Annotated in this window: 94 protein-coding genes, 1 tRNA gene and 2 riboswitches (1 of these 97 only partly in view); of the genes, 55 read left to right on the plus strand and 40 right to left on the minus strand. The window is 40.0% G+C overall.

Annotated elements, in window-relative coordinates; all coding sequences use genetic code 11:
* The 5 genes from CBS1_RS01650 to CBS1_RS01670 form a co-directional block, all read left to right on the plus strand.
* On the plus strand, window positions 1–613 hold the 3' portion of the coding sequence (locus tag CBS1_RS01650) for a class I SAM-dependent rRNA methyltransferase (RefSeq protein ID WP_090222973.1). The gene continues 581 nt to the left of window position 1, outside the view; 613 of the gene's 1,194 nt are visible here — the last part of the coding sequence; its start codon lies beyond the left edge, outside the window; it ends in the stop codon at window positions 611–613.
* Window positions 614–675: 62 nt separating this feature from the next.
* Window positions 676–2,526, plus strand: coding sequence for an outer membrane protein assembly factor BamB family protein (locus tag CBS1_RS01655; protein ID WP_241685543.1), 1,851 nt, complete (start codon window positions 676–678; stop codon window positions 2,524–2,526).
* 41 nt (window positions 2,527–2,567) lie between these two features.
* Complete coding sequence (locus tag CBS1_RS01660) at window positions 2,568–3,119, plus strand: NUDIX hydrolase (RefSeq protein WP_033190979.1); 552 nt, start codon at window positions 2,568–2,570, stop codon at window positions 3,117–3,119.
* A gap of 3 nt (window positions 3,120–3,122) precedes the next feature.
* Window positions 3,123–4,646 (plus strand): YifB family Mg chelatase-like AAA ATPase, encoded by a 1,524-nt coding sequence (locus CBS1_RS01665; protein WP_090222971.1) that lies wholly within the window; start codon window positions 3,123–3,125, stop codon window positions 4,644–4,646.
* Window positions 4,647–4,677: 31 nt separating this feature from the next.
* Complete coding sequence (locus tag CBS1_RS01670; RefSeq protein ID WP_090222969.1) at window positions 4,678–6,147, plus strand: carboxypeptidase M32; 1,470 nt, start codon at window positions 4,678–4,680, stop codon at window positions 6,145–6,147.
* Window positions 6,148–6,318: 171 nt separating this feature from the next.
* Here CBS1_RS01670 and CBS1_RS01675 read toward each other — a convergent pair whose 3' ends face one another.
* The 8 genes from CBS1_RS01675 to CBS1_RS01710 form a co-directional block, all read right to left on the minus strand.
* Window positions 6,319–7,014 carry a redox-sensing transcriptional repressor Rex gene (locus tag CBS1_RS01675; protein ID WP_090222968.1) on the minus strand — a complete coding sequence of 232 codons (696 nt, stop codon included), beginning with the start codon at window positions 7,012–7,014 and terminating at the stop codon, window positions 6,319–6,321.
* On the minus strand, window positions 6,962–8,968 hold the full coding sequence (locus CBS1_RS01680; RefSeq protein ID WP_033190983.1) for a [FeFe] hydrogenase, group A: 2,007 nt from the start codon (window positions 8,966–8,968) through the stop codon (window positions 6,962–6,964). The genes CBS1_RS01675 and CBS1_RS01680 overlap by 53 nt, the downstream gene beginning before the upstream one ends.
* A 37-nt stretch (window positions 8,969–9,005) precedes the next feature.
* A complete protein-coding gene (locus tag CBS1_RS01685; protein WP_176759503.1) occupies window positions 9,006–10,910 on the minus strand; it encodes an NADH-quinone oxidoreductase subunit NuoF in 1,905 nt (634 codons plus the stop codon).
* Complete coding sequence (nuoE, locus tag CBS1_RS01690; RefSeq protein ID WP_090222966.1) at window positions 10,907–11,389, minus strand: NADH-quinone oxidoreductase subunit NuoE; 483 nt, start codon at window positions 11,387–11,389, stop codon at window positions 10,907–10,909. The genes CBS1_RS01685 and nuoE overlap by 4 nt, the downstream gene beginning before the upstream one ends.
* Before the next feature lie 301 nt (window positions 11,390–11,690).
* Window positions 11,691–12,413 (minus strand): LytR/AlgR family response regulator transcription factor, encoded by a 723-nt coding sequence (locus CBS1_RS01695; protein WP_052107031.1) that lies wholly within the window; start codon window positions 12,411–12,413, stop codon window positions 11,691–11,693.
* Entirely contained in the window at window positions 12,406–13,425 is a 1,020-nt protein-coding gene (locus CBS1_RS01700; RefSeq protein WP_241685591.1) for a sensor histidine kinase, read from the minus strand. The genes CBS1_RS01695 and CBS1_RS01700 overlap by 8 nt, the downstream gene beginning before the upstream one ends.
* Window positions 13,426–13,455: 30 nt before the next feature.
* Window positions 13,456–13,992 (minus strand): hypothetical protein, encoded by a 537-nt coding sequence (locus CBS1_RS01705; RefSeq protein WP_033190985.1) that lies wholly within the window; start codon window positions 13,990–13,992, stop codon window positions 13,456–13,458.
* On the minus strand, window positions 13,982–14,644 hold the full coding sequence (locus CBS1_RS01710) for a hypothetical protein (RefSeq protein ID WP_033190986.1): 663 nt from the start codon (window positions 14,642–14,644) through the stop codon (window positions 13,982–13,984). Before CBS1_RS01710 ends, CBS1_RS01705 begins: the two co-directional genes overlap by 11 nt.
* 125 nt (window positions 14,645–14,769) lie before the next feature.
* On the opposite strand from CBS1_RS01710, the gene CBS1_RS10410 reads away from it, so the two are divergent.
* Window positions 14,770–15,720, plus strand: coding sequence for a DDE-type integrase/transposase/recombinase (locus tag CBS1_RS10410; protein ID WP_014452073.1), 951 nt, complete (start codon window positions 14,770–14,772; stop codon window positions 15,718–15,720).
* Window positions 15,721–15,753: 33 nt separating this feature from the next.
* Here the strand turns inward: CBS1_RS10410 and CBS1_RS01715 are convergent, their stop codons facing one another.
* The 4 genes from CBS1_RS01715 to CBS1_RS01730 form a co-directional block, all read right to left on the minus strand.
* Window positions 15,754–16,347: a hypothetical protein gene (locus tag CBS1_RS01715; protein ID WP_033190987.1), complete on the minus strand. Its 594-nt coding sequence runs from the start codon at window positions 16,345–16,347 to the stop codon at window positions 15,754–15,756.
* A gap of 314 nt (window positions 16,348–16,661) precedes the next feature.
* Window positions 16,662–17,801 carry a SpoIIE family protein phosphatase gene (locus tag CBS1_RS01720; RefSeq protein ID WP_033190988.1) on the minus strand — a complete coding sequence of 380 codons (1,140 nt, stop codon included), beginning with the start codon at window positions 17,799–17,801 and terminating at the stop codon, window positions 16,662–16,664.
* A complete protein-coding gene (locus CBS1_RS01725; protein WP_033190989.1) occupies window positions 17,788–19,491 on the minus strand; it encodes a [Fe-Fe] hydrogenase large subunit C-terminal domain-containing protein in 1,704 nt (567 codons plus the stop codon). The genes CBS1_RS01720 and CBS1_RS01725 overlap by 14 nt, the downstream gene beginning before the upstream one ends.
* Window positions 19,488–19,784: a (2Fe-2S) ferredoxin domain-containing protein gene (locus CBS1_RS01730; protein WP_033190990.1), complete on the minus strand. Its 297-nt coding sequence runs from the start codon at window positions 19,782–19,784 to the stop codon at window positions 19,488–19,490. Before CBS1_RS01730 ends, CBS1_RS01725 begins: the two co-directional genes overlap by 4 nt.
* Window positions 19,785–20,089: 305 nt before the next feature.
* On the opposite strand from CBS1_RS01730, the gene CBS1_RS01735 reads away from it, so the two are divergent.
* The 3 genes from CBS1_RS01735 (at window position 20,090) to CBS1_RS01745 (ending at window position 21,703) form a co-directional block, all read left to right on the plus strand.
* Window positions 20,090–20,167: transfer RNA gene (locus CBS1_RS01735), tRNA-Asp, on the plus strand.
* Window positions 20,168–20,263: 96 nt separating this feature from the next.
* Window positions 20,264–20,905, plus strand: a complete 642-nt coding sequence (locus tag CBS1_RS01740; RefSeq protein WP_033190991.1) for a lactate utilization protein — start codon at window positions 20,264–20,266, stop codon at window positions 20,903–20,905.
* Between the two features lie 159 nt (window positions 20,906–21,064).
* A complete protein-coding gene (locus CBS1_RS01745; protein WP_033190992.1) occupies window positions 21,065–21,703 on the plus strand; it encodes a redox-sensing transcriptional repressor Rex in 639 nt (212 codons plus the stop codon).
* A gap of 155 nt (window positions 21,704–21,858) precedes the next feature.
* Here the strand turns inward: CBS1_RS01745 and CBS1_RS01750 are convergent, their stop codons facing one another.
* Both CBS1_RS01750 and CBS1_RS01755 read right to left on the minus strand, forming a co-directional pair.
* Window positions 21,859–24,393 (minus strand): adenosylcobalamin-dependent ribonucleoside-diphosphate reductase, encoded by a 2,535-nt coding sequence (locus tag CBS1_RS01750; protein ID WP_090222489.1) that lies wholly within the window; start codon window positions 24,391–24,393, stop codon window positions 21,859–21,861.
* A 170-nt stretch (window positions 24,394–24,563) separates the two neighbouring features.
* Complete coding sequence (locus tag CBS1_RS01755; protein ID WP_033190993.1) at window positions 24,564–25,802, minus strand: MFS transporter; 1,239 nt, start codon at window positions 25,800–25,802, stop codon at window positions 24,564–24,566.
* A 300-nt stretch (window positions 25,803–26,102) separates the two neighbouring features.
* Here CBS1_RS01755 and CBS1_RS01760 point away from each other — a divergent pair, with 300 nt between their 5' ends.
* Genes CBS1_RS01760 through CBS1_RS01785 form a run of 6 tightly spaced genes read left to right on the plus strand, consistent with a single transcriptional unit; the run spans window position 26,103 to window position 33,422 of the window.
* A complete protein-coding gene (locus CBS1_RS01760; protein WP_033190994.1) occupies window positions 26,103–27,959 on the plus strand; it encodes a beta-galactosidase in 1,857 nt (618 codons plus the stop codon).
* A 5-nt stretch (window positions 27,960–27,964) separates the two neighbouring features.
* The gene (locus tag CBS1_RS01765) at window positions 27,965–28,969 is read left to right on the plus strand and encodes a LacI family DNA-binding transcriptional regulator (RefSeq protein ID WP_033192377.1); all 1,005 of its coding nucleotides are present in this window, start codon (window positions 27,965–27,967) and stop codon (window positions 28,967–28,969) included.
* A gap of 28 nt (window positions 28,970–28,997) precedes the next feature.
* The gene (locus CBS1_RS01770) at window positions 28,998–30,665 is read left to right on the plus strand and encodes a glycoside hydrolase family 36 protein (protein ID WP_033190995.1); all 1,668 of its coding nucleotides are present in this window, start codon (window positions 28,998–29,000) and stop codon (window positions 30,663–30,665) included.
* Between the two features lie 24 nt (window positions 30,666–30,689).
* Window positions 30,690–31,643: a galactose-1-phosphate uridylyltransferase gene (gene galT, locus CBS1_RS01775; RefSeq protein WP_033190996.1), complete on the plus strand. Its 954-nt coding sequence runs from the start codon at window positions 30,690–30,692 to the stop codon at window positions 31,641–31,643.
* Window positions 31,644–31,659: 16 nt separating this feature from the next.
* Window positions 31,660–32,715, plus strand: coding sequence for a galactokinase (locus CBS1_RS01780; protein WP_033192378.1), 1,056 nt, complete (start codon window positions 31,660–31,662; stop codon window positions 32,713–32,715).
* A gap of 38 nt (window positions 32,716–32,753) precedes the next feature.
* On the plus strand, window positions 32,754–33,422 hold the full coding sequence (locus tag CBS1_RS01785; protein WP_052107033.1) for a class II aldolase/adducin family protein: 669 nt from the start codon (window positions 32,754–32,756) through the stop codon (window positions 33,420–33,422).
* Between the two features lie 2 nt (window positions 33,423–33,424).
* Here the strand turns inward: CBS1_RS01785 and pyrE are convergent, their stop codons facing one another.
* The 5 genes from pyrE to CBS1_RS01810 are packed head-to-tail and all read right to left on the minus strand — an operon-like array spanning window position 33,425 to window position 37,419.
* Window positions 33,425–34,039, minus strand: coding sequence for an orotate phosphoribosyltransferase (gene pyrE, locus CBS1_RS01790; protein WP_033190997.1), 615 nt, complete (start codon window positions 34,037–34,039; stop codon window positions 33,425–33,427).
* On the minus strand, window positions 34,030–34,698 hold the full coding sequence (gene pyrF, locus CBS1_RS01795; protein ID WP_052107034.1) for an orotidine-5'-phosphate decarboxylase: 669 nt from the start codon (window positions 34,696–34,698) through the stop codon (window positions 34,030–34,032). The genes pyrE and pyrF overlap by 10 nt, the downstream gene beginning before the upstream one ends.
* A 42-nt stretch (window positions 34,699–34,740) precedes the next feature.
* Entirely contained in the window at window positions 34,741–35,580 is an 840-nt protein-coding gene (locus CBS1_RS01800) for a dihydroorotate dehydrogenase (RefSeq protein WP_033190998.1), read from the minus strand.
* Window positions 35,565–36,278 carry an iron-sulfur cluster-binding protein gene (locus tag CBS1_RS01805; protein ID WP_052107035.1) on the minus strand — a complete coding sequence of 238 codons (714 nt, stop codon included), beginning with the start codon at window positions 36,276–36,278 and terminating at the stop codon, window positions 35,565–35,567. Before CBS1_RS01805 ends, CBS1_RS01800 begins: the two co-directional genes overlap by 16 nt.
* Entirely contained in the window at window positions 36,259–37,419 is a 1,161-nt protein-coding gene (locus CBS1_RS01810) for a dihydroorotase (protein ID WP_407918645.1), read from the minus strand. The genes CBS1_RS01805 and CBS1_RS01810 overlap by 20 nt, the downstream gene beginning before the upstream one ends.
* Before the next feature lie 464 nt (window positions 37,420–37,883).
* Between CBS1_RS01810 and CBS1_RS01815 the strand changes: the two genes are divergently transcribed.
* Genes CBS1_RS01815 through CBS1_RS01830 form a run of 4 tightly spaced genes read left to right on the plus strand, consistent with a single transcriptional unit; the run spans window position 37,884 to window position 40,271 of the window.
* On the plus strand, window positions 37,884–38,291 hold the full coding sequence (locus CBS1_RS01815; RefSeq protein WP_033191001.1) for a GntR family transcriptional regulator: 408 nt from the start codon (window positions 37,884–37,886) through the stop codon (window positions 38,289–38,291).
* A complete protein-coding gene (locus CBS1_RS01820; RefSeq protein ID WP_033191002.1) occupies window positions 38,272–39,129 on the plus strand; it encodes an ABC transporter ATP-binding protein in 858 nt (285 codons plus the stop codon). Before CBS1_RS01815 ends, CBS1_RS01820 begins: the two co-directional genes overlap by 20 nt.
* A gap of 18 nt (window positions 39,130–39,147) precedes the next feature.
* Entirely contained in the window at window positions 39,148–39,897 is a 750-nt protein-coding gene (locus CBS1_RS01825) for an ABC transporter permease subunit (protein WP_052107036.1), read from the plus strand.
* A 50-nt stretch (window positions 39,898–39,947) separates the two neighbouring features.
* The gene (locus CBS1_RS01830) at window positions 39,948–40,271 is read left to right on the plus strand and encodes a YbjQ family protein (RefSeq protein ID WP_033191003.1); all 324 of its coding nucleotides are present in this window, start codon (window positions 39,948–39,950) and stop codon (window positions 40,269–40,271) included.
* 59 nt (window positions 40,272–40,330) lie between these two features.
* On the opposite strand, the gene CBS1_RS01835 is transcribed toward CBS1_RS01830, so the two are convergent.
* The gene (locus CBS1_RS01835) at window positions 40,331–41,602 is read right to left on the minus strand and encodes an MFS transporter (RefSeq protein ID WP_033191004.1); all 1,272 of its coding nucleotides are present in this window, start codon (window positions 41,600–41,602) and stop codon (window positions 40,331–40,333) included.
* A 269-nt stretch (window positions 41,603–41,871) separates the two neighbouring features.
* Between CBS1_RS01835 and CBS1_RS01840 the strand changes: the two genes are divergently transcribed.
* The 5 genes from CBS1_RS01840 to tusB are packed head-to-tail and all read left to right on the plus strand — an operon-like array spanning window position 41,872 to window position 44,193.
* Window positions 41,872–42,114: a sulfurtransferase TusA family protein gene (locus tag CBS1_RS01840; protein WP_033191005.1), complete on the plus strand. Its 243-nt coding sequence runs from the start codon at window positions 41,872–41,874 to the stop codon at window positions 42,112–42,114.
* A gap of 18 nt (window positions 42,115–42,132) precedes the next feature.
* On the plus strand, window positions 42,133–43,128 hold the full coding sequence (gene tsuA, locus CBS1_RS01845) for a thiosulfate transporter TsuA (RefSeq protein WP_033191006.1): 996 nt from the start codon (window positions 42,133–42,135) through the stop codon (window positions 43,126–43,128).
* A gap of 40 nt (window positions 43,129–43,168) precedes the next feature.
* Complete coding sequence (locus CBS1_RS01850) at window positions 43,169–43,522, plus strand: DsrE/DsrF/TusD sulfur relay family protein (protein ID WP_033191007.1); 354 nt, start codon at window positions 43,169–43,171, stop codon at window positions 43,520–43,522.
* Between the two features lie 28 nt (window positions 43,523–43,550).
* The gene (locus tag CBS1_RS01855) at window positions 43,551–43,907 is read left to right on the plus strand and encodes a DsrE family protein (protein WP_033191008.1); all 357 of its coding nucleotides are present in this window, start codon (window positions 43,551–43,553) and stop codon (window positions 43,905–43,907) included.
* Window positions 43,908–43,917: 10 nt separating this feature from the next.
* Window positions 43,918–44,193 carry a sulfurtransferase complex subunit TusB gene (tusB, locus tag CBS1_RS01860; protein WP_033191009.1) on the plus strand — a complete coding sequence of 92 codons (276 nt, stop codon included), beginning with the start codon at window positions 43,918–43,920 and terminating at the stop codon, window positions 44,191–44,193.
* A 60-nt stretch (window positions 44,194–44,253) separates the two neighbouring features.
* Here tusB and CBS1_RS01865 read toward each other — a convergent pair whose 3' ends face one another.
* Window positions 44,254–44,850 (minus strand): sulfurtransferase TusA family protein, encoded by a 597-nt coding sequence (locus CBS1_RS01865; RefSeq protein ID WP_090222495.1) that lies wholly within the window; start codon window positions 44,848–44,850, stop codon window positions 44,254–44,256.
* 83 nt (window positions 44,851–44,933) lie between these two features.
* On the opposite strand from CBS1_RS01865, the gene lpdA reads away from it, so the two are divergent.
* The gene (lpdA, locus tag CBS1_RS01870) at window positions 44,934–46,301 is read left to right on the plus strand and encodes a dihydrolipoyl dehydrogenase (RefSeq protein WP_033191011.1); all 1,368 of its coding nucleotides are present in this window, start codon (window positions 44,934–44,936) and stop codon (window positions 46,299–46,301) included.
* Between the two features lie 53 nt (window positions 46,302–46,354).
* On the opposite strand, the gene uvrB is transcribed toward lpdA, so the two are convergent.
* The 7 genes from uvrB to CBS1_RS01905 form a co-directional block, all read right to left on the minus strand.
* The gene (gene uvrB / locus CBS1_RS01875; protein ID WP_033191012.1) at window positions 46,355–48,343 is read right to left on the minus strand and encodes an excinuclease ABC subunit UvrB; all 1,989 of its coding nucleotides are present in this window, start codon (window positions 48,341–48,343) and stop codon (window positions 46,355–46,357) included.
* 56 nt (window positions 48,344–48,399) lie between these two features.
* Window positions 48,400–50,103 carry an Rqc2 family fibronectin-binding protein gene (locus tag CBS1_RS01880; protein ID WP_033191013.1) on the minus strand — a complete coding sequence of 568 codons (1,704 nt, stop codon included), beginning with the start codon at window positions 50,101–50,103 and terminating at the stop codon, window positions 48,400–48,402.
* A gap of 32 nt (window positions 50,104–50,135) precedes the next feature.
* Window positions 50,136–51,116, minus strand: coding sequence for a 2-hydroxyacid dehydrogenase (locus CBS1_RS01885; RefSeq protein WP_033191014.1), 981 nt, complete (start codon window positions 51,114–51,116; stop codon window positions 50,136–50,138).
* 174 nt (window positions 51,117–51,290) lie between these two features.
* Complete coding sequence (locus CBS1_RS01890; protein ID WP_090222496.1) at window positions 51,291–52,499, minus strand: inorganic phosphate transporter; 1,209 nt, start codon at window positions 52,497–52,499, stop codon at window positions 51,291–51,293.
* Window positions 52,500–52,558: 59 nt separating this feature from the next.
* Window positions 52,559–53,233: a DUF47 domain-containing protein gene (locus CBS1_RS01895; protein WP_033191017.1), complete on the minus strand. Its 675-nt coding sequence runs from the start codon at window positions 53,231–53,233 to the stop codon at window positions 52,559–52,561.
* Window positions 53,234–53,316: 83 nt separating this feature from the next.
* Entirely contained in the window at window positions 53,317–54,105 is a 789-nt protein-coding gene (locus CBS1_RS01900) for an alpha/beta hydrolase (protein WP_052107037.1), read from the minus strand.
* Complete coding sequence (locus tag CBS1_RS01905; RefSeq protein WP_052107038.1) at window positions 54,102–56,255, minus strand: beta-galactosidase; 2,154 nt, start codon at window positions 56,253–56,255, stop codon at window positions 54,102–54,104. The genes CBS1_RS01900 and CBS1_RS01905 overlap by 4 nt, the downstream gene beginning before the upstream one ends.
* 227 nt (window positions 56,256–56,482) lie before the next feature.
* Here CBS1_RS01905 and CBS1_RS01910 point away from each other — a divergent pair, with 227 nt between their 5' ends.
* The 16 genes from CBS1_RS01910 (at window position 56,483) to CBS1_RS01985 (ending at window position 81,783) form a co-directional block, all read left to right on the plus strand.
* Window positions 56,483–57,493: a LacI family DNA-binding transcriptional regulator gene (locus CBS1_RS01910; RefSeq protein WP_033191018.1), complete on the plus strand. Its 1,011-nt coding sequence runs from the start codon at window positions 56,483–56,485 to the stop codon at window positions 57,491–57,493.
* A 235-nt stretch (window positions 57,494–57,728) separates the two neighbouring features.
* Window positions 57,729–59,822 (plus strand): beta-galactosidase, encoded by a 2,094-nt coding sequence (locus CBS1_RS01915; protein ID WP_241685592.1) that lies wholly within the window; start codon window positions 57,729–57,731, stop codon window positions 59,820–59,822.
* A 19-nt stretch (window positions 59,823–59,841) separates the two neighbouring features.
* A complete protein-coding gene (locus tag CBS1_RS01920; RefSeq protein WP_090222499.1) occupies window positions 59,842–62,208 on the plus strand; it encodes a glycoside hydrolase family 94 protein in 2,367 nt (788 codons plus the stop codon).
* Between the two features lie 32 nt (window positions 62,209–62,240).
* The gene (locus CBS1_RS01925) at window positions 62,241–63,545 is read left to right on the plus strand and encodes an ABC transporter substrate-binding protein (RefSeq protein ID WP_033191020.1); all 1,305 of its coding nucleotides are present in this window, start codon (window positions 62,241–62,243) and stop codon (window positions 63,543–63,545) included.
* A gap of 295 nt (window positions 63,546–63,840) precedes the next feature.
* Window positions 63,841–66,495 (plus strand): extracellular solute-binding protein, encoded by a 2,655-nt coding sequence (locus CBS1_RS01930; protein WP_236938559.1) that lies wholly within the window; start codon window positions 63,841–63,843, stop codon window positions 66,493–66,495.
* Between the two features lie 4 nt (window positions 66,496–66,499).
* Entirely contained in the window at window positions 66,500–67,393 is an 894-nt protein-coding gene (locus CBS1_RS01935) for a carbohydrate ABC transporter permease (RefSeq protein WP_033191021.1), read from the plus strand.
* 38 nt (window positions 67,394–67,431) lie between these two features.
* Window positions 67,432–68,301, plus strand: a complete 870-nt coding sequence (locus CBS1_RS01940) for a carbohydrate ABC transporter permease (protein WP_033191022.1) — start codon at window positions 67,432–67,434, stop codon at window positions 68,299–68,301.
* A 47-nt stretch (window positions 68,302–68,348) separates the two neighbouring features.
* Entirely contained in the window at window positions 68,349–70,370 is a 2,022-nt protein-coding gene (locus CBS1_RS01945) for a gluconolactonase (RefSeq protein ID WP_236938556.1), read from the plus strand.
* On the plus strand, window positions 70,354–72,510 hold the full coding sequence (locus CBS1_RS01950) for a DUF5696 domain-containing protein (RefSeq protein WP_090222501.1): 2,157 nt from the start codon (window positions 70,354–70,356) through the stop codon (window positions 72,508–72,510). The genes CBS1_RS01945 and CBS1_RS01950 overlap by 17 nt, the downstream gene beginning before the upstream one ends.
* Window positions 72,511–72,740: 230 nt before the next feature.
* Window positions 72,741–74,111: an RNA-guided endonuclease IscB gene (iscB, locus tag CBS1_RS01955; RefSeq protein ID WP_128998092.1), complete on the plus strand. Its 1,371-nt coding sequence runs from the start codon at window positions 72,741–72,743 to the stop codon at window positions 74,109–74,111.
* Between the two features lie 88 nt (window positions 74,112–74,199).
* A complete protein-coding gene (locus tag CBS1_RS01960) occupies window positions 74,200–74,877 on the plus strand; it encodes a carbohydrate ABC transporter permease (RefSeq protein WP_241685544.1) in 678 nt (225 codons plus the stop codon).
* Complete coding sequence (locus CBS1_RS01965) at window positions 74,874–75,827, plus strand: carbohydrate ABC transporter permease (RefSeq protein ID WP_090222505.1); 954 nt, start codon at window positions 74,874–74,876, stop codon at window positions 75,825–75,827. Before CBS1_RS01960 ends, CBS1_RS01965 begins: the two co-directional genes overlap by 4 nt.
* Window positions 75,828–75,861: 34 nt before the next feature.
* The gene (locus tag CBS1_RS01970) at window positions 75,862–78,015 is read left to right on the plus strand and encodes a beta-glucosidase family protein (protein WP_128998093.1); all 2,154 of its coding nucleotides are present in this window, start codon (window positions 75,862–75,864) and stop codon (window positions 78,013–78,015) included.
* Between the two features lie 50 nt (window positions 78,016–78,065).
* Complete coding sequence (locus CBS1_RS01975) at window positions 78,066–79,325, plus strand: glucoamylase family protein (protein WP_090222582.1); 1,260 nt, start codon at window positions 78,066–78,068, stop codon at window positions 79,323–79,325.
* 38 nt (window positions 79,326–79,363) lie between these two features.
* On the plus strand, window positions 79,364–80,560 hold the full coding sequence (locus tag CBS1_RS01980) for a glucoamylase family protein (RefSeq protein WP_090222584.1): 1,197 nt from the start codon (window positions 79,364–79,366) through the stop codon (window positions 80,558–80,560).
* Window positions 80,561–80,841: 281 nt separating this feature from the next.
* The gene (locus tag CBS1_RS01985; RefSeq protein ID WP_090222585.1) at window positions 80,842–81,783 is read left to right on the plus strand and encodes a DUF4382 domain-containing protein; all 942 of its coding nucleotides are present in this window, start codon (window positions 80,842–80,844) and stop codon (window positions 81,781–81,783) included.
* 39 nt (window positions 81,784–81,822) lie between these two features.
* On the opposite strand, the gene CBS1_RS01990 is transcribed toward CBS1_RS01985, so the two are convergent.
* The 11 genes from CBS1_RS01990 to CBS1_RS02040 form a co-directional block, all read right to left on the minus strand.
* Window positions 81,823–83,364, minus strand: a complete 1,542-nt coding sequence (locus tag CBS1_RS01990; protein ID WP_090222587.1) for a hypothetical protein — start codon at window positions 83,362–83,364, stop codon at window positions 81,823–81,825.
* A 37-nt stretch (window positions 83,365–83,401) separates the two neighbouring features.
* Window positions 83,402–84,190: an ABC transporter ATP-binding protein gene (locus CBS1_RS01995; RefSeq protein WP_407918648.1), complete on the minus strand. Its 789-nt coding sequence runs from the start codon at window positions 84,188–84,190 to the stop codon at window positions 83,402–83,404.
* A 255-nt stretch (window positions 84,191–84,445) separates the two neighbouring features.
* The gene (ribH, locus tag CBS1_RS02000; protein ID WP_090222588.1) at window positions 84,446–84,937 is read right to left on the minus strand and encodes a 6,7-dimethyl-8-ribityllumazine synthase; all 492 of its coding nucleotides are present in this window, start codon (window positions 84,935–84,937) and stop codon (window positions 84,446–84,448) included.
* Window positions 84,938–84,940: 3 nt separating this feature from the next.
* Complete coding sequence (locus CBS1_RS02005) at window positions 84,941–86,125, minus strand: bifunctional 3,4-dihydroxy-2-butanone-4-phosphate synthase/GTP cyclohydrolase II (RefSeq protein WP_090222590.1); 1,185 nt, start codon at window positions 86,123–86,125, stop codon at window positions 84,941–84,943.
* A complete protein-coding gene (locus CBS1_RS02010) occupies window positions 86,083–86,685 on the minus strand; it encodes a riboflavin synthase (protein WP_090222591.1) in 603 nt (200 codons plus the stop codon). The genes CBS1_RS02005 and CBS1_RS02010 overlap by 43 nt, the downstream gene beginning before the upstream one ends.
* Window positions 86,670–87,770, minus strand: a complete 1,101-nt coding sequence (gene ribD / locus CBS1_RS02015; protein WP_090222593.1) for a bifunctional diaminohydroxyphosphoribosylaminopyrimidine deaminase/5-amino-6-(5-phosphoribosylamino)uracil reductase RibD — start codon at window positions 87,768–87,770, stop codon at window positions 86,670–86,672. The genes CBS1_RS02010 and ribD overlap by 16 nt, the downstream gene beginning before the upstream one ends.
* Before the next feature lie 94 nt (window positions 87,771–87,864).
* Window positions 87,865–88,002: riboswitch (FMN riboswitch) on the minus strand.
* Window positions 88,003–88,081: 79 nt separating this feature from the next.
* Window positions 88,082–89,083, minus strand: a complete 1,002-nt coding sequence (locus CBS1_RS02020; protein ID WP_176759491.1) for a FecCD family ABC transporter permease — start codon at window positions 89,081–89,083, stop codon at window positions 88,082–88,084.
* Window positions 89,084–89,086: 3 nt separating this feature from the next.
* Window positions 89,087–89,995: an ABC transporter substrate-binding protein gene (locus CBS1_RS02025; protein WP_033191036.1), complete on the minus strand. Its 909-nt coding sequence runs from the start codon at window positions 89,993–89,995 to the stop codon at window positions 89,087–89,089.
* Between the two features lie 60 nt (window positions 89,996–90,055).
* A riboswitch (cobalamin riboswitch) is annotated at window positions 90,056–90,226 on the minus strand.
* Window positions 90,227–90,296: 70 nt separating this feature from the next.
* The gene (locus CBS1_RS02030) at window positions 90,297–90,689 is read right to left on the minus strand and encodes a hypothetical protein (RefSeq protein ID WP_090222594.1); all 393 of its coding nucleotides are present in this window, start codon (window positions 90,687–90,689) and stop codon (window positions 90,297–90,299) included.
* The gene (gene feoB, locus CBS1_RS02035) at window positions 90,686–92,587 is read right to left on the minus strand and encodes a ferrous iron transport protein B (protein ID WP_033191038.1); all 1,902 of its coding nucleotides are present in this window, start codon (window positions 92,585–92,587) and stop codon (window positions 90,686–90,688) included. Before feoB ends, CBS1_RS02030 begins: the two co-directional genes overlap by 4 nt.
* Window positions 92,584–93,120, minus strand: a complete 537-nt coding sequence (locus CBS1_RS02040) for a FeoA family protein (protein WP_084384034.1) — start codon at window positions 93,118–93,120, stop codon at window positions 92,584–92,586. Before CBS1_RS02040 ends, feoB begins: the two co-directional genes overlap by 4 nt.
* Before the next feature lie 333 nt (window positions 93,121–93,453).
* Between CBS1_RS02040 and CBS1_RS02045 the strand changes: the two genes are divergently transcribed.
* Both CBS1_RS02045 and CBS1_RS02050 read left to right on the plus strand, forming a co-directional pair.
* On the plus strand, window positions 93,454–94,773 hold the full coding sequence (locus tag CBS1_RS02045; protein WP_090222631.1) for a glutamine synthetase family protein: 1,320 nt from the start codon (window positions 93,454–93,456) through the stop codon (window positions 94,771–94,773).
* Window positions 94,770–96,518: a YgiQ family radical SAM protein gene (locus tag CBS1_RS02050; protein ID WP_033191039.1), complete on the plus strand. Its 1,749-nt coding sequence runs from the start codon at window positions 94,770–94,772 to the stop codon at window positions 96,516–96,518. The genes CBS1_RS02045 and CBS1_RS02050 overlap by 4 nt, the downstream gene beginning before the upstream one ends.
* On the opposite strand, the gene CBS1_RS02055 is transcribed toward CBS1_RS02050, so the two are convergent.
* A complete protein-coding gene (locus CBS1_RS02055) occupies window positions 96,505–97,590 on the minus strand; it encodes an alanine/ornithine racemase family PLP-dependent enzyme (RefSeq protein WP_033191040.1) in 1,086 nt (361 codons plus the stop codon). The two genes, CBS1_RS02050 and CBS1_RS02055, sit on opposite strands and share 14 nt — an antisense overlap.
* Before the next feature lie 184 nt (window positions 97,591–97,774).
* On the opposite strand from CBS1_RS02055, the gene CBS1_RS02060 reads away from it, so the two are divergent.
* The 12 genes from CBS1_RS02060 (at window position 97,775) to CBS1_RS02115 (ending at window position 115,316) form a co-directional block, all read left to right on the plus strand.
* The gene (locus CBS1_RS02060) at window positions 97,775–98,578 is read left to right on the plus strand and encodes a purine-nucleoside phosphorylase (protein ID WP_033191041.1); all 804 of its coding nucleotides are present in this window, start codon (window positions 97,775–97,777) and stop codon (window positions 98,576–98,578) included.
* On the plus strand, window positions 98,575–99,573 hold the full coding sequence (locus CBS1_RS02065) for a DHH family phosphoesterase (protein ID WP_033191042.1): 999 nt from the start codon (window positions 98,575–98,577) through the stop codon (window positions 99,571–99,573). The genes CBS1_RS02060 and CBS1_RS02065 overlap by 4 nt, the downstream gene beginning before the upstream one ends.
* A gap of 258 nt (window positions 99,574–99,831) precedes the next feature.
* Window positions 99,832–103,470, plus strand: coding sequence for a tetratricopeptide repeat-containing diguanylate cyclase (locus CBS1_RS02070; RefSeq protein ID WP_090222596.1), 3,639 nt, complete (start codon window positions 99,832–99,834; stop codon window positions 103,468–103,470).
* 43 nt (window positions 103,471–103,513) lie between these two features.
* Window positions 103,514–107,464 (plus strand): diguanylate cyclase, encoded by a 3,951-nt coding sequence (locus CBS1_RS02075; protein ID WP_090222597.1) that lies wholly within the window; start codon window positions 103,514–103,516, stop codon window positions 107,462–107,464.
* Window positions 107,457–108,386, plus strand: coding sequence for a UDP-N-acetylmuramate dehydrogenase (gene murB, locus CBS1_RS02080; RefSeq protein WP_084384032.1), 930 nt, complete (start codon window positions 107,457–107,459; stop codon window positions 108,384–108,386). Before CBS1_RS02075 ends, murB begins: the two co-directional genes overlap by 8 nt.
* A gap of 40 nt (window positions 108,387–108,426) precedes the next feature.
* Complete coding sequence (locus CBS1_RS02085) at window positions 108,427–109,770, plus strand: aminopeptidase (protein WP_090222599.1); 1,344 nt, start codon at window positions 108,427–108,429, stop codon at window positions 109,768–109,770.
* A gap of 16 nt (window positions 109,771–109,786) precedes the next feature.
* Window positions 109,787–110,257 (plus strand): MarR family winged helix-turn-helix transcriptional regulator, encoded by a 471-nt coding sequence (locus CBS1_RS02090; RefSeq protein WP_052107042.1) that lies wholly within the window; start codon window positions 109,787–109,789, stop codon window positions 110,255–110,257.
* Between the two features lie 185 nt (window positions 110,258–110,442).
* Entirely contained in the window at window positions 110,443–111,723 is a 1,281-nt protein-coding gene (locus CBS1_RS02095; protein ID WP_164969233.1) for a PEGA domain-containing protein, read from the plus strand.
* Window positions 111,724–111,757: 34 nt separating this feature from the next.
* Window positions 111,758–113,062 carry an S-layer homology domain-containing protein gene (locus CBS1_RS02100; RefSeq protein WP_090222602.1) on the plus strand — a complete coding sequence of 435 codons (1,305 nt, stop codon included), beginning with the start codon at window positions 111,758–111,760 and terminating at the stop codon, window positions 113,060–113,062.
* 12 nt (window positions 113,063–113,074) lie between these two features.
* Window positions 113,075–113,869, plus strand: a complete 795-nt coding sequence (locus tag CBS1_RS02105) for a patatin-like phospholipase family protein (RefSeq protein ID WP_241685545.1) — start codon at window positions 113,075–113,077, stop codon at window positions 113,867–113,869.
* Entirely contained in the window at window positions 113,841–114,596 is a 756-nt protein-coding gene (locus CBS1_RS02110; protein WP_090222606.1) for a hypothetical protein, read from the plus strand. The genes CBS1_RS02105 and CBS1_RS02110 overlap by 29 nt, the downstream gene beginning before the upstream one ends.
* 48 nt (window positions 114,597–114,644) lie before the next feature.
* Window positions 114,645–115,316, plus strand: coding sequence for an organic solvent tolerance protein OstA (locus CBS1_RS02115; protein WP_090222607.1), 672 nt, complete (start codon window positions 114,645–114,647; stop codon window positions 115,314–115,316).
* Window positions 115,317–115,343: the final 27 nt, after the last annotated feature.

Below are 115,343 nucleotides of genomic sequence, written 5' to 3' on the forward strand. Positions count from 1 at the left end.
AAAAGGGCAAAAAACAGGAGCCTTTTTAGACCAACGTGAGAACGCGAGAAAACTCAGAGATTTTGCTCAGAACAAGGTCTGTCTTGACTGTTTTTCGTACACAGGGAATTTTGGAATGCATTTACTCAGTGGTGGAGCAAAGCATGTGACTTTCGTTGATTATTCAGATCGTGCTATTGAAATTGCAAGACAGATTGCAAAACTGAACGGTTTTGATGAAAGCAGAACGGAGTTTGTGGTTGGAAATGCTTTTGATTATTTGAAAAACGCTTACGCGAAAACAAAAAAGTACGACGTCGTTGTTCTTGACCCACCATCGTTTGCAAAGAGTGCATCCAGTCGCGACGCAGCATTTAAAGGTTACAAAGAAATCAATTACCGGAGTATGAGAATACTGAAAGACGACGGACTACTGGCTACAGCTTCTTGTACTCAGGTTGTATCACAAAGTGAGTTCGAATCTATCCTAGTTGATGCCGCTATAGATGCAAAGGTATTTGCTCGATTGATTTACAGAGGTGGACAACCAATCGACCATCCACAAGTTTACAATATTCTTGAAACCATGTATCTCAAGTTTTTGATATTGCAGATTTCATCACTAGACAAGTGAGGAGTAATGATATAATAAAAAACTGAAACGTGCAACAAGTTGATGCTAGGGGGTTAAACATTGTGAGAATACATCTTGCTCTTATCACCATCCTTACATTGATGTTCTTAGCTCTTACCAGCTTACACTTTGCTGGTGCACTTATTGTCACTACAACAAGTATTGTTGACGAAGCAGGTAATGTCGTCAAAAACATAACTGCTCTGGATGTTCTCTTCGACGGTACCCAGTACTATTACATAACCTCAGATGGTATCTATTCATTAGACGGCAAGATAAAAATAGACATTAAAGGTGCTCAGCGCGTTGGGACAAACTACGCCTTATCAAATTTAAAGGTATACAAAATTGAAAAGGGAACGGCGACAAGTATTGGAACTGTGTCATCAAAGATGAAGAGTATTTACGTAGTTTCAGATTACATAATTGGAATTGAGAATAACCAAGTTGTTTGCTATTATGCTGGGAATATTGTATGGTCTATGCCAACGGACGCTTCATATTTAAAAGTTTCAGAACCATACATGGCAGTTTTTGGGTTGCAAACGCAACTTTTTAATATTTCCAACCCCCGGTTCGCGAAACTTGAAAGAATTTACCCCAAGTTTTCCGATTATGTCTATTTTTCAGGATACCACGTGTTCAGCGACGGATCCAAGATCTATTTTTACAAAGGAACGGCAAGGTTAAGTACGACGTTTCCCTACAGAGGAACACTCTTAACAGATGGAAAATATCTGTACTCTGGAAACCTCTTGGTTACAAGTGACTTAGCCCAAAAAGATCTGAAATTCACTGTTAAATCCTTAGTTCCCGTTGATACTGGTGAAAAAGAAGAAACTACAGTGGTTGAGGAACATTCAATCGTGCAACCCCCTGTTTCTACCCAAGTTACAACAGCACCCTCAGCATCGCAGAAGCAATCCAGTGAAGAGCAGCAAAAAAGGGAAGAGACCACAGTTGTAAAACCCTCCGAATCAACCCAGCCACCGAAAACTCCGAAGTTGTTCGAACTACTTTGGAAAGTTGTTTTGAATGATACCGTATCAGGTAAACCAGCAGTAAAAGAAGACGTCGCGTACATACCTACAACGAAAGGCTCTGTTATAGCTATAAATGGTGGGAAAATAGCTTGGTCGTACAAGACCAGCTTTGTTATAACTGGTCACGTGACAGTTGGCACTCATGTATATGTTGGATCGTGGGATGATACGATTTACGCCTTGAATGAAGATGGAACTCTTGCTTGGAAGCTTTCACTTGACAGTGATATCGCTTACGGACCTGCTTGGGACGGATATTTGCTTTATGTGGTTACAGACAAAGGAACACTTTATGTTATTAAAGACGAAGGCAAATCCGGGGTTATAAAGAATTCATACAAAGTAGGAACATATCCTTCGATACCCCCATCAGTTTCACTTGCAGGCAAAGTGTATGTTGTCGATGGTGCTGGAAACTTGTGGAGAGACAAAAATGTGGATAGTTTTGCGGGAAAGCCAAAAAACCTACCGATATACTCGGAAACACCATATGTTAGTAAACAAGTTGGATTCTCACTTATCGATGAATATGGTAATGTCTATGAATTCATACCAATGAAAGACAAAACCGAGGTTTCTAAGGGTAGAAGCGCATTCCTAACTTTCCAATCAGAGATCGTGGATGCTGTTCTTGGTAAACAACATCTGTACGTTATTGACTCGAACGGGAAGCTTCAAATTATAGACAAAGATACTAAAAAGGTGCTGTTTACAGATACTGTTCCCAGTGGGAGATACTTAAGTTTGAGCAAAGGATATTTATTTGTCTTTGGTAAAGAGGTTCGGTGTTATTACGTTAATGACACACCGTCTGGATACTGGAATAGTCTTTACGGGAACTCTATGAACTGGAATTCTGCTGTGAAATAAAAGAAATTAAGAGAGACAAATCTGAAAATTGAGGTGGGGGCTTGAAGAGGTTTCTGGGTGAATTCAATTACTACGCGGTGTGCGTACCGGTATATGAGAGCAAAATCCTTTTTGAAGTGAGGTCTGAGAATATCCCACAGCCTCTGGAGGTATCTTTTCCGGGTGGACACATTGAGATGAACGAAGAACCTTATGAGGCAGCACTTAGAGAACTCAAAGAAGAAACCGGACTTCGAACAGTCGATTTTCTTTTCGAAGTAGAACCGCTGGTAACACCGTTTAACTCAGTCATCTACCCGTTTGTCGTTGCTGTGGACATTAACGAACTTCGGATAAATACTAATGAAGTAAAAGAGACGTTTTTGGTTCCTATTGAACACTTTCAAAGGCCCTATTCTATTGGAATTGTAGACGTCGAACTAAAACCACGCGAAGACTTTCCATTTCATCTCATAGCTTTTGGAAGAAACTACAACTGGAAGCGAGGGATTTACAAGGTCATTTTTTATAAATACGGAGATTACATCATCTGGGGGATAACCGCCAAAATAGCACAAAGAACCTACGAACTTATGAAAGAACGAGGGGGATAGGGGATGTTTTTTAGCACAAAATCAGCGGTTATTGTTGGAATAACTCCGCTTCTAGTCGATGTGGAAGTGGACATAAATCAACGAAGTGTGAAAAGGGATATCAACATCGTTGGGTTACCGGATACCGCTGTTAAGGAGAGCAAACAGAGGATTTTAAGTGCTTTCAAGAACTCTAATATTTTAGTACCAGATGGTCTAATTACCGTTAATTTGGCACCCAGTGACGTAAAGAAGGAAGGAACGTTCTTAGATTTTGCCATTGCCTTGGCGATCTTAGGTGCTGCGAAGTATATCCCACCTTTCAACTCAGTTGTTATCGGAGAACTTGGGCTGGATGGAACCGTCAAAAAGGTCAAAGGTGTCCTTCCGATCTTGTTGGAATTTCAAAACTCCTCGACATCTTTTATAATCCCTGCAGATAACATCCCTGAAGCTACGGCTACAAAAGCGAATTTTCTTGCTTTCAAAAGCCTGTACGAAGCAGTACAGTCAATAAAGACCAATCAATTCCCACGCATCTTGTACGAAATACCTATTCTACAGGATGATGCATACGAGGTTGACTTTTCAGAGATCCGCGGACATTTAGTTCCGAAGCGTGCACTTGAAGTCGCCGCAAGTGGTGGTCACAATGTGCTGATGGTAGGACCTCCGGGCACAGGAAAGACGATGTTTGCGAGGAGATTTCCGACCATACTACCTCCAATGAGCGAACACGAAATCATTGAAACTTCCAAAATATACAGTGCCATAGGTCTTTTGGACTCGAAACTTGTAACGAAAAGGCCGTTCCGAAGTCCTCACCATACCTCCAGTGCTGTAGCGGTAATCGGTGGAGGTACCAACGTGAAACCGGGAGAAGTCACACTCGCACATAACGGTGTGCTCTTTTTGGATGAGCTTCCTGAATTCCGAAGAGATGTCTTAGAAGCATTACGTGAACCGCTTGAGGATGGTGTGGTAACGGTTTCGCGTTCAAAGGCGACACATGTTTTTCCCGCTTCTTTCCAATTAATTGCCGCTATGAACCCATGTCCCTGCGGATACTATGGAGACAAAGAGATAGCATGCAAATGTTCGCCATACGAAATCAAAAGGTACTGGAAAAACATCTCTGGCCCAATACTCGACAGAATAGACATACAAATCCAAGTTCCCAGAATCTCTTATGATGAGATGCGGGGTAAAGTTCAGCAAACAAATGGAGAGTCAAGCGCTCAAATTCGCGAAAGGGTTGTAAGAGCACGGGAAAGACAACTACGTAGGTACAAGGAAGAAAATATAAAGCTCAACGCGAAATTGACGCACAGGATGGTTGAGAAATACATTAAGTTAGACGATAAGGCGGAAGATATTTTAAAAATATACGCTACCAAATACAGACTCTCGGGAAGAGCTCTGGACAAAATATTGAAAGTTTCAAGAACGATCGCTGATCTCAATGGAGACGAGATCGTCGATGCAAAGGATGTTAGTGAGGCCTTACAGTACAGATTAAACAATATCGAATCAGATTTCATCCTGTGAAGTACAAGAATTTTATATAGGAGGAAGATTTATGGAAGAACTAAAAAGCTATTACAAACGTGTCGCTAAGTACTACAGCGCAGCCGCATTGCTTTACTGGGATATGCAAACGTATATGCCAAAAGATGCAGGACCGTACAGAGCGGAAGTGCTATCGGAAATTGGAACGTACGCTTTTAAACAAATAACTGACGACGCTCTCGGAAAACTGTTGGAAACAGCTCAACCACAAAGTGAAATCGACGAGAAGCTAGTCTATGTAGGAAAGAAGGAATACTACAAGTACAAAAAAGTTCCTCCTGAACTATTTCAAGAGATTATGATAACATCAACAATGCTAGAGCAAAAGTGGGAAATTGCTAAACCGCGTGGTGATTTCGAAGAAGTAAGACCTTTGCTTGAAAAAATTGTCGATCTCAGTAGAAAATACGCAGACATTTTAGGTTACGAAGGTGAACCGTACAACGCGTTACTCGACCTATACGAACCCGGAATGAAGGCAGAAGAAGTGGATCAGATATTCAGTAAAGTCAGAGATTTTATAGTGGAAATGCTCGAAAAAATCGAAAGGTTGCCAAAATCAGAGGATCCGTTCAATAGAGAAATCGGGGTAGATAAGCAAAAAGAATTCAGCAACTGGCTGCTTCACTATCTCAAGTACGATTTTACCAAGGGAAGGTTGGATGTATCAGCGCATCCTTTCACCAATCCAATAGGTCTAAACGATGTACGCATAACAACAAGGTACATAGTTAATGACATCAGAAATTCCATATACTCTACGATACACGAATTTGGGCACGCACTGTACGCACTTTCAATTCCTACCGAGTTCTACGGTCTACCAATTGGTAGCAGCGCCTCATACGGTTTCGACGAGAGTCAATCGCGCTTTTGGGAAAATGTAGTTGGCAGAAGCTTGGCATTTTGGAAAGGGATTTATAGCAAATTCATAGAAATTGTTCCCGAGATGCGGGGATATTCGGTTGAAGAATTATGGAGGGCGGTGAACAGAGTCCAAAGGTCGTTCATTAGAACCGAAGCGGACGAAGTTACGTACAACCTGCACATAATCATCCGTTTTGAGATTGAACGCGAGCTAATCAACGGTGAACTGAGTGTTAAAGACGTCCCAGACAAGTGGAACGAGCTCTACAAAAAATACCTGGGGCTGGATGTGCCAAACAATACGCTTGGTTGTATGCAAGATCCACATTGGTTCGGCGGGAATTTTGGTTATTTTCCAACTTATGCACTTGGCAACCTTTATGCTGCTCAGATATTTGAAAAATTAAAAGAAGAAATAAACTTTGAAGAAGTTGTTTCAGCTGGTAATTTTGAGATCATTAAAAACTTCCTGAAAGAGAAGATCCATTCGAAGGGTAAAATGTACGAACCAAGCGACTTGATTAAAATCGTGACTGGCAAACCGCTGTCTTACGAATCTTTCGTGAGATACATTAAGGATAAGTACTCCAAAGTGTATGAGATAGAGCTTTAAGCTCCTGTTCAAGAGTCTAAAGTGCCGAGGGCTTTTAAAAAATAAGCCCTCGGTGTTTTTTATAAAAAAATCCCCCGGTTGACAACCGGGGTGGGAAGGTGTGGTGGCCGTTGTGAGGTCGTTCCTCACTATATATGTGCGTGGCGCACAATTACGTTAATCTAGCAAAATTTACTTCGGGGATGATTCTTTAACACTTTTTAGTTCTTCAGCTTTTATTCTTTCTTTTTCCGCAAGCATGTGTTTTAATCCGAGCAATCCTCTTGTTATATCCTCGTTTTGGACAATTACCTCTGCTGGTACGTCTAATATCCTTGTAGAAAAGTTCCACAGCGCTTTAACTCCGTGGCTAACCAGCAGATCTGCTACCTGCTGAGCTGAACTTTCTGGAACACAAATGGCTGCGATTTTTACTTTAAATCTACGAATGACCCTGGACAAATCTTTCAGTGGTAACACCATGAGTTCTCCAACCATTGTTCCAATCTTTTTTGGATCGTTGTCAAATATTGCGGCGACTCTTATACCTATGTTCTTAAATCCTTTGTAATTTGCAAGTGCACTACCAAGGTGACCAGCTCCGATGATTATAATATTCTCATCAACACCTGTTCCGAAGAGCTCATCGAGTTCGTCAAGTAATTCCTTTATCACGTACCCAACCTTGGGTTTGCCCTTAGTCTCAAGGAACGAGAAATCCTTTCTTACTTGTTCCGGTGTGATGCGGAGCATCTCTGCAATCTCTTCGGATAATACATAAGACTTACCTTCAGCGTGGAGCTGACTCAAGAGTGCATGGTACAATTTTAAACGTTCAAACGTCGCTTTTGGAAATCTCAAGATCCCCTTTCGCTCTTCCAAGCTCATTTAAAGCCACCTCTTTTACTTTTTCGACTGTTGCTTCGGATACTATTATATCATTTACCAGAACGTTTGGTGCTTTTCCACAGTTCTCTACACAGAATGTTCCCTTTATCTCTAAATTCTTCGCCCATTCTTCTTTATTTGCTGCCGAAATGAGCTTTTCGAGGATTTCGTACGAACCTTTTGAATAACACGAGGTACCCAAACAAACGCTGACCTTTACTTTGTCTTCAGATTCTTCTGGAAGTGGTAGTATATCGATTTCCTCTTCTTGAACCCTTCTTCTGTGTTTGTAGTGCGTGTGAATTACCTCATGTGCTTCATGGCTAAGTGGTTTTTTCAGATATTTCTCGTACAACTGTAACATGTGGAAGTTTTCTGTTGGTGATATAAGCACATCGATGCTTTGGACTTCTTTTAGTATTCTCGCTCTCCTTTCCCTTGTTCTCACATCGTTTGGATATGGCTGACCGCCGCCACCGATACATCCGTAGTTACATGCCATCACTTCAACGATATCTACATCAAGTTCTCCAGTTTTTATCGAATCAACTATCTTACGCGTATTTCCAAGTCCGAAGACTGCAATGGCTTTAACAACTTTTCCGTTGCTCAGTTCTAACGTTGTTAGCCTTACACCTTCAGATAGTTGCTTTGTTTCCAGGTTCTTTATACCAATGAATTCGTCTACAACATTAACAACACTTCCGAGCACTCCGCCACTTTTTCCAAAGCTGAGACCAGATTGCGATGAGAGTCCAAATGGCCTATCAAATGGTTCGGGATCTACTGTTCTTATATCAATTCCAGTTGACTTAATCACCTTCACAACTTCCCTTGTTGTAAGAACAACATCAACATCACCTTGGAATTCTTCCCTTTCGGCTTCGAATTTTTTTGCTGTACACGGCATTATCGAGACAAGGAAAATATCTTTTGGATCCACACCTATTTCTTTTGCATAGAACCTCTTGATAATTGCGCCGAGTGCCATTTGAGGTGATTTAACGCTTGATAGGTGGTTCAAATACTCTGGATAGTACTGTTCTGCGAATTTGACCCACCCTGGGCAACAGGATGTGAACTGTGGTAACTTCTCACCTTTCTCCAGTCTTTCGATGAACTCGTGTGCTTCTTCGTAAGTAACGAGGTCTGCTGCGAATGCAACGTCAAAAACTTTCTTGAATCCAATCATCTTAAGGAGAGATACCATTCTACCTGCTGCGGCAACATCGTCTTCCAATCCGAATTCTTCTTGCAAAGATGCTCGAACAGCAGGAGCAACCATTCCTATCACATATTTTCCTTCTTCAATGGCTTTGTAAACTTTATCTACATCGTTCCTTATCGCTAGTGCACCGGTTGGACAGTAAGCAACACATTGTCCGCAGAGAACACATTCTGTATTCTCGAGTTTTTCTTCAAACGATGGAACAACCTGTGCTTCGAAACCTCTGTAGGCAAAATCTATAGCAGCTATGGACTGAATTTCATCACATGCTCTTACACAATCTCCACAAAGGATACACTTTGCATTGTCTCTAACGATAACAGATGATCTATCTGTTATAGTCTTCTTCGAAATCTTCTCGAATCGGTTGTTTGTTAACCCAAATTCCTGGGCGTACTTTTGCAGCTTACATTTTCCGTTCATCTCACATGTTGTACAATCACCGTCGTGAGATGCGAGTAAGAGCTGGAGTATACCTTTCCTCATTTCGTAAATCTTAGGTGTATGTGTCTTTATTATCATTCCTTCTCTTGGCTGGAGCGTACAAGACGTAACTATATCCTTTCCGTCCACTTCCACAAGACACATTCTACAAGCTCCATAAATTGATGTCTCTGAGAGGTAACAAAGATTTGGAATTTCAATACCGACCTCTCTAAGAGCTTCGAGCACGTTCCTTGCATCATCGCGGATTTCTATTTCTCTACCGTTAACGATTATCCTCATTATCCATCACCCTCCCAAAGTGCCAGTTCCTTGAAAATCATCCAACCAATTCAATAGCGCCGAACTTACATTTTGTGACACACAGGCCGCACTTGATACACTTTTCCTGGTCTATTACATATGGTTTTCCTCTTTCACCACTTATCGCACCATTTGGACAGCTTCTTGCGCACAAGCTACAGCTCTTACACTTTTCAGGTATTATCACGTACTTCTTGAATGCTGTACACATTCCACTTGGACATTTGCCTTCAATGTGCTCGATGTACTCGGGCCTAAAGTACTTAAGAGTACTGATTATCGGGTTCGGGGCAGTTTTTCCAAGACCACAGAGTGAAGCGGTTTTGATAATTTCGGAAAGATATTCAAGGTTCTCCAGGTCTTCGTACGTTGCTTTACCTTGTGTGAACTTTTCCAAAATATTGTAAGCTTGCATTGTTCCTTCTCTACATGGCACACACTTACCGCATGATTCACGTTTTGTGAAATCTAAGAAGAACCTTGCTACTTCCACCATACACCTGTCGTCTGTTATTGCGACTATACCACCTGAACCTACCATTGCGCCAACAGATTTCAGAGAATCGTAGTCGAGTGGAAGGTCGAAGAGTTCTTCTGGTAAACAGGCACCAGATGGCCCACCAATTTGGATTGCTTTTATCTTTCTGCCGTTTGATGTTCCACCACATATGTTTTCAAGAATGTATCTGATTGTGGTACCGAATTGTATTTCGATGATACCCGTCAATTTGAGAGGACCTGTGACCGAGAACATCTTTGTTCCGGGTGAATTCTCAACACCGCGTTTTCTGTAGTTTTCAACGCCATCCCTTATTATCTTAGGAACATTAGCGTACGATTCGACGTTGTTGATAAGAGTTGGTTTCCCCCAAAGACCTGATTGCGCTGGGAATGGTGGTCTTGGTCTTGGAACACCGCGTTTACCTTCGATGGAGGCAAGAAGCGCTGTTTCCTCACCACAGACGAATGCACCAGCACCTTCTTTGACGTACAGGTCGAATGAGAAGTCTGTTCCAAGTATGCTCTTACCAAGAAGCCCATATCTTTTTGCATCTTCTATAGCTTTATTAAACATCTCAACAGCAATTGGATATTCTGCTCTTATGTACGCATAGCCTTTTCTTGCGCCTATTGCATATGCTGCGATGATCATACCTTCAAGAACGGAGTGCGGGTCCCTTTCAAGAAGTGTTCTGTTCATGAACGCTCCTGGGTCACCTTCGTCAGCGTTACAAACGACATACTTAATGTCTCCTTGACTTTTGTACGCTGCTTCCCATTTCAATCCTGTTGGGAATCCTCCACCACCACGACCGCGCAAACCGGAGGCTTTTATCAGATTGATTATCTCAAGTCTATCCATTCCAGAAAGCACTTTTGCAAGTGATGAGTAACCGCCACGTGCCATGTAATCTTCTATACTTTCACATTCACTTGTTCCAACAGCTTCCATTATGTAGAAGGTCTGGTTCTTGAAAAAAGTAGCATCCTCTAACCTCTCAACCTTCTTGTCGGTAATCGGATCCGTGAGAAGCAGCCGTTCGATAGCTTCCCCTTTGAGCAGTGTCCTTTCAACAATCTCTTCAACATCGTTAACTGTGACATGGCTGTATGTGATTCCAGACGGCATTATCTTTACGAGGGGGCCTAACGAACAAAGACCACAGCATCCGGTTTTCTTCACTGGTTCGTCATCATCGTCGATTTTTTCAATCTTTATATCAAGCCCTTTTGCCTTGATTACTTCGACAAACTTCGCGTAAACCTTTCTTGACCCACTTGCTGTACATCCAGTTCCAACACAGACGTACACGCAAGGCTTTTGGAGTTTCCTTTCCCTCTTCTCCTTGAGTTTTTCTATAAAATCAAACAATTCTTGTGGACTCTTCAATACCGGTTCATTTGCGATAACTGTGCTCATTGTTCTTCCTCCTTCCTTTCCTTGAGCTTTCTAAGAATCTCCTTGACCTTTTCACCGGTGAGCTTTCCGTAAACCTCATCGTTTATAACCATTGCCGGGGCTAGAGCACACGCACCGAGACAACCTACTTTATCGAGACTGAACTTCAAGTCAGGTGTGACCTCTCCGGGTTTAATACCTATTTCTTCTTCTATTGCTTTAACAAGGCTCATTGAACCTTCCATATGGCAGGCTGTTCCGTCACAGATGAGGATTGTGTACTCACCCTTTGGTTTCAGAGAGAATTGAGCATAAAATGTGGCAACACCATAAATCTTTGCAGGAGGAATACCAAGCGCTGTACCGATGTAGTTCACAACATCCCTTGGAATATGTCTGTACTCTTTCTGGACTTCTAGCAAGATCTTGATGAGCATCTCTTTTTTGTATTCGTACTTCTTCAAAATCTCCTCAACTTTACTGTAAGTTCTGGTGATCATCGCCACACCTCCACAAGATTTGAATTGTTAACTGCAGAAATTCTAGATCCTTGCTTTCATTCCTTGACCAATCTATTGTTCAACGTCTCATTTCTCATTGTTCATTGCTTATCAAAGGAAATCAGATCAGGTACACAAGCTTATTCGTGATAGTTTTCACGAATATAATATGATAAGAATTAATTTTTGTCAAGAGGAAAATTAGAAATTTTTCACGAACACTCTAGCGGTACGTAGATAAGTAGAAAGCGGTGCAAAGATTAGGATGGATAAAGAAGGAGAGAATAAGACATGAAAACAATCACTCTTTAAATCCTATACGGCGAAAGAATTCTGGTTTGTAGTTCCTTGAAAGATTAACTTCATCGCCGTTGTCAAGCACGATTATATAAGAGCCTTGGAACCATTTTTTGATTTTCGATATGTGTTTTATGGAAATAACATAACTTTTGTGGACTTGTATGAAATCAGTGGCTGGTAACTTATTCATTAGCGTATGTAGTGGAGTTGAACATTCAAATCTGCCATCTTTGGTTATAATACGGACAGTCCTGTTTTCGGCTTCAAGATAGATTATTTCTTTTATCTCTATCAAGAGTATTTCATCACCGTGTTTAACAGGCAGTTTGGAAAGTTGTTGTATGTAGTACTGAAGACTATATTTTTTTACACCAATCTTAGAAATTCTTTCGATAGTTTTGCTTAACCTTTCTTTTGAAACGGGTTTGAGTACGTAGTCGATAGCGCCTTCCTCAAATGCCTTTATCGTGTATTCATCGTACGCTGTTACAAATACTACATGTGGGGAGTACACCAATTTTCCAAGGACTTCAAATATTAGTTTATCACCAACGTTTATATCTAAGAAGAGTACTTCAGGCTGAATACTATTTGCTTTCTCGATAAAGTCTTCGCAGTTGTATGATTCAAAGAGTATGTCAATACTGCTGTCTATTTCTTTTAAAATCCTTTTCATTCGTTCCATAGCATTTGGCTCATCTTCAACAATACCACAGCTAAACATTCAGCTCACTACCCTTCGATAATGGAATAAGAAGAGAAACGCATGTACTGTTACCATCAGTTTTTGCAAAAATCTTGCCACCTATGAGTTCGAGTTGTTTCAAAACTATTGACAACCCAGTTCCGAAATTCTCAGGTATGATTTCTCTCTTTGGAGTTCCAGTGTTCTTAATGATTATTTCTAAAGTATCCTCTTGTTCGCACACATTGATTTCAAGCTTGCCGCCAGAATTTCCCTTGATTCCGTACTTTATCGCGTTTTCCACTACAGGTTGAGTTATTCCTGACGGAACGATTCTCTTTTTGGCTGAGTCTTCGATATTTATCGCATAATCAAAAGTCAAGGAGCTCATCATTTCTTTTTGTATAAGTACATATTGCTCTATGAAAGCCAGTTCTTCATCTATGCTCCACTGTCTTTTGAATTTTAACACAGAGCGGTAATAATCAGAGACCATAATGGTGAACTCTTCAGCTCTGTCCGGATTTTTTCTTACAGCCTCGGCTAAGAAGTTGAATGTGTTAAATACAAAGTGTGGATTTAATTTTGTTCTGAGCAGATCCATGTTAAGATTCTGAAGTTCCTTCTCCAGCGAAAGTCTTCTCAATTTTTCTTTTAACGCGGATAGATAACTCGCTATCGATATTGATAGAAAAACAGTGAGTAACCAAAATGCGTCGTTAACATCTAACCTTCTGCTGTGAAAATACGTTATTCTCAGAATTACTTCTGATAAAGAAAAGCTTAAAGTAAAAGAGTACGATAGATTTATGAGGTCATAAAGAAGCTTTTTTAACGCGCTCTGTTCTGATCTATAAAGCTTCCGAAACACTAAAAAGAGCAACATTATAGAATTCATTAGTACAAAAGATAATACAAAGGGAGTGTAGTAATTCTTGAATTCTACCGCTCTTAGCAGCGTTAAGAACCATATTAATATTGAAATCTCGACAACCGCAACCTTCCATAAAAGGTTTAATTTCATATACGCTGATCTACCTGCGCTTAGCACTCTTTTCAAAAGTATTCTCCCCTTAGCATCTCAAAAATTCTTTGGAATCATGCTGGGAAATCTTTTTTCCAGGTTTTCTAAGTAACCTTTGCTGTCCTTAATGTTTCTAAGTTTATCCACGTAGAACGAGAATTTTACGATATCTTTTTTAAGTCCATAGGTGTATGCAAGAATGTAAGTCAATTTTTTCTCAACCTCCGCGTCCAATTTCACTCTTTCTTTAAATAGCAGAAGAAACTCACCATCTTCAATTAAAACATCTTGTGCGACTCTATTACTTTCGACAAATTTAAAGAACGCTTCTATCCTGATTAATCTTACTTCCAAGCTGAACGGTTCTTGTTGTACAGCGCTTGCAAGCTGCTGGCTCCCTACGTAGAAAAATAATAGATTGAAGGGGAAAAACACACCCACACTCTTTTCAAGTGTGAGTGCACCTTCCTTCGCTAACTGAAGGGCAGAGCTATTAGCAAAAGACAAAGTACAGATAGTTAGAAAAATAAACACATTTGCCCATACAAAAAAAGTTCTAAGCCAGCTGAACAAGTATCTTGATTTAGAATCCAAACCCAACTCCTCCGTAAAGTGAATACATCAACAAAAACTTACTGCTATCAGATACACCTTGCAAAGCCTTTCCGTTCACAGTCCACCCATCGATCGAGTAACCACCAATTAACATTGCGCCAATACTTATTTGCATAAAACTTGTTAAACTAACGTTAAGAGAAAGATCTGCAGAAACTGCATAATAATCGATGCTTGCAATAAGGTATCCTTCAAGTGTTCCATTTTCTAAATCGCTCATTGAGGTGTTGTTTTCATTGACAAATCTTCCTACCGTTACGTTAACACCTCCGAATCCTAATCCGGCTAGCAGAGATACGTTTCCGAACGCCAAGTTCTTGTAACCAGCTCCAAAACCTCCGCTAATTCCAACTTTAAATTTGTTACCATCCTTGTTTACTACCTTCTCACCACCGAAACCAAATCCTCCACTATAGCTCATTCCAGGGATTCCACCATAGCCGTACCCTCCAAATGCAATTATACCATCGCTGAAGTCTGGAAAATCAACAACAGGTACGTTGATGTTCTTTAACCCAAAGAGTGTACCGCCCGGGAAATACATTAACATGGGGCCACCACCGCCAAAGTCGAATCCGAAACTTACTAGTGCTACCAACAACAAGATAGTTGCTAAAATACCCTTCATCATACCAGACACCTCCTCTGTGTTTTTGATACTGTTAACTAAAAGTATTGAAACTTTCCAAAAACCGCATTATCCTTATAAAGAGGGGACACCCCCCAACCAACTCTCGACAAAGGAGGTATCCCGATATGAACAACTCAACGCTCTCTTGTCCAAAATGCGGTTCCACCAGCTTATACAAAAACGGTCATGACAAATACGGTAACCAACAATTCCTTTGCAAACTCTGCCATCATTCTTTCAAACTCTCCCATTCTCACAAACGCAAAAACTTCTCTTTCCCTTATCCCAAATGCACTTCTTGTGGTAAATCTATGCAAATTTACAAAGTCCGTCGCTCTTTCGTTGTCTTCCGTTGTAGAGCTTGTCGTACCAAAGATAGAGTACCTTTTAACCTCCCCGAACCAGTCACCCTTATTCCTGAGAAATTTAAATATTTCCGCTTCCCTATCTTTTTCGTCTTAAAGGCTTTCGTTTTGTATATGAAACACAATATGTCTTATCGCTCTCTTGCTCATTCTCTTAATATCAAAGTATCTCATGTCACCATATACAAATGGGTTATTAAATTGTGTACTTTATTCTCTGTACTTTTTCCAACATTTACCATCGAAAATGTTTTCTCAGTTCATGCTGATGAAACTGTTCTTGTTTTCAAAGAACAAAAGTACTATGTTTGGCTATTAGTTGATCACGAAACTAACTTAATTCTTTGTTGGCATGTCTCAAAGTATCGTGATATGGGACAAGTCAAAGTATTGCTCGAGAAGTTCTTTGGTAATTCAAAACCTAGAAACATTGAACTTATTACTGATGGACTTGGTGCATATGAAAGTGCAGTAAAGCTGTTGTTCAGAAATATCAATCACGTAGTGGTACCGCTCGGTAAAAACAATCAATGTGAATCCAAGTTTTCATTGTTGAAAGACTTTTTCCGACTCAAGCGAGGGCTGAAGAATACGAAGAATTTAGCGAAATATATTCAAGGATTTTGTGTAGTGAAGAATCTTTGGAAAACGCACAATGGTAATATCAATCTCATTCTTTCACACTTACACTCTTTCATCACTACAAGTTAACACTATCGTGTTTTTAAGAAACTCCTCATAGACCTACCATGTTCTTGTTACCAAAGGACCACCATTAACAACAACCTGACTTTCAAAGCCTTTCTTAATGTATAAAGTTAAATCGGACCTTGCGGAACTTAAAGTGATCTCAACTTTGCCACCAGGTTGAATTTCTCCGATGTATAATTCTCCCTTTATCCCTGCGCTCGACAAGTTTATCCTGCAAGGTCCCGTAATAACGAAGTTTCTTATGTTCACGTTAACAGAAGATACGTTAAGCACCACATTTGAAAGCGAACCACTAAGAGAAGTATCTACCGCTGACACAACGATTTCTTTCAGACCTTTAGTCCCGATTATTATAGTTCCTATGACCTTATCAATTCTAATAAAGTCCTTACCTGCCTCCACTTGTGCTTTCTCGCCTTTTTCGAAAATTATCTTGCCGTCTTCGTCTGAGAAATGTAAGTTGTAGCTCACACCGGACAGAATTAACTCTTCTTTGTTCACAGGTACTATGTTGTTTCCTTGCAAGAACAATTCACCTGTACTCGGAGAGTCTGATGGCCAAAAGAGAACAATCAGGAACGTTGATAACATCACACCGGCTACAATTTCTTTGAAAGTAATTTCCATAGCATCACCTTCTTTCTGGATTTGATGATCTTTATACAATCTTGAAAACTTTCGCTTTCAAGGGCAAAACTACTCTCAAGAATAGATCTATGAATATCTCAGACATCCTGTTTAACCTCGTCCTTCACAATTTCATAGATATTATCGTTCAGCAAGAAAGAAAAAGCAACTAAAAATTCGCAAGATGTAAGAAATAAGGTGTGAAAGTAAGAAAAACGAAGACAAAATGCGTTCGGGAACAGTGAACGAAAAGTGGAGGAAAGAGAAGAGGAAAGAAATGAAAAAAACAGATGCAACTCACTGAATCAAGGGGGTCAGAAATATTCTATTTTGACCACTTTTCCGCGTTGCTGCAGTATTGCGGCTATGTCGTGAATAATTCTAAACTTAAGCGATATGTCGTGGGAGAATAAAGGATTTTGATGCGCAGGATTTATCGCCCTTCCAACGAGAAAAGTGATAATGTCTGATTCCTCAAGCAAATCGATAAGCTTTTGAGCTCCCACACCTAATGTTGTGTCCTGATTTTCGTAGTACCTAAATACTTGCGAAAGGGTAATTATACCTTCAGTGACCAAATCAACACCTTCCATATGTCCAATAGGCGGTGAGTACTCCGATATGCTTGAGAAATCTATTTCCACTTTCTTACCAAGTATTTTTTCAACTATCTGACTCGTGGTGCCACCGCAAATAACCTTTTTTCCCTCTGAATTCATCAACTTTTCGACAACAATTTTGTCGTGTTCCTTCTTTTCCGGAGGTCCGACCATTATCGTCAGATTTCTTCTTTCTCGAATCTTGATTGCGCATACCGTTGCATCGTCACCTTTCGAGCCTCTATCGAGTGCTTCAGCTAGTCTAACAAGATGGTTTGTGATACTCTCCAAATCGACTTTGTTATCCATCAGGTTCTTTAGTTCGTATTTAATATTTTCTATTCCAAAACCGAATGGATACTTTGCGGTTCCCATCCCCGCCTGAGAAATACCATCGGTCATTAGAAAGACAACATCATCAGGTTTGATTTGGATACTGCTTTCAAGAACAGTTCTCCCTTGTATCTTATGTTCCTTTTTCTCTAACTCGACGAACTGACCATCCCTGTAGAAAAGGACTATAGGGAAATCGTACTCAAAGATATGGCAATCACCGGTAACATGGTTAACGTAGCAGGTAGCCAGCGTAGCATAGCTTATTCCCCGAACCTTACACGTCGGGAGTGTTGAAATGATGGAAGAAAAGACTTCAGAAATGGGAACATCGTTGAGAACCATCGTAGTGGACATTGAAGCGGTCAAAGTGGAAAGTATACTTGCTTTTATGCCACTGCCAAGGCCGTCCGAAACACTAACAACCGTTTTTTCTTCAGTTTTTTTGACTTTCACCGTATCTCCGCAGACTTCTTCTCCGGCTTTATTCTTTTGTGCGTAGTAAATTTCACTTGTCAGCATTTTCTTCCCCCAAGAACTTTTTGAATTCAGCAAAGCGGGATTTTGTTTCAGCTATTGACTCTCCAAGCAAGCTTGCAATATCCTGGGCTAGTTTCATCTGTTCGTTCAAGACTTCGTCTATTTTCTCTATCGTCCGCCTTCTCAGCTCATTCATATGTTCCCTTTGGTGAACCATTTCGGTCAGGTCAACAAAAAGGACCACCGTTCCTCCGTTGTCTGGTAGGTCAAAGACTTTTGGATAAAGGTAAACCTTTCTCGAGTTGATGTAAAGCTCGTGTATCCTATTCGGACTCTCTTTTGCTCTCAGACAAATACTGATTATCATATCATCTGAATAGCTTGAGAACAGCTCTTTTGCAGAGTTGTTTATGTAAAGTATATTAGATTCCTTGAATATAACGATCGCGTTGGGTGTTTCTTCCACAACAAGGTTACTCACAGACGAAACCTTTTCAACCAAATACGCGAAACACATTTCCTTTTCTGCTTTTCCAACAGCGACGGCAACAGCTTTTTCCCGACAGGTTTCATAACCACAGCCAGTACAATTCAAAATCTTCGATGGCTCTGTCTTTCCCATCTCCGAAAGAATACGCTCAATTTCTGATTCAGGCACATTGTATTCCACTTTCTTTACCTTCAATGAACGTTTCAAATCCACAGGAACAGAAAACATATCTAATTTCTTTACACTTAATTCTTCCAGACGTTTCACAGCATTTTGTAACCGCACACGGCGGAATAATATATTGTCCTGCTTTTTCATAGTAGGTCCGTTGATACATCCACCAACGCAAGCCGATGCCTCTATAAACACCTTTTCATTAAAGTCGGAAAAAGTCTTAAAGAAGCTGATGATGTTTTCCACGCCTTCTAAAACATAGTGAGGGAAGGTCTCGTTGAAATAAGACGTTGCGGAGTATACGATACCACCAGAAGATGGATAGAACCTTGCTCGGTTAGGGTATGGAGCGTCAGGATAGCTTTCCGAAAGCTTTTCTATTAAGTCATCTAAACTAACGCTATCTTCTTCATTCTTCTCTTCTTGCAGAATTACCGACTTCAGTGCGTTTTCCAATTCTTCGTATGTTAGAACGACATCGTAAACACCTTCTAATTCTTTCTTTTTCGCTATACAAGGACTCACGAACACTTTCGGAAGATTTCCAAACAGATGACTTAAGAACTGTGCATGAGCACCTGCGGGAGATTTTACCTTTATCAGATAATCCACGTATTCTGAAAAGTATTTTTCGACGAGCTCCACTACAACAGGACATGCTGTGGTAATTTGCGGTCTGTCACTCTGCGCAAAGACCTTCATGTATTCCTTTGTAACATATTCCGCCCCAATTGAAGTTTCGGAGATGTATACGCAACCTATCTGCTTTAGTAATGTCAATACTTTGAACGGTTCTGTGAAATAGGCATAGAAAGATGGAGCGAGTGAGAGCACGAAAGGTTTTCTCACTAAGGATAAAAACTCGTTGATATCGCGTCTGTATTGTTTTGCGTTTTGCGGGCATACGTTGACACAAGTTCCACACAAAATACATTCCTCTTCTATTACAAAGGATTCTTCGTTCTTGAAGCTTATAGCTTTAACAGGGCAATTTCTAAGACACTTGTAACAGTACGTGCAATTTGCCTTGTCTGACAAAATATACCTACTTTTTGTAATTGGTATCATCTACCTTCACCTACTTTTTTACTACCACTTAAGCTAACAAGCGATTCCTTTATCTTCCCTACCAATTCTTCCACGTTAGATTCGCTAATGTTTTCAAAAATCTCATCGCCAACTTTAACGTTGACTCCTTTTGAGCAATTTCCCATACACAGACTTCCTCGCATTTCGATATTCTCGTCAGCAAATAGGTCTCTCAGTTTTTCAACTACCTTGTATGCCCCTTTCAGATGGCAGGAACTTCCTAGACATACGTAAACTATTGCTTCTTTCTCCGAACTTTTAGAATCATTCATTGCCAGTCCCCTCACTTTGGGATAGAAAAAAAGTAGGAATCTGTATTTTTTTGAATTCGTTATTACTTTCACGATATATTGTACGATATTTTCCAGACTCAGTCAAGTACCATTGATACTGTAAAGAAGGCTGTACAGATGAGTTACGAGATTGATTTTTGAAAATAAGTCTTTAAAATACTATCAAACAACTTCATATTCGTTTTTCATAATAAACAGAAAGGTTAAAAAAATCCCTATTGACAACAAAATGAACTTGTGGCAAAATTATCAGCGGTCAGTGATGAGCTGGCATAAAAAGAGACGGGGACGTGGTGCAGCCTGGTTAGCACGCCGGTCTGTCACACCGGTGGCCGCGAGTTCAAATCTCGTCGTCCCCGCCAAGTAGAAACGGGACCTTCAAAGGTCCCGTTTTTATTCATTGTCTTAAAATTCTGTTCACAACTAAATGTAATTTACATGGGGGTGAGCAAACTTATATGCGCGAAGAACTCTATTCTTGGAAATATAAAGCCTTGGCCGAGAAACTCGCTAAAGAGATGAAAAGAAGGCATTTTGAAGTACATATTGTCGAATCAAAGGAGAGTTTGACTAAGAAGATTCGTGACTTAGTGCCAGAAGGTTCAACCGTTGCTAACGGTGGCTCACTAACGCTTATTGAAAATGGTGTTTTGGATATTTTCAAGAATGAAAAATATGTCTACTACGATAGGTATGCCGCAAAAACGCTTGAGGAACGCAGAGAGCTTGAATTGAAAGCTTTCACTGTAGATTTCTATCTTTCCGGAGCGAATGCTATAACAGAAGATGGAAAACTGGTGTTTTTGGACGCCAATGGAAACAGAGTTGCGGCAATTGTTTATGGACCGAAAAATGTGATAGTTGTCACGAGTGTGAATAAAGTGGTTAAAGATGTCGAAGATGCTCGTGAAAGATTGAGATTCATCTCACCTATGAACAGCAAAAGACTGAACCTGACAACACCATGCGTGCAAAGAGGCTTCTGCTATGACTGCACAACTTCGGATAGAATTTGCAATTACTTTGTTGTTGTCGAATCATCGGCCAGAATTCCTGGTAGAATTAAGGTCATACTCACGACATTCGAAAGTGGTCTTTGATTTTCCAAAGTTATTTGTGAAATTCCCCCTATATTCGCTATTCTTTGATGTTTATGTTTTCTCAAGATATTGCAATTAACAAACGAAAGTGGTAAAATTATATTGTGAAAAGGATAACATGCGCAAGAAGATTGAAATTTCAAATAGGGGGAGCGAAGTATGAAGATACCAAAGCCGACAGTTAAAAGATTAGGACTTTACTATCGTTGTTTAGCAAGGTACAAGGAAGAAGGAGTTAATTTTGTGTCTTCACAGGACATAGCAGAGAGATTGAATATTAAACCAAGCCAAGTTAGAAAGGATTTGTCCTATTTTGGCGAATTCGGTAAACGAGGGCTTGGTTACAACGTGAGCAAATTGATTTCCGAGATAGCTCACATAATCGGTGTCAACAAAGAGTGGAATGTTGCTATAATTGGTGCGGGTAACTTGGGAAGTGCACTTGCAAATTATCCTGGGTTAATAAAGCACAAATTCCGTGTTGTTGCGATTTTTGATAACGACAGAGAAAAAGTTGGTAAAAAGATAGCCGGTATACAGGTATCTCATATCAGTGAATTGGAGCAAAAAGTTAAGGATATGGATATAGAAATCGCAGTTATTGCTGTTCCTGAGAGTGCAGCTCAGTACGTAGCTGAACAGGTTGAAGAGGCAGGAATCAAAGGCATAGTAAATTTCTCCCCTATCAAGCTGAGAACGAAAATACCTGTGGAAGATGTTGATATAACTCTATCATTTGAAACGTTAGCTTACATGATTCTGAAAAACTCTCCTGTAGAATCAGAAAAGGAAGAATAAAACAAAAATGAAAAATTCACTCCGAATGGAATAGCAGTGGATTATTGGTATTGAGTCTTCGCCAATAGCAAACAGGTCCATATGAGAAGGTTAACTTGTTAGATCAGAATAAGACCACCCCATCCAGGGGTGGTCTTATTGTTTTTGTTCTATTATTAACTACATTTACTCCATCCACATTTCCTACAGCTTGTACATCCTTCTTGTTTTATAATACTGTTCTTCGATAAACACGATGGACAATAGGTATTTCCATCTGCGTCCACGTAATATCCTTCCGCCCATTCTAAGCCATTAGCTGTTACGAATTTTTCAATCTCTTCTGCGGTCTTTGCCGACCCGTCTATCACGAATGTGTCTATGCTTTCAGCAGGTGTTTCTCCCCAAAGTTCTACAAAGTCATCAATTGCGCTTTTGATCTCCTTTGCCAAAGCAGGTGTGTAAGTTCCTTTAACCTTCCTTAATTGTTCTAATATTTCTTCTGCAGAAACTCCTGCACGCAATGCAATTGAGCTCAATCTTCCAATAGCTTCTGCTAATTCCGTTCCGTTTGAGAGGAATATTTCCACTGCTTCTCCGTTGTCATCGAAACTGACGGTAATGTACGTAGTGCCTGTATCGGTCTTGAACTTTCTTGTGACACTTCTGAGCGTATCCTTTCTCGGCTTCGGTCTCAGCTTATGCTTTTCATCCAGTACAAAGAACTGAACTTTTGGTGCGTCTTTTGTCTTCAGATTCTTTGCTGATGTAAGCACCTGTGTTTGGAGTGAACCGTCACGGTAAACTGTTAAACCGCGAATGTTGAGTTTTAATGCTTCAAGGAATATATTTAAGACATCTTCCTCAGTTGCACTGTTTGGCATGTTTATTGTCTTTGAAATGTTATTGTCAACATATCTTTGGAACGCATCCTGCATTAACAAGTGGTCCATTGGAGAAATATCCATTGCGGTTACAAACACTTTCTTGATATGTTCTGGCACTTCTGGTATGTCTTTAAGAGAACCCTTTTCAACCAAGCGTTCCTTGATCTTTTCCAAGATCTCCTTATCAAGCTTTTGCTCCAAGACTCTATTGATGTAGAACAGAGCTTCTTTACCACCGTCATGTTTATTCATGTATCGTACATAGGCAAGTAAGAAGTTTGGCTCTAGTCCGCTGCTTGTATCCGCGATATTTGAAATAGAACCAGTTGGTGCTATTGTAAGTACCGCAACGTTTCTTTTACCGTATTTTGATTCGGCAAATACTTTTTTCAATTCATCGTCAAATTTACTCATACCCATTGCAAACGGAGCGAAGCCTTCTTCGAGGTAGTATCTACTTTTTTCAAATAATGGGAAACTTCCTTTCTCTTGTGCCAATCTGTTAGATTCGCGATGGCCTTGCACTGCCATATATGCTGTCATATCCGCTGCAAATTGTCTTCCCTCAGGAGAATCGTAGGGTATATCCAAAAGATAAAGTAGGTCAGCAAAACCCATGATGCCGAGACCTATTCTTCTACTGTCTTTGACTGCCTTTGTTATCTTTTCCAGTGGGAAGACGTTGACATCTATAACATTGTCAAGGAATCTAACTGCGAGCCTTGTTGCTTCACCAAATGCTTCCCAATCAAATTTGCCGTCCATAAAGAACTTAGCTACATCGATCGAACCCAAGTTACATGCTTCATATGGTGCAAGTCCTATCTCGCCACATGGGTTGGTACTTTCAATGACCATTTCTGGGTACATTGCATAGTATTTGTTCATCTCACTTAAGAACGCGAGTCCTGGATCTCCAGTCTTCCAAGCGTTTTTGGCCATTTTCTTAACGAGTTCACGAACCTTTACTTTCTTTGTGGTGCTGCATTTTGGATGTTTAAGTTCAATTTCTCCATCTTCCATGTAAAGTTTCAGTAGTTCTTCTCTGGACATCGTAATTCCAACAGATATATTGAAAAATTTGAGAACCTTTTCACCGTCGTTGCCTTCTTTTGCAGTAATAAATTCTTCTATATCCGGATGGTCGATGTTGAGAATTCCCATTAAAGCTCCACGTCGCCTGTAACCCTGTTCGACAACGCCGACTGCTGAGTTGAAGACGTGCATAAAAGACACAGGACCACTTGCTTGACCATGTGTTCCAGCTACAAAGCTACCTTTGGGTCGCAGCCTTGAAAAGTTGCTTCCGATACCGCCACCGGCTTTGGTGATGAGAGCGTATTCCTTTACGGCATCGAAAATACCTTCTATGCTGTCTTCAACGGGCACGACAAAGCATGCCGAAAGCATATGCAGGTGGTTTCTGGTGTTGTAAATTTCCCAGTAGTCTTCCAATGTCATCTCTTCGATAGGTTTCCACAACAACTCGTGCCTGACTCCCATACCAGCATTAAACAGCGTCGGGCTGTTAGGAACGAATATTCTTGAAAGCAAAAAGTTATAAAAAGTTTCCTCCCAGAACTTCACTTCATCAAGCTTTTCGCCTTCACTCTTTCCTTGCATAGCAGGGTTATTTACCAATTCCGCCGTTGCTATAACCCGTGCTACTCTACGGCAGATGTCAGACCATTTGTTTTCGAGGTACTCCCCTGCTGGCGTTTTTAAGAAATACCTCTCGGAAAGTATTTTGTAGGCATTTTTTGATGGTTCTACACCTTTCCAGTAACCGATAAACTTTTCCAACGCACCATAAACGACCGACATAATACGGTCCCTCCCCGAAGTTTACTCCAGACAAACACTTATTCCTCGACTCAGCGACGTATATTATACCACATCTTGTGGTTTGATTGCAATAGTATACAACGAATTGTGGAATTTTTCTCTCGATGAGCTAAGAGAAGAGAGAGGGGGGTTATTCAACATATCCAGCCTTATTGGATGTTTTTCGGTTCTTTTGCAGGGTTGACTAGCGAGAATAGTCTTGAAATCGAGAAGATGAGTAATATCAGACCGGCAAAAGTGTAAACGCTCCTAACTCCTATGGCATTTCCCAACAACCCTAAAATAAACGTTCCAGTTGGAGAGCCCCCGGTGTTGAGGAATGAATAGAGTGATATCGTTCTACCTTTCATGTTCGATGGTGAGAGTAGTTGTGTCCTGCTGTTCGTTATGTTGAAAAACGAAGATTGACACGCACCTATAAAAAATGCTGCGTAAGGCGTTAGAGCCGGTCTTAAAGCTGCAGCCAATATGCTCGAACCTATTACTAAAAGCAAGAAATCTTCCTTCATCCTTATCAAACGTTCTGGATTAATTGCTGCAACTACGTTAGCACCTACGAATGCACCAACCCCCATCATTCCCATGATGATACCGTAACCGAGTATGTCAGATTTGACTACACTTTTCACAAAGGCCTGCATCAGCATACCAAAAGGCATACCGAAAAGTGAATACATCGTCAAACCAACGAAAGTCTTTATAAGCACAGCATTAGTAGAGACATATCGAACTCCCTCAACAAGGTCAACGAAAAATTTTTTGAAACTGGCGTGACTTGAAGTTCTACTGTGGTTGTCAGGAATTACCATTAAGGCAATGATTAAAGGCAGGAATGAAAGAGCGTTAATAACAAAGCCAAACTCAAGACCGTAATACTTTACAACAAATCCTGCTATCGTTGGTCCTACCATCCTAGCAACATTGAAAATCATCGAATGTAGTGCAAGAGCGTTTGGCAAAACATCCTTTGGAACGATGTCGGATATAAAGGTATTTCTGGAAGGTAGATAAAAACCGCTCGTAATCCCCATCAGAAGGCTAAGAGATAGCAGAAAGAAAGGACTGAGCAAACCTTTCCAGACTAGATATGCCATAAAGAACGCATTGGCAGCATCGAGCAATTGAGTGTAGAGTAGTATGGTCTTCGGTCCAAACCAATCAATGAGCACCCCTGCGACAGGTGAAAAAAATACGGACGGGAAGCCTTTTAGGAAGGCAATAAGCCCAATAAAACCTGCTGCTTTACTCTCTGGAAACAGATTAACAGCCACCCAACCTCTAAGCGTTGTGTCTATCCATGTTCCAATTAATGAAATGCTTTGAGCAATCCAAAAATTTCGATAGTGCCTATTCTTTAAAGCCCTATAAGGATTCATCACTCTACTCATTTAGATACCTCGCTTGCAGGAAAACCATTTAATTCGTTTCACGAACCATTTTAGCACTATCTATTCTCGATTTCAACTGAGCAAATTATCGATTGGATATGATTAGGAAATCTTTCCGCTTTTAAATTTGTATAATTACCCAAATCTGCCAATATCGATTGTTTGAAATTCCAAGAATTTTTGATTAAATATCACTGATATGTTCGGTAACGTTACCGAATAATATTGAAAAAGTACTTGGGCATGGCTTAACTTAGAGATGAGGACGTATAAAATAAAGATTTTGAGGAGGTTATTAACATGGACATTTATGGTGCTGATTATTATCCTGAACACTGGGACAAGTCATATTGGACAAAGCACATTGAGTTGATGAAAGCGTACGGTATTGAATGGGTGAGAATAGGCGAATTCATGTGGAGTGTAGTTGAACCAAAAGACGGTGAGTTTGATTTCTCTTTGCTCGATGAGGCAATAGAACTTCTTAGTAAAAACGGTATCAAAATAATTCTGGGAACGCCAACAGCAACTCCTCCAGCATGGCTCATCAATAAGTACCCTGAAATTCTTCCAAAGGATTGGGGAGGAAGGACAAGAGGGTTCGGAAGTCGAAGACATTACTCGTTGAATTCCAAAGTGTACTTGGATTATGCGTTGAGAATAGTCGAACAATACGCATCAAGGTATGGCGACACAATTGATCTTTGGCAGATCGACAATGAATTTGGATGCCACGGCACCACGTACAGTTTTACCGACGATGACCTTAAGGCCTTCCGAGAATGGTTGAAAGAAAAATATGGAACACTTGAGAACCTGAACAAACGTTGGGGAACGGTTTTCTGGAGTCAAACGTACAACGACTGGGATGAGATAGTTTTCCCAATAAACACTCCAACATTTGAGAATCCTCACCAAATGCTTGATATTTACAGATTCATGTCCGATAGTTCTATAAGGTTCCTAAGAATGCAAGTTGAACTGATTAGGAAATACTCTGCAAAGCCGATAACGCATAATTTTATGGTTGATTTCATGGATTTGGACTACCGAAAGATGGCTAAGTATATCGATTTTGTCTCATGGGATAACTACATTGCAACTGAAGAATACGATCCTTTAAGACAATCGGCGAATCATTCTCTGATGAGATCACTTAAACATCAGCCGTTCTTGGTTATAGAACAGCAACCTGGAAGGGTGAACTGGAGGCAGGTTAACAATAACTACAAGCCCGAATACCTCGCAATGTGGACCAAGCAAGCGTATCTGAACGGAGCTATGGGAGTTATGCCGTTTCGGTTTGAACAAATCCGTTTTGGAGCTGAGCAATACCATGCGGGTTTACTGGACTACAACGGAAGACCAACGAAAAGATTGGAAGCTTATTCACAGGTTCGCAACGAAACTTCTGGAATATTGTATCCAGAACCGGAAGTAGCAATTTACTTCGATTATGAAAATGAATGGATACACAGAATAAACCACCTGAATCGAAATTTCAGATATTGGGATGCACTTGTGGATATCTACAAAGCTGTTAAGAACTTGGGATACAACGTGGAATTCGTATTCAAAGATGATGAAATAGACAGGTACGACGTTCTAATAATTCCTTATGCCTCGTACATTTCTGAATCCTTCACCGAAAAAGTAAGAAAGTTCAATGGCCCCGTTTATATGACAGCGATGTCTGGAATAAAGGATGAGTACAACTGGATTACTGAGAGGATGCCTTGGAACCTTATTGACGAATTCGGGATCGAGGTTACAGACTTTGGTGCAATCACAAGCGATGAGGCGTATGTTTTTGCACAACCTGTTACAACAACCTTCTGGAAAGACGAAATAGAAGTTGGCAACGCGAAAGTTATCGGATGCTTTAAAGATGGAAGTCCATTTATAACGGTCAAAGGTAACCGTTACTATGTGGGGGCTGTTCTCGATGAATACGGTTGGAAGTTGTTATTGTCCGAAGTTCTGAAGCCAAGGATTTCTGGATACGGTTATGAAATAACAAATGTAAACGAAGATGGTGCCAACAAGACATACGTTTTGAACATATTACCAAATGAAACTAAGATATATATCGATGGTCAATTACAAACGCTGGCACCATTTCAACTTAGGCTTACCATTAGACAAGAGAATTTCTAGGGGTGATGCATTTGAAGAAATTCGTTACCATACGTGATGTTGCTAAAGCAGCCGGTGTTTCGATAAACACAGTGTCCAGAGCACTCAACAATAAACCTGATATAAACAAGGAAACGAAAGAGAAAGTTCTGAAAGTAGCCAAGGAACTTGGGTACATAAAGGATGCTACCGCAACATCCCTAAGATACGGATTGACAAAAGTTATAGGCGTAATCTTAGAAGATAGTTCGAATCCATTTTATTCAGAAGTACTCAAGGCGGTAGAGATGGCAGCACGAAGACGAGGCTTCAACGTCATATTCATGAACACGGAAAAAGATTACGAATTAGAGGAAGAAGCTGTGAGAACTATGCTCAGTAGGAGGGTCGATGGAATTATCATTGCTCCTACGCAAGAAAAGAGTGGAGATATACAACTGCTCATGAAAGCCTCTGTTCCATTTGTAATTCTTGGTGTTCACTTTGATGAGATTGAACTGCCAGAGGTTTACAGTAATGATGTCAGGGGGAGCTACTTGGCAGTGAGCCATCTGATCGAAAGAGGCAGGAAAAAGATAGTCTACCTCAGCGGATTTTTGTACAAATCGGTTGCGCGAATGAGACTCGAGGGCTACAGAAAAGCTCTTCATGAACACCTGATCCCATTTGACCAAAGCTACGTCTTTGAGGTCGAAGAAGGTGTGGAGAACTCGTATCGAAAGATGATTGAAATCATAGAATCAGGGTTGGAGTTCGATGGGGTATTTTGTTTCAACGATATTTCTGCAATCGGTGCAATTCAAGCACTCCGAGAAAAGGGTTATCTTGTTCCGAAAGACGTATCAGTTGTTGGATACGACGACATCGCTTTTGCTCACTTCATACAGCCGAGGCTGACAACCGTTCGTATAGATAAGCAAAGAGAAGGTGAGCAGGCGTTTGAATTGCTTTACGAGATGATCAAAAGAAAAGAAATCGTAAACAAACAAATAGTATTGGATGTGGAACTTGTTGTAAGGGAGACGACATAATGATCTATTTCAAAGGAGTGTGAGAAGAATGTATGTATCAAGCCTGAGTGAAATCCGTAAAATAATGGGCTATCGTCAGTGTGACGGTTACGAAATACTCTTAGAAGTTTCGAAGATTCCTTCAGGATACAAAATTACAGGAGAAGTGAAGGGAAGAGTTGATGATGTTGAACTTTTCTCGTTTCCAAGACCAGACAAAGTTCTTGTAAACAATTGGCAATCTTGGGGACCGGCAAGAGTAATCACAAAGGAGTTTAAGCTTGATTTCCCAAAAGAACTGATTCAAAAATTCGGTTTCAGTGCATCGATAATGCCTGAAGTTTATTTTAACAACCTTATCAGTGATTATTTCATAGCTTCAGAAGAATTTGTAATAGGTGCTCTGAAATCCCAAATAGGACATGTTTATTTTAGACTCAACGATGATAACGTATCTGTTCATTCAAGATACTTCGGTAAAACGTTCCATGAATGGACACCTATTGAGCCAGTGGTTATCCTAAATCTCGCTCCAGACGATGGACTTTTCTACTACGCTGAATTAATCGCTAAAGAAAACGATATTGCCTTTTCATCCCATAATCCTATTGGCTGGTCAAGTTGGTATCAATATTATCTTGATTATGACTACCAAAAGATGGTTTCCGACTTAGATAAATCAAAAGAACTAGATCTGGGCTATGAGGTTTTCCAAATAGATGATGCGTGGGAAGTCGACATCGGAGATTGGATACCAAACGAAAAGTTCCCAAGTCTGAAAGAAATGGCCGATAAGATAGCATCATACGGTTACAAGCCTGGTATATGGCTAGCACCTTTCAGTATCTCTGAAACTTCAAGCGTGTTTAAAAACCATCCTGACTGGCTTGTTAAGGATGAATATGGCCTGCCTGTTGTTGCATACGAAAACTGGAACAAGAAGATTTATGCACTTGACACAACACATCCTGAGGCAATTGAATGGTTGAGGAAACTTTTTATTACATTAAAAGAAAGCGGATTTGATTACTTCAAGATTGACTTTCTTTTCGCAGGAGCGATCCAAGGTAGAAGATATGCAGAGAACACTTCTCCAGTTGAAGCGTACAGAAACGGGTTAAAGGTTATTCGAGAAGCCGTGGGAGATTCATTTGTGCTCGGTTGCGGTGCACCACTACTACCAAGTGTCGGTTTTGTTGATGGTATGCGTATTGGAGCCGATACAGCTCCTTACTGGGATCCAAATGCACCGGATATAGGCTATCCAAATGCATATTACGCTCTTAGAAATGTAATCACCCGCGCTTTTATGAACAATATTTTGTGGTGGAACGACCCAGATTGCCTTATGCTTAGAAAAGAAGATACGCAAATCAACGATGCTCAAAGAGAACTCTACACTTTGGTTTCTTTATTCCTAGACAATATGATAATTCAAAGCGACAATCTCTCGTACGAAATTGACATGAAACTCTGGAAACTTATCAAGAAGTATAAAACCTACGGACGTAGGAGATTCAAAATCAAAGGTCTAATTGACGGAAAATATACAATAACAAGTTGCGGAGTAAACGGTTGTGATGAAGTGATTATTGAAGAACTTACTATCCCACAATACATGGTCAGTTACGATACACCGAGGGTCGAACTGAAAAAGATAGTAGAAAAGAGGACAGACGGCAGAACTTTCAATTACTATGAAGAAACACATCAGTAGTATAGCGAAGGACGGTGAGGAGCGATGATGGAACGCAGGTGGAATTTACTTACAGGTGAATGGGTCATGGTTTCCGCCTTCACGCAGGCAAGGCCAACAAACCCGACGAACTTCTGCCCGCTTTGTCCCGGTGGTGACGAATTCGAAGGTGATTACGATTTGGTATCATTTGATAATAGATATCCATCAATGAAATTGGATGCTCCTGAAGTTGAAAGCGAAGGTATATATCAAAAAGCTCGTTCAAATGGAAAATGTGAGGTCGTTGTCTACACGATCGACCATGAGAGTGCAATGAGCATGATGCCTATCCATCAGATTGAAAAGTTAATCCGAATGTGGGCTGATAGGTACCTTGATTTAGCGCAGAACAGGTTCATAAAGTACGTCTTCATATTTGAGAACCGAGGGAAAGAAGTTGGAGCAACTCTGCCACATCCGCACGGGCAGTTGTATGCATTTCCATTTATTCCCAAACGTATAGAAGCCAAATTGCAAGCACTGGCAAAATATTATGACGAAAACGGAAGATGCGCAGTCTGTGATATAGTTGATAGTGAGGTAAAATTCGAAAAGAGAATAATATATGAAAACGAATCTTTCATTGCACTCGTTCCATTTTACGCACGCTGGCCTTACGAAGTTCACATATATCCAAAAAGGCACGTAAGCACGATTGTAGAGCTTACAAACATCGAAAGATATCACTTGTCAAAAGCCCTAAAAGTTGTTACAATGAAGTATGATTTGCTATTTAAGCAAGCATTTCCTTACATGATGATGCTTTTCCAAGCGCCAGTCAACGATATCAGCTATTCACATGCGTTTCATTTCCATATAGAATTCAACCCTGTCAAGCGCGACAAAGATAAAATCAAATGGATGGCAAGTGTCGAGACCGGAACGTGGGCATTCATCAATCCGAAAATTCCAGAGGAAGCTGCAAAAGAACTGAGAAATGTGGAGGTTGAGGTGTGATATGGGGGATAACAAAATAGTGATTTACTCACCGGGGCGCGCGAATCTCATTGGTGAACACACGGACTATAACGATGGGTTCGTACTGCCGTTTGCCATAAAGCGCTATATAAAGATAGAGATTGAACCATCAAAAAGGTTTAAGGTATTTTCCCAGCAGTTGAAAAAGGGAATAGAATTCGATACACCAACGAAGACAAACTCTTGGGCAGACTATGTAATAGGCATGATTGTGAAATTGCAAGAACATGGCTACCGAGTGGAACCGTTCACAATGCACGTTGATTCTGACCTCCCAATGGGTGCTGGGCTGTCGAGCTCTGCCGCTTTAGAAGTGGGGGCAGGGTATGCAATTTCCCAAATGATGGGTTATGAGATAAACCGCGAAGAGCTGGCCAAAATCGCACACGAGTGTGAAGTGGAGTTCGTTGGTGTACGTTGCGGGATAATGGACCAGTACACTGTTGCACTATCAAAAGAAGACCATGCTCTCTTTATTGATACGATGACAAGAGAATACAAATACGTCCCTCTACGCCTTGATGATACCAAACTCTACCTTATCAATTCCGGTGTTAAGCACGAATTAGGCTCGTCCGAGTACAACAAGAGAAGACATGAATGTGAACTTTCACTTCAGGCAATGGGTAAGTCTTCGTTCAGGGAAGTAACACTCGAAGATGTTGAGAAAATCCAAGATCCCGTATTGAAAAAACGCGCATTGCACGTTGTTACTGAAAATGCAAGGGTATTGAAAACACTGACTGCACTCGAAGATGACAATTTGGTTCTTGTCGGAAAATACCTCTATGAATCACATTACAGCCTAAAAGATAATTACGAAGTTTCCTGCGAAGAAATTGATTTTCTTATCGAAAAACTCAGAGAATATTCAAACGTTTTAGGTGCAAGAATAGTGGGAGCAGGCTTTGGCGGAAGCATTATTGTACTTGCGAAAGGCAACTTTGAAAGCATATTTGAAAAAGTGGCAGCATCTTACAGAGTAAAATTTGGAATCTCACCAACTCTATTAAACGTTGAGACCAGCAACGGGGTACACAGGGTGTTGTAAAATAATTTATCAATTCAAAATTTGAAAGGGGAAAGCAAATGGCTAAGAGAAAGGTAGAAAAATTCTCATTCGATTACGACATTGCTGCATCAATAATCGACTACGCACGTAAAGTTTCCGAAGAAGGTCTAACGAAAGGTACATGGGGGAATATAAGCGTTAGAGATGGTGGGTACATATACATTACACCTTCAGGCTTTCCCTACGATAAATTGACACCTAAACATATCACCGTTGTGGATTCCAAAGGTAATAAAGTCTACGGTGAATTAGCTCCTTCTTCAGAGTTACCACTCCACATCGAAATCTATGATAAGAGAGCAGACGTACACGCCGTAATTCACACGCATCCTATTTATTCTACAATAGTCTCTATAACTTTACAGGAAATCCCGCCAATTGTTGAAGATGCGGTCATGATTCTTGGTGAACGCCTTTTTGTCTCGGAATACGCGCTCCCGGGGACGAAAGAACTCGCTAAAAATGCTGTAAAGTCACTCGGAGACAACCACTGCGTCTTTCTAAAAAACCACGGCCTTGTGGCCGTGGGTGAGAACCTACATGAGGCATTCGTTGCAACACTCGTTGCCGAAAAGACTGCACAGATATACATCGAAGCACTCAAAATTGGAAATGTTTCAGTCTTACCATCCGAGCATGCAAGAGTACTGAGAGAAAAGTATCTTAAATCGTACAGGCAAAAGTGATCTCACTTCGCGTTCATCTTCCTGCTCCCAGGTTTTACGGCAGGAATTCCGGACTTGCAAAGTGGACAATCCTCAGGCTTATAAGTGGGGAAGTCGAACTTCACCAAGTAGAAGTAAGGCTTCCCTTTAAATTTTTCGTTTAGATTTTCAAATGGATTCTCCATTCCTGACCTATTGATAACACTTGCGAATCCCACTATTTGCCCACCGGAACTTTCCACCACTTCTACAACTTCAAGTGTTGACTTACCTGTTGTAACCACATCTTCGACGACAAGCACATTCTCTTTTTCGTGTATTTCAAACCCTCTGCGCAGTTTCATGATATTATCTTCCCGTTCTGTAAAAATCGCCCGTGATTTCAGCTTTCTGCTCACCTCGTAAGCTACAATAACACCACCAAGCGCAGGTCCAACAACGACATCGACCTTCACTCCAGCATCTAACACCTTTTTGGCTATTAATTCGCCAATTTCTTCACCGTATTCTGGATACTCAAAGACCTTTGCACATTGTACATAATTTGTTGAGTGCAGTCCAGAAGAGAGTATGAAATGTCCTTCCAACAAAGCCCCGGTTATCCTGAGGATTTCCAAAACTCTTTGTGTTACTTCCATAATTTCACCTTCTCTTTGATAAACTCAATTTTCTCTCTTGGGTCTTTTGCTTTATAGACTTCTCGTCCAAGCACAGCAAAGTTTGCAACTCCAAATATGTCCCACAGCGATACAACATCTTTTTGGTCGTCCTTTGACTGCTCCATTCTAATGCCTGGAACAAGTATCGCACCACCTATTTTGCTGCGCATCTTTAATGCCCATGTTCCAGGTAGAACAAACGAAGAGCCAAGTCTCGAAAGCCCTATGATAACATTTTCAAAATCTTCTAGCCTTCCAGGTAGTGATGTGAGCTTAATAACGGAGAATATCATCTTATCGGTAGAATCGAGCGCCGCCTTCACACTTTCTATACCTGCATTTGCATGGACCGTAAAACCAACGATGGCTGGATGATCCCACGCTCTTATAGACCTTGCAACTGTTGATGGAATATCAGAAAACTTTAGGTCCAGAATCACCTTGTAACCTTTATCGTAGAAGTAATCTAAGACCCTCTTTCCTTGGACAGCGAGATTGTGACCTACTTTAACACAGTCGAAACTTCCGAACTTTTCAATAAACCCGATTGGATCTTCCATATCGAGGCTTAAAACAGGTTCGGTAACGACCCTTACTTTAGTATGCTGTGCAGCATTCGTACTAACCAACGTAAACATACAAACACCTCCCACAGAATTTGAGATTCTATCTCCCTCGCACTATCTGGAGAATTCTTTACCCATTTCATTCAACACCGATTCATCGTGAAAGAGCGCACTACCGACACTTACGGCATTTGCACCAAATCTCAACATCTCACGCACTTGTTCTGGTGCGTAAACTCCTCCAGAGGCGATGATGTAAATATCTGGCAGAGCTTTTCTCACCTCGTACACAGCCCTAAGAGCGATAGGATAAAGAGCAGGACCTGATAGACCGCCCAATACCGTTTGTCCTTCACTATTAACCATAAGCCCACGGATTGTATTAATAACCGTTACTCCATCCCATCCTTCGCTACTAACAATCCTCGCCATCTCTTCCACAAATCCGCTTTCAATACCCAGTTTTGCAATGATAAATGCATCTGTTTCTGTTCTTATCGCTTTTAGCAATCTGCGCCACTCTTCTCTATCCACCATTATCGAAAGCCCTCCGTGGTGCACATTAGGGCAGGAGAAATTGTATTCTACAGCTATGAACTTATCCAAGAATGGTCTGCAAAGCTTTGTTATTTCAACGTATTCATCGAAAGAATCTCCTCCAAGGCTTAAAATTAGTGGTACTATTGAAGCCAATTTATCAATTGTCCCATCTTCAACCATTTTTCGTAAACCATCAAATCCCGGATTTTCCAAGCCAATGCGGTTGATCAAAAATTCTTTTGAAGCGTACATCCTCGGTGGCTTATTACCCGATTTAGGATTGAGCGTTACAGTCTTTAAAGTATAGGCTCCAACGTACGACCAGTCCACGGAGCTAACATTGAGGTACTCACCAAATCCGCCAGGACCTGATGCAATCACAATGGGTGTTCTTAAATTTAGTGCCTTGCCCATATCTCATCACCCCTAAAAACTGGTCCATCGGTGCACGCGTGTTTAATTCCATTCATAGTCTCAACCGCACATCCCTTGCATGCTCCAATCCCACAAGCCATGTATTCATTAAGCGATACGTAAACAAGCTTATTGGGCATATTCCTTACAGCCAGCTCTTCCATTATCCTTGAACCACTGACAAATATCCAATCAAACCTCGAGTTGTTCAGTTCTTCAAGCAATCTCAAATATCCATCGTTGCCTACAACAGTATTTAGCTCGAATTGGCTCGTTATTTCGCGACTCAACGCAGACTTAGAAGCGACAAAGAGAGGGATTTTAAAGTGCTCTGAAAGATGTAATCCTTCAGCAAGACAAGAAGGTGCAACAACAACCGCCCCATTTCTATTTTCCGGAACAAATGCATTTCCCAGTGGTGCAAGTACGTTCAGTCTTTCACTTGTCTTGACAATGTACTCACTACCTTTACCAGCGATTTTGACGGATATGGCGACAGTACCTTCGATTCTTCCAAGTGTGAACGGTTTACGAGTTAATCCAGCACCGTCTACATTCACCATACAGAACTGCCCAGGGGAGAATTCGAGGTCTTCCTGAAATGAGATAAGATACGTTCTATCTGTGATCTCAATAGTGGATTTTTTGGTCAAGAGATACGCGTTGTATTTGACATTCTTAATTGAGAAACTCGCCATTCCAATACACCCACCTTCCGTTTCGCCTTACTCCCAAAATTCTTCCTTTCAACCTTTGCCCTTCAAATGCGCAGTTTTTCCCTTTACTCAAAAATTTTCTACTCTCAACAACGTACTCAGCGCTTGTGTCAATCAGTACCGCATCGTCTGGAAAGTGCAAGTCTAACATTTCGTAGGTTTTATCAAGCACCCTCAGAGGATTAACGGTCAGATTCCTCAAGACTAGCTCTACATCTTGGAAAACTGTGAGATACACCGAGAACGCAACCTCTATGTGGGAACTTCCGTACGGTGCTTGTTCAAAACTATCACCCTTCTCAGGATGCGGTGCATGGTCAGTGGCAAAGCAGGTTATAACCCCATCTCGAACTGCCTTTACGAGTGCATCTCTATCTTTTGAAATTGGGGGATTAATCTTTTGGTTGGTATTCCTTATATCTTCCGGAAGGAAAAACACATGGTGAGGAGTTACTTCACAGGTGATTTGCGCTTTCCTTCTGAGAAATTCAATCATCTCTAAAGACTGGACTGTTGAAACGTGCTGGATGTGGAACTTATTAAAACCGAATTCCAAACCTGTCAAGACGGTTCGACATATCGCTATTGCTTCGTTTGAGTAAGTTCTTAATGCATTTGGAAGACTTGTTCCTATGTAAAAATCTCCTGGTATCTCGTGAATTTGCGAATGGTCAAAAACAAGTACATTTTTCTTTCTTGAAAACGCTCTTACCAAATCTTCGCTTGTGTATCTAATTCCGTCAGTCGACCAACCAGTGATGTTATCTTTGAAATTCTCAAGTTCGTCTAGGTCTTCAATATCTCCAAACAGACTTACAGTGTGCAAGAACTTCACTTCTTTACCTTTTGACAATCTGATATGATTTTCCAAAACACCTAAATTCTCAATCGGCGGTTTTGTGTTTGGTTGTATAACGCACGCACCGAATCCTCCAACAAGTGCAGCACGGTTAAGTGAATCATAATCTTCTTGGTCGTTTAGCCTTACGTGAGTGTGAATGTCTACAAACGGTGGAGATAAGACAAGCGCTGGATTTTCTGTGTCAAACCTTTCAGGAAAATCGATATCAACCTTGGAGTTGACTATCTTAGCGGAAGCATAATCAAAGATCTGCACAGTCATCCCCCCGATGCAACAATAAATAAAAAGAGACCTCAAATGAGGTCTCTTTATTAGAAGAAATATTGAATTTCGCATTATACAATAAGACTAAACAACCAAACAATAGAGCATTAAGAAACTCCAAAATTTTACTCTCTGAAAGAGTAAACAGAGCAGAACTAATTATAGCAAAATATACATCACATCTTCCTTGGCTTACCAGGTTTTGGCCTCGCTGGACCAAATTAACCACGTTAACACCTCCGATTTCTGGAAAATTCTACCACATCACAGTTCGATCTGTCAAGATAAGTAGTGAATAAGTACCAAATATACGTTGGAAAGTGTTGATTTCTATCAAAACTTGTTTTCTTAGGTGCATAATTTTTGTTTCTCACATACTCTACAACTCTTGACAACGTATACTGTAATATGGTACTATTACAGTAGATGGAACTGAATGAATTACTTTGGGAGTGTTGAGTGTGTGGTTTGTTGTAGATCCTCATTCTTCGGTACCGATTTATGCTCAGATTAAAGAAAAGATAAAGGCAATGATATTGAATTCGAAACTGAAGCCTGGTGATTCGTTACCTTCGATAAGAACTCTTGCGAAAGATATTGGGGTGAATGTGAATACTGTTGCCCGGGCTTATCGTGAGCTGGAATTGGAAGGTATTATACGTGCTGAGCGAGGCGAGAGGTATGCTGTCGTAGGATTTGAAGACAAGATTTATTTCGAGACTAAAGAGAGGCTTATCAAAGAACTAAAGAGTGTCTTAAAACGGTGCCAGGATTTGGGTATAAGTAAGGAAGAAGTTCTTAGGTTGTTAGAAGAGGTCTATATGCACCAAAATGAAGGAGGAGACGAGTATGACAACTCTAAAGAATGAAGATACTTTAGTTCTTAGCGTTAGGAATTTGAAGAAATACTACGGTAACATTCGGGCTGTAGACGGTGTTTCTTTTGATGTGAAAAGGGGCGAAATTTTTGCACTGCTTGGGCCAAACGGTGCAGGAAAGACAACAACCATCAAGTGTATTCTTGGGTTTAGGAGAAAAGATGAGGGTGAAATTATTTTGAACGGGACTGTTTCTTTTGTTCCAGACGGAAAAGAGCTGTACGGCTCGTACACTGTAGAGCGTATGGTGAAAGTAGCTAAGGAGCTAACGGATAGATTTGACGAAAAGAAGTGTATAGAGTATGTTGAAAGGTTTGAAATTCCGGTTGATGAGAAGGTATCGAGCTTGTCGAGTGGTCAAACAACGCAGCTTTACCTTGCTATCGCTTTTTCACAGCAATCAGACCTCTACATCTTCGACGAGCCAACATGGGGATTGGATCCAATAGTGAGGAATCAAGTTCTTGAGATGATAAGAGAGATCCCGCTTGATGGTAAAAGTGTCTTTTATACCAGCCATATCCTGAGTGAAGTTGAAAAGGTTGCGGATAAAGTTGCAATTATGAGTAAGGGGAAGATAATGGATATCGGATATCTTGACGATATGAAGGAAAAGTACTGTGCTGTGAGTGTTCCTAAAGACCTCAAAGATGTGACGGTGGAAGGCTATAAATACAAAAGTACAGAAAGTGAAGATATTTACATTGTGACTAAAGATTATGCAATTTCGAAAAATTTGGAATTTTCTGCTGTTCCTTTTGAAGCCATATTTGAAGCGCTCGTTTTGGATAGGAATAATTTCAACGCGAAGACTAAAGATATCCAATAAATAAAGGTGGTGTGAAAGATGAGGAAAGAGTTTTACGATATGAGAGTGAGATTTTTTGGGGTGTTTATCGTGATTTTAGGGCTCTTCTTTATAGTCGCTCCGTTCCAAAAGTTCACAGTTTCAATGCTTGAAGGTTACTCTGGCAATCCGATGATTGAAAAATTCTTGCCAGGAGCTATGTTGAACAGGCTTAAGGAATGGAACTTCTATATAAATTCTCAGTGGTATGGGAAGAATTTTGGACAGATGGTTGGGATTATAGGTATAATAATGGGATTTCCGCTCTTTGCAAGGGAATTTGAAAATGGTACAATTATCTTCCTGCTTGTCAGAAAACCGCGCAGGTGGATATATTTCACAAAGTTCACGACAGCAGCCATTGCTACGGTTTTATTGATGGTGCTAGGTGCTTTGCTACCGTTAGTCTATTCAGTTGTGGTTGGCAAGGAGTATGCAGTTTCTGTTGTTCCGAAATTCATGGTTCATAACATCTTTGGAGCACTTTTGTGGTATGCTGTAAGTGCATTCTTCTCGGTACTCTTTAACGAACAGGTGAAACCACTTCTTGCATCACTCGGCTTACTTGCGCTAACAACCACGGCTGGGTTGCTTAAACCTTTAAGATACCTCAATACGTTCAGTTACCAGCTTGGGATAAGTGTCTTTGAGAAAGGAAAAGTCGACGTTGGTTATACGTTTGGAGTAATTGTAATAATTTCTTTGTTCGTTGTGGCAGGTTATTTCGTTTTCGAGTGTAAGGAGGTTTAGTTTGAAGAGTTCTTTTGATTGATAGAATTTCTTTCGAAGGAGGGATACAGATGATAGTGGTGACGACTGATTTCGTACCTGGGTATGAAATTGTTGAAACTCTCGGAGTTGTTACTGGGAGCATAGTTAACTCAAAACACTTGGGGAAGGATATCGCAGCTGCCTTTAAGACTTTAGCTGGAGGCGAGATAAAGAGTTATACTGAACTGTTGATAGAAAGCAGGAATATGGCTTTGAAAAGGATGATAGACGAAGCTGAGAAGCTTGGCGCAGATGCTGTTGTTGGATTAAGATTTGGTTCTTCTTCGGTAATGCAAAGTGCGGCAGAAATCCTTGCCTATGGTACGGCTGTAAAGCTAAGAAAGAAGGATTAAGTGAAAAGCCCCGCGGAAAGCGGGGCTTTAATTTTGATGTATCTGTTGTTCGATAACTGTTATTTTCGAACCTTAACATCTCCTCTCTTCACAAACTGGAGTGTGAGTATGGCAAGTAAGAAAAATACCAACGTTAGAATGATGAGTGTATTGTAGCCTATCTTATCGATGAAAAATCCCGCCAGTGGAGGAGCTATGATATTTGCAGCCATTGAGAAGAAGTAATACAAACCTGTGTAACCTCCAACTTTCTCTTCGACGGTCATGTCAACGATTGTTGGTAATGAATTGACATTAACCATCGCCCATCCCAAGCCACCTATTGCAAAAAGTGCAAAGAATACTTTCGTAAGTAAATTCGCGTCTGAAATAAGCCTTGTCGAAACAATAACCCCAAGAAGTATTGCAATTACTATTAACAATCCGATAGTCATCGTTTTCTTTCTACCGATTTTAGAGCCTATGAAACCTGCAGGAATAGCAAAGAGCATGAACGTTAAAGAGAAGAATCCAAGGACGAGCGCTCCTGTGCTCTCTTTGATACCCATTTGGAATTTCGCATAACTTGTGAAGAATGTTTCGAGAGCGTTGTAGCCAATGAACCACAAAAGGATAGATAAAAGCATCATGAGTAAGCTTTTTTCGTTCGATTTGAAAACGTCTCTTAAGTTTTCTGATAATTCAAGCATGGTCTTTTTGTAAACATTCTCAAACCTGATCTTCTCCCCACTTCTAGTGCGGTACTTTTCGTCTTCCTTAATGAAGAGAACAACAAGCAATTGAGAAAAGACCATAACGATTGCACCGACATAGAATGGAAGTGAATAATGCTTGTCGTAAAGCGGTTTGCCTGCAAAAAACGCAAGTAATGCACCAACACCGCCCATGAAATTTATAACTCCATTTGCTTGGCTTCTATATTCGGAAGGAGTTATGTCCGGCATAAGTGCGATAACGGGCGAGCGGAAGAGAGCCATGAAGAAGTTCATGAAGATGATATTGAGCATCATCAACCACAACAGTTGCCAGGCTCTTGTTAGTGGTATCAGTGCAAAGGTAATCGCCGAAAGTGGTGCACCAACGAGTATATAGGGCATGCGCCTTCCGAGTTGTGTTCTGGTTTGGTCACTGAGAACACCGATAAGTGGAAGCATGATGATCGCAAAGATGTTGTCAATGGTCATCACAAATCCGATAAGTGTGGACGACAAATTAAAGTCTTTGAGAAATATCGGAACATACGAGTTGTACAGTGGCCATAACAAACTGATACCAAAAAAGCCAAATCCAAGCAGAAGTAACTTTGTGAATGAAAACTTTGTGCTCTTCATACCTCATCCCCCCTATAAGAGATTTGCGTGAACATAGAGACAATACGATTATACAACAAATATTAAATTTCCTATCCTTCTTGCCTCCCCAATTCGGTTCCAACGAAATCTTGAGCGCAGCGATTGTGAAAAAAGTCATTTGTAAAATTTACCAAACTGTAACATGTAAATGATTGCGTTTGTTACCATGGTTTGGTTTAATATAATTGGAAAGTGAAAAAAATCTCAAAGTGGGTGGAGCCCACAAAATAAAAGAGGGAGGGACTTTTATGGCGAAATATGCAGTTACAAAGTCATTAGACGTCAGGGGAGAAGTTTGTCCAGTTCCGGATGTAGAAACAAAGAGAGCACTCAAGGATATGAAACCTGGTGAAATCCTTGAAGTTTGGGTCGATTATCCAATGTCGAAAGAAAGAATTCCCGAAACCGTCAAGGCAATGGGACATGAAGTTCTTGAAATTGAAGAAGTTGGTCCAAGTGAATGGAAAATATACATAAAAGTAAATGGCTGATAACAGGGGTGAATTGATATGGCTTGGTCAGGGTTAATAATTGGTCTCATTTTCGGTGTGATTTTGCAAAGAGGACGCGTGTGTTTTAACTCTGCTTACAGAGACCTTGTTTTCTTCAAAGATAACTATTTGATGAAACTTTATACGTTCGCTGTTGGGCTCGAGGCTATTCTTTTCGTTCTTTTTGCTCAATTCGGTCTTATTACGCTCAATCCGAAACCAATAAATCTCGTTGGTAACACACTTGGTGCCTTTACATTTGGTTTAGGTATGGTTCTTGCAGGCGGTTGTGCTTCTGGTGTTACATACAGAACAGGTGAGGGTCTAACAACTGCTTGGTTTGCTGCTTTAATATACGGTTTGACAGCTACTTCCGTAAAGGGTGGAGCACTAAAGTTCATATCAAACTGGCTTGGACAATTCAACAAAACCGTTGAAAATCACGTTTCAAGCATATACAAGCCACAATCTGGTTTGACACTTCCAGACGTCTTCCACATTAATCCTTTGGTAATGGCTATTATTTTTGCTGCAATCCTCTGGGTTTATGCATTTGGAACAAAGACAACAAACAGGGAAACGAAGCTTTCTTGGAAGGTTGCAGCAGTGCTCTTGGCGATACTTGCACCGTTTGCCTGGTGGACAAGTCAGAAAGCTGGAAGAATGTACGGACTTGGTATTACTGGTGGTTGGATCAATTTGATAAAGAGTTTTACAACAGGTGAAGCACTTAGCTGGGAAGGTTTTGAGATAATAGGTATAATCATTGGTGCTGCAATTTCGGCTGTGCAAGCCAAGGAGTTCAAACTAAGAATGCCAAAACAGCCAAAGACATACGTCCAGGTAATGATCGGTGGAGTTCTTATGGGACTTGGTGCGGCAATGGCCGATGCTTGTAACATTGGCCACGCTCTCACAGGTGTTGGACTTATGGCAGTCTCCTCGATAATTGCAACAGTCTTCTTTATGCTTGGAAACTGGACAATGGCTTGGTTCTTGTTTGGAAGAAAATAAGCAAGTCGATCATTTTATGTGAATTTGAGGAGTTGATATAATGAAGATAGCAATTCAAGTGATGGTTCCCCCTTACACGTACCAGGATTTGGATACAGCTATCCATATCGCAGAAGCTGCACTAAAAAGAGGTCACGAGGTTACTATATTCTTGTTCGCAGATTCAGTTCTCTCAATTAATTCTAAGGTTAAGCCGATAAGAACTGACAGGAATATACCTGAGAAAATGAAAGAGCTGGCAGCTAAAGGTGTACGTATTGAAATCTGTGGTATTTGTATGGATTACCGAGGAGTAACAGAAGATATGATAGTCGAAGGCTCAAGACCAAGTGGCTTACCTGAACTGGCAAGTCTTTTTGCTAACTGTGACAGGTTCATAAGCCTTATGGCTTAATGATTATGGCATGTTGGGTGGTGAAATAATGGCTAAGAAATTACTATTCGTTGTATACCAATCCCCAGTAGGTTCAATTTGGGTTAATGAAGCGTTTAGAACAGCTTTCGGAATGTACGGAGAAGACCTTGAACCAGCAGTTCTCTTGATGAACGAAGCAACTGTTGCAGTAAGACCGACGTGTAAGCCAGAATGTCTCGGCCTTCTTCCTATCAGCATGGTGAAAAGATACTTAGCAAGGTACGGCACACCTGTCTATGTAGTTAAGGAAGATGCCGAAAGAATGAAGGTTACAGAGGTTGATCCAGAATACGGTGCACAGTTTGTAAGCAAGGCAGAGCTCTCGAAGCTTTTCCATGAGTACGATTACGTTGTTTTTATGTGAGGTGAATGAAATGGCTTTGATACTTGTGAAATACGGTGTCGATAATCCGGCCGAGAGAGTAAAATTGGAGATTGCTAATGAGAACGATAAGGTAGTCCTTATTCAAAATGGTGTTTTTTTTGCAGTTGTTGAGGATGTTACAAAGCTGACAAAAGCAGAAGTGTACGCACTTAAGAACGATCTTGAAGCAAGAGGATTTTGTACAGCCGATGTCAAAAACGTCAAACTTATAGATTACGATGGATTAGTGGAATTGATTGAGAAAGAAGAGAAATTCATAGGTTAATTTCTTCACAAGAAGGGAAAAATCAAAGCGGTGGTCAACCACCGCTTTTAATTAACAGTATTATTCGCTGGTATTTGTCTTTTTCACCTTGATGTAAATATAGAAGTTTCCTTGATTATCGATAGTTCTTCCGATTAATTCGTGTCCAAGTTGTTCGACTCTATTTGGGATCCTTTCAGCCGAAAGTGGATAGTCGACTATAACGAGTAGGATTTTGCCATCTTCCAACTCTGATAATACTTGCTGTGTTGTGAGGTCTGGAACAGGACACATTTCACCTCGCATATCTAATACATAATCAGGCTCACCGGATATTTGGACTATGGGTCTACTTTCAATTTCGCAAGCGGCAAGGTTTTCACAGAATCTGCCTTCAGCGTTAAGTTTATTGATGAAATTGATAGCGTACTGGAGAATTTTGTAAACTTCCTCCGAGGAGAAATCGAACATTTCTATGCCTTTTACAATTCTGGAATTTAGAATACCGGCTTCTTTTAAAGACTTAAGGTATCTGTAAGTTGTTGATATGTCAAGTCCTACGATCTTCGACACCTCTGTCGCGGTCTGGTTGTTGTCGTAGACCGCCATCAATATCTCTAAGCGTTTTTGATTGGCAAGTATTTTGAATAGATTCTCAAGTGTTAGTTTCTTTTTCATGTTCTTCCTCCAAGCTTGAAAGATTAATAGGTCGTCATTATAATTATTATAACACGAATAAACTGAATAAAGGAGTGGTGGAGATGGTTTTTGATACAGTTGTTATCGGTGGTGGCCCTGGTGGATATGTTTGCGCTATAAAGCTTGCACAGTACGGAAAAAAAGTAGCACTTATCGAAAAGGAAAATCTCGGAGGTACCTGTACGAATTGGGGTTGTATACCAACAAAGGCACTTCTAACAGCTACACACCTGCTCGATGAATCGAAAGAGAAAGCAAGTAAATTAGGTCTAAAAATAAGTGTTGAAGGGTTTGACCTTGCTGGGATTATGGCTCACGCAAACAAAAGCATTATGATGTCAAGGAAAGGTATAGAATTCCTTATGAAGAAAAACAACGTCACCGTTGTGAAGGGAACAGCGGAGGTAGTTAATAGGAAAAAGGTGAGGATTAAGGAAAGTGGCGAAGAGCTCGAATGTGAAAATCTTGTTCTTGCTCACGGTTCTGTTCCAACGATTTTTCCACCGTTCAGTGAAGTCGAAGGTATATGGACAAGTAACGACGTGTTCTTAATGAAAGAACTACCATCATCGTTGTTGATTGTCGGTGGTGGAGTTATTGGTGTCGAATTCGCAACGTTCTTCAGCTCACTAGGTGTAAAGGTCAAAATCGTTGAATTGGCTGATCATATACTTCCTTACGAAGACGACGACGTAGCGGACGAGGTCAAGAAGTCATTCGCAAGGAAAGGTGTAGAAATAAAAGAGAAAGCGAAAGTGACAGGTGTGAAAATAGTCAGCAACGGTTACGAGGTAACAGTTGTTGATAGTGAAGGTAAGGAGGTAATTTCGGTAGTTGATAAAGTACTTGTTGCAGTTGGAAGAAGGCCGAATATTCCGGAAGATGTTAAGAATCTCGGCGTTGAAATAGAAAGAGGGATTAAAACTGATTTAAGGATGAGAACAAATATCGAAGGTGTTTATGCGATAGGAGACGTAAGAGGTCAAATTATGCTTGCGCATGTTGCGGCGTACGAAGGTGTTGTTGCAGCAAAGAATATCGCTGGAATTGAAGCAGAGATGGACTACTCTGCTGTTCCATCGATAATCTTTACGAATCCAGAGGTAGCATCGACGGGTTTGAGAGAAAAGGATGTGGATAGAGAAAAGGTCAAGATATTCAAATTCCCACTCTCTGCAAATGGTAGAGCAAGGACAATGCTTGAGAATATAGGCTTTGTAAAAGTGATAGCAGATAAGAACGACGATACAGTACTAGGTATGTCAATTGTTTCTCCAGTTGCAACAGAACTCATCATGGAAGGAGTAATAGCTGTGAGGAATAAGCTCAGAGCACATCAACTTGAAGAATCGATCCATCCACATCCGACACTGAGCGAAACTATCTTAGGTGCACTTGAAGGGATTACAGACAAACCAATTCACCTGTGATACGCTTTACTGAATCAGTGTATCAAAAAAGGGGCGAACGCCCCTTTTTAATTTTATTTCTTGTCTTTGAGTTCTTCCCTAACTCTGAATAATTCATCCCTAATTCTTGCCGCATCTTCGTAACGCAGTTCTGAAGCGGCTTTGTACATTTCTTCCTCAAGTAATGCGACGTAGTCTTCCAATGGTAAGGATTCTTTCAGCGCGAAGATGCTATCTTCGTACACTTTGTAGAATTCCTCTTCTTTATCTCGAAAAGGTGCAAATATATCTTCCATTAGAGGTTTCACTATGGTCTGTGGCTGGATACCGTTTTTAAGGTTGTATTCTATCTGTATTTTCCTTCTTCTATTTGTCTCATCGATTGCTCTTTGCATTGCAGGAGTTATTCTGTCGGCGTACATGATAACCTTTCCATTTTCATTTCGGGCTGTTCGGCCTATGATTTGTATGAGCGTGGTTTCACTTCTCAAGAATCCTTCAGTGTCAGCATCAAGTATCGCCACGAGCGATACTTCCGGAAGGTCTAAACCTTCTCTCAGTAAGTTAACTCCTACAACAACATCCACTTCTCCCGAACGCAATTTTTTGAGCACTTCGAATCTCTTTATCGCATCAAGTTCAGAATGTAGATACAAGGCACGGATATTAAATTCTACGAGATATTCAGCAAGCATTTCAGCTGTTTTCTTGGTCAAAACAGTAACGAGCGCACGTTCACCACGCTTTTTGACTTCTACTATTTCTTTCACCAAATCATCGACTTGGTACCTTGTTGGTCTTACTTCGACAAGTGGGTCGATAAGTCCGGTTGGCCTGATGATTTGCTCGACAATCTGCTCAGATACCTCCATTTCAAATGGTCCAGGGGTGGCAGACACAAAAATTACCTGGTTCACTTTTGAAAGGAATTCCTCGAATTTGAGAGGTCTGTTGTCGTACGCACAAGGCAATCTAAAGCCATATTCAACAAGGCTTTTCTTTCTTGACATCTCACCGTGGTACATGGCTCTGAGTTGTGGAATCGTGATGTGGGACTCATCTATGAACACAATGTAATCTTCATCGTAGTAATCAAGCAGCGAGTATGGTGGCTCGCCAGGTTGCCTGCCATCGAAGTGGCGTGAGTAATTTTCGATACCAGTGCAGTAGCCTAAAGTACTCAGTAACTCGATGTCGTTCATCGTTCTTTGATAAAGTCTTTGAGCTTCAAGTTCTTTACCTTGTCTTCTCAATTCCGCAAGCCTTTCCTCAAGTTCTTCTTTTATACCTTTCACAGCTATTGCTATCTTTTCTTCCGTGGTGACGTACTCCTTTGCTGGATAGATGGTTATTCTGTCCAGTCGCTCTATTATTTCTCTGTTCAGCCTGTCAAATGTATAAATTCTATCAATTTCGTCACCAAAGAACTCGATATGAATACCTTCATCTTGATACGTCGGAAAAATTTCGAGCGTATCGCCACGAAATCGAAAGCTACCAGTCAGCCCGATGTCTTCTTTTCTCTCGTATCCTATACGTACTAAGTGTTTGAGCAAGTCGTTGAGTTTAACACGCTCTCCAACTGTGAGTTTTATGTTTAGAGTATCAAAATCGCGTGGATCACCACATGCGTATATCGCTGAAACACTTGCAACAACTATAACATCCCTTCTGGTCATTATGGATTTTATAGCACTCATTCTCATCCTTGCGATGACTTCGTTAATATCAGCGCTCTTTTCTATGTAAAGGTCTTTCGTGGGTACGTAAGCTTCCGGCTGGTAATAATCGTAGTAGCTTATGAAAAACTCGACCTTGTTATTTGGAAAGAAAGACTTGAACTCTGTATACAACTGTGCAGCTAAAGTTTTATTCGGTGATATTACCAGAACCGGTCTTTCTATCTCTTTTATCACATTCGCCATAGTAAACGTCTTCCCGCTTCCTGTGACGCCTATAAGCGTTTGGAAGCGGTAGCCTTTTTTTAGACCTTCTACTAACTTTTCTATTGCCTGCGGTTGGTCACCAGCAGGGCTGTAATCGCTAACAAGTTCGTATAACATAGTCTCACCTTCATACTAATTCTTTTTTCAGTTCGAATTTATGATTATTTGAATGCTTACTTACTTTGCTGAAACCTTTCATCAGGAGTTACAAAGAGAGTTTTAAAATTTGAATAAAGCACAAGTCCTGGTTTAAAGCCCTTGGGCTTTTTCACGTACTTTATGTACGTGTAATCAACCGGTACCTTTGTAGAATACTTTCCCTTGCTGAACTGAGCAGCTAACTTTGCCGCGTATAAAAGAACGTCTTCTTCAACGGGCTTACCATTTGTTTTTATAACAACATGTGCGCCCGGCATACCCTGAACGTGTAGCCATATGTCATGCTCACTTGATTTTCTAACCAGTTCGTCGTTCTGCTTGTTGTTTCGCCCTACTAATATTGTGAATCCGTTGTATAAATACTTCCTAGGTTCTGACTTTGTGTGTTCTATCTTCGATTTGTTGCCCTTCTTTTTGTGCTTGCTTTTTATCAAGTCATTTTCAATCATCTCATCTTCTATTTCTTCTAAATCTTCCAAAGTTTCGGCATTCTCTATGGTATCCTGCAACTGCCTTAAGTAATCCAATTCCTTTCTAAGTATGTTTTCGCGTTCTTTCAAACCTTCTGCCTTCTTCTTCAGTTTGTTGTACAGTTTGAAATATTTCACGCTATTTTCAATTGGTGAAAGATGAGTCTCTAGTGGAACTGACACGTTTTCATTCGTTTCCCAATCAAATAGCTCTACTTCGCAACCACCATGAGGAATTTGATAACTGTAAGCTTTTATCAGTTCTCCGTATTTTCTGTACTTCTCAGCTTCCAAACATTCTTCTTTCTCCTTTTCAATCTGAGCCAGCAGCTCTTCCAGTGAGGAAATTCGGCTATTAACAATGCTTAACAGTTGGGAGCGCTTTTGAATTAATTTGTCTTTATTCTCGACAAAGTCAAAGTACTCATTTATACATGCGATAACATCATCACATCTCTTTAAATCATTGTATTTGTGTAACCTGAATGCAGAGATATCCGTCGGTTGCTCGTTTTCATAGTATATATAGACGCTTTTTTGTTTAATTTCTTCCAGTATACTTAAAAGTCCAACAACTAATTTTTCTAATTCTCTTTCAGTGATATGTGATACCGGTTTGTCTTCCAATTCTGAGCGCAAAAGCAATTCTTCTGCCGTTTGTTTTGAAAATCCTTGAACTGTTGAATAGATAAATTCCGAAATCATTCGCTGTTTGTTTTGGAATTTCTCAAGAGCACTTTTCAGCTTTTCAAATGTTACCTCATCTATCGGGAGTTTCTCCGAGCTGAAAAGTGTGAATTGTTCGCCCGGGAAGATGTTCCTAACACGTGTTTCTATCCTTTTGTAAGCGTCTATTATAATACCGTTTTCAACAAAAATAGCGTTTGAATGCTTTCCCATGATATCGAAATACAGTTCGTACTCATGCTTCTCGCCAATTTCATCTATTTTGCGCAATTTCATTATCATTGTTCTTTCATACGCATTCGTAGTAAGTTCATGAACTCTTGCCCCACGTATTCTGCTACGTAGTAGTTCGACAAAAGTATGTTTGTCTGGTTCTTTAACTATATGATTCGTAAATGAGACGTGCGAATAATTTGGATTCAACGAAACTTTTAAGTCACCCTCATCGAAGGAGAAATAAATCACCTTGTCGTAAAGGTAGATGTTCCTTACGTTCTTTCCCAGAATTAAATCTCTGATCTTTTCCACAACTGTTTTCATAACAAAGCCGTCGAATGGCATTTATATACCCCTCTCCATTGCTCTAATATTTATCAATACTCGTTTTTAAGATCCACGATGTTCTTTGGCATTCCACCAGCGAGGATTCTCCTAAGATTTTCGATCGTTTCATCTATTCGTCCAATTTGTCCTTCTATTGTGAAACCTCCAACATGTGGTGAAATGACCACGTTCTTGAAGGTATGGATTGGATACCGTGATGGCAACTGGACTGAATGGTCTGCATCCGGATATAGGTACCAAGTATCAACTGCGGCACCCGCAAGAATGCCGTTTTTAAGCCCGTAGTAAAGCGCCTCCTCTTCGATTATTTGCCCACGACCAACATTTATTAGGAACTTTCCTTGCATTTGTAATATAAGTTCTTTGTTTATAAGGTGATATGTTTCTTTTGTAAGTGGGAGTGCAATGAAGATAATCTTGCCGAAATTTATAGCCTCTTCCAAGTTGTTTGTTACGTAATTTACTCCGTCAACTGGTTCCACCGTCTTTTTAAATCCCATAATCTCGCATTCAAAACCAGATAGTAGCTTTGCCAAATGCCGTCCAATTGTGCCAAGACCAAGGATTGTAACGCGCTTTCCTTGTAGCGAAAACCAAAAATCCTCGGGTTTTGAACCAGATTCATAACCATGCCAAATACCTTTGGAAAGGTCGTTATGGTATTCAACGATTCTTCCCATGAGTGCAAGTGCCAAACCTAAAGCTCTTTCAGCAACGATCTTCCCATTACCATGGTTGTTCGCAACAATTACACCTCTTTCAGCCAACAAATCTATAGGAAGCCCGTTCACACCTGCCCAAGGAACTAAGACAAATTTTAAGTTTCTGGCATTGATAACTTGCTCTGGTGATAAGCCACCTGCTACAACTACATCCGCCTCACCGATGTACCTTTGGGCATCTTCTCTGTCCTTTGCAATAACGAATAAATCGTTCGGGAATTCCTTTTTCAAGTCATTTACTCGTTCAACGAAATAGTCGATCATTTTTGTAAGGAAAAGAACCGTCATGTCCTTATCCTCCCTTTGGGTTCAATTTTTTAGTATGCCTACTAAACAATATTATACCGCACTTTTTCAGCTTGATAATCTTGCTTTTATTGGTACGCGAAACTAAAAAATGTCCCCTTATTGGGGACGAGATTAACTGTATTGACGTTCAAGATAATAAGCAATTCATGTAACTTAGAAAACGCGAGTGAATAAAAGATAAAGAATGGCACTTACTCCGGCTGAGAAAGGAACGGTAACAAACCAGGATATAAGGATATCTTTAAGAATTCCAAGGTTTACAACCTCGATACCTCTTGCTAAACCAACACCTGTCACAGCACCGACAACCGTATGAGTTGTACTTATCGGAAAACCGAATATCGATGACAAAAGAACTGTTGTAGCTGTTCCAAAATCGACAGAAAAGCCTCTTGTATTATTCAGTTCAGTTATATTGTGCCCAATCGTTTCCATAACCTTGTATCCGTATAACAGCACTCCAAGAGCAATACCTAACCCACCTATGAACAGTATGTATCGGGGAATCTCAATGCTTGAAATATTTGTCGTTTGGTTGTTCTTTATCATGAAGATTAGTGCTATGGGACCGACAGCGTTTGCCACATCATTAGCACCATGCGAAAAGCACACATAAGCGGAGGTCAGCACTTGAACTTTTTTAAAGATATTCTCGACAGCTTGGTATTCATCTAACTGATTATTGTTCAGTCTTTTCCTCACGAGTAGATAAGATACTGTGAAAGCCAATGCAAAGAATAGCAATCCAATTAGTAGTGAAGAATTGTAAGGTTTTTTAAGTGTTTTGAGTGAAAAAAGGAAGGAGATGAGGAAGAAGGTGAAACCAACTAAGACTGGGGCAACTTTCTTTGCGGCATTCAAAGGACTCGAACGGTGAAGTATCGTTAAAACTATTATCTTAAATACTATAAAAGCCAAAATGCCTCCCACTACCGGAGAAATGAACCAAGACAGTACAATTTTTAGCAATTTTGACCAGTATACGACCTTAACCCCACCGCTTACCAATCCAAATCCTATCATGCCACCTATTATCGAATGTGTTGTTGAAACGGGCATACCAAAAACCGTAGCGAGCATCACCCATATTCCAGCTGATAACAACGCAGCTATTGCACCGTAGATAACATGGTTGGGATTTGTAATATGTTCTATCGCCACTATACCACTTGCTATGGTCTTTGTAACTGTAGCACCGAACATAACAGCGCCGAGAAACTCAAGAAATGAAGCAAGAAGGGCAGCCTGTTTTGGCGTTATTGCCTTTGCTCCTACGGCAGTAGCCATACCATTGGCCACATCGTTTGCCCCTATGGCAAATGCCATGAACATTCCAACAAGCACCGCGAAGAGTGTGATCACGCTCTTTTCCCTCCTCTGTAGCATGAAATTTCTCGATTTCAGTTGTAGTGAATTAAATTTCACATGTGTGTTATCATTCTGATTCTTTCAACAGCGTTTTTCGCTCTATCTTCTATCCTCATGAGAAGTATAACCAGGTTGTTTAAGAACATGATGTCAACAGGGTTCATTTCATGTTTCTTTGCAAACAATTTTTTTCCAAGCGCCAAGCCAAGTCTGTCTGATGAGCGTTCTTCTGATTCAACTGTCTCCACACTTTTGTCTTCCTTTTCTATTTCCTTTGGTGAAAATCCTGATTCGACTACTGTTTTCAGTTCTTGAACTGTTTCGTTCATGTGTTCCACACTTTTTCTAACAACATCCGCAAGTTCCAAAATGGCAGACTTTATTTCTTCCGATACGTTTTCTATTTGGTTGATTGTCAGAACTTTCACAACATCGTCTGTTAAGTCAATTATCGCATCTACGTTGTGGAGTATATCAAGAAAATCGGATTTATTGAAATAAGTCCATTTGAGTTTGCTATATATATCCCTTAGCTGGAGCTTGAGTTGGTCAGCATCGTGTTCCAATTTGTCAACTTCGCTAAACTGTTCATCAATTGGCATGTTATTGAAGTATTTTTCAACCGCTGCATACATTAAATAAGCTGCGGAGACACAAAGTTTTGAATGTTCGCACAACAATTCAAGAGGCGAACGGTAAGGAATTAGCTTTTGGAAAATGTTTGCCATCTGTCCACTCCTTTCCTAAAAGTATAAGTAGTTTTAGTTGCCGAAAGAATTATAACACACGAAGAAGGTTTTCAAAGCACGAGTTATTTAATTCTACTTAGATTTTTCTTTTCAAGTTGATATTCACTTAAGAATTCTTCGATAGCTTTAATTACGATACTTGTCTGCTCATATCCGCTAATTTTGGCTGGTCTATCACCTCGTTGCATTCCGTAACTTCCAAATTGTGCATGATTACCACCGAGTATTTCAACAAATCTTGTTGACTTAGGAAAAAGAATCTTCTTTTCATTAATTTCACTTGGTGGTAGTACACCATCTTCAGAGCCATAGATACATAGCGCTTGTATCGGCAAATGAGAGATATCTTTTGAAGGGTAAGATGCCAAGAATATAATGCCTTTAACAGCATTTCCAATTAGTTCGGGATGCTTGACCAAAAACTCAGAAGCGGCAACACCCCCAAGGGAGTGGCCAGCAAGGAACCATTCGAAATTCGTAAACCGATAGTCGTCTATAACCTTTTTTGCTGCATTGATGTCAAAAATGGCAAAACTCATAGGAACTTTTAGAATCACCACCGTTATCCCTTTTTCCGCAAGCCTATAACCAAGAGGTGCATAAGCAACGTAATCAACGTGTCCTCCTGGGTAGAAGATAATTCCCACACTTTCAAAATCCTTCTTCTTGGAGTTTTTGGGAATGAAGTAGATGTTCTTTTCCTGAATTACCTCGACGTAGTTTGATGATTGCAAATATTGTTTCGCCTCAGCTGTCGGTCTCAAAGGACTGTAAGCCCAGGCAATGAAAAAAACAACGAGTGCCGTTAAAAAACTTAAAAGAACGTAAGGTATCCATTTTTTTCTTTTCACAGTTCGGACCCTCCATGTTGATTCGGTATCTTTTCAAAAAGAATTCCCTTCGATGAAATCTTCTTTGTTCCAATATCTATTTCATCAACCATTATTCTAACTTCTTTCGGAAAATTGTCTATATTAACAATGAGTAAAAACCTCTGCTGTGTTTTAACGTTCTCCATAACGAATGGAAGAGCTCCAATTGCGTTTCTGGAATCTGTAAAAATCTTTATTCTGGGCTTAAATTCTAGAAGTTCAAGGACATGTTCGAAAAAGTTAAAATTTGCATTTAAGTGTGTGGTGATAACAACAGCATTCTTATTTTTTAAAAATACTGAGCATACCGCATTCACCTGAGTAACATGGGCCAGAGTTGCAAGAGAAGTATTGCCATCATCATTATCAGGGATAAGTATTTCACGCGCCCAGTCGGTTCTGAATTCGCGGAACAGATTGCCCGATGAACTTACAGAAAGATAAAAATGTGGAGCTGCAAAAAACTCTCTGCCCGGTTGGATTCTTAGAAAATCTATCAGAAGAGTACATAAGTCACCGTCTTCGTCGAATATGGGAAGGTCACCGTATATTATAGCCTTACCACCAGCACTTATGAAATCCACAATCTTCTGTTGAACTTCTTTTGACATATACCTAGCTGAAGGAACAATTAAGATTTCGCTACTGCTAAGGGCTGAGTGTTCTAAGTCTACGAATTTATATCTATACCCCATAATAAAAAGAGTTTTCAAAAAACTATCCCATAGATTATATCCTCTAAGAATCTCTATATTAGAACGTTTTTCTTTGTCGGATCCGTATGAGTACTCAGTTCTGTAGTATTCATCTAGGTAAGCGACTGTTATATTGTCGTACATTAACGAAAATTCATTACCTAAATTACGCTCAAGCATGAAAAGAAAGTTGTTAGCGAACTTTATATAATCATACGTATAATCGAGCTGGCCATTTGGTTTTACAGGTGCTGCAAACCCGTGTTCCTCCCCGGTGAACGCTATCCGGGCATTTCCGTCCTTTACGTCGTTCTTTAACTTTGGATTTATTCCACCTGAAAAAAGGTAGTAGTTCAGAAACCTGTTACCTTGAATGTATGAAACAATTGCCTTGTGCAATGTGGCGTTTGGATCAATTCTCTCACCTAAGTTGTTTCCATAATCTCCACTTCCGCATTCAAATTCCATAACTCCAAATGGTTTTCTTGTTATTGACCTGAGTACTTCATTTATGTTCCACAAATCGGTGACGTTTTTTATAGTGTAATCCCCTAGGTAAATATCTGTTGCAGGTATTACATTGTCCAGAATGAATGTATTCCTGAGTTGCGAAATACCTATTGGAAAAGTGTGAGCCCTTCCTCCTGAAGTACCGTGTATGTTCACAATGAATGGAACTTGTATCCCTTTACTCCAGAACATATCTCTGAGGTTTTTAACATAATTCCCGAAATCGTAGCGTGAGAATAGGGAATAATCTGATACGAATTTCCGTACAAACTCATCACCAGGTGTACGCAGACGTTCAAAAGTTTCAGTGCTTTTAATAAGTTCAAAACCATATCTGTAGAAGTCATTATAGCGTTCTAATAACCAGTCTATGAACTTTCCCAATGTAAAATCCGAAAGATCTGGTGTATTATTAACCCACTGAAGCATTCCTATTTCATTGTCCAATTGGACAGCTACGATGTTACCTCCGTTTTGGACAAGCCTCGGTCGAATTATGTCAGCCACCACGGTATACCATCTATCAACTTCTGAGAGGAAATCTGGATGGTTGTAGATAACTTGTGCACCTTCAACTTTCCTGTTGTTCCAAGTAATCGGGATAACATGAGGCTTTTCTTCGTATACCCAATAAGGAATACCTTCGTTTTTCAGTTCGGCCATCACAAATGGTCCTGGACGAGCGATGAAGTACATATCATATTCTGCAACCAGCTCAATAAATCTCGCAACATCATATTGACCAGAAAAATCGTATTCACCTTTATTTTCTTCATGTACCAACCAAGGAATATAAGAAGCCAACGCTTGAAATCCTGCATTCTTTGCCTTTAAAATACGATCTTCCCAATCTTTTGGAGAGACTCGAAAATAATGAATTTCTGCAATATTCAAAAACTTCGCTCCTAAGGTGATTTTACTCATTTTAAATACCTCCCAATCCAGAGTACAAAAAATACAACCACATTTTATCACTCAGCTGTAGAAGTGGAAAACGAAGACAAAATGAGCTAATGTGTGTGCTGAAGAGATTTTGGTACATATTTGAATTCATTTGTTTAAGGATTAGAAAAATGGTGAAATTAATCGAAACGTTTAACTGAAATTATGTGATATACTTCATAATAGCATTGGGCAACGGAGGTGGTCAAATGGCAACAATCAAAGATGTTGCTAAAAGAGCTGGTGTTTCGATCTCAACGGTTTCCTATGTCCTTAACAACACTGGCAAAGTGAGTGAAGAGACAAGAAAACGAGTATTAAAGGCTATTGAAGAACTAAATTACGTTCCAAATAACTTCGCAAAAAGGTTGAAGAGGCAGCAATATGACCTAGTTGCACTGATAGTGCATGAAATAAAAGGTCCTTTCTACGATGCACTTGTCCGTGGCATACAGGACGTGTTGCATGCGTTCGGATATAACCTTCTTATCTATTGTACCTTAGAGAACAGGAAACAGGATGTTGACAAATTTCTAAAGGTTGGAATAATTGGTGGAATGATTATTATGACTCCGGCGGTTAAAAACGAGGATATCATCAGATGGGCAAACGAGTACAAAATTATAACACTTGACAGAACCATAAAAGATAAAGAAGGGCGCGAGATAAAAAGCGTTCGGATAAATAACGAAAAGGGTGCCTATGAAGTTGTAAAGTATCTCTACGATCTCGGCCACAGAAGGATCGCTTTTATGAAAGGGCCAAAGGATTCACTTGATGCGAAAGAAAGATACAGAGGATTTATCAGAGCAGCCCATGATTTGAGAATCGAAATCAGAAACGAGGATATATTGGAAGGTAACTTCACTGAAGAATCGGGATACGAAGTCATGAAAGGATATCTTTCAAGGAATTCGAGGAAGGACCTACCTACCGCCCTTTTTTGCTCGAACGATGAAATGGCTATTGGAGCGATGCAAGCGATAAAAGAGATTGGTTTAACTATCCCCGATGATATTTCAATTGTCGGTTTTGACGATATTGAACTCTCATCGTATGTTGCTCCTGCATTAACCACTGTGAAGAGGCCCATGTATCAACTTGGATCCCTTGCAGCTCATATGTTGCTTAGTCTCCTTAATAACACTGATGATTTCCTTTCAGATGTGGTGCTTGATGTAAACCTTGTCGTTCGTGATTCAACAAGAAAGCTTATCTAAGCATCATTTCTATGTTTTAGAACACTTGATTCAGTATAACTGAAAATTCAAAGCAAAATGAAGCAGTCGTGAGAATTCTTCCTATAAAAGTTATTTTCTGACTGAAAGCACAACTTGATTTCTATTATTGATGTTTTGTTTTGCCAAACCGATTATGATAATATCATTTAGTGAAATATAATAGAAACGTTTCAGTAGAATTTCAGTAGAACTTGAGGTGAGTCTGTTGCCAAAGATGGAAATCAAAGATGGAAAGTTCATTGTTGATGGGAAGAACAGATTTTTGTTTTCTGCAGAATTGCATTACTTTAGGTTAGAACCAGAAGTATGGGAAGACCGTTTGGTGAAAATTAAGAATGCTGGTTTTGATGCAGTTAGTTTTTACGTTCCTTGGTTTTGGCATGAACCGTACGAAGGCTTTTTTGACTTCTCTGGCTTAACTGACCCTAAAAGAAATATTGTAGCTTTTCTCGAAATGGTTTCAAGATTTAACTTAAAGGTAATATTTAAACCGGGTCCATATATTATGTCCGAATTAAAGAATGAAGGCCTTCCGAACTGGTTGTACGATAGAATACCTCATGCAATTGCTAAAACGATGAAAGGCACACCACACCCAACAAGGGTTTTTTCGTATCTCCACCCAGATTACCTTTCGTATGTTAAACGATGGTATTCAGAGGTATCCAAAGTTATAAAGTCTTTTGAAAATGTGATAATGGTTCAAATTGATAACGAGGTCGGAATGCTTCAGTGGATAACTTCTTATGGCGACTACAATGAGCATACTATAGAGAAATTCCGCACTTATTTAGAAGAAAAGCAAATGAAAGATTTGGCAAAAGAGCTTTTGAACTGGGCTTGCGGACGAACTTTCTCCAGAAATTTAGTTGTTGCTTATCACGATTTTATAAGGGAGTACTATGCCGAATATCTCTGCAACTTGCGAAAGTTTCTTAGTGATGAAGGTATCAATGTGCCAGTTATTGTAAACATCCATGGTTTTGATATGGTTGAGTACGCAAAGAGAGGAAAGAGATATCCGATAGGGGTTTCTCAGTTGTACAGAGCGTCCACCGATAAGAATGTCATTTTATCGGGTGATTACTACATAGGTAACATAGTGCACGAAAACTTCAGTGATTTGGCAATTGCAAATGCGATCATGCTATCAGTACAGAATCCAGAGCAACCACTGTTCTCAGCTGAGTTCCAAAGCGGGTTCCAAATGGACAAGCCAAAACTTTTACCTTCAACTATTGACTTAACCTCAAGACTATGCATCGGAAATGGTATGAACGGGATAAACTACTACTTATTCGTTGGTGGAGATAATCCATCAGATTCAGCACTAATGGGGACCTACCATGATTGGCAAGCACCGATAAGCCGAGATGGTGAGCTAAGAAGATCTTACTATGTTATTAAGGACCTGATCAGTAGTATTAGAAGTATTGAGGAGGAGCTCGTAAATTCAAAACCTGTGTTTGATACTTACTTTGGTTTCATACCTGACTACTATTCAACTGAGCACTACAAAGAACATGGACTAAATGCTGTTTCTGATATTGAATTTAAAAGGGATGTTTCCATTTTTGACGGGGTTATAAGGGCGCTGAAATTACTTAACTACAATATCGGAGGGGTAAACCTAAGGTCACCAAATTTAGATTTGAACATCAGAAGCCTGTGGGTCTTTTCCTACAAATGGATGCCATGCCATGTCCAAAAAATACTTGCTGAATACGTTGAAAACGGAGGGAAACTCGTCTTATTCCCAGAAATACCAGTAGAAGACGAATTTGGCAATGAATGCACAATTTTAAAGGACTTTCTAGGAATAAGGTCAGTTTCTAAACGTGGATGGGGTACGGTTTATGCTTTTGGAATTGAAGTCAACGCTTACCACGTGGAAGAATACGAACTTGAGCCTCTAACTTATCAGTTTGCCAGAGACAAAAAAGGGAATATCTGCGGATTTATAAGAAACGTAGGAAAAGGCTCGGTAGCTGTTTTAGGTTTCGGATTGGAGCTCGAAAGAGAGTACAAAGTAGATATTGTTGAGAATGTGTGTTCGCTACTTGGAATTTCTAAAGCATTATTTATTGAAAGTAGGGATTTTGTAGATGGTTATCTCAGAGAAGGGACAGAGAACTTCATTGTTTTTTTGAACAACTACGATGATTATCCAAAGGATGTTAAGTTAAGGTTATTTACCAACTACCTCGGAGAATTTTCTGTGGCAGCTCGAAAAGGAATTACTTTAGTCGTGTCAAAAGCTGAACTGCCAAACGAAACCGGGACAAAAAGACAAGTACAATTACTGTGAAAGGAGAGGAGAACGCATTATGAAACTTTTTGAAAGTAAGTACGGCTATTTTACTTCTGATGGCAAAGAATATGTGATAACAAATCCAAGAACCCCAAGACCATGGGTTAATGTGATAAGTAACGGTGATTATTCGATAATTGCTTCACACACTGGGAGCGGATATTCTTGGAGAGGTAATGCAGGGCAAAACAGGATTACAAGACTATATCAAGACCTCATCAAAGACAATTGGGGCAAGTATGTCTATATCAGGGATACTGAATCAGGGAAATTCTGGTCAGCAGGTTGGAAACCTGTGATGGCAGAGTATCAATCATACGAGGTTGTTCATGGAATTGGTTACACCGTCTATAGACATAAGGTTGATGATATTTACTCAGAGATGAAGGTCTTTGTAAGTATCGATGCACCCATAGAGTTTATGTATATCATAGTAAGAAACGATGCTAATAAAACGAGAAAACTCGATTTAACCACTTATTTTGAATGGGTTTTAGGAAACTTCCCGGATGAGCACAGAGAATTTCACAAGCTCTTTTTTGACCCGACTTTTAAAAACAACACAATATTTGTGAAAAAGTACCTGGGACAGTTTCCCGATGAGAAAGGACGCTGGAATAACACAAGCTGGGATCACATCGCGTTTCATAGCGTAAGTCTTGCTACTAAATCATTTACCTGCGATAAGGAATCCTTTATTGGAATGTACGGAGATGAAAGAAATCCGATTGCGATGAAACTCGAGAAACTTGACAATAAATGTGACAGGTTTGGCGATGCGTGTTCTTCCCTCCAAGTTGAAATTACGTTAAATCCAGGCGAAGAAAAGAAAGTAGTTTTTACCATAGGTGCGGCAAAGATTGGGGAAGAAGATCCCAACTTGCTTGCTGAAAAATACACCAACGTTGAGATTGCGGAGCAGGAATTTGAAAAGGTTCGTAAGTTCTGGATGGACTTACTTGAAAGAGAACTGGTTGAAACCCCCGATGATGGTCTGAACATAATGACCAATTATTGGGCAAAGTATCAAGCGATATCTGGCAGAATATGGGCAAAGTCTGGGTACTATCAGGTATCTGCTGGTTATGGTTTCAGGGACCAGCTACAGGATTCTCAGATCTTCTTCAGTTTAAGACCTGAACTTGCAAAGAAACAAATTTTGCTGCACGCGGAACACCAGTTCCAAGAAGGTGATGTACTACATTGGTGGTTTACTATCAGAGGTGGTGGCCCAAGAACTCACTGTTCCGATGATTTGTTGTGGTTACCTTTTATCATTCAAGAGTACATAAAGGAAACAATGGATTATTCCATACTCGATGAAGTTGTACCTTACGTTGACGGTGGAAAAGGTACGATATACGAACACTGCAAAAAAGCGATAGAAAAAGCCTTTAAGAGGTTTTCACCAAGGGGACTACCACTGATTGGAGAAAACGATTGGAACGATGGTATGAACGCTGTCGGTACCGATTGGAAAGGGGAAAGCATCTGGCTAGCGCACTTCATGTATCTACTACTTAAAGAATTCATTCCTCTGATGGAACTAAAAGGAGATTCCAAGTTTGCGGCTAAGTGTAAAGATGTGTTGGAGGTTCTAAGAGATTCTGTAAATAAATATGCATGGGATGGAGAGTGGTTTATAAGAGCAACGAAAGATGACGGGGAGAAATTAGGATCGAAAGAAAACGAAGAGGGTTTCATCTTCCTTAATGCTCAAACCTGGGCTGTGATAAGTGATATTACCGATGAGGAACGAAAGAGAAAAGCGATGGAATCAGTGAAAAAATACCTTCTTAAAGATTTTGGAGCTCTGCTTTTGTATCCTGCTTACACTAAGCCAAGGAGTGACATAGGTTACATAACAAGATATGCACCTGGTTTGAGGGAAAATGGAGGAGTTTACACACACGCTGCAACATGGGCTGTTTGGGCTTTTGCTCTTATGCGAGATGTTGAAGCAATGTACAAAGCCTACAAAGGAATTTGTCCACCGTACAGAAGTTTCGACATAGACAATTACTGGGCTGAGCCGTACGTGACTTGTGGTAATTCTGACGGTCCAATATCCCCACATTATGGCCGTGGCGGTTGGACGTGGTATACAGGTTCTGCACAGTGGTTGCACCGCGTAGCGACGCATTGGATTCTTGGTATAAGACCTAATTATGGTTATCTCGATATAGATCCGGTTATACCAGCTGATTGGGACGGATTTACTTATAAGAGATTTTTCGGTGATACGCTTTACACCGTTGTTGTCAAGAATCCGAACAAAGTAAGTAATGGTGTAAAGGAGATTGTTTTCGACGGTCAGAAAGTTCAGAGGGTCCCAATTCTTTCCGACGGTAGGTCACACACGGTTGAGGTTACGTTGGGATAATTTAACCACACTTCTTAAGGGAGGGAAGTAGTATGAGAAGATTCTGGTTGCTTGGTTTGTTGGCGGTTTTTGCGGTATTGTCGTTCGGTAAAGTCACGATTACGTACGTGAACTGGAACAGTGGACTTGAGATTGAACAAGCCATAGTTCAGGAATTTATGAAACTCTATCCGGACATTGAAGTGAAAATTGTCAAGCACGAAGGGAACTACGAGGACTGGCTAATTGCTCAAGCTGCAGCAGGCACATTACCCGATGTTATTATGATTCCAAATATCCCTATGGCTTTAACAAACGATTGGGCACTTGATTTGACAAAGATGGCAAATGCGGATCCAGAATGGAAAAACATACCTGCACCTATTAGAAATGCCACTATTTACAACAACAAGATTTACGCAGTTCCAGCAGGGTTGTACTTTATGGGCTATTTCGTAAACGACGACCTATTTGAAAAGTACAACGTCAAACCGCTCAAATTTGCTCCATCCTGGAACGAATTCTTAACAGCTGTAAAGAAGCTAACAATACCAAAAGACGGTATTATAGGACTTGCAGAAGAGGTACAGATTCCCGAATGGTACCCGGCTATGAAAAACCTCAGGCTCGGATGGTACACATGGGATGGTAAACAGTACAATCTTGATGATCCTTCATTCATCGAGGCTGTAAATATTGCGAAACAGCTCTGGCAAGGTAAATACGTCTACGATGCGCTTCCGGAAGAGCAAAAGAAACAATACAACGCCGGTTGGTACGGCGATGTATGGAACCAAGGAAAGATCGCAATTAGATGGGACGGAACATGGGCAACTCCATTCTATTCTACTCTTCCGTTCAAATCGCGGTTCATCGGTGTTCCTGGCGGAAGAACACCAGTTGTAGGCGATTTCTTTGTAATTTCTAAGACAACCAAATATCCAAAAGAAGCGTTCCTCTTTGCAAAATTTGTAACGTACGGAAGAGATGGTATTTTAAAGAGACTTGAACTCGACAAGAAGAATGAGTGGTCATCCTTACCTTTAACAACTGAAAAGGCTGTACTTGACAAATACTTCTCAGTTAAGAAGTTGTACCCGGGCCTTGACGAAGCTTATGGAAAGATTGGTGCTGGTATTATCGAAGGTGTAAAGATAGTCCCAGGTTACATTCAGTCAAGATGGACTGCACCAACAGGTATTAAGGTTGGAAACAATCCAAATGCTAACATTGGCGATGTTATTTGGAATGCGATGAGAGGAGATATTAACATCGCAGACTACGCAAAGCAGTTGAACAAAATTGCGAACGAACAGTATCAGAACGCCATTAGGAAGATAGCCATTATGACAAAGTAATTTGTTTCATTATGCAGCAATGGGAGGGAGTAAAATCCTTAGGCCTATAGAAAAAAACAATTTCTGGAGAATAGTAATTCTTGTAGCCTTATGTGCAATCAGCAATTTAACAGCAATCAATCTTTATGCAATAACGAAAAATACTCAAACAATCGACTATATCACTTATCTGCAGCGTTCACCGACCCCTCTCGTGACTGGGGAGACCTTCTGGGAATCTCCCCAGTCCTTTACTGAATTATCAGAAGGGAGCTTTGTTAGTTACGAGATAGAGGTTCCGAAAGGGAAAACCGGGTTGTGGAACATACGTATTGATTATGAAGTTCTTTCTAATCAAATATTACCACCGGAGATTTCTATTTATCTGAATGGCAAGATTCCTTTCGTAGAGGCACGTTCAATCCCCTTGGTTCAGTACTGGGAGTACGAGACAACGGCTTTTCCAAAAAACAGATATGGAGACGAAACGGTTCCAAATCAAAGGATAACGTCTGACACAATATCGTATGTGTTGAAAAATCCAAATGGAATTGACAAATTCCCGCTCTGGTTCAATATTAGTTCGCCGAAGGTTACTTTAACAGTTTTTGTTAACAGCGGGAAAATCGCCATTAAGAAGCTAGCCTTGGAAAGACCCGCGAGACTTATACAGTTTAAAGAAGTCGCCAAGAAAGTTGGTGGAAAGTTTTCAACGAATGAGAAACGTGTTATAACCCTGCAGGCGGAGAAACCTTATAGAAAAAGTGAAGCTTCGATCAATGCGGTTTCAGTAAGGTCCCCCGAAGTAGTTCCCTACACTACATACAATCTTCTTTTGAATACGTTTGGTGGTACCAACTGGAGTAGGCCCGGTCAAACCGTAACTTACCAATTCCCTGTTCCACAAAGTGGATATTATAAAATAGCACTCAAATACCTACAGAATGCAAAACCAAATTTCACAAGTTATAGAACTGTTTACATCGACGGAAGGGTTGTATATAGCGATTTACTCGAAGTTCCTTTTGAATATACGCCCAACTGGAGGATTTATACCTTGAAATCGAGTGACAAGACAAGTGACGTTGTTGTTTATCTTTCCGAAGGTAAGCACACAATCTCTCTTGAAGTTAATGCTTCAGTCTACGTTGATGTGCTTTATAAACTGAAATCAATAATTGATTACATAAACAAGTTAGCACTGCAGGTGAAATACATATCTGGAGGTAGTTTAGACAAGAATGTCGAATGGGAAATAAAGGAATACTTTCCAGACATAGAGAAAAGATTTAAATCATTGATAAACGAGCTGGAAATCATCAAAAAGCGTGTTGCTGATGCAAACGGAAACACATGGTGCGCAGAATATGTTTCACTAAACACAGCGCAGATGTTTTTAAAAAGACTTGCGAAAAATGTCAATAAAATACCAAACAAATTAGAAATGCTTGTAGGTAGCACAGGATCGGTACTTTCTGAGCTTTCAAATGCTTATAATGGTCTCCAGGAAATGCCTCTTACGATTGATGAAATTTACATTTACACAGGTAACAGTATAGACGGAGTTGTTAAGCCTTCGTTTTTGAAAGTATTTGTTGAAGGTTTGAAGAGATTTGTTCATTCATTCAAACCCGAGCGAAACTTAGCATCTGCAAAGGATTTTGATAATAAAAGTGTCGTTTTAAAAGTCTGGGTCAACAGACCACGCCAGTATGTGGACGTTCTGCAGCAACTTATTGATAGCGATTTTACCAGAAAGACAGGTATCTATGTTGATGTTTCTATAATGCGCGATGAGGGCAAACTCATACTTGCAAATGCAGCCAAAAAATCACCGGATATAGCACTCGGAATAAGCAACTGGATACCTTTTGAAATGGGAATACGTGGTGCAGCATATGATTTGAGACGCTTCCCTGATTTCATCAGTTTCTCAAGGAATTTCTACCCAGGCTCGCTTTTACCGTATCTCTACGAAAACCACTGTTTTGGTCTTCCAGAAACACTCGATTTTTACGTGCTTTTCTATCGAAAAGACATAGTTGACTATTTAAAGATACCTCTTCCAAAAACGTGGGATGATGTGAAATTGGTACTTCCCGAGCTTCAAAGAAACGGTCTGAATTTTTATATACCACTTTCCGGGACATCGGCTTTCAAAGCATGGATGACCACCGCTCCATTCATTATGCAGTACCATGGTAAGCTCTTTACAGACGATGGCTTGAGAACAGCGATAGACAATCCAAGTACACTAAAAGCTCTAAAAGAAATGACTGAGCTATTCACCATGTACGGCATGCCTGCTCAAGTTGCAAATTTCTTTGAAAGCTTCAGAAAAGGTGAAATCCCATTGGGCGTTTCGAATTTGAACACGTATATACAGCTTTCAATAGCTGCTCCAGAGTTGCGTGGTCTTTGGAGTATAGCTCCGTCACCAGGTGTAGAATACAACGGTGTTGTTGAGAGGTGGCAAACAGGTTCAGCACAGGCAGTAGCTATCCTTAACGACACGAAATATCCAGTCGAAGCCTGGGAATTCGTGAAGTGGTGGCTTTCTAAAGAGACGCAGATGAACTTAGTAAATAGAATTGTCAGCACTTACGGAACAGAGTTCTTGATAATACCATCGAACCGGTATGCGATAGATGGTATCCCTCTTAAAACGGAACACTTGAAGGTCGTGAAAGAACAGTTTAATTGGCTGCAAGAGGTTCCTAAAATGCCAGCGAGTTACATACTGGAACGTGAAATCAGTAACATCTGGAATAAGGTTGTACTTGAAGGTAAACCTTTAAAGGTAGCTGTTGATGATGGCGTAATTATTGTAAACAAAGAATTCGCACGCAAGTTAGAAGAATTTGGTTACTACAAAGACGGAAAGCCGGTTAAACCGTTCAAGATTTACACGCTACAAGACGTTTTAAATTGGTACAGCCAAGATCTAAATACCGGGAATTCAAAGAGGTGATTGTGTGAAGGTAAGAAAGAGTGAGCGCCGATGGATAATTACTTTTCTTTCGCCATACATAGTTCTCTTTGCAATATTTATTATTGTCCCAACTATTTTAGCCATACTTCTTTCCTTCACTAACTTCAACACAATACAGTTCCCAAAATTCGTTGGATTGAAGAACTACATTTCACTCTTCACAACGGACAGTGTCTTCATGCAGTATGTATTACCAAATACAATAAAGTTCGCGGTATTAGTAGGTCCAACCGGATATTTTCTTGCGTTCATCTTAGCTTGGATGCTTGCGCAAATTCCAAGGATACCAAGAACTATCCTTGCACTGATTATTTACTCTCCGTCAATGACCGTTGGAGTAGCGATGCAAGTAATTTGGCTCACGATATTCAGCGGAGATAAGTCTGGTTACTTGAACAGTCTTTTGTTAAGACTTGGAATAATTGATCAGCCGATCCAATGGTTACAGTCACCTAAATTCCTATTTCCAACAATGGTGGTTGTAACTTTGTGGAGTAGTATGGGAGTCGGTTTTTTGGCTATGCTTGCTGGTGTTTTAAACACGGACCCTGAAATATACGAAGCAGGATACATAGATGGAATATCAAAAAGATGGCAGGAGATATTCTATATCACCATTCCTCTCATGAGACCTCAAATGTTGTTCGGTGCCGTTATGTCAGTTGTTTCTACCTTTCAAGCAGGATACATCGGTGTCATGCTTTCCGGTTCAAATCCAACTCCACAGTATGCAGGGCAGCTTATTGTCAACCACATCGAAGACTTTGGATTCATGAGGTATGAAATGGGGTATGCTGCGGCAATCTCCGTAGTGCTTCTAATAATGATATGGATTAGTTCCAAATTTGTCTGGGCTTTGTTCCTTGATAGGGACTGATTTTGATACGATCAACTTAACAACTCAGGGGTGATGGTATGGCTTTCAAGGGTACGAAAATCAATCCAGAAAGGTTTGATAAGAGTCAGTTGAAATTCTACGCAGTTCTCATTCCTTTTGCTGTTTTTATGTCTATACCTCTCATATTCATATTTTCAAATGCTTTCAAACCTTACAACGAGTTATTTGCTTTTCCACCAAGGATATTCGTAAGACACCCGACACTGCAGAATTTCAAATCCCTTTTCAACGCTATGACTCAGTCCGGAGTTCCGGTGAGCAGGTATCTGTTCAACAGCATTCTTATATCTCTTAGTATTGTCGTGTTATCGATATTTGTCAGTACTGCGGCGGGATACGTGCTTTCGAAGAAGAATTTCAAGTATAAAAAATTGCTTTTCGAGATAAACACTTTAGCACTTATGTTTGTTCCAACAGCAGTTTCTATTCCCAGGTACATAATCATCGCAAAACTTGGTTTGGTTGACAATTTCTTAGCGCACATATTACCTATGCTTGCAATGCCTGTTGGTTTGTTCTTAGTTAAGCAATTTATTGATCAGATACCTGATTCGCTAATAGAAGCGGCAAAGATAGATGGAGCTAACGATTGGTTTATATACCTGAAGATAATACTACCACTTACCAAACCTGCTGTTGCAACTGTTGCGATACTTGCGTTCCAAAGCGCATGGAATTCAACGGAAGCTTCCTTAATTTACATAAATAACGAAAGTTTAAAAAATTTTGCATACTACATGTCTACACTGAGCGGTAATGCTGGAACAGTTGCTGGTGCAGGAATAGCTGCAGCTGCGGCTGCTATAATGTTTCTGCCAAACTTGATTATTTTCATCTTCACACAAAGCAAAGTCATGAACACCATGGCACATTCCGGTATCAAATGATGAATTGTTTTGTACCACTTAATTTTAAATAAAGGAGCGATGAGGTGTTGCAACTGGATAAAAAAAGAACTCTTTTGATAATTCTTCTTTTGACAACTGTTGTCTCTTTGCTGAATGCATACGCACCGTACTATACATACACACTGGGCATAGGTGATAACATTGTCCGCATTCAAGATGCATTTATCCCTTGGCGAAAACTTGTTTTCGATACATCCTCTGTTTCAGACATATTTTGGCATAGTGGAAAGCTCTACATAAGTGATACGCAGAACGCAAGGGTAGCTGTAGTAGATTTGGAAAGCACAGAAGAAGCAACTATTTCTTACATTGGTGAAGGTACCCTCATGAACCCTGAAGGTGTTTACGTTGACGAAAATGGATACGTATATGTTGCGGATTCTTGGGCTCAGAATGTTTACAAGTTTTCGCCAAACGGCGATTTGGTTCTTACAATTTCCAAACCTGATTCGCCAATTTATGGCCGTAACAACAATTTTGTCCCTCTTAAAGTCGCCGCAGACAAACGAGGCAATGTGTACGTAGTTTGCCAGGGAATTACAAATGGGCTTGCAGTATTTAACAAAGATGGAAGGTTTTTGAGTTTCTTTGGGGCAAATTCTCCAAAGGTCACGCTTAGGATGATCCTACAACGATTGGTGTTTTCCGAGGCGCAGAAGGCGCAGCTTTTGAAAATTAGACCACCGTCACCTACAAGCGTTACTGTGGATTTCACAAATGCTATTTGGACTGTGACTCAGGGACTTAAGGAAGATGCCATCAAAAGATTCAACGTTGCTGGTGTGAATGTTTATCCAAAACTTTCGCTTTCAAGTGATAAGTTTGTGGATATTGATGTTGACTCACTTGGAACCGTGTATGCACTCGCAGCGGATGGTCTGATATACGTATACGACCTTCTTGGAAATCCCATCTTTGTATTCGGTGGTCAAAGCTTTTACGAAAATAGAACGGGGCTTTTCCGATCAGCTGGCGCAATCGCAGTTACGGATGACGGTAAGATATTTATTTTAGATAAGGAAGATGGAACAGTGACAGTTCTCAAAATAACGTCATTCGGTAAGCTTGTTTTGAAGGGCGTTAATTATTACAACCAGGGGATGTATCTGGAAAGCGAAAAGATTTGGAGAGAAATTCAGAAGACAAATTCAGCTTTCGTCCTGACGTATAGAGTTTTGGGGAATGTTGAGTTTAAGAAGGAAAATTACTCCAAGGCATTTGAGTATTTCAAATTGGCTCGCGATGCAAAAGGCTATTCCGATGCTTTCTGGTACATAAGAAACCAATGGTTACAAAAGATAGTGGGGCCGATATTTGTCCTGCTTGTCGTTATAGCTATCGCCGACCTTATTAGAACGATACTCATAAGGCAGGGTTTAATAGAAAAGAGAGAAAAAAAGAGAATTCAGAAGGATAATTTCTTTATTTCACAATTACGGTACACGTGGCTTTTCATAAAGAATCCGTTTGACGCAGTCTATGAAATGAAACGCCACGATAGGATATCATGGATAACAGGGATTTCTTTGTATCTTCTGCTTTACATCGAAAATGTGGTTATAAGAATCGTAGGTTCACCACTATTTGTTGGTTTTGATGCAAAGAAAATAGACTTCTTTGGACTTTTTGTTGATACCTACAGATTATTCTTCCTCTTCGTTCTTTCAAATTTTTTGGTTAGTGAGATTTCGGAAGGAGAAGGAAAGTTCAAGCATATATTTATAGGAACAATCGCTTCCTTCTTGCCCTACTTACTCTTTTCGGTACCCCTTGCTTTGATAACTAATCTACTAACTTTGAACGAATCTTTTGTATATACTTTTGGAATGCAGATAATCTGGGCATGGTCATTTGTTCTGCTCTTTATAGTCATTGCGCAGGTTCACAACTTCTCATTTGGTGAAACAGTTAGGAACTTTTTACTCACAATTTTTGCAATGGTACTCATAACAATACTGCTGATAATTATTGCTGTCCTTGTCAAAGAAGAATTTTCTTTCTTTACCTCTATTTTTGAGGAGTTGATGTACCGTGTTAAGGCTAAGTGAGTCTGTTAAGAAAAATATAAAAAAGATTCTGCTCAGGTCAATAGTAATAGCTCTGATAGTTATTGTAATGGTGTGGTTAGTGAATTCTGGATCATCTGAAGTTACGGTTCAGAAGATAGAGAGTTTTTCAGAAAGCAGTTATGCATTCTTTTATCCAAACTATCATACCTATTTGGAGAATCAGTATTTGACTCTCATGTTCGATACGAAAACTCTGCAGTTCCGAGTCGTTGATAAAAGAAACAATGCACTCTGGAAATCAATTTTGGAAGAAGAAGACAAAGATTTGAACCAAACGTGGAATGCGTTTTTCAATACACCTTTCACAGTCGAGTTCTACGATTCAACAGGCAACATCAAAAGAGTGTACTCTACAAGAGATGCTAAAATCATTCTCAAGAAGACTTCGTCAGATACGTTGAAGGCATCTGTTATGTTCGAAAATATAGGAGCATCATTTGATGTCTCGTATCAGTTGTTAAAAGATTCAATTCGGTTGAGAATAGAAAACATAAAGGAAGGAAAGTATAAGTTAACAGGCATCTTTGCTTATCCTTATTTCGGTGGGACTTACGGTACAGTCAATGGAAGTTTTATTTTGGCTGATGGTGTCGGGGCAGGTATAGATCTGTCAAAAAGAACAGTTGCAACAGCCCCATTTAAAGCCCGAATATACGGGCAAGATATAGGGTTCAGGGAAGTACTCCCGTATTCTTACTTCAAAAACGTAAAAGAACCGGAAAATTATGCATTGCCATTGTATGGAATCATATATTCCCAAAGTTTGCAAAATTCGGAAACCTCCGCAGGAAATAGTAGTGGTTTGCTTGCATTCATCGAAGATGGAGACATGTACGCTGAGATTAACGCTTTCAAAGCGGGTATTGTTACTGAGCACAATTGGATAACAGCGAGAACTGTTTTAAGAGATCTCCATAAGAAGCTCTTAAATAAGGCGGGGGAAGGTATAACAGTTCCGCAGGAAGAATTAAATACAACGAGGTATAGTATTAGATATTTCTTTGTTCCAAACGCCAATGAATTTTCATTATTCCAACGATTTGTTGATGAGTACTCAACAGAAAGAGTTGTGACGAATGATTATACCTTCAAATTCGATATTCTAATGGCAGAAGCGAAAAAGTCTACATTTGGTTTCTCGCTTGTTAAGATGACCGATGGCGAAGAATTGCTGAAGATGAAAAACATTTTGAAACAATCTATACCTAACTCTCTATTCGTAGTTGTAGGATACACTAAAGGAGGTTTGGCTCTTAGTTCTCCAAAGCACCTCCCAGTTGAAAAACGCATCCTTGGTAAAACCCAACTGTCTTCGGAAGATTACTTCTATGTGAATTATATTCTTTCACCAAAAGAATCCAAGTCGCTTAGTAAAACCAACATTGCATTGAACAGGCTTGAACAACTTATGGAATTTGAAGGAAGATATGTTTTATCACCGGAGTTTGTAAAATCGTTCGTCGCTAAGGAGGAATTAGCATTTGAAAAGCTTGGAATTAAAAGATTTGCGCTTGCTTCGGTTGGAAATTTGGCGTTTTCAACCGAGAATATGACGAGGGCCCAAGTGATTGATATATTGTTGGAAGCCTTTAAGAATCTTGAAAAGCCCGTTGTTTACGGAGCAAACTGGTATGCTGTTAAACTTGCTGGTGCTTTGTCGGATATCCCACTGACGAACTCGGGTTATGAAATCGAGGACAGAATTGCGCCAGTTGTACCTTACGTGCTTAGGCAGTTCCTACCAGTTTTCTCAGAACCAGTTAATCTTTCTTCGGATTACAGCAGGGACCTTTTAGCTTGCATTGAATACGGCGTGTTTCCTTCATTTTATTTAACTTGGGATAGTTCAGAAAAACTTATAGAGACACATTCCAAAGACTTGGTATCAACAAAGTTTGAAGATTGGCTTCCAAAGATATTGGATGCAAAAGGATTGTTTGATAACGCAACTTTGTTCTTAAAATCCAGATTAATTGCTCGGCAGCAAATTGGGCAGGATGTTTTTCTCAACACGTACGAAAATGGTACAAAGGTGGCGTTTAATTACAGTGAAAAACCTTTCAATTTCAACAATGTCGTTATTCAACCTATGAGCTTTGCGGTAATTCAAGAGAGGTGACTTTGGTCAACCACCCACCACTGAAGTGGCGGGCTTGGAAAAAGCCCTGGTTGACTACCCTCAGCCTTTCGGCTACGTTAGGCTGGTCACGGCACCATGGAATGCTGCTCAAGTTCCATGCCCTGCCGTCTGCCACTAAACAGTCCTAATGGGTAGGGACAGTGTGGCAGACACGACAAGCCAGCCTAACTTTGGGGATGAGCACCTAACTCCGATAGGAGGCTTACCGCATGGTATTCGTGATTTCAAAAGATGGAAAACCGCTCATGCCAACCAAAAGACATGGAAAGGTTAGAAGGCTCTTGAAACAAGGACTGGCGAAGGTAGTGAACAGAGAACCATTTACCATTCAGCTTTTGTACGAAACAACAAACTACACACAACCTGTTACTGTTGGAATAGACATAGGCTCTAAGGTTGTTGGTGTATGTGCTGTTACAGACAAAGAGGAAATGTTCTCTGCTGAAATCCAGCTCAGGCAAGACATCAGTAAATTATTGCTTGAGCGCAGGCAGCATAGAAGGTTCAGAAGATACAGAAAAACAAGATATCGCAAACCCAGATTTCTAAACAGACGAAAGGAAGATGGTTGGTTGCCTCCAAGTTTGCAGTGGAAGGTAGATGCGCACGTCAGGATAGTAAACAAGCTCAGCAAAATAATACCGATAACAAAAGTCGTTGTGGAAGTTGCACCATTTGATATTCAGAAAGTACTAAATCCAGACATAGAAGGAGAAGATTACCAAAACGGTCCGCAGAAAGGATTTAGCGATGTAAGAGATTACTGCCTTTGGAGAGCTGGATACAAATCTGAGCTATCTGGAAAAACTGGCATATTGGAAGTCCACCATATCATTCCAAGAAGCAAAGGTGGTACAGATGCACCGAGCAATTTAATAGTGCTAACAACACAAGAACACAAGATGTTGCACGAAGGCAAGATAAAGATACCTAAATCAAGATTAGAGCAAATAAAGGTGTTTAAGGACGCGGCTCACGTTTCAACGATTGAACAGCACATAGTTAACAGGCTGAAGCAAAACTACCATGTCGAAATCACGTATGGTAGTATTACAAAAGAAAGACGGGACATGTATGGACTTGAGAAGTCGCACAGAGATGATGCATTTGTGATAGCTGGTGGGAATATTCAAGAAAGGGCAAGCGAATGGTATTTTGGTAAATTCTTCAGGCGACAAAACAGGTCACTACACAAAGCCAATCCGATTAAGGGTGGAAGAAGACCGATTAACACGGTTAAGCAAGTAAATGGATTCATAAGGTTTGATAAAGTTGAGTGTGAAGGTGAGATAGCGATAATAACAGGTTTAAGAAGCAGCGGATATTTTTCGATAAGTAGTCTTAGTGGAGAAAAGATAAGTGACAGTGTAAAGTATACAAAATTAAGGCTAATTGAGAGAGCTAAAACGTTGATGTTCGAAAGGAGGGAAAGGGCTACTTGTTCATGGCTAAAGCCACGTGTATCCGTAGCCCGGTTTCATGAAATTAAAACTGCGCACTCGAGAAGCTTTAAAAGGTCTACTATTTGTTTCACCATGGATAATTGGTTTTCTTATTTTTACGCTTATACCGCTCATTAGAACATTCTTTTATAGCCTCAATGAAGTAAAAGTAACAGCGGAAGGTGTACGAACATTCTTCATAGGCCTCAAAAATTTTAAGGATGCTTTGCTCTCGGATGTTGACTATCCTCAGATGCTTATTGACTACTTCCTGCAGATGATAGTTTTTGTACCCATAATAGTTTCATTTGCAATGATCATGTCTCTATTGTTAAACATCGAACTAAAAGGCAGAAGTTTGTTCCGCACGATTTACTTCCTGCCAGTGGTTATCGCTAGTGGGCCTGTTTTTGAAAAGCTCATGAGCAAAGGAGCAATGACATTTTCCGGCTTGGCTAATCTCGGATTTGTGAAAATGCTGCAAACAAATCTGCCACCTGTCTTTTCAAGGGTCCTGGCAATGTTTATCTCAGGTTTCATAATGATTCTCTGGTACTCAGGAGTACAAATCCTTGTATACCTTGCCGGTTTGCAGAAGATAGATAAGAGTATGTACGAAGCTGCAAAGATAGACGGTGCCTCAAGATGGCAGATTCTGTGGAAGATCACAATGCCCGTCTTAGCACCACTTACTTTTGTTAATACGGTCTATACCATTGTGACGCTTTCGACATTTGCAACCAGTCCTATAATCAAAAAGATACTTGTCGATATGTACAGACCAGAAAGGGGATTAGGTTACGCTTCGGCACTTGCCTGGATATACTTTTTGTCTATTTTGGCCGTTATAGGAATATTCTCTTTGATTTCAGCAATTTACAGAAGGAAGGTAAAGGTAGTATGAAAGGTATCGTGTCGAAAAAGGGAGAACAAATAATTCCAAAACAGATCAGCTTTTATTCTATTGAGAAAAGAACAAAGAGAGCAGTTGAAATAGCAAGTGTCTATTTTCTGTTGCTCCTTGTTGGCTTTGTTTTTGTCTATCCTATAATATACATGGTTTCGTATAGTCTCATGGATACATCTGACTTGGTAAATCCACTTGTAAAGTGGATTCCGACAAAACTCTATACTGGGAATTACAAAGATGCAGTAAAGGTTCTTGATTACGCCAAGACGTTAACTCAAACAATCATTATTTCAACTATACCTGCGCTTTTGCAAACTATTTCGGCATCTGTTGTTGGATACGGATTTTCACGCTTTAATTTTCCGGGTAAAAATATAATGTTTGCTGCTGCCGTTGCTACGTTCATATTACCACCACAGGTTACCATGATCCCACAGTTCTTGATGTTCAAAGACCTTAATCTTTTGGGCACTTTGTGGTCACTCATATTGCCAGCTACTTTTACTCAAGGTATACGAAGTGCTATTTTCATCATAATCTTTTATCAGTTCTTCAATATGTTCCCTAAGTCTTTGGAGGAAGCAGCAAAGATTGATGGCGCATCGACATTGACGATCTTTTATAGAATAGTAGCTCCTTCTGCATTACCCGCGTATCTGATATCGTTTTTGTTCTCCTTGGTTTGGTATTGGAATGACACAGTAATCACTGCGCTCTATCTGGGTGAAAAGTGGACAACCTTACCTTTGCAACTTCAGAGATTTGAGGACATGTTCAGAAGAGTGTATCAATCAATTCCTGGTGTGACAACAGGTAGGACGCTTAATGAAGCCATCGTAATGGCTGGTACACTTCTAACAATATTACCTCTCCTTTTGATTTATTTCTTCGCACAAGACTGGTTTGTGGAAAGTATTGATAGGACCGGAATTACGGGTGAATAAACTAAGTTAGGTTTAACAATAAACCACAAAGGAGATGATAACTGTGGAATTCGATATTGAAAGAATTCTCTCTGAAATGACTGTTGAAGAGAAGATCAACTTTGTCGTTGGTGTTGGTGTCCTTGGTGCATTTGGAAATCCAAATCCAAAAGTTAGTGGAGCTGCCGGTGAAACACGCACTATCGAAAGACTTGGCGTTCCAAAAGCAGTACTTGCCGATGGCCCTGCAGGACTTAGAATCGATCCAGAACGCGAAAACGATGAGAATAAATACCATGCTACAGCATTTCCGATAGAGACCATGCTTGCTTCCACTTGGAACAGACAAATTCTAAGAAAAGTCGGAGAAGCAATGGGAGAAGAAGTAAGAGAATACGGTGTCGATATATTGCTTGCACCTGCCATAAACATCCACAGAAATCCACTGTGTGGCAGGAACTTCGAATACTACTCTGAGGATCCATTACTAACAGGTGAAATGGCTGCGAGCTTCGTCGAAGGTGTTCAATCCCAAGGCGTTGGTGCTTGTTTGAAACATTTTGTTGCCAACGAACAGGAAACCAATCGTATGAGTGTTGATACGATAGTTTCAGAACGAGCTTTGCGTGAGATTTATCTAAAACCGTTCGAGATAGCCATCAAGAAAGCAAAACCTTGGACTGTGATGAGCTCGTACAACAAGCTGAATGGTAAGTATACATCGCAAAACAAGTGGTTATTGAAAGACGTGCTTCGTGATGAATGGGGATTTGAAGGATTTGTGATGACGGACTGGTTTGCTGGTGATAATGCGGCAGAACAGATAAAATCATGGAACGATTTATTGATGCCGGGGAACACATATCAGATATTCAAGAACAGAAGGCCGGAGATAGAGGAGATAAAGGGAGCGTACGAACGAGGAGAAATAACGGAAGAGATGTTAAATGAAAGAGTGAGGACGATATTGAAGGTGCTTGTCAAAACGCCATCGTTCAGAGGTTATAAGTACAGCAACGAGCCGAACTTAGAAGAACATGCTCAGGTAGCGTACGAAGCAGGTTGCGAAGGTGTTGTGCTACTGAAAAACAACGGGGCGTTACCCATAAAACCAGAAACAAGAGTTGCACTTTTTGGCACAGGTCAGGTAGAGACGATAAAAGGAGGAACTGGTAGTGGAGATACGCACCCAAGGTACACGATTAATTTCTTAGACGGGCTATTTGAGAGAGGAATAAAGGTTGATAAAGAATTGGAAGAGTTCTATAGAAAGAAAGTTGCGGAACTCAGAGCTACAGACTATGCAATCACCAAAGGTCAGTGGGGGGAGGACATCGTTCCAAAACTTCCACAGGATTTGTTCACTGATGAGGAGATTGTGAACTATGCTTACAGAAACGATGTCGGAGTTTTTATAATAACACGAATCTCAGGTGAAGGGGCTGATAGGAGACTTGAGAAGGGTGATTTTTACTTGACAGATGATGAATATCGCATTTTGGTAAAACTTTCAGAAGCTTTCAGGAAACAGGGAAAAAAGTTGGTTGTTGTACTTAACGTAGGCGCACCTATAGAGATTGAAAGTTGGAAGGATATGTGTGATGCGATTTTATTGATATGGCAGCCAGGACAGGAGGCTGGGAGAATCTTTGCGGATGTGATAAGTGGGAAGGTTAATCCTTCCGGCAAGCTGCCAACAACGTTCCCGAAACGATACGAAGATGTTCCGTCAAGATCGTTCCCAGGAGAACCGAAAGACAACCCTGAAGTTGTCGTCTACGATGAAGATATCTACGTGGGCTACAGGTATTACGATACATTCAGAGTAGAACCTGCTTTTGAGTTTGGATTTGGGTTATCGTACACGACATTTGAATATTCGAACTTGAAAATATACAGAGACGATGGAGATATCGTTGTGAGGTTTGAGGTGACCAACACTGGTGAGGTTGCTGGGAAAGAAGTTGCACAGGTGTACGTGAGAGCGCCGAGAGGGAAGATAGACAAACCATACCAAGAGCTCAAAGGTTTTGACAAGACGAAGTTGCTTGGGCCAGGTGAAAAGCAAAAGATAGAAATCAGAATTCCGGTCTCAAGTCTTGCAAGCTTCGATGGTCGATGCTGGGTAATTGAGAAAGGTGAATATGAAATCAGAGTAGGTGCTTCATCAAGGGATATCAGATTAAGAAGAAAATACTTGCTGGATTGAGGGAATAAAAGTTTCAAAAATACGAATTGTAAATTTAGGAAGGTGATAGCATGTTAAAAAGACTATCTTTTTCTATACTGTTATTACTTTTCACTATAACGCTTGCCACCAATCAACTGACCGATAATCTTCTGAAAGAATACAAAGGTTCCTTCTTATACTTTTGGGAGCAAGCAAATACAAATAAGGATAGCCTGGGATACGGATTAATTCGAGATAGGTACCCAGGCAGCCCAGGGATAGCCAGCATAGCTTCCACTGGCTTCGGTCTTACAGCAATAGTAATAGGTGTGGAAGAAGGTTGGATAACAAAAGAAGAAGGATTGCAGAGGGTTTTGGGGACTCTGAATACACTTCTAAAGCTTGATAATTTCCATGGTTTTTTCTACCATTTTCTGGATATCAACACTGGAAAACGGGCCTGGAATAGTGAAGTTTCAACAATCGATACAGGGATATTGATGTGCGGTGTTCTGACAGCTGGAAAATATTTCGGCGGTCAGGCTTGGGAAAAAGCTAAACAACTTTACGAAAGGATAAATTGGAACAAAATGATCCATCCAACGAAGAATTACTTCTTCATGGCATATACTCCAGAGAGAGGTTTTGAAGGTTATTGGGATTTCTATGCTGAACAGCTCATGCTATATATACTGGGAGCAGGTACACCGGTAGAAAAGTACCGTATTGACCAGAATGTATACTACGCATTTAGAAGAAGCTACGGTAGCTACAAAGGTGAGAACTTTATTCATTCATGGTTTGGTTCGCTATTTACTTACCAGTATTCTCATGCATGGATAGATTTCCGTAATTGGTATGACAAATTCGGTGTCAACTGGTTCCAAAATTCCGTGGCGGCCAGTCTTGCCAATTACAACTTTTGCATGGATAATAAAGATAAGTTCAAAAGCTTTACCATAGGCTGGGGAATAACTGCTTGTGACACGCCGAAGGGTTACAACGGTTTATTAGGTGCACCACCATCTGGAAACAATAATACAGCACATCAAGTTGATGGCACGATAGCACCATCTGGAGCATTGGGTTCAATCGTTTTTACTCCCAAAGAATCGCTGTGGGCCCTTGAGAATTATTACAAGATGCCAAGCTTGGTAGGAAAATATGGTTTGAAGGATTCCTTTAACCTTGACTTGAATTGGTACGCTTCAGACTACATTGGTATTGACAAAGGCATAACATTGCTAATGATAGCAAATTACAAGAATGAACTTATTTGGAGAATCTTCATGGACATCCCGTACATTCGAAACGGTCTGAACAACCTTGGGTTTGTTTATAAAAAATAGTTGTAAAACTAATTTTGTTTACTGAGGAGCTGATAAGAGTGCGAGTAAAAGACATTCTCGATTTAGAAGAAAAACTGTCTTTTGAATTCTTTTGGAACGAAGTCTCTGAAACGGAAGAGGGCTACGGTTTGATTGTTGACAATACGCGTGATAATAATGTAGCAAGTATAGCTTCCGTTGGTTTTGGGCTGAGTGCTATACCAATCGGCATTGAAAATGGCTGGATATCAAGAGATGAAGGATATATCAGGGCTTTAAAAACTCTGGAAACGTTTCTTAATAACGTTGAACATTCACATGGTTTCTTTATTCATTTCGTGAGGATGAAAGATGGAAAAAGAACTTGGCAATCAGAAGTCTCAGTTATAGATACGGCCTTGTTTCTGATGGGCGCACTTGTGGCTGGTGAATATTTTGGTGGAGAGGTGTACGAGCTATTTGAATCTATATACTCAAGGGTGGAGTTCCCATGGTACTTGGACAAAGAAAGAAACCAGTATTACATGGGGTATAATTACGAGAGAGGATTTTGGGGGCATTGGGATGGTTATGCTGAACAGCTCATTATGTACGTTCTCGGTGTGGCTTCACCTACTTTTCCCATAGATTCCTCAGTGTATTATTCTTTTGAGCGAAAGAAAGGAAAGTACAAAGATTACGAATTAATCTACACATATACCGGTTCACTATTCACATACCAATTTTCACATGCATGGCTTGATTTTAGAAATATCGTCGATAAAGAAGGTGTTAATTGGTTTGAAAATTCAACGTTGGCAACTTTAGCCAACTGGGAATTTTGTAAAGATATGCACAGCGTTTACAAAACGCTGCATGAAAAGTCGTGGGGGTTAACTGCTTGCGATTCTCCGGACGGTTATCGGGGAGACTTCGGTGCTCCACCCTCTGCTAATAACAACTCAACTCACAAGACAGATGGCACTGTCCCCCCGTGTGGAGCTATTGGTTCAATAGTCTTTACCACTGCAATTGTCGAAGAAGCAGTACGCTATTACTTCGAAAAGGTTCCCCAGTTGTGGGGAAAATATGGTTTCAAGGATGCTTACAACATGGATAGAAACTGGGTATCACAAATTTACATCGGAATAGACAAAGGTATAGAGATACTCATGATTGAAAACTATAAGACACAACTTATTTGGGATATCACGATGAGAAACAAGTACATAAAAGATGGACTTCAGAAACTGGGTTTTGAAGAAAGAAAACAATGAAAAATGCCTCCGAGCGGAGGCATTTTTGTTTCAGGTTCTCTTCGCTACATGGGAGGGGAAGGGGGGTACTGGGGTTTCAGCGGTTCAAGACTGGTAACTATTTGATTACATATCTATGTGACACTCTGATTGTATTCTTTTATCCTTAAAAAATCCTTAGAATTCCCAATAAATTTTTCTAAGGTTTTTCTAAGCTTTTCAGTAATAAAATATATATGATCATCAGAAGTACGCTTATACAATTCCGTTAGCTCAAATTTCATGTAGGAGGAGGTGTTTGTATGAATAAGATGCTTTTCATATTTGCAATGAGCGTTCTGGTACTCGTACTCTTCAGTTGTAGTCAGCTCAACCTCTTTGAGCCAAAGTCTAAGATTTCAGTCATTTTTTCATCAGCTGTTGAAGGCGAGGGTGACGTCACAAAAGTCCAAGAATACTCTTCGTATTCTTCTACAGTATTACAGGGACTGAACAAAAGAGAGGAAGCACCATGGATCAAGGATATACAACACCTATACGTTAAGGTTTCCAAATTTTCATACAAGTATTCAACGGGTCCCGGGGCTGGAAAATGGGCAACTCCCACAACTGTTGAGAAAGTTATCGATTTGACAGCCCTTGATAGCGAGACCGAGTGGCTGAAGTTCGATGTTCCAAAAGGAGCAGTTATAGTTGCCCTTGCACTCGAAGTCACACAAGCAACAGTAACTATAAATGACCAGAGTTATCCGGTAACTATTCCAGCTGAAAAGGCAAGAGTTGTTCTTCCAAACCTCAACTGGGAAGTCAAAGATGATTCTTCGGAGATTGTCCTGAGCATTGACTGGAGCAGGAGTATCATAAAGTCAGGTCCGACAAGTTACATGCTTGTTCCAAGGGTTGCATACAGATGGCGGGGAACTCTTAAGTACTTATGGGCTATCTACGGGGATATAAAAGTTAACGAAGCCACACCAACCGAACCACTACTTATCGGTCTGTTCGAAGGAACAGATACAAGCGCTACACCGACGGTTTTGAAGTTGATACCTCTCAGGAACGAAGGCAAGTTCTGGCTTGGTAAACACGAAAAAGGTATATATACTATTGTTGTTTGGGACAACCTAACTTGGGAATTTGAAGATGAAAAATACGTGATTTCTGCAAGAAAAGCAACGGAAACCACATTTGAGCACGGCAAGGAAACAGCACATACAGAACTTCACTTGGCTTATAGTAAATAAAGGAAAAAGCCCCGACGGTCAACCTCGGGGCTTTTTATTTTAGTCAGTTTGAATTAAGATTTTTCTGAGTTTTGTATAATAGAGATAAATCAAAACAAATAAGGTAACTACAGAACCTACGAGTGTTCCCCAGGTTGCTAATATTTTCCATCCCTCTAACTTCGCTTTTGATATGAATAAATTCATTGGGAACAGTATTCCAAGAGCTATTCCAAGCATTATTCCTTCTATTAAGAATGTGGCTCCAACTGAGAACGGCTGATTTTTTGCTTTACCTGGGCTTTTGAGGCTGTAGTATGCTCCCACCAAAGCACTGAGTATAAACAAAGCAAAAGATATTGCAACGTAAATCAATGAAGTAGACGAAAATCGCCCAAACAAAGCCGAAACAATTGTGATAATAATGAATAGTGAAATGTTTATAAATACAGGTATCATGAGTTTAGGGAGTATGAGATTTTTTGGCTTTACTGGGAATGTTCTTACAACAGCTTTGTATTGCATCTCGTTCGCCGTTAAAATTCCAGACTCGATTGCACAGTAGATCCCAGCAATTGCGACGAAAGGAGTTACCGAGGCTATTGGAGAGTTTGAAGTAAAAAACATAAAGAGTGAGAAGAGCGCTGGATAAAGGATAAGGAATATGAACTGTTCATTTCTAACCAACAGTTTCATATCTTTCCAAAGTATGCCACCCATTTTCGATGAGTACGATTCTTTTCTAAAATAGTCTTTTCTTTCCCTCACCTTACCACGTGTGCTTTCAAAACCCACAGTACCAGCAAGTTTCCAGAAAATAAACAGTGCTATTATGGATACAGTTAGTATCACCATCGTATTTGAAAGCTTTTCCGAATATGTCCATATGAGTATGTTGTATTTAGAATTCGCAAAAGATAACAATCTTATAAAGTTTTCGTTTTCTCCGAGATCTTTTATGCCAACATCTTGGAAATACATGAAACCAAGGTATATGAAGATAAGTGAAAGTAGTATTATGGTGTTCAATATTCTAAGGTATCTCTTCGATGTTACACCGCCAAATAAGACAGCCAGCACGGCAGAGATACTTGAAAGAAAGACCAAATGAATTATAGTTTGGATTATGAATGCTAATACGTTCTGCTTAATACTTATGGCGTACGCTAACGCGGTTGCTACGAAAAATCCAAGTGTAAAAGCCTGACTTGAAAGCGTCACGATTAAGTAGTACAAAGTTATTATGTTTCTTTTTATTGGTAATGTGAGGAGGAATTCCACGTCTTCGTTTCTTGAAAAAGCGTACATCCCGGTTCCAACGAACCCCACCACGTAAAAAAGAGAGAATATTGATATAGTCAGAAAATAAAAGGCCTTAGCAACATCTGGAATAGATACCAACGTCTTGTAGATTTGGTAATTTGAGACGTAAATGAATATCGACATCGGAAGAGTGGAAAAAAGCAATACGATAAGATATCTTAATCCTTGGTTTATCGAACTCTTTGACTCTTTTTTCTTTCTTCTCTTTGAACTTTGTTGTTGATTTTGTTGCATCAAACTGAGTCCGATGTATTTGAGTAATATATTTAGCTCTCGCATACTTTTCACCCTCGGCTCGGAAAATTCTAGGTTTCAATCAAAGATTTTCGACAATTTCTTGAATATCTTCGGTAGCGGTGAGTGAGAGGAATATATCCTCCAAGGATTTACCATATCTATCCTTCAATTCCTCAACCGAACTTTCTGCAATTACTCTTCCTTTGTTTATTATCGCAACTCTGTCGCACATCTTTTCGGCAATTTCAAGTATATGTGTTGTCATGAAGATTGTTGTACCTTCGCTTGCGTATTTTCTAAGAAGCTCCTTAAGTATTCTTGCACTTTTTGCATCCAATCCTACTGTTGGTTCATCCAAGAACAAAACTTCTGGCTTTCTCATTAAAACCGAAATCAGCATTAGTTTCTGTTTCATACCATGCGACATTTCCCCAACAAACTTTGAAAGATAATCCACACCAAACGCATTACACAGCTCTTGTATTCTTTCCTCCAACTGCTTTTTATCCAATCGATACACTGCAGCGATGAAATCCAAAAATTCGTACCCTTTCAAGTGTTCGTAAATTTTTGGTTCATCCGGTACAACACCGATTCTTCGCTTTATCTCAACCTCACTATCTTTCATGTCAAGTCCAAGAATCTCCACTTGACCACTCGTTGGCTTGAGGACACCAGTGAGCATTTTTATGGTGGTTGTTTTTCCCGCACCGTTTGGTCCAAGAAAACCAAATATTTCGCCATTTCTTACTTCAAGGTTTATACCATCCACTGCGGTAAAATCACCAAATTTCTTCACAAGACCGACGGCTCTGATAGATATCTGATTCATAAATTCATCGGCTGCAAACACATTCATTTTTGACATCGTATACAGGCAGCCGCTTCCCTCCTTTCTAACATCCGTGTTTTACTTCTTTGCTCAAGCTTTAGTTCTGTGTGCTATAAAGTATCACTAACCTTTTTGGTAAGCATACTGAATTAAAAAAAGCTAACCGCCCGAACGATTTGATAACGGGGCTTCTATTTAATTATACCACGTTTACCTGAGGCTTAGCTACATTGATTCTACGATTCGAATTAGAAAATCATCAGTACCCTTGCGTTAGTTAGAATATGCTTTTTACTTTAGCTTTGAAATCATCTTTTTCAAATTAGCCATCTCGAGAGCTGCTAATGCAGCTTCAAATCCTTTGTTACCACTCTTAATTCCGGCACGATTCAACGCCTGTTCAACCGTTTCGGTTGTCAAGACACCGAATGTGATTGGTACACTCGAAGTCATGTTGAACTGGGCTACAGCTTTTCCTATTTCGTTTGCAACGACGGTGAAATGATATGTCTCCCCTTGAATAACAGCACCGAGGACAATTATTGCATCAAATTCTTCTGAACAATTTCGAACCAGTTCGTTCAATACAAAGATGACTTCCATACTTCCTGGGACGCGAATAACAGTGATGTCTTGTTCTTTGACGCTGTGTCGTTTCAAGCAATCGACTGCGCCTTCGAGTAATCTTTCAGTAACTGTGCTGTTGAATCTTGGAACGATGATTGCAAATCTCATATTTGTTCCCTCATAGCTCCCCTCGATGAGTCTTAGTTGTTCTTGCATTTACTATACCTCCTTTTCGAATAATTCTTCAAGCTGATGATGAAACTTTATTAACTTGGTTTTTAAATAGAACTCGTTGTACCTTGTTATCTCCCCGTAAAGTCTTTCTGAATGTCTTATCCTAATTCCGTATTTTTCGAGTTCATCTACTTTTTCTTTGTTGTTAGTCAAAAGAATTACTTCCTCAACGCCGAGGGCTTTTAACATTTGGTAAGCGGCAGCGTAATCTCTTTCGTCCGGCTTGAAGCCAAGTGCTATGTTCGCTTCGTGCGTGTCGTATCCAGAATCTTGAAGGTTATACGCCTCTATCTTTTTTGATAAACCTATCCCACGACCTTCCTGCCTCAAGTACAATAAGATGCCACCTTTCTCTGAGATCTTACGCAATGCGTTTGAAAGTTGACTTCCGCAATCACATCTTAGGGATGAGAGCGTATCGCCGGTAAGACATTCGGAATGTACCCGTACGTATGGTGTTGTGCCTTTTTCCCACTCTTTCAAGAGTGCTATGTGTTCTTTGTGGTCCAAATTGTTTTCAAATGAAATGATTTTGAATTCACCGAATCTTGTTGGAAGTCTTGCTACTGACTTAACTTTCATAAGTTCTGTATTCTTGACATAGAATCTCCATATGTCCGATATGTTCAAAACTTTAAGTCCGAATTTTTTTGCTAATTGGAATACGTGCTCAATGTTGTGTGATTCACCGTTCTCATCAAGGATTTCCGTTATCACACTGAATGGTTTGAAACCGGAAAGTTTCATAAGTTCTACCGAAGATTCACTGTGCCCACGTCTCATTGTAAAGTCTTTCGCACCTATCAATGTGACATGACCTGGGTATCTGAAATCTGAAAGCGTCGTTTGAATATTTGCAAGTTGTACACAAGTTTGCGCACGTTCAAAGGCGTTAATTCCCGTTCCGTTTCCAAAGTCTATTGGTATGAAATAATTAGCGTTGTAGTTGGTGGGAAGTTTGAAAAACCCCCTTTTTAAAAGGTTTTCCTCCGGCCCCACGATGCAAAATAGACCTTTTCCATATTTGAAAAAGAACTCTGCCACACTCTCATTCATGAGCTCAGCAGGAAAGACGAGGTCTCCTTCTACTTCTCGTTCATCATCCAATATGATAATAGGCTTGTTATTCAGAAAATCATTCCTAATTGATTCAAGAAGTTTTTGTTCCATGAATCAAGCACCCCTTTCACGTATCTGGACATTATGTCAATCTCGTAGTTAACAGGTTCTCCTAATTTGAGGTGTTTCAGATTCGTGTTCTCAAGAGTATGAGGTATTACTTGAACTTCAAACGTTTCTTCAAAGACGTTTGCAATTGTAAGGCTCACACCGTTTATGGCGATTGAACCTTTTGAAACCACTGCCCAGCTTTCCTTTGGCTTTTCGAATACCATTATTAGAGAATTTTTCGCTGTTCTTTTCGAAAGAAATCGAACAGTTCCATCTACGTGCCCGGTCACAAAATGTCCGGAGAGCGACTCACCAACCCTCAATGAGCGTTCTAAGTTGAAATATTTTCCCAGCCTAAGGTTTGTTTTCCTTAGTGTTTCTTCGCCAACATCGAAATATAGCTTTTCACCAGCTGAGATCACTGTTAGACACACACCGTTAACCGCTATACTTTCTCCAATTTCTGGAATGTTTTGTTCAGTATTCCAAGGATTTTCAACGATGAGTCTTTTTCCATCAAAGTAGCCTTTGCAGACAAATTGGATTATTCCGGTGAACACCTTTTCATCACCACCATCAGTTCTCTCTTGCTTTTTGAAACTTTGACGGAAGTTATTGAAAAATTTATATCACTATGTTCGATTTTTCTGCTTAGATTTTGGAATACACTTTTTCCAACCCCGAATGTCTTTGTAGCGTAAAACGCGTAGATCTCATCGCTGAATTGTAAAAATTGAGAAAAAATGCTGGCACCACCCTCTACCAAAACCGAATCTACACCCATTTTCCCTAAGATTTGCAAGACTTTTGTAGGTTCTGTTTCGTTTAAAATTCTTACATGGTCAAGTGCAAGTGTTGAGTTTGTCTTTGCGGTATTTGTAAATACAAATACTTCTCTGCTAAATTCAGGCCTAAAGATATTAAACGACGGATTGTTGAGTGTCACACCTTCTTTGTCCAACACCACTACTTTTGGATTTTTGAGCTGAGTTTTGGAACTCTCAAAGCGAACGTTAAGTAAGGGATCGTCTTTGATAACTGTATTTGCCCCAACGAGTATCGCACTGTGAGTTTTTCTCAACTTATGTACTTCTTTGCGAAGTTCTGTTGTTATCCATTTCGAGTTACCATCTTCATCGGCTATCATCCCATCAAGCGTCGCTGCGTACTTTAAAGTAACGTACGGTAATCCTGTGGTTATATATTTTAAAAAGAACTTAGTCAGCTCTTTAACGTCTTTTTCTAAAATTCCTATTTCAACATCGATACCGTTCTTCTTGAGTTTCTCTAAACCGTTTCCACTTACCGGGTTCGGATCCAAAGTACCGATAACGACTCTTTTAATACCGCTTTCTATTATCGCATCGGTGCAAGGAGGTGTTTTCCCGTAATGGTCGCAAGGTTCAAGTGTAACGTAAAGTGTAGCTCCCAATGTTGAGTGACCTTTTCTTTTTGCATCAAATAACGCTTCCCGTTCCGCATGTCGTCCTCCGTAACGTTTATGATACCCTTTCCCTATGATTTCTCCGTCTTTCACAATAACTGCTCCCACTGGAGGATTAGGATTTACACGTCCAAGACCCTTTTTCGCTAAGTTAATCGCAAGTTTCATGAAGTACTCGTCTTGTAATTTTTTGGCACGCATGTCGAAACCATACCTCCTTTGTATAGTAAGAAAAAGCCCCGAGAAATACTCTCGGGGCAATTTATCTACAAACAGTTTTTTGTTCACAAACTTGTGCTACTCTCTCCCATCCGGACTTTCACCGTCGGCTCCGGAGTTCCACCGGATCAACCTTCTACCAAACTTTTGTATGGCAGAAGGCTCGCGGGCTTTCACCGCCGGTCGGGAATTTCACCCTGCCCCGAGAGTAGCTGGTGTATCTAGCTATTAAATTTTTAGTTCTATTCTTTACGCATACGTTTTATCACAATAAGAGGAAAAATCAAGAGTCTCTATTTTAAACTGCCGTTCTTAAACTTGAGCAAGAAGAACATGAACGGAGCACCTATTAGTGCTGTGATGATACCTACAGGTATTTCAACAGGATTCAGTAACGTCCTTGCCAGCGTGTCACAGACGGACATAAGCATACCACCTATGAGTATGGTGGCCAATAAGTTCTTACTGTGTTTCGGTCCTGCTACAATACGTGCCATATGTGGGACTATAAGCCCAACAAAACCGATGATTCCTGTTTTGGAAACAAAGGCTGCAGTAACAAATGAGCCAAGTAGATAGAAGAGCCATTTTAATGCTTCTACGTTGATTCCCAAACTTTTTGCTTCTTTCTCACCAAGGGTCATCACATCTAAACGTTTGCTCAATGCAAATGAAAGCAGTACAAGTACTCCAAGAGAAATCGAAGGTACTATCAAATCATGAAACGTTATTCCAGAAAATGTTCCATAAAGCCATACATGTCCGCTCACAAGTGTCTTGTTTGCTATGTTTAAAAGCAACATACTTCCAGCAGAAAACAATGTGCTAACAAGCACACCGCTCAAGACAAGGTGAACTGTTGGAACGACGCTTCCTTTTTTTGCTAAAACAATGGAAAGTGTAGATGCAACCAGGGCGAAGATAAAGCTCATCGTTGGAATGCTGACATGTGCTATTGAGTTCACAATGAAATATATAGCCAGAAGAGCTCCAAAGCTTGCGCCTGCTGAAGTGCCAATAAGATAAGGATCAACAAGAGGGTTTTTCATGATAGCTTGGAATATGTTACCGACCAAGGAAAGAGCTATGCCTGTCAAGGTAGCCATGAGAACTCTCGGCAATCTTAGGTTGAAAATTAAGTACCTTTCGGAAGTTTCTTCGCCGATTAGTTTGAATAACCTTATCGGACTTACGTAAACTGTTCCAAAGGATAAGTTAACTAGGAAGACGATGACAAAAACGACAGGGAGCAGATACCTCCCTGTCGATTTTAACCAGCGAATCAGCTTTTGCAAGAATTACTTACCTCCGTAGAAGAAGTTGTAGAATACTTCAAGATAATCGAAAAGATGCGGAGCAGCTTGGCTTACTTCACTGCCATCAACAATAAAGACTTTCCCAGTTTTTACAGCTTTCAAGCTTTTCATTATTGAATGGTTTTTTACAGCCTGTTCAACTTGCTTTGGATCTCCGTATGCGCCAATAATTATGATATCCGGATCTTCTTTTACGAGCCATTCCCAGCTTACCGATAACCATCCATTGTTTCCGCTGTAAGGTGCCGCGATATTTCGTCCACCGGCGATAACGATTAGTTCGTTCATATAGGAACCGGTTCCTGCGGTCCACAATTCTTTTACCTTGTCATCTGGAACAGTTATTGTAAAAAATACCGTGGGTCTTTTTTCCAATGGGATTTTCGAAGTTTTTTGTCCCATCTCGGTCATCTTTTGCCGGAGCTGATTTACAAGCTTATCGGCTTTCTCTTTAACGTTGAAGATCGCTCCCAACTGTCCAACAGCCTTTATTATATCGGTCAGTGTGTTTGCATTGAGAACGTAAGCTGTCAACTTTGCTTTTTCTAACTTTTCTACTTCAGGAAACTGAAAACCACCGAACATTATAACGAGGTCAGGCCTTAACGAGTAGATCTTTTCAATGTTGAGAGGGACCATATTACCGATGTTTTCTGCCTTCTGATAACTATCCCAAGCGGTGACACCTATAATGCGATTTTCTAATCCGAGTGCTTGTAAGTATCTTGTTGCGCTTGGTGCAGCGGAGACAACCCTCCTTGGTGGCATCGGAATGTTTACGATCCTTCCAGCGTCATCAACAACAGCGATCGCAAGTGACAGGACCGACGCAAGAAGCACGACAGCCAGTACAACTTTCCTGAAAGAACCTGAATCCAAAAGCTTCACCATACTAAGACACCCTCCCTCTTTGCAAAAATTTATCGCCATCCCCAGGCTACGTGGTGGATGGCAACCTTCCTCTGCATGCCAGGTCTCCCGACTCACGGATCATCCTACTCCCTGCACCTTCCCAGCTCCAACTGAGCCAGTGGCTTTCTGCAGGTTTCGTCCCCGCTCACGGTGGCGGCCCCGTGCCGGATTTTCACCGGACTTCCCTTAAACATGCAAAGGGAGGTTTATTTGACTTTTTCCTATATTATACACGAACAATCCAAAATCAACAACCACAATTTTTACTGACTTTACCCCTTTAATAATTTCTAACGGCTTTATTTCCGGGCTTCAAACCCACTTTTCTTAAGTAGAATACGTTAAACAAAGAGTATGCTCCTGTTATCAGAAGGATTATATCGGAGAGTGATAATTCATTCGGTCTTTCTCCAAACAAGAGATTCACAAATGAAATCAAATATCCCAAGAGAACATAACCGGCAGCTATGGTGAAAAGCACACTACCAACATAAAGGTGAGCTATTCTAAAAGAGTAAGACGTACTCCCAAATTCTCGAAAGGCAGTCAAAAAAATCAAGGTGAATGAGAAAATCACGAGCGAAAAGATGAAATCACCTCTTATTATGTACATTAAGAATGTCAGGAGTGAGAGGAAAAGCTCTAATCCTAAAATCTTATTCAGGCTTCTCATAAAATCACCCTTCCAATGCTGTAAACTATCAGAGATAGGATGTACGAAATGGATAAGCTATAAATCACGGCCAATAACGTGTATTTCCAGCTGTTTGTCTCGCTTTTGATTGCAGCGAGCGTTGCAAAACACGGCATATAACCGAGAACGAACACCATCAACGTTGCACCTATTACAGCATCAATTGATATATTTGCTACATTTTGGTAAAACTGCGAAAGTGACGATACGATAACCTCCTTAGCAACACCTCCAAAGATAAGGGATGCAACAATTTGCCAGGAGAACCCCAAAGGAGCGAATAAAGGTTGGAGGAACTTTCCAACTGTAGCAACAAAACTTCTCTCTATATCTCCATTGGCTGGAAAATAACTAAGCGCCCAAATAACAACACTAGCGACAAAGATGATCGTTCCTGCTTTCTCTAAAAAGTGCTTTCCTCTATTCCAGACGTACGTTAAAACGTTTGAAAGTTTTGGAAACCTGTACCTTGGTAGTTCCATAACAAGTGGAACCGCTTGGCCTTTGAGTATGAATTTGTTCACTAACCTTGAAGAGACTGCTGTAAGTAATAAGCTCAGAACGTATATGGCAAAGAATGCCTCAGCTTTATGGTTAGGGAATGCGATGCTAACAATCAGCAAGTAAACAGGGATTCTTGCACTACAGCTTATAAATGGAGAAACCAGTATTGTGGTTATTCTTTCTCTCTCGTCCGCTAGTCCGCGAGCTGCCATAACTGTGCTGACATTACATCCAAATCCTAACAGAAGTGTCATAAATGATCTCCCCGTAAGTCTGAGTGAGTACATGAGCCTATCAACGAGAAAGGCTATACGTGGGAGATAACCGCTTTCTTCCATAATACCAAGTGCGAAAAACAGTGCGAATATGCTCGGAACAAATGCTAAGACACTTCCAACTCCATTTATAATTCCTTGAGATACTAGCGATGTCAGTAATGTATCACTACCCACGGCATTTGCCAGTTTCTCGAAAAGGTATTCAAGAAGACCTACGAGAGGTTCGGAGACTTTAAATGTGAAGTTAAATGCAAGATACATAAGTGATATGAATATTGGGATACCTATAAACTTATGTGTTAAAACGTGATCAAGCGCTTCCGTGACACCAAGTACTTCTTCATTTCTCTTTATAGCCAGTTGAACAACATTTGAAATGTATTGGTATTTAACCAAAGGAATCTCGGTTTTCATATCGGGCGATATGCTATTCAAAATCTCATTTGCGCATTCCTTTTTGACAAAGTCATGGGCAAATTTATCACCTTCGATTATTTTTACCGCCATAAAGCGTTTGTTGAATTGTTCAGTCACACACTGCTCAAGTGACCTTATTTTTTCTTCGATCTCCTTTCCATAATCAAGCATTAGAGGTCTTGTTTGCTTTTTAAACACACTTATTATTTTTTCTTTGAGTTCCTCGATACCTTCGCCCGTATGAGCGGACGTGAGCACCACAGGAACTCGCAAATACGTTTCCAATGTGTTTTTATCTATCTTTATTCCATTCTTCTTCGCTTCATCGATGGCATTAAATACGGCAATGACGTTTAAACCCAATTCAACAGCTTCCAGTAACAGATATATCCCTTGCTCTGGACTCATGCTGTCTATAATAACCACTGTCACGTTTGGAGGAGAAAAAATCAAGTAATCTCGTGTAACTTTCTCGTCAACAGACGTTGCCGTCAAACTATATACCCCGGGTAGGTCAACAAAATGGAGTGTGTAGTCACCAAAAACAGTGGCACCTTCTATTCGGCTCACAGTGACACCCGGCCAGTTGGCTACATACTGACGTGCACCAACCAGCTTGTTAAATAAACTGGTCTTTCCAACGTTTGGATTCCCAAGCAATCCCACGGTGATAATCATTTGTGATCACCCTTTGTATTATCCTCCAAGTTCTTTAAATTTCCAGAATACTCGGATGTATTTCCATTTCGAGTATCGACTTGGCCTTGTTGATTTTGATGAACAGCTTTGACTAATATTTTCGATAGCTTTCCGAAACCTATATCGAATGTGCCAAGGGTGGTGACAACCTTCCTGTTTGGCAAAAGCGTTACTGTTGTTCCTTTTGTTATGCCAATTCTTGAAAGCCACCTGTGGATTCCAAATCCACCTACAATTTCATTAACGACGTATTGGCCGGGAACAGCATGTGAAAGAGGAAATACCGAATCGGTGAGTAAGTCGACCTCGACAAGTTCTGCTTCTGACTGTCTTAAACTGATAATTTTATTGAAGACCTTGTACATCCTTGGATCACCCATTGGTGCGCTCTTAATTACAGTTACTTTCACGCCAGGTAGAATTCCTATCGCTCTAAGTTTAGGAGATATATCGGAATCTCTAACGTGTTTTACAACAGTACTTGCACCAACGGGGACTTCAGACAATTTCACAAAGCTCACCTCTCTGTAAATTCGACAGATTCGCATTTTTTTCTTCTCAAATTTAGATCAACCTATACTTTTTGCTTGTTGAGAATTGTTTTCAATAAGATTATACTTGATGAATTCTTTGATGTCAACAAAACCGAAGATTTTTAGATTTTCTATATAGATAAATGCCAAATAAACGCTGTTATGAACACTTTTCATTGACGATAAGCCAAAAAAGTGTTAAAATACATGTATGATTATTCTTGCACATTCTTTCGCCAAAATAAGTCATTTGAAAAAACTTCGAAATCAAAAACATGAAGTGGGGGGCTTTACATGCGTACTATTAGGGAGATGTCTCGTGAGGAACTTTTTAGGTTTGTTGAGGAGAACCAAGTTAGGTTCGTAAGGTTGCAGTTCACTGATATTAACGGGATGATGAAGAATGTAGAAATCCCTGCAGATGAGCTCGAAGGAGCTTTGAACGGTGGAATTATGTTCGATGGTTCATCCGTTGAGGGTTTTGCAAGGTTGCATGAATCGGATATGTACCTTAAGCCGGATTTGAGAACTGTTGCGATGCTTCCCTGGACTTTTGATGGACACAGAAGCGCACGAATAATTTGCGATGTTTATAGTGATCCAGAACATCCCTTCGAAGGTGACCCACGGTACAGGTTGAAATTGGTTGAGGAAAAGGCACGAAAAATGGGATTTGTACCTTACGCAGGTCCGGAGGTTGAATTTTTCATACTTCCAAGGCAAAACAATCGGCCAGTTTTTGAATTTTTAGATAGTGGGAGTTATTTTGATTTACTTCCTGTGGATATAGCTGAGCATATAAGAACGGAAGTTTCAGTTCACCTTGAAGAAATGGGATTAGATGTTGAAACCACACATCACGAAGTTGCACCGTCGCAACATGAGGTTGATTTCCGGTATGCTGAGCCAGTAATTGCTGCAGACAATGTTCAGACGGTAAAGCTTGTGATTAAAACGCTTGCTATAAAGAATAATCTTCACGCAACGTTTATGCCAAAACCTTTCTTTGGCGTTAATGGAAGTGGAATGCATGTTCATATGAGTCTATTTACACTCGACGGTAGAAACGCCTTTTACGACGAAACCGCTCCGGATGGAATTTCTCAGATAATGAAATACTTTATCGGTGGACTTATCGCACACGCACGTGAAATAACCGCAGTAACAAATCCAACCGTCAACAGCTACAAAAGGCTCGTTCCTGGTTACGAGGCACCGGTTAACATAGCATGGAGCAAAGGCAACAGAACGGCATTAATTAGAATTCCCAAATCGAGAGGAAAAGCTACAAGAATCGAGTACAGATCACCAGATCCATCGTGTAATCCTTACTTAGCATTTGCCGTAATCTTGGCAGCGGGATTAGATGGCATTGAGAATAAGATAGAACCACCTGCTGCTGTTGAGGAGAACATCTATCAGATGTCGGAGAGTGAGAAGCAAAAACGTGGAATTCATAGGTTACCATCGAACTTAAAGGAAGCTCTTATTGAAGCAGAGAATAGCAAACTTGTCAGAGAAGTTCTTGGCGAGCATGTTTGGGAAAAGTTCTCGAGATTGAAAGAAAGAGAGTGGTGGGAATATTCAGCAAGTGTCACTGATTGGGAGAGAAGGAAATACGAGAACATATGAAAAATTCTGAAACAGGGCTATTCCTTCCGACAACGGAAGAAGAAGTGAAAGCTCATGGTTTTAAAAGCCTAGATGTCATCTTAGTGACGGGTGATGCTTACATAGACCACCCGTCTTTTGGTGCTGCTTTAATCGCAAGGTTGTTAGAAAGCAGAGGCTACAAAGTCGGTATAATTGCTCAGCCTGAGGGTCCTGAGGATATAAAAAGACTCGGAAAACCAAATTTGTTTTTTGGAGTTACCTCAGGGAGCGTTGATTCTATGGTTGCGAATTACACAGCGTCACGTAAGAAGAGAAAATCCGACGATTATACACCTGGTGGTATTAACAACAAGCGTCCAGATAGAGCTGTTATCCAATATGTTAATTGGATTAAGCAAGCGTTCAAAGACGTAAAGATAGTTATTGGAGGTATAGAAGCAAGCCTTAGAAGATTCGCACATTATGATTGGTGGAGCGACAGAGTTAGAAAATCCATATTGCTTGATTCAAAAGCGGATATATTGGTTTACGGAATGGGCGAAAGGGCCATTTTAGAAATAGCGCAAAGGACTGCTTCTGGAAAAGATCTCGACAATATACGTGGAACAGTCATTTGGAAAAGTTCTCTGAACGTTTTGGAATCAGAGGAAAATGGTTTGGGTAACGTTAATCTACGCATAATCAAACTTCCTTCATACGAGGAAGTGGTGAATGATAAAAGAAAGTACGCGGAAGCATACCGTTTGATGGTTGAAAACACAGAACCTTTTAAAAACGTAGTCCTCGTTCAAAAGCACGATACAAGATATGTTATCCAGTATCCTCCTGCTTGGCCTCTTACGCAAAGGGAGTTGGATGAGTTATATTTACTGCCATATACAAGAAGAGTCCATCCTTATTATCTTGCCAAAGGACCAGTAAAAGCTATCGAGACTGTAAGATTTTCCATTACTGCTGTTAGAGGATGCTTCGGAAATTGTGCATTCTGCGCAATAACAAATCACCAGTCAACGCACGTTGTTTCACGCTCAACGGAATCTATTCTTGAAGAAGCAAGGATTCTTACAAAGATGCCAGAATTTCGAGGAACCATAGTTGATGTCGGTGGTCCGACAGCGAACATGTTTGCGTTATCTTGTTCAGTTCGAAATACCAAGGGACAATGTCCTAAGAATTGTCTTACTCCAGACATTTGTAAGATGGCTTTAAGTAGCTCATCGAAGAACGATGCCGCAGATGAATTCATTGAGCTTTTGAAGAAAGTCAAAAGTATTCCAGGTGTAAAGCATGTCTTCGTCGGTTCAGGCATAAGACACGACCTGATTCTTGCTTCTTTGAATGCAGATTACATAATCTCATCACTGGTAGATTTCACCTCAGGACAACTTAAGTTGGCACCAGAACATGCACACCCAGATGTCTTGAGAATCATGCGCAAACCACCTGTTGGATTGTTCTTGGAGTTTAAAAGACGATTTGAGGAAGCTGCAAGAAAAAAGGGCCAGAAAAAATACGTTATCGGTTATTTCATCGTTGCTCACCCAGGAGAAGGTGAAAAAGAGAATAAATATCTTCGAGAGTTCATCAAGAAGAATCTTGGATATGTTCCGCAGCAGGTGCAGATATTCACACCTACACCGGGAACACTAAGCACTACGATATATTATACAGGTCTAGAACCGTTTACAGGCGACGAAGTTTACGTAGAGAAAAAAGACAAGGTCAGAAATATCTTCAAAGAAAATATCGTTAATCTTCGATAAAAACTTTCTCTACATATGGACTTGTGAACGCTCTAAGTGCACATCCATAACTCATTCTGAATCTAACAATGTCTCCCGGCCTAAATTCCTTATCACTTTCCGTTGTATCTACAATGAGATGGTCGCTCGATGCGTGGAGCACTTTTAGGCCCTGTTCAAAAGGTATCAATCCATCTGGTTTCACGTCTTGTTCTCCTATTGCAAGTATGATTCTTTTTCTGAGGCCCCTGTCTTCGAACAGTGGCGTTCTTCCGAATGCGTCCTTCCCGATTTCTCCCACAGGAACGGATGGCTTGTAATCAACTTCCACCACTTCTGCCTCTAATATCACTGTATCTTGCCTCAGATAAGGGATATCTCTGTCTCCGGTGGCGTCGGTCCCAAGTATGATGCCTTCTCCAACTCTAAACTGGTTAATCCCATCTGGCAAGGTATTATCTTCCAACATTTTCAAAGTAACCGTGCTTCCACCACTTACAATGAGTTCATACCCCAAACGTGATTCGAGTGTCTTCTTGATTTCAACAAGTAACCCCATGTTTTCTTTCGTTGGTAATACACCACCGTAACAACCTAAGTTAGTTCCTATTCCCCTTAAAATCGCATGTTTCAAATTCCCAACAGTCGAGAGGATTTCTTCGACAGCGTTTTCAAACCAAACACCTTCTCGTAAATCTCCAACATCTATCATATAAATGATATTCACGTTCTTATCTAATTCTTTTGCACACCTGTCAATTTCAAGCGCGACTTGAGGCATGGAAACAAGAAATTCGTCAACCAGACGGATCGCTTTCGGGATTTCGGAAAGCATAGGGATTCTCAGCAACTGAAAAGGTCCAGGAATACCGGCGTGGTATAGATTTTCTATATTCTTCAAACGAGATTCTCCAATTTTGTCAACTCCAGCAGCTCTCATTGACTTTGCAATCAGTGGATTGCCTAAGGACAGTTTTGTTACTCCGACTAGTTCGATCCCTTTTGAATGACAGATTTCAACAACTCTTGAAGCGTTCTGCCTTATCGCAGATAAATTTATTATCATACGCGGATATATACGTTCTGGCTTCATAAGCTTCCTCCTTCCGTTTTTTTCATACCTTTAAACTTTCCAATTTTTCAAGAAACTATGGTATAATACATTGAAGCGGAACTTAGTGACACGAACTTTCTTCACTATCGCGTTCTTGTGATTCTACAGCACAATTTTAAGCTAAGAATGAAATTATGCAAAGTACTTTTTGGGAGGGATTTTCGTGGATAAGCGAGTCAGAGAAGCATATGAGTACATAGCTTCAAAAATTTCTTTAAAACCAAAGATAGCACTTATACTTGGGTCCGGTTTAGGTTTCTTAGCAAATGAAGTGAAAAACGCCCAACATATTAGCTACAAGGATATTCCGCATTTTCCATACTCCACTGCCCCTGGTCATGAAGGAAAATTGGTCTTTGGGGAGCTTTTTGGAAAAGAGGTTGTTGTTTTAAGTGGAAGGTTTCATATATACGAGGGTTGGAATCCCACTGATATAAAACTTGTCATTCACACATTGAAGCTTCTTGGAATTGAACGCATGCTTGTCACAAATGCAGCGGGTGCGATAAACACAAGTTACACTCCGGGAGACATAGTCATGGTTAAAGACGTTATCAACCTTATGTTTAGAAATCCACTCAGAGGACCAAACGATGAAGATATAGGTCCAAGATTTCCAGATATGTTAGGTGCTTTTGACAGAGATTGGATGGAGAAAGTGAAGGAAGTTTTCCCGGAAATGAAAGAAGGTGTTTATATTGCAGTAACAGGTCCTACGTACGAAACTCCCGCTGAAATAAAGGCTTTTAGAAAATTAGGAGCGGACTTGGTAGGTATGTCAACGGTACCGGAATTGATTGTCTGTGCACATAGTGGGATAAAAGCCTTGGTGTTTTCTTGTGCAACAAATATGGCGGCTGGAGTACTTGAACAGCCTTTATCACACGAAGAGGTCGTTGAAGTTGCTAACAAGGTTAAAGAAAAGTTTATTGAAGTAGTTAGAAAGGCTTTGGAGGTGCTGGAATGAATCGTGATTTTCTCTCGATAGTAGGAGAGCTAAGTCTAGCTAAGAAAATATTGGTTGTTGGACATATTATGCCTGATGGTGATGACATAAGTTCTGTCCTAAGTGCTGCACTGGGACTGAGAAGATTGGGAAAAGAAGTAATGTCTGGTATAGACTGGAGGATCCCATGGTATTTCTACGAGTTCGAAGAAACGAACCTCATAAAAAGTTACGATGAGATTATCCAAACCGGCTTTCAACCAGACTTTGTCCTCGTACTCGATGCATCGAGTCCTGATAGAATAGGACGATTTCAGGAGTTTCTCAAGAAGATTAACTCTGCGGTGGTTGACCACCATGGTACCAATACACTCTTTGGTACGCTTAACTGGGTTGATACGAAATTCGGCTCCACAGCCCAGATGGTTCTCAGGCTCAATACAGAACTTGGTGTGCCGTACGATGGAAGGCTTGCAACTATTAATTTAATGGGGATAGCTACTGACACGGGCTTTTTCAGGTATTCGAATGCTGACGAAATTGTTTTTTCGGACGCTACAAAACTAGTTTCTATGGGTGGGAAATCGTATTTGGTTTCAAGGATTTTTGAAAACAAGAGAATAGAGCAATTCAAGTTACTTTCAACAATGGTTGAACACATTCAGACAGAAAACAACGGACAAATCGTTTATTCTTACCTCTCTAAGAAGGATTACGAGTCAAATAACTGTACAGAAGACGATAGCGGTGGTTTTGTTGGTGAACTGCGTTCAATACAGGGTGTAGAGCTTGCAATCTTCCTTTCTGAATACGAACACAATGAAGTGCACATAAGCTTTAGGTCAAAAGATTGGTTTGACTGTAGCAAATTAGCAGTTTTACTGGGTGGTGGAGGACATCCACGAGCTGCAGGTTGTACACTAAAAGGAGAATTACCAGTTATAATAGAAGAAGTAATTAGGGAAGCTAAGATCATGTATGATGCCCAACTGAAGGCGTTAGAAGGTGTTCACTAATTCGTTAAGTCTTTATTCAGCATTTTTTGTTTTCCGCGCACCAAGTTTGAGAAAGAATTTTGGCTGGGGGGGTTTTTCACGTCATTATCAGGACGAGAGACTTTTCTAAAGCGCTTTATAGGTACTGAGCAAGTTATCGAAAAAGATGAGGGAAGATTCCTAGAGTGGACTTCTGATCGGAACATTGTCGAGGATTTCCGAGAGTTCGTTGTACATATAAATAGTTTTGCATTTTCTAAACGGTTCATTCTTCCCGCTATGATTTTACCTTCCGAGGCCGAAATATCGGTACTCTTCAGATATTCAGGAGAGAAACATATCGCAGAATGTATCAATGAAGAAATAAGACTACGAGAGCTTACAGATGAAGAGCGTGAAAAGCTTATCGAGGCAATTCTAAGGATTGCCAGGTTTGTTTTACTTGGTAACATTCCTCCTTTTCCAGCCTTTAGCGTCTTTGATGTGTTTACATTTGCTGGTGAATTCTTTTTCAAACCACCTGTGCTTTTTAAATACGATTTCTACAAAACACTTTATCATGATGTGTTGAGCCGTGAAAACAGCGAAATAGGTAAGTACATATTTATCGACAAGGAATATCTCAAGAAAGGTCAATATGATAAATACTCAACATTACGCATTTTAGCAAATTTTATTGAGATTTTCGATATCGCCAATAAATATGCAACTATAATTTCAAGAATGCGAGATGGAACTATTAGAGTCGATGAATTGGAGAAAGATAGACTGGATGAGAAAGTTTTATTTGCTTTAGTTTCAGAAATTGAGCAACGATGTGATTCGAGTGCACAGGAGGGAAAAAAGTATTTGGAGATACTTGTCGATACAAGTAGTTATTATCGTTTATTCAAAGACTACGTAGCCAGAATTGACCGGTACCTTGCAGATCGTGGAAGGACTCTACTTTACATCGGCGATGATTTTACAAACATTGCACGACAAATCTTATGGAAAAACCGTGAGAAGTTCTCAACTGTGGAGTTTTCAGAACTTATTAAATGTCTGTATATAAGCTGTAAATTCGACACGATAATCACTGAACTTTTAAAGATTTTTAGAACGCTAAGTCCTTTGGTAGTTGTGGTTAAAGATACTGTGGAGCCTCACTACCTGATACGACGATTCTTAGAAATCTTAAAGCATTCTGAAATAAAGACTGTTGTTTTAGCGTTCAAATCAATCAATCCCGACATGGTGGTCAGTGTACCAACTGCAAATATTACATTACCCGTCTTGCCTTTTGAAGAATTAAAGACGAAGCTTTCGGAGCTTAAAGACGGAGAGGTGCTAATAAGGGCTCTCGGATTAGAATTTTCAAGAGATGATGTGTTACTCTTCAGCAGGGTTACGGGTAAGGATGGAGAAAGTATTTTGAAAAACTTAATGAAAGAAAAAATAGTTCGTTCCGACGATGGTGAATACGTTGTTAACATCGATCCTAAGCTAGGTGACCTGTTATTAGGTGATGAAAAAAGGGAAACAAGCAACGAGTTAAAACAGCTGCACGAAGCAATGGCACAGGAATACAGAAAAATGATAAGTCCCTATAGTCATTCCTCTTTCAAGGCAGCTTGGCACTATCTTTTGGCAGGTAAAGAAATCGCAGCTATTGTGGAATATTTGAGATTTGTTCGAAATGCTATGGATAGATATACTTTTTCACCTTCAGTACTTTCCGATATATTGCAAAGAGCGTATTCAGTTCTTGAAAAAAATGGCAGAACTGATTCTTATGCATTCCATAGGATTAAACTGGAGCTTGAGTACCGCATAGGCGTACGGTTAAATTTCACGAAGGCAAACTTACCAGACAAAATAATTTACGATTACTTAAGAGTACTTGATATCTTTCTTGAAGAAAGATACCATGATTGTATTGAATACGCAGAAAAGATTCTCAAACACCAAAATCTAACAAAGTACAAATTTTTAAAACTTGCTTTAATCAAAGAGAGGGCACACGTTAACTATTACGATAAACTCTCAGACAAGGTAATAAGTGTCGAAGAAATCCAAAAACTGCCTATCTTGAACACAAAGTGGGCTGAATTAAAGGCAGAGTGGTTGTGGCAAATAGGAAACGCTCTAAGTCACACTAATCCTGAAAAGTCAATAAATTACCTGAGGGAAGCCTTGGAAATTTCCAGAGAATACGATTTGAAACATCTTCTTGTGAGAATCCTTAACTCTTTTGGGATATCGTACGACGGTTATTTACTTTCGATTGTTTATTTCAAGGAAGCAATTAGAATCGCCGGAGAGATTGGCTACGTACACTACAATTTATCTCCAAGGATGAACTTGGCTCGTGAACTTTTGTATTTCGGAAGGTTTGGAGAATTACTTAACGAACTCAAGTCGATGGAAGACCTTTCAATTGGATATAGGTCACCTTCTAATACGGCTTTTTTGTATAGACTGTACGGTATGTTTCATTCATATTTGCGCCATTATGAAAAAGGTTGGGAGTACATTAATAAAGCCCTTTTGGTAGAAAAGGAAAATGACTTACCGCACTCTTCTCTTAGGGCTATGATTCTTCACGAAATGCTTTGCGGAAAGAAAGAGAATGCTAGGGAATTGATAGAAAAATATCGGGATGATCCTGCAATCCATACACGAGCGTTTGAATACCTTGTGCGTATGATTATTGCCAGAGACGATGAAGAATTCTTTAGAGCTTGGTCAGAGTATGTAAGCTCTCCATACACACTTCTAAGGGAAGAGATACTTTACTTGTTCACTGACCAAATTTTCAGAGTTGATAAAGGTAAGTTAGAGGAGGAATTAAATAAATGGGATAGTTTTTACACTTCAGAGATGACAAAGCTTTCGCTCCTGTATGTGTTGTTGGCAAAATTAAGATATTACGAGTTGATCCGCAATGAATTAAAATATAATATGACAAAGTTGCGATTGATGAAACTCATAAAACAGTTAGGAATAGAGGATGATTTTAGAGAATTTTTGGACGAAGATTTAGAACCACAGGTGGACAATATACTTACAGGTTACGAGATAATTGAAACGTTGGAGATTCTAAGATCTTTGGATCAGAGAGTCAATTTGGATGAGTTTCTAAGGATTTTCTCAAATATTATCATCAGTATCTTCCGAACACAATCTGTTTTCATTTCAGTGACTGATAAAAGAGTTAATCTTTCATCAACTATTGGCTTCTTACCACAAAACAAACAGACAAATATTGTTAAACTTGATCCGCTTGAGGTTGGCATTTCTGGTAGTATAGACGAATACAGCGAATACATAATTTATTTAGCGGGTAATTTTTCTATTAAAAAAGAATCAGAAGTTGAAGAATTTTGGAACAAATTGACGTTGTTGGATGAACTCTTTTCAAATCAACTCAAAGGAATAATATATAGAGAAAGAGCAATGAGAGATTCTCTAACAGGGCTGTACAATAGATGGAGGTTTACCCAGATCTTAAAAGAATACTTGGAAGAACCACAAGTTAAACTCAAGCAGAAAGAAATCAGTGTGTTCATGGCTGACATAGATGACTTTAAGAAGATCAACGACAATTACGGTCATATGAAAGGAGACGAAGTATTGAGAAATGTTGCAAAGATTTTACAAGAAGAGGTGGAAGGTTTTGGAATTGTAGCTAGATACGGTGGAGAGGAATTTGTTGGGGTGTTGGAAGCGGAAAAGAACAAGTGTTTGGAGGTTTGCGAAAATATCCGGCGCAGGTTGGAAATGGCTTCCGAAAGTATCTTTGGTTTTAGGGTTACTCTCAGCTTTGGTATTTCTTCCTCTCTGGAAAGGTCAACCATTACCGAAATCTTGGGTCTTGCCGATCAGAGATTGTACAAAGCCAAGGAAATGGGAAAGAACAGAGTTTGCATCGAATGAAAAACAAATTAAAACTCTATGCCTACAGGAGGCGTAAAGTACTGTGGAGATATTGGAATATCTAGGGGATACGTACTGGAGTAGTGATTACCTTGTTGAAATAAACGGATACAAAAAAATTGCCAAATTTGTCGATAAGAAATTGATTCACAATCGAGCTGAGGTCATTTTACGTTCAGATTTGGCGCGAAGTATCAGTGGAATTTTGGTTCCAGAAGATTTTTACTTTGAGGAGCGTGAGAGAGATATTTTCGTGTACGATATATCATCTTACAAAACAATTAATCAGATTACTCAAGAACACCTTCAGATAATTGTTCCGCAGTTATTCTCTATTTTAAAAACAGTTTTGCATATTCCAAAGCTTTACATCCCATACATTGGCTTGGATGATATTATAGTAGCGGATGACGAAGTGAGAATCTTTCTTCCTTTGATACAGTCTTTAGAAAGTGTACACCAGATGAGCGAAAGGTGGAAAATTTTCATAGCTCCAGAATTTTACAAGGGTGAGAGCTCAGACAAATCAACGATCTATGTTTTTGGAAAATTGATTTACGAATTAATCAACAACTCTGAAGTTAAAAAAGTAGTTGAACCAATGATAGTAGAAGACGTATCCAAAAGAGAATTCACCGAGGAAATTCCCTTCCACAACGTTCTACCTTCAAAAAAGATACTGACTGTAAGAAGGATAGTGAGAGATGAGGAAAAGGAACTAATAGATTTTATTAGTAATCCTGGAAAAAAGGAAAACTTCATAGGTGTGATAGGTCCTCAGAGAGTTGGTAAAACAACCACAATAGAAAATCTCCAAAACTACTTCAGGCAAAGTGGGATACCTTTTCTCCATGTTATGAATGCTTCAGATTTGATTGCTCAGACGTTGCAAATCTCGTCGGAACGTATACCTGATAGTCTACTGACACGTCTAACTTATTGTTTAGAGAATGTTTGTTCGATCGACACAATCAGCGTAGATGTGGTAGAGGCGTTGAGCTATCTGGATAAAGTTATTATTTTTGTTGATGATTACCACGAAGCCTCTGAGTTATTAAGAGCGTTCCTAAGAAGAATTGCAACATTAGAAACTTCAGGGAAGATAAAAATTTTGGCATTTTCAGTAGAAGATTCGGAGGATTTTGAAGTAAGATTTGAACTCAAACCGTTCACCAAGGATATGATAAGAAGACTTTTGAATGAGTCTTTCTCAAAGGTGGAAAATGAAGATATCCTTGTTGATTGGCTGTACGGAGCCAGTGGAGGACTACCAGGATTGATTGTGGAAAATTTAAGATATCTCTATGAAAATGAAATATTAACAAAAGTTCAAGACCAATTTGTGTGCGATGTAGAAAGGTTGGTGGAACTTAACATCGAAACTGCGTTCGTTGATCGAATACGTAAGTACGAACATGCATCGACAAAGTACCTTGCGATACTGGGACAAAAATTTACACTGGATGAAGTAAAGCATTTGGAAGAATTCTTAGGTATCGAAATAAGCTTACAGGAACTCTTTGAAGATGGCATACTTTACAGGGAATACAGCAAGATACGTTTCACGCTGAGACATTACTGGCAAATTATGCACGAAGCTATTCCCGTGGATGAAAGATTGGAGCTACACAAGAGGTTAGCTGCAATAACCAATGACTTTGAAAAGAAGGCTTGGCATTTAGAATTGTCAGGAAACAAAATATCAGCAGCTGTAGCTTATCTTAAGTATGCCAACGAAATGCTTAATTATTATGCTTCTCCTTCTGTGATACACAGCATTTTACAAAAAGCCAAAAGGTTGATTAATTCACGAGAATCATACGCTTTTCTCAAGCTAACATTGGAATTATTCGAAAGAACAGAAGACAAAACTTATGCAGAGGACATTGAGATTCCGGATAAGAATATATACACTTATCTGAAAGCACGCTACTATTATCTTTTGTACGATTACGATCAAGCAATAGAGATTTTGAAGAACTCAAAAATTGACCTTGGTCCATTTGGTAATTTGAGGCGGGAGTTTCTCTTAATGTCATCCGAAGTAGCGCAATCTTCTAAAAGAAACGAATACTATGAAAGAGTAAAACAGATACTTGAAAATCTTGATGAAACAAATCCCGTGCACGTGAGGTTGATTGTTGATATTTACATCTTCATATCTTTTATAGCGCGCTCCAGTTCTTCGAGAGTTATTGAATACCTTAGAAAGGCTGAGAAACTCGCACTGGACTACAATATTGCTCACAAGCTTCCGTCAATTTACAATAATCTTGCACTCGGTGTTACGAATACAACGATTTCGATGGAGTACCTACAGAGGGCTGTAGAAGTCGCAGAAAGAATAGGACTGCCTGCCCGAAGTTACTTGGCAAGGTTAAATATGCTCTCGCATGCCCTTTACGCTGGCAGAATAAAGGATTTCCTAGTTGGTATGGCGGAACTCATGCCAAAACTTGAAATGTTAGGGCTTAGGGATGAAATCATATTTGCTAATACAATTGAGGCCTTCTATCATTCATATAACTTTGAATTGGAAAATGCACTCGAACACCTCGAATCTGTTGGAAAGCGTTTTGGTGTTGATATGTCTGCGGAAGTTTTGTCGGTGTACTTTCTGTCAAGAAATCTTGACAAGGCAAAAGAGCTTATACCGAAGGTTTTAGAAAGTGAGCAATTTGGAGAGGATACCAAAGAGATTGTAAGAGTTATATCTTCCTTGGAAAGTGGTGAATTCCCAGAAAAATGGAAACGCTACAGGGATTCTGGCGGAAAGTATTTCAGGGAAGAGATGGCAGCAGTTCTTGGCGAAGAACTTGCCAAGAGTGTTCCAGATGCTTTTAAGGAAGAACTTGAGTACTTAGAAACCAATTATGTGCTTGACGGTTCTTTATTGTCCCTTGCTATGGTCTACGAAGGATATGGTCATTACTATAAGGTTCTTGGAAATGAGTACAAATCCAGATCTTATTACTCAAAAGCACTAACATTGTATAAAGACATCGGCATGGAAAACGCGGCTAAATCGTTAAGCAAAATTTACAACATTGAATCTGAAGAGTCTGAGAAGAGGGTTTCTTCAAAGCAATTAATTGCACTCTCTTATGATTTGCTTTCAAGCTTAAAAGCCATAGACCCAAAAACAGAACCAGAAAGACTTCTAAATTTCTTCTCAGCAAAGATATTATCAGTTATACCTGCAAGAACTATTTTACTTAAAGTGTACGATAGCGTTTTAGATAAGGCTTTTGAAACAGCCATAGGTGTTTCTGAAGGGGAAAAACCATCAAAGGAAACCTTTAGTACAATTCCCTTGGAAATTTATCTTATTGATAACGTTGATCAAAGTGCATCATACGAACTTTGGTTGTCAAATCCAAAAGCAAGATTTTCAGAAGACTATAAGAAAGAGCTCTTGCCAATTCTTCAACTGCTCGAATACAGCTTCATTGCTGTTATGAAAGGAACGTTAACATGGCTGAGAAGCTTGATCGATCCGCTTACCAAACTGTACACAAGATACCATTTCAGTGAGTTGCTTGAGCATCACTTTAACAAGGCAGTTTCCGAGAACGGAGAACTATGTGTTGTTATGTGCGACATCGACAATTTTAAGAATATAAATGATACGTACGGGCATCTCACTGGTGACGAAGTATTGAAAGAGGTTGCAAGAATATTACGCGATAACGTCCGTTCAACCGATGTTGTTGCCCGATTCGGTGGAGAGGAATTTGTACTCTTGTTCCCTTCGACTGGTAGAGAAGAAGCGCTTATAGTTGTGGAAAGATTGAGAAGGTTAACAAGGGATATAACTAAATTCCCGTTCAAAATCACGCTGAGTTACGGGGTAGCCGTTTATCCACTCTGTAAGGTTAACAATCCAGAGGAATTAATTCAAAAGGCCGACGTAGCCTTGTACCACGCAAAGAATACCGGTAAGGACAAAATCGTTTTGTATTCGGAGGGAATGACGGGTGGATTGCATGCGTAAAGGTGACGAAAAACAAATTCGAGGTTTTAAAAAGAGGATGATAGAGAAGCTTTGGGATTTAGGTTGCGACCTGTTTTTCAATGAAAACCTTTCTCATCACGTTAGTTTTAGACTCGGTGGAATTGTTCCACTATTTGTAATTCCAAACTCGACAGAAGGATTCTTAGGAGCAATAAAGCTCCTCAAAGAATGCGAAATTCCATTTAGAGTTGTTGGTAAAGGTACGAATATAATCCCAACCGATGATGAAAAGGATTTTGCCGTTATTTCTACAGAAAGGATAGATTTTGTTGAAGTTCGTGATGAGTTTGTAAACGTATCTGCTGGAATGTCGTTCAAGAGTTTGTGTTTATTTGCGCTTGAGCATTCGCTTTCAGGTTTGGAAAACGCCTTTGGGTTGCCAGGTAGTGTCGGCGGGGCAATTTACATGAATGCAGGTTGTTATGGTTGGGAAATGGCACAGAATGTTGTGAGTATCCAAGCATTTGACGGAAGTAGAGTTGTTACTATAAATTCATCGGAAGCAAGATTTGGTTACAGAGACAGTATATTTAAGCACGAAAGATCGCTTATAATAATTTCGGCTGTCCTAAAGTTATCCAAGGGGGACAGAGAGAAAATACACAATCTTATGCTTGATACAATGAAGAAGAGATACGAAAAGCAACCATTAGAGTATCCAAGCGCAGGTAGTGTTTTTAAAAGACCAAGACCGGACTTCTATGTTGGTACGGCTATTGAATCGTTAGGATTAAAAGGTTATCAAATTGGTGGGGCTCAAGTTTCTGAAAAGCACGCAGGATTTATAATTAATAAAGGGAACGCAACTGCTTCCGATGTTCTAAAGTTGATTGAGTTTATCAAAGGCAAAGTCAAGGAGCACTATGGCGTTGATTTGGAAACGGAAGTTGAAATCTGGTAGCAAGCGTTTTACATATAGGATGAGTGGAGGTGCCTGAGAAATGGGGATGAACGAGCTGGTCTGGAAAAAACGAACAAGAGAAGAGGTCGAACATTTTTCCGCTAAGTACAAAGAGTTTATCGAGTATGCGAAAACAGAAAGATTAGCCATTGAGTATTTTGAAAGAGTGCTTTTGGATAATGGTTACATCCCGCTAGAAAAGTATACAGGTAAAGAAGAGAAATTGTTCTACGTAAACCGGGGCAAATCATTGGTTGCGATTAATGGAAAGATTTTGAACGGTATCAATTTTGTTGCTGCACATGTTGATGCTCCAAGGATTGACTTAAAACCAAATCCATTGTATGAAGACTCTGGAATCGCTCTAGCAAAAACGCACTATTATGGTGGCGTGAAAAAATATCAATGGTTAAGTCTACCTCTGGCACTTGTAGGCGTTGTTGTAAAAGAAAACGGTGAAAAGATAAATGTCTGCATAGGTTGTAATGAAAATGATCCTGTGTTGGTCCTTCCCGACCTACTTCCACATTTGGACAAAGAAGACAAAAAAGTAAGCGAACAATTTAAAGCAGAAAGGATGAATGTGGTACTTGGTTCAATTCCACTTGAAGGTGAAGAAAAAGAGCCTGTTAAGAAATATATCCTGAATCTCTTAAAAGAAAAATACAGTATTGAGGAAGAAGATTTCGTAAGTGCAGATTTGGAGCTTGTTCCAGCTTTGAAACCAAGAGATGTAGGAATTGACGGTAGCTTCATCGGAGCGTATGGTCATGATGATAGAATATGTGCATTCGAAGGTGTTATGGCGTTATTACATGCGCAACCAAAGAATAGAGCTATCGGTGTTATATTGTTCGATAGGGAAGAAATCGGTAGCGAAGGAGATGCAGGGGCCCAAGCAAGATTTTACAGGGCGTTCTTGAGAAAAATACTCTCAGTTGACGGATTCAGCGACACTGAGAGAATGCTCGATGAAATTATAGATAAATCAACCGTTCTTTCAGCTGACGTGACTGCCCTTTTTGATCCATCTTACCCGGATGTCCATGACAAACAGAACGTGGCTAAGGCAGGATACGGTGTCGCTTTGGTAAAATATACCGGTAGGGGAGGAAAAAGTGGGGCAAGCGAAGCTCACGCTGAGTTGGTAGGTAAGGTTAGAGGCATTCTTAATAAGAACGGGATATCATGGCAAGTAAGCCTGCTGGGCAAGGTTGATGTTGGAGGCGGAGGAACGGTAGCAAAATTCCTTGCAAAGGAAGGATTTGATACAATTGATATTGGACCAGGGTTAATGAGTATGCATGCACCATTCGAACTTGTTTCAAAAGCTGACCTTTACGAGACCTACCTTGCATTCAAAGTTCTTATCGAAGAACTATAAAAAATGGGGTGGTTCGATGTTTTCAGATAGCACCATTACAGAAAATGAGACAAGAAGAGACTTACCGGCTCATCTTGAGCAACTTTTGAGGACTATCTGTTTTAGAATACGTGTTCAAGGGCGTGAAGCTCTGAAGAACTACAGCATCACTGCCGCACAATTTGACCTACTACAACGGGTTTATTTCAACGGGCCTCAAACAATGACAAAATTAAGCCAGTCTTTGGGTATTGCAAAAAGTACAACCAGTGGCCTTGTAACGAGATTGGTGAGAGATGGTTTCTTGGATAGAAGAAGAGATGAAACAGACAGAAGAGTATTCACAGTAGCTATCACTCCTCTAGGAGAACAGGTGATAAAATCCGTTATAGAAATGAGAGTTAGATATGTGGAAGAGGTTATAAAGCAAATACCTGAAGAAAAAATCACTTTAGTACACAATGCCTTAGATATACTTTATGAAGTTATGAGCCCAAAGCAACACTGAAGAGCAAATTGGCAAGTTCTGGAATGGGAGAGATTCTTCTGGTCGGCGAGATTCGTTCTAAAAAACTATACATTTTTACAATTCTTCTTACATTATTAATGTTTTTATCACAGACCTTATTTTCAATTACAGTCTACGCACCCAAGGGAAGCATGATTTACTTCAATGATCGACTCATGGGGATTGTGCAAAAGGACGCACTGAGTTTTACTGCAGAGTTACCAGGTGTCTTAAAAGTTGTCAAGCCTGGTTATATCCCGTATGAAGAAACAGTCACAGAGGATGCAACGATTACCGTTGAATTGTCATTACCGTCCTTTCTAAATATAAAATTAAACCCCGCCGGTGCAAGGATATTTGTTGATGGTAAAGCAATAAATAGTGATCTTGGTACGGGCATCGCAAGGTTTCAAATAGGCTTCGGAATTCATGAAATTGTGGTACAAGCTCCTGAATATGCAACGAAGACATTAAAGGTAGAAGTCAGCCCATATGAAGAAAAAAATCTTGAAATATCACTAAAAAGAACGGTAACACTCAAGCTAATCTCGGATAAAAGGATTGATAACGTCATCTTCAACGGAGAGACAATAAGCATCCCAACATCACTGGAGGTTACGCCTGGCAAGCACAAGATTTATTTACCAATCAATTTCTTGAAGAATATCCAGGAGTTTGAAGTTCCGTTCGTGGATGAGTATACCTATAAAGTTGATTCTACACAGCTATACAAATTATCTATTGATGGAACTCCAGGTGGAGCGTACGCGTCCATTGCAGGTCAAGTTTTTAAGCTTCCAAACACGCTGCTGCTACCAGAAAGCACTTATGAAGTTCGAATATACTCCGAAGGTTACGAAGAGTATGCAACAAAGGTTGATTTGAGAAAAGATTCCGTGATATTTTATAATCTAAAACCCAAGTCGGAGGTCTCTATTAGAACGTTCAAGGACGAATTAACAGTAGAGTACGATGGATATGAACGAAGTAATGTGGTTTTCAAAACGTGGTTTACCACAATAAAGGACGCAACTGGAAACGTTGTTTGGTATGGCTTTAGTGACGGGACTATTAAGGATACTCCCAAGAGTATTCCTGTAATAATAAGCAAAGACATAGTTTGTGTAATAGATGGTAAGGTGTTTAAGGGGCCTACAATTTTGCAGGTGGCAAGTGGTTCAACAGTGCTTTTGTACGATCAAAGAAAAGGTAACAGCCAAGAGAAATTACAAGTTAACCGCACTACGGTTGTTGATTCTGAAGATAGGGTACTCGTGAACATCTACTCAAAAGATGCATACGAGGTATACTGGGACGATAAATTCGTTGGAACTACGCCCATTTACTTCTTCGTAACAACTGCAGGCAAGCACAAGTTGGTATTTGTGAGAAATGACCTAAAAGTGGACGAAAAAATTGTCGAAACCAAGAAAGGTCATCTCAATGAATTCTGTCCATCATTTTGAGACTTTTCTCTAATCATTGTGTGAGGTGAGAACAATGACTCATTTCATGTACAAAATACTAAATGCTAAAATTACGCTTCTTGTTTCTGTAATCGCGGTAATCTTCATCGTCAGTTATTCCTTTGCTGCCACGATAAAAGATTTGTCTCCATCGGCGGCTGAGTACAAAGCCGTAAGTTTTTTGGTCGAACAAAGAATTATGGATGTAGATTCTAATGGAAATTTTAAACCTTCACTTTTGGTGACAAAACTTGACCTTGCTCGTTATTTGTATGCTCTTATAAACAAGTATGATCTACCAGGCACGCAGGGTGCAAAGTCAGATGTTTTGGAGAAAATTGAATCAAGAATTTCCAATCTTGAAAAACAAATACCCAGCGTTTCCCCAGGGTCATCAACAAATATTTCCGTGTTGCAGAGCGAAGTAAACGAATTGAAAAAAAGACTTGTAGCAGTTGAGAATAGAGTTAGTATTTTAGAGTCCAAGCAAATAGATGCATCGAAAGACCAGCAGGGTTTACTTTCAATTCAGAGCGATATCTCAGCACTGGCCAAAAGGCTAGCGCTTGTTGAAAACAAAATTTCAACAGCTACGCAACCAAAAGACTATAGCAAGGAGATAGAGCAGTTGCAATTAAAGATAGGAACTCTCGAATCGAAAATCAATTCTCTACCACAACCTAAATACTACGACAAAGATATAGAACAACTCACAAAGAAAACTGCTGATATGGAAACGAAAATCAACCAGCTTTCTACTGCTACAACTATCCTTTCGGAAAAACTTTCAAAACTTGAATCAAAATCAGCGGATGATTTGAAAAACTTATCTAATGTCACTATGAACAAAATTACAGAGCTGCAAGGTAATCTAGACAAATCAGTAAGACAATTATCTGAGGAGCTCGAAGCCTTAAAGTCGCGTCTTGGAGTTCTCGAAGAAGTTATTGAAAAAGGTCAAGATTTTTTGCAACGTTTAGAGGCCTTAGATGCTTTAACAGTTATTAACGCGTTTTCCAGTTTAGAAGTTCTTTCGAACCGTTTTGATCAGCTTGAGGCGAAGTACAAAAAGCTTGAAGACAAAATTTCTGAAATTTCCTTGGAGCAAAGGTATATTCTTAACGAATTAGTTTTATCTCAGAGTTCGACGAAAAAATTGTATGCACTAGAGCAAAGAATTTCGCAAGTTGAAGCGACCAATACGAACAATATCAACGAAATCAAAACCATATCATCACAGATGGAAACTCTGAACAACCAACTGTCATCCATCCGCACAATTGCTTACATTAGCTTGTTAGTTTCCATCATCGCAGGAATTCTTGTGATTCTCAAATGAAAGAGAAGGGAATTGATAGTAATTATGATAGGACTTGCTTTACAAGCTGGGGGAGTAAAAGGTTTCTCGCATATAGCGACATTAAAGGTTTTTGAGGAATGTAAAACTAAGCCCGATATTATATCAGGCTCTTCAGCAGGTGCTATAGTTGGTGCATTGTATGCATTGCACAACGATTCGGACGTGGTTTACAAAGCCTTTTCAGATGCTGTTCGAAAATTCCTCAAAAAACAAAAATCAAAACCAGAACCAATAATGAATTTTGAAATGGTTATAAAGGAATCTCTCTACAGTCTTGACGAGTATTACCAGTTTTTTAAAGCTCTCTTTGGAAAAAGGAAGTTTTCCGAGTTGAAAACCAAACTCTTGGTTGTGGCTTTCGATATTGAAAGTTGGAAAAGTTTTATTATAGATGAAGGCTATGTTGTTGACGCGGTGCTTGCAAGTTGTACAGTTCCTGGCGTGTTCGAACCTACGTACATTGCAGGTGTTCGAATGCTTGATGGTGGAGTTCTTTCTCCGGTCCCAACGTTCGAATTAAAGCAATATGGAGTGGATAAAATCGTCGCAAGTATTTTTAAAGAGAGTGTCCCATCATATACAACGCATATGGAGCTTATGCTTACTATTGATGCGATTAAAGAATCGTATATTATACAACATGAACTTAGCATTGCAGACTTTGTATTTAGTTATCCTGTCAATGTCAACTGGCAAGATTTTAATAAGTACGCAGAGGTTTATGAAAATGCTCTAAACGTCGCAAGGAGAGTGAAAGATGAGTTTGAAAATTTCATTAGGCGGTGATATTTTACATTACCTGGGTTCTTTGGGATTGTTGACAGCCCTTGATGAAGAGAAGCTGACAGAAAGTGATGACTTGGAAATACACTGCAGCGGTTTCTCATGCGTACCGTTGATCTTATGGTTTTATCGAAAAAACAGTGCTTATAATAGCCTTTCAAACATGTGGAACGAAGCTTTCAAGTTCTTCAAAGGTGCTTCTGAACCTTCATTAGACAAAATTGGGAAGAACTTACTTCTCTTGTACAAGATTCAGAGAAAGATAGACACCAATTTTTCGAATCAGAAGCTTAGAGAATTTGTTGAAAAGTGGATACCTGATATAGAAATTAATGAGAGTCAAAAAATTAAAATTCATGCTTATAACCTTGAGAAGAGCCAAGACGATATTCTTTTTGGCAATGCAAGAGGAATTTTGATGCGTGCAATTACATATCCTATTGATTTTGCTCCAGTTGATGGGTATATTTCTTCAAGTTGGGTGTTTGGAATTCCCGAAGGGGATGGTATAATATACATTGACTGGTATAATAATTTTGAACCTCGGAAAGCTACCGACTTCCTTCTTATGGCTACCTTTGCCAGAACATCTGCTTTAATTAAGCTTGCAACGTCAAAGGCAAAAGCAACAGCAGTGATTCCTTTTAAATGTTCAGCCAACAACGAATTTAGGTCCATTAGTAATCGCTTCTACCTGGCAGGGAAGGAACTTGCCCAGAAACTCAAGTAAAAGGTTGTTGAAGCCTTAGATAAATTAATACATGCTGGAGGGATATTTATGAAAAGGTTTTTGAAAGTACTCGGCATTTTTGTGCTGCTTATCGCAGTTGTAATTGTTTTGACTTCACAAACTACAGCCACTACAACGACACAGAAAAAGTCCAAAACTGTACGAGTCTCCGCTGACTATGTGGAACCAAAAAGCGATATTATATACTACAAAGGTCGAGTCTTCGTAAATATTGAAGAGGACAAAGTAAGTCTTAAGACAGCTGAGATGTACGTAAAAAAAGTCGGAGATAAATGGAGAACTGTCGACATTCCAACGAAAGTTGAGTTCACATTTGATGGAGGTAGTGCGGTAGCGGAGAAAATGACTTATGACCTGGACAACAGAACAGGAAACCTAACAAATTCGACCGTCACAATCCTTGATACAAAAAGTAATGAGAAAATAATCGTGGTCAGTGATACTCTTAACTTTGATCTTGAGAACGATAAGTATAATGGAACGAAGAAAGGCGGAGTAAATATAACGAAAGGTGCTGTTAAGGCTGTGGCAGATAGGTTTGAATACGACAAAAAGAAAGGAGAGCTTTATCTTTACGGAGCAGTTGTCATAACCGATGATCAAAAGGGTATAAAGATGACCGCTTCTGATGCTGTCATATATACTGAAAAGAACGATATGAAGGCCAACAACGTAAGCATTGAACTGAAAGTCGAATAGTTTGATGTCATTCTTTCCGTAAAATTT

The organism is Fervidobacterium changbaicum, from assembly GCF_004117075.1.
GTDB lineage: Bacteria > Thermotogota > Thermotogae > Thermotogales > Fervidobacteriaceae > Fervidobacterium > Fervidobacterium islandicum.

Coding starts and splice junctions, on each gene's coding strand:
- CBS1_RS01970 (WP_128998093.1), top strand. CDS start 75,862: ATGATAACTGTGGAATTCGATATTGAAAGAATTCTCTCTGAAATGACT.
- CBS1_RS02090 (WP_052107042.1), top strand. CDS start 109,787: ATGTTTTCAGATAGCACCATTACAGAAAATGAGACAAGAAGAGACTTA.
- CBS1_RS02030 (WP_090222594.1), bottom strand. CDS start 90,689: ATGAGAAGCCTGAATAAGATTTTAGGATTAGAGCTTTTCCTCTCACTC.
- CBS1_RS01685 (WP_176759503.1), bottom strand. CDS start 10,910: ATGAGCACAGTTATCGCAAATGAACCGGTATTGAAGAGTCCACAAGAA.
- CBS1_RS01805 (WP_052107035.1), bottom strand. CDS start 36,278: ATGGCGAGTTTCTCAATTAAGAATGTCAAATACAACGCGTATCTCTTG.
- pyrE (WP_033190997.1), bottom strand. CDS start 34,039: ATGGAAGTAACACAAAGAGTTTTGGAAATCCTCAGGATAACCGGGGCT.
- CBS1_RS01665 (WP_090222971.1), top strand. CDS start 3,123: ATGTTTTTTAGCACAAAATCAGCGGTTATTGTTGGAATAACTCCGCTT.
- CBS1_RS01670 (WP_090222969.1), top strand. CDS start 4,678: ATGGAAGAACTAAAAAGCTATTACAAACGTGTCGCTAAGTACTACAGC.
- CBS1_RS02055 (WP_033191040.1), bottom strand. CDS start 97,590: ATGAAGCCAGAACGTATATATCCGCGTATGATAATAAATTTATCTGCG.
- CBS1_RS01855 (WP_033191008.1), top strand. CDS start 43,551: ATGGCTAAGAAATTACTATTCGTTGTATACCAATCCCCAGTAGGTTCA.
- CBS1_RS01710 (WP_033190986.1), bottom strand. CDS start 14,644: ATGATGAAGGGTATTTTAGCAACTATCTTGTTGTTGGTAGCACTAGTA.
- CBS1_RS10410 (WP_014452073.1), top strand. CDS start 14,770: ATGAACAACTCAACGCTCTCTTGTCCAAAATGCGGTTCCACCAGCTTA.
- CBS1_RS01905 (WP_052107038.1), bottom strand. CDS start 56,255: ATGAGTAAAATCACCTTAGGAGCGAAGTTTTTGAATATTGCAGAAATT.
- CBS1_RS01865 (WP_090222495.1), bottom strand. CDS start 44,850: ATGAAAAAGAAACTAACACTTGAGAATCTATTCAAAATACTTGCCAAT.
- CBS1_RS01885 (WP_033191014.1), bottom strand. CDS start 51,116: ATGACGGTTCTTTTCCTTACAAAAATGATCGACTATTTCGTTGAACGA.
- CBS1_RS01840 (WP_033191005.1), top strand. CDS start 41,872: ATGGCGAAATATGCAGTTACAAAGTCATTAGACGTCAGGGGAGAAGTT.
- iscB (WP_128998092.1), top strand. CDS start 72,741: ATGGTATTCGTGATTTCAAAAGATGGAAAACCGCTCATGCCAACCAAA.
- CBS1_RS01925 (WP_033191020.1), top strand. CDS start 62,241: ATGAGAAGATTCTGGTTGCTTGGTTTGTTGGCGGTTTTTGCGGTATTG.
- CBS1_RS01755 (WP_033190993.1), bottom strand. CDS start 25,802: ATGAGTAGAGTGATGAATCCTTATAGGGCTTTAAAGAATAGGCACTAT.
- CBS1_RS01975 (WP_090222582.1), top strand. CDS start 78,066: ATGTTAAAAAGACTATCTTTTTCTATACTGTTATTACTTTTCACTATA.
- murB (WP_084384032.1), top strand. CDS start 107,457: ATGCGTAAAGGTGACGAAAAACAAATTCGAGGTTTTAAAAAGAGGATG.
- CBS1_RS01740 (WP_033190991.1), top strand. CDS start 20,264: ATGCGCGAAGAACTCTATTCTTGGAAATATAAAGCCTTGGCCGAGAAA.
- CBS1_RS01990 (WP_090222587.1), bottom strand. CDS start 83,364: ATGCGAGAGCTAAATATATTACTCAAATACATCGGACTCAGTTTGATG.
- CBS1_RS01965 (WP_090222505.1), top strand. CDS start 74,874: ATGAAAGGTATCGTGTCGAAAAAGGGAGAACAAATAATTCCAAAACAG.
- CBS1_RS01750 (WP_090222489.1), bottom strand. CDS start 24,393: ATGTCGGTCGTTTATGGTGCGTTGGAAAAGTTTATCGGTTACTGGAAA.
- CBS1_RS02025 (WP_033191036.1), bottom strand. CDS start 89,995: ATGGTGAAGCTTTTGGATTCAGGTTCTTTCAGGAAAGTTGTACTGGCT.
- CBS1_RS01910 (WP_033191018.1), top strand. CDS start 56,483: ATGGCAACAATCAAAGATGTTGCTAAAAGAGCTGGTGTTTCGATCTCA.
- tusB (WP_033191009.1), top strand. CDS start 43,918: ATGGCTTTGATACTTGTGAAATACGGTGTCGATAATCCGGCCGAGAGA.
- CBS1_RS01675 (WP_090222968.1), bottom strand. CDS start 7,014: ATGAGCTTGGAAGAGCGAAAGGGGATCTTGAGATTTCCAAAAGCGACG.
- ribD (WP_090222593.1), bottom strand. CDS start 87,770: ATGCGTGCCAAAAAATTACAAGACGAGTACTTCATGAAACTTGCGATT.
- CBS1_RS02070 (WP_090222596.1), top strand. CDS start 99,832: ATGATTTTACCTTCCGAGGCCGAAATATCGGTACTCTTCAGATATTCA.
- CBS1_RS01915 (WP_241685592.1), top strand. CDS start 57,729: ATGGAAATCAAAGATGGAAAGTTCATTGTTGATGGGAAGAACAGATTT.
- CBS1_RS01850 (WP_033191007.1), top strand. CDS start 43,169: ATGAAGATAGCAATTCAAGTGATGGTTCCCCCTTACACGTACCAGGAT.
- CBS1_RS01695 (WP_052107031.1), bottom strand. CDS start 12,413: ATGTTTAGCTGTGGTATTGTTGAAGATGAGCCAAATGCTATGGAACGA.
- CBS1_RS01745 (WP_033190992.1), top strand. CDS start 21,065: ATGAAGATACCAAAGCCGACAGTTAAAAGATTAGGACTTTACTATCGT.
- CBS1_RS01895 (WP_033191017.1), bottom strand. CDS start 53,233: ATGGCAAACATTTTCCAAAAGCTAATTCCTTACCGTTCGCCTCTTGAA.
- CBS1_RS01800 (WP_033190998.1), bottom strand. CDS start 35,580: ATGGGCAAGGCACTAAATTTAAGAACACCCATTGTGATTGCATCAGGT.
- uvrB (WP_033191012.1), bottom strand. CDS start 48,343: ATGTTATACGAACTTGTTAGCGATTACAGCCCTGCTGGTGACCAACCG.
- tsuA (WP_033191006.1), top strand. CDS start 42,133: ATGGCTTGGTCAGGGTTAATAATTGGTCTCATTTTCGGTGTGATTTTG.
- CBS1_RS01680 (WP_033190983.1), bottom strand. CDS start 8,968: ATGAGGATAATCGTTAACGGTAGAGAAATAGAAATCCGCGATGATGCA.
- ribH (WP_090222588.1), bottom strand. CDS start 84,937: ATGCAAGAACAACTAAGACTCATCGAGGGGAGCTATGAGGGAACAAAT.
- feoB (WP_033191038.1), bottom strand. CDS start 92,587: ATGATTATCACCGTGGGATTGCTTGGGAATCCAAACGTTGGAAAGACC.
- pyrF (WP_052107034.1), bottom strand. CDS start 34,698: ATGTTTACGTTGGTTAGTACGAATGCTGCACAGCATACTAAAGTAAGG.
- CBS1_RS01835 (WP_033191004.1), bottom strand. CDS start 41,602: ATGAAGAGCACAAAGTTTTCATTCACAAAGTTACTTCTGCTTGGATTT.
- CBS1_RS01770 (WP_033190995.1), top strand. CDS start 28,998: ATGTATGTATCAAGCCTGAGTGAAATCCGTAAAATAATGGGCTATCGT.
- CBS1_RS01730 (WP_033190990.1), bottom strand. CDS start 19,784: ATGAATGATTCTAAAAGTTCGGAGAAAGAAGCAATAGTTTACGTATGT.
- CBS1_RS02005 (WP_090222590.1), bottom strand. CDS start 86,125: ATGGAACAAAAACTTCTTGAATCAATTAGGAATGATTTTCTGAATAAC.
- CBS1_RS01985 (WP_090222585.1), top strand. CDS start 80,842: ATGAATAAGATGCTTTTCATATTTGCAATGAGCGTTCTGGTACTCGTA.
- CBS1_RS02065 (WP_033191042.1), top strand. CDS start 98,575: ATGAATCGTGATTTTCTCTCGATAGTAGGAGAGCTAAGTCTAGCTAAG.
- CBS1_RS01715 (WP_033190987.1), bottom strand. CDS start 16,347: ATGGAAATTACTTTCAAAGAAATTGTAGCCGGTGTGATGTTATCAACG.
- CBS1_RS02110 (WP_090222606.1), top strand. CDS start 113,841: ATGAGTTTGAAAATTTCATTAGGCGGTGATATTTTACATTACCTGGGT.
- CBS1_RS01830 (WP_033191003.1), top strand. CDS start 39,948: ATGATAGTGGTGACGACTGATTTCGTACCTGGGTATGAAATTGTTGAA.
- CBS1_RS02115 (WP_090222607.1), top strand. CDS start 114,645: ATGAAAAGGTTTTTGAAAGTACTCGGCATTTTTGTGCTGCTTATCGCA.
- CBS1_RS02100 (WP_090222602.1), top strand. CDS start 111,758: ATGACTCATTTCATGTACAAAATACTAAATGCTAAAATTACGCTTCTT.
- CBS1_RS02045 (WP_090222631.1), top strand. CDS start 93,454: ATGTCTCGTGAGGAACTTTTTAGGTTTGTTGAGGAGAACCAAGTTAGG.
- CBS1_RS01880 (WP_033191013.1), bottom strand. CDS start 50,103: ATGCCATTCGACGGCTTTGTTATGAAAACAGTTGTGGAAAAGATCAGA.
- CBS1_RS01725 (WP_033190989.1), bottom strand. CDS start 19,491: ATGATACCAATTACAAAAAGTAGGTATATTTTGTCAGACAAGGCAAAT.
- CBS1_RS01785 (WP_052107033.1), top strand. CDS start 32,754: ATGGCTAAGAGAAAGGTAGAAAAATTCTCATTCGATTACGACATTGCT.
- lpdA (WP_033191011.1), top strand. CDS start 44,934: ATGGTTTTTGATACAGTTGTTATCGGTGGTGGCCCTGGTGGATATGTT.
- CBS1_RS01820 (WP_033191002.1), top strand. CDS start 38,272: ATGACAACTCTAAAGAATGAAGATACTTTAGTTCTTAGCGTTAGGAAT.
- CBS1_RS01825 (WP_052107036.1), top strand. CDS start 39,148: ATGAGGAAAGAGTTTTACGATATGAGAGTGAGATTTTTTGGGGTGTTT.
- CBS1_RS01940 (WP_033191022.1), top strand. CDS start 67,432: ATGGCTTTCAAGGGTACGAAAATCAATCCAGAAAGGTTTGATAAGAGT.
- CBS1_RS02050 (WP_033191039.1), top strand. CDS start 94,770: ATGAAAAATTCTGAAACAGGGCTATTCCTTCCGACAACGGAAGAAGAA.
- CBS1_RS01810 (WP_407918645.1), bottom strand. CDS start 37,419: ATGACTGTGCAGATCTTTGATTATGCTTCCGCTAAGATAGTCAACTCC.
- CBS1_RS01760 (WP_033190994.1), top strand. CDS start 26,103: ATGGACATTTATGGTGCTGATTATTATCCTGAACACTGGGACAAGTCA.
- CBS1_RS02085 (WP_090222599.1), top strand. CDS start 108,427: ATGGGGATGAACGAGCTGGTCTGGAAAAAACGAACAAGAGAAGAGGTC.
- nuoE (WP_090222966.1), bottom strand. CDS start 11,389: ATGATCACCAGAACTTACAGTAAAGTTGAGGAGATTTTGAAGAAGTAC.
- CBS1_RS01920 (WP_090222499.1), top strand. CDS start 59,842: ATGAAACTTTTTGAAAGTAAGTACGGCTATTTTACTTCTGATGGCAAA.
- galT (WP_033190996.1), top strand. CDS start 30,690: ATGATGGAACGCAGGTGGAATTTACTTACAGGTGAATGGGTCATGGTT.
- CBS1_RS01995 (WP_407918648.1), bottom strand. CDS start 84,190: ATGTCAAAAATGAATGTGTTTGCAGCCGATGAATTTATGAATCAGATA.
- CBS1_RS01720 (WP_033190988.1), bottom strand. CDS start 17,801: ATGCTGACAAGTGAAATTTACTACGCACAAAAGAATAAAGCCGGAGAA.
- CBS1_RS01765 (WP_033192377.1), top strand. CDS start 27,965: ATGCATTTGAAGAAATTCGTTACCATACGTGATGTTGCTAAAGCAGCC.